The 115,343-nt window shown below is 42.5% G+C and carries 112 protein-coding genes, 2 tRNA genes and 1 pseudogene (1 of these 115 running past the window's edge); 16 read left to right on the top strand and 99 right to left on the bottom strand.

Annotation, left to right across the window (positions count from 1 at the left end):
• From OCV77_RS09720 to OCV77_RS09690, 7 genes are all read right to left on the bottom strand, one after another.
• Positions 1-508, bottom strand: the start of a protein-coding gene (locus OCV77_RS09720) for an ABC transporter ATP-binding protein (protein ID WP_262574887.1). Its footprint begins 599 nt before the window's first position; only the first 508 of its 1,107 coding nucleotides appear in the window; it begins with the start codon at positions 506-508; its stop codon lies beyond the left edge, outside the window.
• Positions 471-1,508, bottom strand: coding sequence for a helix-turn-helix transcriptional regulator (locus OCV77_RS09715; RefSeq protein WP_262574886.1), 1,038 nt, complete (start codon positions 1,506-1,508; stop codon positions 471-473). Before OCV77_RS09715 ends, OCV77_RS09720 begins: the two co-directional genes overlap by 38 nt.
• On the bottom strand, positions 1,509-1,736 hold the full coding sequence (locus OCV77_RS09710) for a hypothetical protein (protein WP_262574882.1): 228 nt from the start codon (positions 1,734-1,736) through the stop codon (positions 1,509-1,511). It abuts the gene before it with no gap.
• A gap of 56 nt (positions 1,737-1,792) precedes the next feature.
• Positions 1,793-2,917, bottom strand: coding sequence for an SLC13 family permease (locus OCV77_RS09705; protein ID WP_262574880.1), 1,125 nt, complete (start codon positions 2,915-2,917; stop codon positions 1,793-1,795).
• 39 nt (positions 2,918-2,956) lie between these two features.
• Complete coding sequence (locus OCV77_RS09700) at positions 2,957-4,633, bottom strand: ABC transporter ATP-binding protein (RefSeq protein WP_262574878.1); 1,677 nt, start codon at positions 4,631-4,633, stop codon at positions 2,957-2,959.
• Positions 4,630-6,366 (bottom strand): ABC transporter ATP-binding protein, encoded by a 1,737-nt coding sequence (locus tag OCV77_RS09695; protein ID WP_262574875.1) that lies wholly within the window; start codon positions 6,364-6,366, stop codon positions 4,630-4,632. The genes OCV77_RS09700 and OCV77_RS09695 overlap by 4 nt, the downstream gene beginning before the upstream one ends.
• A gap of 182 nt (positions 6,367-6,548) precedes the next feature.
• Positions 6,549-7,277 (bottom strand): hypothetical protein, encoded by a 729-nt coding sequence (locus OCV77_RS09690; RefSeq protein WP_262574874.1) that lies wholly within the window; start codon positions 7,275-7,277, stop codon positions 6,549-6,551.
• A gap of 367 nt (positions 7,278-7,644) precedes the next feature.
• On the opposite strand from OCV77_RS09690, the gene OCV77_RS09685 reads away from it, so the two are divergent.
• A complete protein-coding gene (locus OCV77_RS09685) occupies positions 7,645-9,000 on the top strand; it encodes an ATP-binding protein (RefSeq protein WP_262574872.1) in 1,356 nt (451 codons plus the stop codon).
• A 1,059-nt stretch (positions 9,001-10,059) separates the two neighbouring features.
• Here the strand turns inward: OCV77_RS09685 and OCV77_RS09680 are convergent.
• From OCV77_RS09680 to OCV77_RS09665, 4 genes are all read right to left on the bottom strand, one after another.
• A complete protein-coding gene (locus tag OCV77_RS09680) occupies positions 10,060-11,376 on the bottom strand; it encodes an McrC family protein (RefSeq protein WP_262574871.1) in 1,317 nt (438 codons plus the stop codon).
• Complete coding sequence (locus OCV77_RS09675; RefSeq protein ID WP_262574870.1) at positions 11,357-12,940, bottom strand: McrB family protein; 1,584 nt, start codon at positions 12,938-12,940, stop codon at positions 11,357-11,359. The genes OCV77_RS09680 and OCV77_RS09675 overlap by 20 nt, the downstream gene beginning before the upstream one ends.
• Positions 12,941-13,099: 159 nt before the next feature.
• Complete coding sequence (locus OCV77_RS09670; RefSeq protein WP_262574868.1) at positions 13,100-13,528, bottom strand: ImmA/IrrE family metallo-endopeptidase; 429 nt, start codon at positions 13,526-13,528, stop codon at positions 13,100-13,102.
• A 15-nt stretch (positions 13,529-13,543) separates the two neighbouring features.
• Entirely contained in the window at positions 13,544-13,930 is a 387-nt protein-coding gene (locus OCV77_RS09665) for a helix-turn-helix domain-containing protein (protein ID WP_262574867.1), read from the bottom strand.
• A gap of 188 nt (positions 13,931-14,118) precedes the next feature.
• Between OCV77_RS09665 and ftsZ the strand changes: the two genes are divergently transcribed.
• A complete protein-coding gene (ftsZ, locus tag OCV77_RS09660; protein ID WP_262574866.1) occupies positions 14,119-15,237 on the top strand; it encodes a cell division protein FtsZ in 1,119 nt (372 codons plus the stop codon).
• A 35-nt stretch (positions 15,238-15,272) separates the two neighbouring features.
• Here ftsZ and OCV77_RS09655 read toward each other — a convergent pair whose 3' ends face one another.
• From OCV77_RS09655 to OCV77_RS09580, 16 genes are all read right to left on the bottom strand, one after another.
• Complete coding sequence (locus OCV77_RS09655; protein ID WP_262574864.1) at positions 15,273-15,668, bottom strand: nucleotidyl transferase AbiEii/AbiGii toxin family protein; 396 nt, start codon at positions 15,666-15,668, stop codon at positions 15,273-15,275.
• 49 nt (positions 15,669-15,717) lie between these two features.
• Positions 15,718-16,104 (bottom strand): nucleotidyl transferase AbiEii/AbiGii toxin family protein, encoded by a 387-nt coding sequence (locus tag OCV77_RS09650; RefSeq protein WP_262574861.1) that lies wholly within the window; start codon positions 16,102-16,104, stop codon positions 15,718-15,720.
• Entirely contained in the window at positions 16,091-16,708 is a 618-nt protein-coding gene (locus OCV77_RS09645) for a hypothetical protein (protein ID WP_262574859.1), read from the bottom strand. The genes OCV77_RS09650 and OCV77_RS09645 overlap by 14 nt, the downstream gene beginning before the upstream one ends.
• Positions 16,709-16,992: 284 nt before the next feature.
• Positions 16,993-17,568 (bottom strand): nitroreductase family protein, encoded by a 576-nt coding sequence (locus OCV77_RS09640; protein ID WP_262574858.1) that lies wholly within the window; start codon positions 17,566-17,568, stop codon positions 16,993-16,995.
• Positions 17,569-17,603: 35 nt separating this feature from the next.
• Positions 17,604-18,560 (bottom strand): hypothetical protein, encoded by a 957-nt coding sequence (locus tag OCV77_RS09635; protein WP_262574856.1) that lies wholly within the window; start codon positions 18,558-18,560, stop codon positions 17,604-17,606.
• A gap of 84 nt (positions 18,561-18,644) precedes the next feature.
• A complete protein-coding gene (locus OCV77_RS09630; RefSeq protein WP_262574855.1) occupies positions 18,645-18,824 on the bottom strand; it encodes a hypothetical protein in 180 nt (59 codons plus the stop codon).
• 255 nt (positions 18,825-19,079) lie between these two features.
• Positions 19,080-20,009 (bottom strand): DMT family transporter, encoded by a 930-nt coding sequence (locus OCV77_RS09625; RefSeq protein ID WP_118797993.1) that lies wholly within the window; start codon positions 20,007-20,009, stop codon positions 19,080-19,082.
• Positions 20,010-20,043: 34 nt separating this feature from the next.
• Entirely contained in the window at positions 20,044-20,703 is a 660-nt protein-coding gene (locus OCV77_RS09620; RefSeq protein ID WP_262574854.1) for a bifunctional 4-hydroxy-2-oxoglutarate aldolase/2-dehydro-3-deoxy-phosphogluconate aldolase, read from the bottom strand.
• A 1-nt stretch (position 20,704) separates the two neighbouring features.
• Positions 20,705-21,754, bottom strand: a complete 1,050-nt coding sequence (locus tag OCV77_RS09615) for a 2-dehydro-3-deoxygalactonokinase (protein WP_262574852.1) — start codon at positions 21,752-21,754, stop codon at positions 20,705-20,707.
• Entirely contained in the window at positions 21,723-22,400 is a 678-nt protein-coding gene (locus OCV77_RS09610) for an RraA family protein (protein WP_117633140.1), read from the bottom strand. The genes OCV77_RS09615 and OCV77_RS09610 overlap by 32 nt, the downstream gene beginning before the upstream one ends.
• A 5-nt stretch (positions 22,401-22,405) precedes the next feature.
• Positions 22,406-23,473 (bottom strand): sialidase family protein, encoded by a 1,068-nt coding sequence (locus tag OCV77_RS09605; protein ID WP_262574851.1) that lies wholly within the window; start codon positions 23,471-23,473, stop codon positions 22,406-22,408.
• A gap of 7 nt (positions 23,474-23,480) precedes the next feature.
• Positions 23,481-24,563 carry a lactonase family protein gene (locus OCV77_RS09600; RefSeq protein WP_262574850.1) on the bottom strand — a complete coding sequence of 361 codons (1,083 nt, stop codon included), beginning with the start codon at positions 24,561-24,563 and terminating at the stop codon, positions 23,481-23,483.
• Between the two features lie 18 nt (positions 24,564-24,581).
• The gene (locus OCV77_RS09595) at positions 24,582-25,388 is read right to left on the bottom strand and encodes an SDR family NAD(P)-dependent oxidoreductase (RefSeq protein ID WP_262574849.1); all 807 of its coding nucleotides are present in this window, start codon (positions 25,386-25,388) and stop codon (positions 24,582-24,584) included.
• A 25-nt stretch (positions 25,389-25,413) separates the two neighbouring features.
• On the bottom strand, positions 25,414-26,397 hold the full coding sequence (locus OCV77_RS09590; protein WP_262574847.1) for an ABC transporter permease: 984 nt from the start codon (positions 26,395-26,397) through the stop codon (positions 25,414-25,416).
• A complete protein-coding gene (locus OCV77_RS09585) occupies positions 26,394-27,905 on the bottom strand; it encodes a sugar ABC transporter ATP-binding protein (RefSeq protein ID WP_262574845.1) in 1,512 nt (503 codons plus the stop codon). The genes OCV77_RS09590 and OCV77_RS09585 overlap by 4 nt, the downstream gene beginning before the upstream one ends.
• Before the next feature lie 66 nt (positions 27,906-27,971).
• A complete protein-coding gene (locus OCV77_RS09580; protein WP_262574844.1) occupies positions 27,972-28,988 on the bottom strand; it encodes a sugar ABC transporter substrate-binding protein in 1,017 nt (338 codons plus the stop codon).
• Between the two features lie 313 nt (positions 28,989-29,301).
• On the opposite strand from OCV77_RS09580, the gene OCV77_RS09575 reads away from it, so the two are divergent.
• Positions 29,302-30,018 (top strand): GntR family transcriptional regulator, encoded by a 717-nt coding sequence (locus tag OCV77_RS09575; protein WP_118497555.1) that lies wholly within the window; start codon positions 29,302-29,304, stop codon positions 30,016-30,018.
• Positions 30,019-30,119: 101 nt separating this feature from the next.
• Here the strand turns inward: OCV77_RS09575 and OCV77_RS09570 are convergent, their stop codons facing one another.
• From OCV77_RS09570 to OCV77_RS09520, 11 genes are all read right to left on the bottom strand, one after another.
• A complete protein-coding gene (locus OCV77_RS09570) occupies positions 30,120-30,509 on the bottom strand; it encodes a VOC family protein (protein WP_117633142.1) in 390 nt (129 codons plus the stop codon).
• Positions 30,502-31,488 carry a carbohydrate kinase family protein gene (locus tag OCV77_RS09565; RefSeq protein WP_262574841.1) on the bottom strand — a complete coding sequence of 329 codons (987 nt, stop codon included), beginning with the start codon at positions 31,486-31,488 and terminating at the stop codon, positions 30,502-30,504. The genes OCV77_RS09570 and OCV77_RS09565 overlap by 8 nt, the downstream gene beginning before the upstream one ends.
• A gap of 67 nt (positions 31,489-31,555) precedes the next feature.
• A complete protein-coding gene (locus OCV77_RS09560) occupies positions 31,556-32,638 on the bottom strand; it encodes an aldose 1-epimerase family protein (protein ID WP_262574840.1) in 1,083 nt (360 codons plus the stop codon).
• A gap of 15 nt (positions 32,639-32,653) precedes the next feature.
• Entirely contained in the window at positions 32,654-33,784 is a 1,131-nt protein-coding gene (locus OCV77_RS09555; protein ID WP_262574838.1) for a sialidase family protein, read from the bottom strand.
• Complete coding sequence (locus OCV77_RS09550; RefSeq protein ID WP_262574837.1) at positions 33,781-34,836, bottom strand: lactonase family protein; 1,056 nt, start codon at positions 34,834-34,836, stop codon at positions 33,781-33,783. The genes OCV77_RS09555 and OCV77_RS09550 overlap by 4 nt, the downstream gene beginning before the upstream one ends.
• Entirely contained in the window at positions 34,836-35,657 is an 822-nt protein-coding gene (locus OCV77_RS09545) for an SDR family NAD(P)-dependent oxidoreductase (protein ID WP_262574834.1), read from the bottom strand. Before OCV77_RS09545 ends, OCV77_RS09550 begins: the two co-directional genes overlap by 1 nt.
• 28 nt (positions 35,658-35,685) lie before the next feature.
• Positions 35,686-36,732 (bottom strand): sialidase family protein, encoded by a 1,047-nt coding sequence (locus OCV77_RS09540; RefSeq protein ID WP_262574833.1) that lies wholly within the window; start codon positions 36,730-36,732, stop codon positions 35,686-35,688.
• Positions 36,733-36,736: 4 nt separating this feature from the next.
• A complete protein-coding gene (locus OCV77_RS09535; RefSeq protein WP_262574830.1) occupies positions 36,737-37,786 on the bottom strand; it encodes a lactonase family protein in 1,050 nt (349 codons plus the stop codon).
• Between the two features lie 53 nt (positions 37,787-37,839).
• Positions 37,840-38,547, bottom strand: a complete 708-nt coding sequence (locus tag OCV77_RS09530) for a carbohydrate ABC transporter permease (RefSeq protein ID WP_262574829.1) — start codon at positions 38,545-38,547, stop codon at positions 37,840-37,842.
• A 137-nt stretch (positions 38,548-38,684) separates the two neighbouring features.
• Positions 38,685-39,572: a carbohydrate ABC transporter permease gene (locus tag OCV77_RS09525; protein ID WP_262574827.1), complete on the bottom strand. Its 888-nt coding sequence runs from the start codon at positions 39,570-39,572 to the stop codon at positions 38,685-38,687.
• A gap of 120 nt (positions 39,573-39,692) precedes the next feature.
• Positions 39,693-41,066 (bottom strand): ABC transporter substrate-binding protein, encoded by a 1,374-nt coding sequence (locus OCV77_RS09520; protein ID WP_262574825.1) that lies wholly within the window; start codon positions 41,064-41,066, stop codon positions 39,693-39,695.
• 637 nt (positions 41,067-41,703) lie between these two features.
• Here OCV77_RS09520 and OCV77_RS09515 point away from each other — a divergent pair.
• The 3 genes from OCV77_RS09515 (at position 41,704) to OCV77_RS09505 (ending at position 44,885) form a co-directional block, all read left to right on the top strand.
• Positions 41,704-42,753, top strand: coding sequence for a LacI family DNA-binding transcriptional regulator (locus OCV77_RS09515; protein ID WP_262574824.1), 1,050 nt, complete (start codon positions 41,704-41,706; stop codon positions 42,751-42,753).
• Between the two features lie 127 nt (positions 42,754-42,880).
• Positions 42,881-43,837, top strand: a complete 957-nt coding sequence (locus tag OCV77_RS09510) for a bifunctional 4-hydroxy-2-oxoglutarate aldolase/2-dehydro-3-deoxy-phosphogluconate aldolase (RefSeq protein WP_262574823.1) — start codon at positions 42,881-42,883, stop codon at positions 43,835-43,837.
• Between the two features lie 22 nt (positions 43,838-43,859).
• Positions 43,860-44,885: a sugar kinase gene (locus tag OCV77_RS09505; protein WP_117962447.1), complete on the top strand. Its 1,026-nt coding sequence runs from the start codon at positions 43,860-43,862 to the stop codon at positions 44,883-44,885.
• A gap of 98 nt (positions 44,886-44,983) precedes the next feature.
• On the opposite strand, the gene OCV77_RS09500 is transcribed toward OCV77_RS09505, so the two are convergent.
• Both OCV77_RS09500 and OCV77_RS09495 read right to left on the bottom strand, forming a co-directional pair.
• A complete protein-coding gene (locus OCV77_RS09500) occupies positions 44,984-47,101 on the bottom strand; it encodes an extracellular solute-binding protein (RefSeq protein ID WP_262574822.1) in 2,118 nt (705 codons plus the stop codon).
• Positions 47,102-47,433: 332 nt separating this feature from the next.
• Positions 47,434-48,918 carry a C69 family dipeptidase gene (locus OCV77_RS09495; protein WP_262574821.1) on the bottom strand — a complete coding sequence of 495 codons (1,485 nt, stop codon included), beginning with the start codon at positions 48,916-48,918 and terminating at the stop codon, positions 47,434-47,436.
• 136 nt (positions 48,919-49,054) lie between these two features.
• Between OCV77_RS09495 and feoB the strand changes: the two genes are divergently transcribed.
• Positions 49,055-51,403 (top strand): ferrous iron transport protein B, encoded by a 2,349-nt coding sequence (feoB, locus tag OCV77_RS09490; RefSeq protein WP_262574820.1) that lies wholly within the window; start codon positions 49,055-49,057, stop codon positions 51,401-51,403.
• Positions 51,404-51,420: 17 nt separating this feature from the next.
• Here feoB and OCV77_RS09485 read toward each other — a convergent pair whose 3' ends face one another.
• The 6 genes from OCV77_RS09485 to OCV77_RS09460 all read right to left on the bottom strand — a co-directional run bounded on the left by OCV77_RS09485 (position 51,421) and on the right by OCV77_RS09460 (position 57,955).
• A complete protein-coding gene (locus OCV77_RS09485; protein ID WP_262574819.1) occupies positions 51,421-52,644 on the bottom strand; it encodes a hypothetical protein in 1,224 nt (407 codons plus the stop codon).
• 23 nt (positions 52,645-52,667) lie between these two features.
• Positions 52,668-53,567, bottom strand: coding sequence for a restriction endonuclease (locus OCV77_RS09480; protein ID WP_262574818.1), 900 nt, complete (start codon positions 53,565-53,567; stop codon positions 52,668-52,670).
• A gap of 1 nt (position 53,568) precedes the next feature.
• Positions 53,569-54,249 (bottom strand): hypothetical protein, encoded by a 681-nt coding sequence (locus OCV77_RS09475; RefSeq protein ID WP_262574817.1) that lies wholly within the window; start codon positions 54,247-54,249, stop codon positions 53,569-53,571.
• 149 nt (positions 54,250-54,398) lie between these two features.
• Positions 54,399-55,193 (bottom strand): Rpn family recombination-promoting nuclease/putative transposase, encoded by a 795-nt coding sequence (locus OCV77_RS09470; protein ID WP_262574816.1) that lies wholly within the window; start codon positions 55,191-55,193, stop codon positions 54,399-54,401.
• 178 nt (positions 55,194-55,371) lie between these two features.
• Positions 55,372-56,751 (bottom strand): aldehyde dehydrogenase, encoded by a 1,380-nt coding sequence (locus OCV77_RS09465; protein WP_262574815.1) that lies wholly within the window; start codon positions 56,749-56,751, stop codon positions 55,372-55,374.
• Positions 56,708-57,955 (bottom strand): iron-containing alcohol dehydrogenase, encoded by a 1,248-nt coding sequence (locus OCV77_RS09460; protein ID WP_262574814.1) that lies wholly within the window; start codon positions 57,953-57,955, stop codon positions 56,708-56,710. Before OCV77_RS09460 ends, OCV77_RS09465 begins: the two co-directional genes overlap by 44 nt.
• A gap of 124 nt (positions 57,956-58,079) precedes the next feature.
• On the opposite strand from OCV77_RS09460, the gene OCV77_RS09455 reads away from it, so the two are divergent.
• Positions 58,080-58,943 carry a MerR family transcriptional regulator gene (locus OCV77_RS09455; protein ID WP_262574813.1) on the top strand — a complete coding sequence of 288 codons (864 nt, stop codon included), beginning with the start codon at positions 58,080-58,082 and terminating at the stop codon, positions 58,941-58,943.
• A gap of 9 nt (positions 58,944-58,952) precedes the next feature.
• On the opposite strand, the gene OCV77_RS09450 is transcribed toward OCV77_RS09455, so the two are convergent.
• From OCV77_RS09450 to OCV77_RS09415, 8 genes are all read right to left on the bottom strand, one after another.
• Positions 58,953-60,296 carry a sodium-dependent transporter gene (locus OCV77_RS09450; RefSeq protein ID WP_262574812.1) on the bottom strand — a complete coding sequence of 448 codons (1,344 nt, stop codon included), beginning with the start codon at positions 60,294-60,296 and terminating at the stop codon, positions 58,953-58,955.
• Between the two features lie 283 nt (positions 60,297-60,579).
• Positions 60,580-61,419 (bottom strand): TIGR02452 family protein, encoded by an 840-nt coding sequence (locus OCV77_RS09445; RefSeq protein WP_262574811.1) that lies wholly within the window; start codon positions 61,417-61,419, stop codon positions 60,580-60,582.
• A gap of 35 nt (positions 61,420-61,454) precedes the next feature.
• Positions 61,455-62,066: a metallophosphoesterase gene (locus tag OCV77_RS09440; RefSeq protein WP_262574810.1), complete on the bottom strand. Its 612-nt coding sequence runs from the start codon at positions 62,064-62,066 to the stop codon at positions 61,455-61,457.
• 50 nt (positions 62,067-62,116) lie between these two features.
• The gene (locus OCV77_RS09435; RefSeq protein ID WP_262574809.1) at positions 62,117-62,839 is read right to left on the bottom strand and encodes a DUF4299 domain-containing protein; all 723 of its coding nucleotides are present in this window, start codon (positions 62,837-62,839) and stop codon (positions 62,117-62,119) included.
• Positions 62,840-62,870: 31 nt separating this feature from the next.
• Positions 62,871-63,347 carry a hypothetical protein gene (locus OCV77_RS09430; protein ID WP_262574807.1) on the bottom strand — a complete coding sequence of 159 codons (477 nt, stop codon included), beginning with the start codon at positions 63,345-63,347 and terminating at the stop codon, positions 62,871-62,873.
• 33 nt (positions 63,348-63,380) lie between these two features.
• Entirely contained in the window at positions 63,381-66,110 is a 2,730-nt protein-coding gene (locus OCV77_RS09425; protein WP_262574806.1) for an AAA domain-containing protein, read from the bottom strand.
• Positions 66,111-66,558: 448 nt separating this feature from the next.
• Positions 66,559-67,434 carry an Abi family protein gene (locus tag OCV77_RS09420; RefSeq protein WP_262574805.1) on the bottom strand — a complete coding sequence of 292 codons (876 nt, stop codon included), beginning with the start codon at positions 67,432-67,434 and terminating at the stop codon, positions 66,559-66,561.
• A 178-nt stretch (positions 67,435-67,612) separates the two neighbouring features.
• The gene (locus OCV77_RS09415; protein ID WP_262574804.1) at positions 67,613-67,972 is read right to left on the bottom strand and encodes a restriction endonuclease subunit S; all 360 of its coding nucleotides are present in this window, start codon (positions 67,970-67,972) and stop codon (positions 67,613-67,615) included.
• A gap of 251 nt (positions 67,973-68,223) precedes the next feature.
• Between OCV77_RS09415 and OCV77_RS09410 the strand changes: the two are divergent.
• Positions 68,224-68,630: pseudogene (locus OCV77_RS09410) on the top strand (transposase); the annotation flags it as partial.
• 435 nt (positions 68,631-69,065) lie between these two features.
• Here OCV77_RS09410 and OCV77_RS09405 read toward each other — a convergent pair.
• From OCV77_RS09405 to OCV77_RS09390, 4 genes are all read right to left on the bottom strand, one after another.
• The gene (locus tag OCV77_RS09405) at positions 69,066-69,692 is read right to left on the bottom strand and encodes a hypothetical protein (RefSeq protein WP_262574801.1); all 627 of its coding nucleotides are present in this window, start codon (positions 69,690-69,692) and stop codon (positions 69,066-69,068) included.
• A gap of 9 nt (positions 69,693-69,701) precedes the next feature.
• Positions 69,702-69,830 (bottom strand): hypothetical protein, encoded by a 129-nt coding sequence (locus tag OCV77_RS09400; protein ID WP_262574800.1) that lies wholly within the window; start codon positions 69,828-69,830, stop codon positions 69,702-69,704.
• A 66-nt stretch (positions 69,831-69,896) separates the two neighbouring features.
• On the bottom strand, positions 69,897-70,259 hold the full coding sequence (locus tag OCV77_RS09395) for a type II toxin-antitoxin system HicB family antitoxin (protein WP_087275051.1): 363 nt from the start codon (positions 70,257-70,259) through the stop codon (positions 69,897-69,899).
• On the bottom strand, positions 70,243-70,500 hold the full coding sequence (locus tag OCV77_RS09390) for a type II toxin-antitoxin system HicA family toxin (RefSeq protein WP_055054195.1): 258 nt from the start codon (positions 70,498-70,500) through the stop codon (positions 70,243-70,245). The genes OCV77_RS09395 and OCV77_RS09390 overlap by 17 nt, the downstream gene beginning before the upstream one ends.
• Positions 70,501-70,706: 206 nt before the next feature.
• Between OCV77_RS09390 and OCV77_RS09385 the strand changes: the two genes are divergently transcribed.
• Complete coding sequence (locus tag OCV77_RS09385) at positions 70,707-71,048, top strand: hypothetical protein (RefSeq protein ID WP_262574799.1); 342 nt, start codon at positions 70,707-70,709, stop codon at positions 71,046-71,048.
• Between the two features lie 249 nt (positions 71,049-71,297).
• Here OCV77_RS09385 and guaA read toward each other — a convergent pair whose 3' ends face one another.
• From guaA to OCV77_RS09370, 3 genes are all read right to left on the bottom strand, one after another.
• A complete protein-coding gene (gene guaA / locus OCV77_RS09380) occupies positions 71,298-72,839 on the bottom strand; it encodes a glutamine-hydrolyzing GMP synthase (RefSeq protein WP_118797974.1) in 1,542 nt (513 codons plus the stop codon).
• A gap of 131 nt (positions 72,840-72,970) precedes the next feature.
• Complete coding sequence (spoIIID, locus tag OCV77_RS09375; RefSeq protein WP_262574798.1) at positions 72,971-73,240, bottom strand: sporulation transcriptional regulator SpoIIID; 270 nt, start codon at positions 73,238-73,240, stop codon at positions 72,971-72,973.
• A 66-nt stretch (positions 73,241-73,306) separates the two neighbouring features.
• Positions 73,307-76,318, bottom strand: a complete 3,012-nt coding sequence (locus OCV77_RS09370; protein WP_262574797.1) for an AAA domain-containing protein — start codon at positions 76,316-76,318, stop codon at positions 73,307-73,309.
• Positions 76,319-76,478: 160 nt separating this feature from the next.
• On the opposite strand from OCV77_RS09370, the gene OCV77_RS09365 reads away from it, so the two are divergent.
• Positions 76,479-76,973: a QueT transporter family protein gene (locus OCV77_RS09365; protein ID WP_118797971.1), complete on the top strand. Its 495-nt coding sequence runs from the start codon at positions 76,479-76,481 to the stop codon at positions 76,971-76,973.
• Between the two features lie 55 nt (positions 76,974-77,028).
• Here OCV77_RS09365 and OCV77_RS09360 read toward each other — a convergent pair whose 3' ends face one another.
• From OCV77_RS09360 to OCV77_RS09300, 13 genes are all read right to left on the bottom strand, one after another.
• On the bottom strand, positions 77,029-79,563 hold the full coding sequence (locus OCV77_RS09360; protein WP_262574796.1) for a hypothetical protein: 2,535 nt from the start codon (positions 79,561-79,563) through the stop codon (positions 77,029-77,031).
• Positions 79,564-80,721 (bottom strand): class I SAM-dependent methyltransferase, encoded by a 1,158-nt coding sequence (locus OCV77_RS09355; protein ID WP_262574794.1) that lies wholly within the window; start codon positions 80,719-80,721, stop codon positions 79,564-79,566.
• A 12-nt stretch (positions 80,722-80,733) separates the two neighbouring features.
• Positions 80,734-81,123 carry a hypothetical protein gene (locus OCV77_RS09350; protein WP_147371207.1) on the bottom strand — a complete coding sequence of 130 codons (390 nt, stop codon included), beginning with the start codon at positions 81,121-81,123 and terminating at the stop codon, positions 80,734-80,736.
• A gap of 155 nt (positions 81,124-81,278) precedes the next feature.
• On the bottom strand, positions 81,279-81,683 hold the full coding sequence (atpC, locus tag OCV77_RS09345) for an ATP synthase F1 subunit epsilon (RefSeq protein WP_118797968.1): 405 nt from the start codon (positions 81,681-81,683) through the stop codon (positions 81,279-81,281).
• 11 nt (positions 81,684-81,694) lie between these two features.
• Positions 81,695-83,086 carry a F0F1 ATP synthase subunit beta gene (gene atpD / locus OCV77_RS09340; RefSeq protein ID WP_118797967.1) on the bottom strand — a complete coding sequence of 464 codons (1,392 nt, stop codon included), beginning with the start codon at positions 83,084-83,086 and terminating at the stop codon, positions 81,695-81,697.
• A gap of 41 nt (positions 83,087-83,127) precedes the next feature.
• Positions 83,128-84,009 (bottom strand): ATP synthase F1 subunit gamma, encoded by an 882-nt coding sequence (gene atpG / locus OCV77_RS09335; protein ID WP_262574793.1) that lies wholly within the window; start codon positions 84,007-84,009, stop codon positions 83,128-83,130.
• A 26-nt stretch (positions 84,010-84,035) separates the two neighbouring features.
• Positions 84,036-85,541, bottom strand: coding sequence for a F0F1 ATP synthase subunit alpha (atpA, locus tag OCV77_RS09330; RefSeq protein ID WP_262574792.1), 1,506 nt, complete (start codon positions 85,539-85,541; stop codon positions 84,036-84,038).
• 26 nt (positions 85,542-85,567) lie between these two features.
• On the bottom strand, positions 85,568-86,122 hold the full coding sequence (gene atpH, locus OCV77_RS09325; protein WP_118797964.1) for an ATP synthase F1 subunit delta: 555 nt from the start codon (positions 86,120-86,122) through the stop codon (positions 85,568-85,570).
• Positions 86,110-86,628: a F0F1 ATP synthase subunit B gene (atpF, locus tag OCV77_RS09320; protein ID WP_118797963.1), complete on the bottom strand. Its 519-nt coding sequence runs from the start codon at positions 86,626-86,628 to the stop codon at positions 86,110-86,112. The genes atpH and atpF overlap by 13 nt, the downstream gene beginning before the upstream one ends.
• Before the next feature lie 36 nt (positions 86,629-86,664).
• The gene (gene atpE / locus OCV77_RS09315) at positions 86,665-86,919 is read right to left on the bottom strand and encodes an ATP synthase F0 subunit C (RefSeq protein ID WP_118797962.1); all 255 of its coding nucleotides are present in this window, start codon (positions 86,917-86,919) and stop codon (positions 86,665-86,667) included.
• 46 nt (positions 86,920-86,965) lie between these two features.
• Positions 86,966-87,691 (bottom strand): F0F1 ATP synthase subunit A, encoded by a 726-nt coding sequence (gene atpB, locus OCV77_RS09310; RefSeq protein WP_262574791.1) that lies wholly within the window; start codon positions 87,689-87,691, stop codon positions 86,966-86,968.
• Positions 87,692-87,695: 4 nt separating this feature from the next.
• Positions 87,696-88,151 (bottom strand): hypothetical protein, encoded by a 456-nt coding sequence (locus OCV77_RS09305; protein WP_262574789.1) that lies wholly within the window; start codon positions 88,149-88,151, stop codon positions 87,696-87,698.
• Position 88,152: 1 nt separating this feature from the next.
• Complete coding sequence (locus OCV77_RS09300; RefSeq protein ID WP_262574788.1) at positions 88,153-88,443, bottom strand: AtpZ/AtpI family protein; 291 nt, start codon at positions 88,441-88,443, stop codon at positions 88,153-88,155.
• Positions 88,444-88,658: 215 nt separating this feature from the next.
• Here OCV77_RS09300 and OCV77_RS09295 point away from each other — a divergent pair, with 215 nt between their 5' ends.
• Entirely contained in the window at positions 88,659-89,135 is a 477-nt protein-coding gene (locus tag OCV77_RS09295) for a ribonuclease FAU-1 family protein (protein ID WP_118797958.1), read from the top strand.
• Positions 89,136-89,213: 78 nt separating this feature from the next.
• On the opposite strand, the gene OCV77_RS09290 is transcribed toward OCV77_RS09295, so the two are convergent.
• The 7 genes from OCV77_RS09290 to OCV77_RS09260 form a co-directional block, all read right to left on the bottom strand.
• Positions 89,214-90,377, bottom strand: coding sequence for a cell wall hydrolase (locus OCV77_RS09290; protein WP_262575007.1), 1,164 nt, complete (start codon positions 90,375-90,377; stop codon positions 89,214-89,216).
• 27 nt (positions 90,378-90,404) lie between these two features.
• On the bottom strand, positions 90,405-91,034 hold the full coding sequence (gene upp / locus OCV77_RS09285) for a uracil phosphoribosyltransferase (protein ID WP_118797956.1): 630 nt from the start codon (positions 91,032-91,034) through the stop codon (positions 90,405-90,407).
• Between the two features lie 48 nt (positions 91,035-91,082).
• Entirely contained in the window at positions 91,083-91,535 is a 453-nt protein-coding gene (gene rpiB, locus OCV77_RS09280; protein WP_262574786.1) for a ribose 5-phosphate isomerase B, read from the bottom strand.
• Between the two features lie 22 nt (positions 91,536-91,557).
• Positions 91,558-92,607 (bottom strand): L-threonylcarbamoyladenylate synthase, encoded by a 1,050-nt coding sequence (locus tag OCV77_RS09275; RefSeq protein ID WP_118797954.1) that lies wholly within the window; start codon positions 92,605-92,607, stop codon positions 91,558-91,560.
• A 41-nt stretch (positions 92,608-92,648) separates the two neighbouring features.
• Entirely contained in the window at positions 92,649-93,584 is a 936-nt protein-coding gene (locus OCV77_RS09270; RefSeq protein WP_262574781.1) for an N-acetylmuramoyl-L-alanine amidase, read from the bottom strand.
• 30 nt (positions 93,585-93,614) lie between these two features.
• Positions 93,615-95,312 (bottom strand): glycosyl hydrolase family 18 protein, encoded by a 1,698-nt coding sequence (locus OCV77_RS09265; protein ID WP_262574779.1) that lies wholly within the window; start codon positions 95,310-95,312, stop codon positions 93,615-93,617.
• 226 nt (positions 95,313-95,538) lie between these two features.
• The gene (locus tag OCV77_RS09260) at positions 95,539-95,757 is read right to left on the bottom strand and encodes a hypothetical protein (protein WP_118797952.1); all 219 of its coding nucleotides are present in this window, start codon (positions 95,755-95,757) and stop codon (positions 95,539-95,541) included.
• 644 nt (positions 95,758-96,401) lie between these two features.
• Between OCV77_RS09260 and OCV77_RS09255 the strand changes: the two genes are divergently transcribed.
• Positions 96,402-97,202 carry an adaptor protein MecA gene (locus tag OCV77_RS09255; protein WP_262574777.1) on the top strand — a complete coding sequence of 267 codons (801 nt, stop codon included), beginning with the start codon at positions 96,402-96,404 and terminating at the stop codon, positions 97,200-97,202.
• Between the two features lie 136 nt (positions 97,203-97,338).
• Here the strand turns inward: OCV77_RS09255 and OCV77_RS09250 are convergent, their stop codons facing one another.
• Positions 97,339-97,530 carry a DUF1858 domain-containing protein gene (locus OCV77_RS09250; protein WP_118797950.1) on the bottom strand — a complete coding sequence of 64 codons (192 nt, stop codon included), beginning with the start codon at positions 97,528-97,530 and terminating at the stop codon, positions 97,339-97,341.
• Between the two features lie 255 nt (positions 97,531-97,785).
• On the opposite strand from OCV77_RS09250, the gene pflB reads away from it, so the two are divergent.
• The 3 genes from pflB (at position 97,786) to OCV77_RS09235 (ending at position 101,203) form a co-directional block, all read left to right on the top strand.
• Positions 97,786-100,053 carry a formate C-acetyltransferase gene (pflB, locus tag OCV77_RS09245; protein WP_262574775.1) on the top strand — a complete coding sequence of 756 codons (2,268 nt, stop codon included), beginning with the start codon at positions 97,786-97,788 and terminating at the stop codon, positions 100,051-100,053.
• 122 nt (positions 100,054-100,175) lie between these two features.
• Positions 100,176-100,907, top strand: a complete 732-nt coding sequence (pflA, locus tag OCV77_RS09240; protein WP_118797948.1) for a pyruvate formate-lyase-activating protein — start codon at positions 100,176-100,178, stop codon at positions 100,905-100,907.
• Positions 100,908-101,032: 125 nt separating this feature from the next.
• Positions 101,033-101,203 carry a DUF362 domain-containing protein gene (locus OCV77_RS09235; protein WP_118797947.1) on the top strand — a complete coding sequence of 57 codons (171 nt, stop codon included), beginning with the start codon at positions 101,033-101,035 and terminating at the stop codon, positions 101,201-101,203.
• 42 nt (positions 101,204-101,245) lie between these two features.
• Here OCV77_RS09235 and OCV77_RS09230 read toward each other — a convergent pair whose 3' ends face one another.
• The 17 genes from OCV77_RS09230 to OCV77_RS09150 all read right to left on the bottom strand — a co-directional run bounded on the left by OCV77_RS09230 (position 101,246) and on the right by OCV77_RS09150 (position 115,332).
• Complete coding sequence (locus OCV77_RS09230) at positions 101,246-101,980, bottom strand: helix-turn-helix domain-containing protein (RefSeq protein ID WP_118797946.1); 735 nt, start codon at positions 101,978-101,980, stop codon at positions 101,246-101,248.
• 101 nt (positions 101,981-102,081) lie between these two features.
• The gene (dnaB, locus tag OCV77_RS09225) at positions 102,082-103,419 is read right to left on the bottom strand and encodes a replicative DNA helicase (protein ID WP_118797945.1); all 1,338 of its coding nucleotides are present in this window, start codon (positions 103,417-103,419) and stop codon (positions 102,082-102,084) included.
• Between the two features lie 18 nt (positions 103,420-103,437).
• The gene (rplI, locus tag OCV77_RS09220; protein ID WP_118797944.1) at positions 103,438-103,887 is read right to left on the bottom strand and encodes a 50S ribosomal protein L9; all 450 of its coding nucleotides are present in this window, start codon (positions 103,885-103,887) and stop codon (positions 103,438-103,440) included.
• Between the two features lie 20 nt (positions 103,888-103,907).
• Positions 103,908-105,968 carry a DHH family phosphoesterase gene (locus OCV77_RS09215; RefSeq protein WP_262574772.1) on the bottom strand — a complete coding sequence of 687 codons (2,061 nt, stop codon included), beginning with the start codon at positions 105,966-105,968 and terminating at the stop codon, positions 103,908-103,910.
• Positions 105,969-106,210: 242 nt separating this feature from the next.
• Positions 106,211-106,474 (bottom strand): 30S ribosomal protein S18, encoded by a 264-nt coding sequence (gene rpsR / locus OCV77_RS09210; protein WP_118797942.1) that lies wholly within the window; start codon positions 106,472-106,474, stop codon positions 106,211-106,213.
• Between the two features lie 45 nt (positions 106,475-106,519).
• The gene (locus OCV77_RS09205; protein ID WP_118797941.1) at positions 106,520-106,966 is read right to left on the bottom strand and encodes a single-stranded DNA-binding protein; all 447 of its coding nucleotides are present in this window, start codon (positions 106,964-106,966) and stop codon (positions 106,520-106,522) included.
• Positions 106,967-107,001: 35 nt separating this feature from the next.
• Entirely contained in the window at positions 107,002-107,292 is a 291-nt protein-coding gene (gene rpsF / locus OCV77_RS09200) for a 30S ribosomal protein S6 (protein ID WP_118797940.1), read from the bottom strand.
• Positions 107,293-107,442: 150 nt separating this feature from the next.
• The gene (locus tag OCV77_RS09195) at positions 107,443-107,619 is read right to left on the bottom strand and encodes a DUF951 domain-containing protein (RefSeq protein ID WP_118797939.1); all 177 of its coding nucleotides are present in this window, start codon (positions 107,617-107,619) and stop codon (positions 107,443-107,445) included.
• A 10-nt stretch (positions 107,620-107,629) separates the two neighbouring features.
• Positions 107,630-108,346, bottom strand: a complete 717-nt coding sequence (locus OCV77_RS09190; RefSeq protein WP_262574770.1) for an NAD-dependent protein deacylase — start codon at positions 108,344-108,346, stop codon at positions 107,630-107,632.
• Between the two features lie 12 nt (positions 108,347-108,358).
• Positions 108,359-109,099 (bottom strand): YdcF family protein, encoded by a 741-nt coding sequence (locus OCV77_RS09185; RefSeq protein WP_262574768.1) that lies wholly within the window; start codon positions 109,097-109,099, stop codon positions 108,359-108,361.
• Positions 109,090-110,121: a LacI family DNA-binding transcriptional regulator gene (locus tag OCV77_RS09180; protein WP_118797936.1), complete on the bottom strand. Its 1,032-nt coding sequence runs from the start codon at positions 110,119-110,121 to the stop codon at positions 109,090-109,092. Before OCV77_RS09180 ends, OCV77_RS09185 begins: the two co-directional genes overlap by 10 nt.
• A gap of 3 nt (positions 110,122-110,124) precedes the next feature.
• Positions 110,125-111,606, bottom strand: coding sequence for a 4-alpha-glucanotransferase (gene malQ, locus OCV77_RS09175; RefSeq protein WP_262574767.1), 1,482 nt, complete (start codon positions 111,604-111,606; stop codon positions 110,125-110,127).
• 15 nt (positions 111,607-111,621) lie between these two features.
• Positions 111,622-112,464 (bottom strand): carbohydrate ABC transporter permease, encoded by an 843-nt coding sequence (locus OCV77_RS09170; RefSeq protein WP_118797934.1) that lies wholly within the window; start codon positions 112,462-112,464, stop codon positions 111,622-111,624.
• Entirely contained in the window at positions 112,464-113,306 is an 843-nt protein-coding gene (locus OCV77_RS09165; RefSeq protein WP_262574766.1) for a carbohydrate ABC transporter permease, read from the bottom strand. Before OCV77_RS09165 ends, OCV77_RS09170 begins: the two co-directional genes overlap by 1 nt.
• Positions 113,307-113,399: 93 nt before the next feature.
• Positions 113,400-114,809 carry an ABC transporter substrate-binding protein gene (locus OCV77_RS09160; RefSeq protein ID WP_262574764.1) on the bottom strand — a complete coding sequence of 470 codons (1,410 nt, stop codon included), beginning with the start codon at positions 114,807-114,809 and terminating at the stop codon, positions 113,400-113,402.
• A 350-nt stretch (positions 114,810-115,159) separates the two neighbouring features.
• A tRNA-Cys gene (locus OCV77_RS09155) sits at positions 115,160-115,230 on the bottom strand.
• A 30-nt stretch (positions 115,231-115,260) separates the two neighbouring features.
• Positions 115,261-115,332 (bottom strand) — tRNA-Glu (locus OCV77_RS09150).
• Between the last annotated feature and the right edge of the window lie 11 nt (positions 115,333-115,343).

The raw sequence follows: 115,343 nt of genomic DNA, 5'->3' as shown, positions 1-115,343 counted from the left end.
CATCCAGAAGAAGAACCCTTGGCATCTTTACAAGAGCCCTTGCGATGGCAACTCTCTGCTGCTGACCACCGGAAAGCTCACCTGGCTTTCTGTCCACCAGCTTCTCGATCTGTACAAGCCTTGCCGCTTCCATGGCCTTCTCTTTCATCTCATCCTTTGTCAGCTTATCCTTACCCTTCAGATTCTCCAGTGGAAAGGTGATATTCTGCAGCACGCTCAGATGCGGATACAGTGCATAATTCTGAAATACTACACCCACACCACGATTCTCCGGCGGCAGCTCCGTCACATCATCTTCTCCAAAAAAGATCCTTCCTTCTGTGGGCTTCTGCAGCCCGCAGATCATAAAAAGGGTGGTGCTCTTGCCACAGCCGGAAGGACCAAGGAGCCCTACCAGTTCCCCGTCCGGTATTTCAAAGGTAAAATGATCTACCGCAACCACTTCACCCTTTCCCTTTTTATCCCGGCTCTTAAATTTTTTTGTCAGATCCTGTAATACCACTTTCATGCTGATTCTCCTGTAAATACTGCTTCGATAATCTACGTATTTCTTCCTTCATTTCATCCACGACCCATACAGGACCGATGATCTGTATGCCGCTTCCAAGACCCATGACCCAGGAAAAGAACTGCCTGCTCACCGCTACCTTCACATTCATCGTGAAATGCTCTGCGTCCTTTTTCAGAAAGGGAACGTTTTTTCCAAAGCGGTCGATCACGATCCCTGCCATGGCATTATCACAGAGCAGCTTCACGTTCTCTTCCCTGCCGTCAAACATACCAAACATCTTCCGTTCATAGACCGCCATATCAAATTCCTGAAAAACTTCCCTGCCCTCCCGTTTCTCCGGAAGCATTTCAATATGAAGCATCTTGTCTACCCGGAAATGCTTGATCTTCGTTTCACTGCTGTCATAGCCTACCAGGTAGTAATTCTCGTCATTCCAGGTCAGCGCCCAGGGGCTGATCTCATAATATCCACCGTTCCGGCGAAGAAGCATCTCTTTATCCACATTCCAGTTAAAATACTGGAAGCGGATCTGTGCATTCTCGCTGATCGCAGTGTGGATACTGTCTACATTATAATAAATGCTTTCGTTCATAGTCTTGACCCGTTCCGTCACATAGACCTGACGGTTCAGCTTGGAAGCCTCATACTGGCTTGCCAGTCCTTCGATCTTATGGATCAGCTCTGCTGACTTACGGGCCGTAATAAATCTGGCTGACTGCACAGAATCTACCAGAAGCTTTAATTCTGCCAGTTCAAACTGCCGGTTTCCCACATGATAATAATAATTCCGGTTTTCCTGCACACCGATCACATCAAGACCATAGGTACGCAGACTCTCCAGATCACTGTAAAGACTTTTCCTCTCCGCCGTGATCCCATAGGAGGCCAGCGCTGTGATCATCTCCTGTACGGTGATACTGTGTGTTTCATCCGTCTTTTCGAGAAGAATCTTCATCAGATAAAGGATCTTCAGCTTCTGGTTCATTCTCTCTGCCATCTACGATACCATGCCTGTCAGATTCCGGATCAGCTCCAGATCCTCAGCCTTTACCTTAAGGCTTGTCTCGATCCTCTCACCTTCCGGTGTCGTCACAATGATCTCCACCACGCTGTCTTCCCTAAGTCCCTTTGCATGCACTGCCCTGCAGAAGGCCGGGAATTTCGGATGATTTCTTTTAAAGGTGTTCCATGCTCCCATGAGCTTCATCATATTGCCAAAATCCATCGTATTCTCTTCCGTTCCTGATTTCATTCTTTTCGGTGTATTATACAATATTTCGTCTATCGGTACAAGTAAAGAGCTGCTGTCAACAGAAGAAACAGATAAATGATATTCACAAGCGTAAACCATCTGAGATATCTGCCCCTGTTTTCCTTATAACACTTTGTATAAAGCTTAAAAGAGATCAGGCTGGCCATAGATGCGATCAGGGTACCAAGACCACCAAGATTCACCCCGACCAGCAAATCTCTGTAATTTTCTGTAAAACCGGAAAGAAGTACTGCTGCCGGTACATTGCTGATCACCTGGCTTGCCAGAACCCCTGTCAGGATCTCCCGTCCACTCACAAAACGCTCCAGTGCTTCCCGGATCAGGCTGATCCTGCCAAGATTCCCGATCAATATAAAAAAGCTGACAAAGGTAACCAGCAGAGCATAATCCGCTCCTTTCAGAGCCTCTCTGTCAAAAATGATCGTGTACAAAAACACAGCTGTCACAAGGACACCATATGGAAGGATCCTGGCTACCACAAGCAGCGCAAGCAGAAACAACAGCCCATAGATCAGATTCCGGTGTTTCCTGCTCTGCTTTATCTCCGTCCCCTCTTCCATCCTGCAGGAAATCTCCTGTCCTTTTCCCCTGATACATAACAGGGAGAGCAGAAGAAGAACAAATGTCATCACAGTGTAAGGTAACAAGATCCCCATAAATTCCGGAATACTACAGTCCATAAGCCCGTACAGATACAAATTCTGTGGATTTCCGATCGGTGTCAGCATACTGCCAAGATTAGCTGCCACTGTCTGTAGGATCACTGTCGGGATCATCGCCTGTTCCTGTCCACACTTTTTCAGAACCAGGATACTGAAGGGTACAAAGGTAAGCAGTGATACATCATTGGTGATCAGCATGCTGAAAAAGAAGCACAGCATGACAAGCACAAGGATCAGCTGCCAGAGCTTTCCCGTCTTCTGCAGCAGGCTTTTTCCAATCCGGTCAAACAATCCCGTCCGCTGAAATCCCTGCATGATCACCATCAGGCCAAACAGGATACCCAGTGTCCTGAAATCGATATAGCCGATATACTGCCTGTCCGGCTTAACAAAAAATGCCGACACTACCGCCAGCAGTGTGGCGATAGTCAGCACGGTTTCTTTTTTCATAAAGGATATTATCTTTTTCATGCTTTTTACCTCTTCTGTAATACATAGAATATACTTTGTTTATAGCATTCTCACGGTGATCACTCTTCCGGTTCTGGCATTTATCCTGTGGGAAATGGAGATCACCGTTCTTCCATCTGCTGCTCTCTGCAGTGCTCGTAATACTTCTTTTTCTGTCTGTGCATCCAGATTTGCCGTGATCTCATCCAGCAGAAGGATCTTCGGCCCTGCCGCCACTGCCCTTGCAATCGACAGAAGCTGCCACTGTCCCTCTGAAAAAATTCCATCCATGCAGGGCATGTCATAGCCTTTTTCCAGTGCCATAACCGTTTCATGAAGTCCTGCCAGCCTGGCTGCCTCCTCTGCCATTTCCGGCGTGATCGCAGGATCAAACAAAGTGATCTGGTCTCTTACCGTACCTGGAACCTGATGGAAGGTCTGCTCTACATAGCCAAACAGCTTCCTTTTCTCCTTTTCTCCCACTGTTCCGGCTCTTCTGCCATTTATCAATACACTGCCCTTCTTTGGCTCATACAGTCCGAGCAGCAGCTTGAAGATCGTACTTTTCCCTGCTCCGGTTCTGCCGGCCAGTGTGATCTGCTCTCCTTTTCTGATCTGGAAACTGAAATCCTGCAGAATGTCCTGCTCCCGGTAACCGAAGGTGACATGCTGAAATTCTGCAATAATTTCATCCTGTTCTGCATCCTCTTCCCGGACAGCCGCCTGACTCTGCTTCAACGCTTCCTGCCGACCGGTCACCTCTTCCTTTTCCTCCAGTCCCAGGAATTCATTGATCCTGTGCACACCAGCTATTGCTGACTGGATCGTCTGGATCTCCATGCCAAGACTTTCCACCGGTCCAAAGATCTGGGAAATATAATTGATCACTGCTACCGCTGTACCGGCACTCATTCCAAAGAGCATCAGCACCTGTGCATTCCCAGATGCCGACAAAAGCATGACAACTGCCACTACGACTGCATTCAGGATCAGGATCACCGGCGAATAAATGGCATCACAGAAATTGGACCGCTCCACCGCCCGGTAGCTTTCCCCGATATACCGGTCATAACGCTCTGTCATATATTTCTCTTTCTGCAGACAGTGGATCGTCCTGATATTATGTAACGTTTCCGGCACGCAGCCGGAAGCCCGTCCAACTGCCCTTCTGTTCTCCACCTTTGCAGCAAGCATACTTTTCTGAACCCTTCTGGTAAACCAGAACAGGAATGGCAGAATCACAGCAAGTACAATGGCAAGTCCCCTGTTTTTCACCCAGATCACTACAAGAATACTGATGATCCTGAAGGCATCAGCAAACATACTGATGATCCCGGAGGTAAACAGCTTTTCCACCACGTCCACATCCCCTACAAACCGGGATACTACAGCACCCGGTTCCTGTCCCGTCAGGGAATCGGCCGTCAGATGAGTGTATTTGTCCATCAGGCTGCTGCGCAGGGCATGGGTGATTTTCTGTCCAAATACTGTCAGAAGTCCTTCCCTGAAGCTTTCAGAAAAACCGGTCAGGGCTGTCAGCCCAAAATACGAAAGAATCAGGATAAAAGCTGGCTCCTGACCTGCCGTTATCATATCGATCACCTTACCAAGGATCAGCGGCGGCAGCAGGGCTGTCACGACAGAGGCTACCACAGCAAATACAATCCCTGCCGAAAGAAAGCTCTTTTTCTTTATGGTCCGCCAGATGATGCTGCTGACACTTTTTCTGTTTTTCATCTGTCCGCCCCTCCTTCCTGCTCCCCATACAGTTTCCTGTATTCAGGGCAGTTCTTCAGGACACTTTCATGACTGCCAGTGATAACCCGTCCCTTTTCCATAAAGATCACCTGATCCATCTGCGGAAACAGATACAGTCTGTGGGACAAAAGGATCACGATGCTGTCTGCCGCCAGCTTTTTCAGACTCGCAAATACCTGCTTTTCTGTCTCTTTATCCAGCGCTGAAAAAGGATCGTCCAGCACCAGAACCGGCCTCTTATAGCAGAGCGTTCTGGCAAGTGCAAGGCGCTTTGCCTGCCCGCCGGAAAGCCGGATGCCGCCATTTCCCACTACGGTGTCCATGCCCTGCTCCATTTCCTCCACTTCCTGGTAAAGGCATACCGCTTTCAGGAGCGGACCCGGATCCTCGTCTTTTCCAAGAAGGATGTTGTTTCTTATCGTATCATCAAACAGTTCCGGATCATGCCCCAGATACCCGATACTGCCGCTGCGCTCTGAATCTGTCAGTTCCTGCAGCTCTCTGCCGCCAAAAGTAATGCTTCCTTCATAGGGATATTCGCACAGAAAGGTTTTGCCAAAGGTGGACTTTCCACAGCCCACCGGCCCGGTAACGCCTATGATCTCTCCCGGCTCTGCCTGCAGGCTCACATCCCTGTAAATCGTACCTCCGCCAGGGTAAGAAAAGCTGACATGGGAAAGTACCAGTTCCCCGGCCGCTTCCTCTTTTGTCTCCGGAAATGGTGTTGCCTTCATCAGTGGTTTGATCCGCCTCCAGGACACCTGTGCCTTATGCACGGCATTGAACAGCTTCGCCGCACTGGAGGATTTCACTGACAGCCTGGTAAAGCAGGAAAGAAATGTAGTAAACGCTGCTACATCAAAAACTTTCCAGCCGGTCCCCAGTGCATTCCTGCTGCCAAAATACAGGATAAACAATACGCCTGCCATGGAAATGACCCGGTAAACCGGCGGCAGTGTGCTGCTCCAGATATTGGCTTTCACAGCAGCCTTCTCATAAGAAGAAAGCTCCCTTTCATAAGCTGCTTTCCGCTCTTCTTCACATCCATAAACCCGGTAGGTGATCGCATTTAAAGCCCGGTCCAGTGTCGCTGCACTTAATGCTCCGGATTTTTCCTTATAAATGGCTCCTGTTCTCTGCACGACCCCTTTCATCTTCTCTGCCACTATGTAGGAGATAGGTGGAAACAGCATACAAAGCAGTGCCAGCCGCCAGTCATAGAAAAGCAGCATTCCCGCATAGGCGATCAGCGCAACTCCTGTGTCAAAAATCTCCGTGGTAAACTTCCGCATTCCCTCCACGCAGTCATCCACATCCAGGATCGCTTTGGTCATCACATTGCCGGCTCCTTCCTCCTCAAGCTCCGTCTGGCTTTTCTGCACCAGACTGCTGTACAGGATCTCCTTCATCTGCCGGTTTACATTGTTGGCAAAGCGCCGCACATAAAAGCGCTTACAATATCTGGCGATCTGCACCACCGCAATCGTAACCACATAGCTGATAACAAGCGCCAGCATATCAGAAAAACCTGCCCTTTTCCCAAGCACATCAACAAGGCAGCCCGCCATTTTTCCTTCAAACCACGGGCCGGCAAGAAGTCCTATATTGTAGATCAGCCCCGTCAGGGTGACAATAAGCAGCACAGGCCACTGCGCTTTGAAATACGACAGGATCCGGTCAGGCTGCCCGATTCCTTTTTCTTTTTTCTGCATACTATTTTGCATCCTCCTGCTCGCTTTCCGCCTCCATAATGTTCTTTTCTGGATCAGCCAATATAAAAAGGATATACTTCCATCTTCTAATGATAGTACATCCTTTTTCTCTGCCTAACAATCTGTTTCAGAACCTGAATCTGATGAAACCGAATCTGACCGTCTGAAACTAATATCAAAGCTTACTCTGTCCTGTCCTCAAACAGCTTTTCTATGTGTTTCTCCAGTTCGTCTTCTTCCTCCTCTTCAGCAGCCTGCTGTTTTTCAAGAAGTTTCTTTTTCTTCTCCTCTTCCAGTAGCTTTTCCAGCCGCTCTTCCTGCTCCTCTTTTACCTCATCCTGTGCATCATCAAATTCCTCCAGCAGCTTCTCCCACTCTTTCTTGCTGTAAGACTGTCCGCCGATCTGGAATTTCTCTTCTGTTTCTCCCTTTGTCACCTTTTTATAGATTTCCTGCATCTTTTCCCGGATGACCTGCTGCGCCTCTTCTCCATTTTCCATGTCATCGATCTCATGCTGCATTTTCTGGATCTGTTTATCCCTTGCCAGCGCACGCAGGATCAGATTGACATCTTCCGGTGAAAACATGCCAATGGCACGCGAAAGATCCCCCAGATTTTCCCGGTTTACCACAAGACTTCCACCACCGGAAAGTGCAATATTGATACACTTATTCTTGTCGGAAACATCTCCGAGGCAAATCCTGTTATTTTCATAATCGCAGGTAAAAATGACACCCTTGTATTCTATGATTCCATCCTTTGCCATGGCTCCATAGGGTACTGTCTTTCCATCCGCAGAGAGTGCATCTGAAAAACGCTCACTCTGCTTGTTTTCCTGCTCTGTCCCCTGTGTTCTGCTCTGATAGTCGTACAGTATGTTGTATGCTGTACCAATTCCTGAAACTGCCATTTGTCCTCCTTCTCTGTGATAACGTTCTGCCCTGTTATGATTTCTGTACTTGCGTGGCAACGCAGGAAAGAATCCTGCTTGCAGGATTCTTCTCCTGCGGCGGTCGCTTTAAGCGACATAAAAACGGATGGGCAACCGCTTCTGCAGGTCAGCCATCCGTAGCTTACTTCTCATCCGTGAACAATATTGGATTCCTTCTTTATAGATATCGGAGAGTTATGAAAAAATATTAGTACTATCAAACCGGAAAAGCGGACAATTTCTTAATATTTTCGTTGGGAAAACGGACAAATCAGAAAAAAATCTGTTGCATAAGCGGACAATCAGTGACATACTATTAGTAAAGAAAGTGTTTTTGGAGGTTTTTATGATATACAGAGACATGGATCAGCAAATAGAGGATTTTTTCTCTCACAATCCCAGAGAAGCTCTCCTGATTACCGGTGCCCGTCAGGTCGGTAAGACTTTTTCTATCCGAAACTACGCTAAAAAGCACTTTCCCTATGTGATCGAAATCAACTTTATCGAGACTCCACAAGCTGTTACTCTGTTTGAAAATGCCAGAGACAGCCGTGATATTCTTCTGCGCCTTTCCGCATTAACTGACATTCCCATGAAAAAGGGGGAAACCCTCATTTTCTTTGATGAAGTTCAGGAATGCAAGGAAATTGTTACTGCCATCAAGTTTCTGGTGGACGAAGGCAGCTACCGCTATATTCTGAGCGGTTCCCTTCTTGGTGTTGAATTAAAGGATATCCGTTCTGTGCCGGTTGGCTATATGACCGTTTTCGAAATGTTTCCTTTAAATTTTATGGAATTTTGCCGGGCAAATAAGATTTCCGATCAGGTTCTCACCCATTTGCAGAATTGTTTTGAAAACAGGGAATCAATAGACTCCATGATCCATACCAAAATGATGGAATTGTTTCGTCTATACTTAATTGTCGGCGGTATGCCTGCTGTTGTACAGCGCTACCTTGATACCAATAACCTTCGTGAAGTCTATCAGATACAGCAGGGTATTCTGCAGCTTTATAAGAAAGATATTGCCAAATATGATCCGGAAGAAAAACTGTATCTGGAGGATATTTTCAATCTCATTCCCAGTGAACTGAACAGCAAAAACAAACGATTTATTTTAAAAAATCTCAATGAAAACTTCAAATTTTCCCGCTATAAGCACAGTTTCATCTGGCTGCGGGAAGCAGGCGCGGCACTTCCTGTCTTCTGCGTGCAGGAACCTGTACTTCCGCTTCTTTTATCCAAAGCAACCAATCTTTTTAAGCTTTTTCTGGAAGATGTGGGACTACTGGCTGCCATGTATGCTAATGGGCTGCAGCTTCGGATTTTAAACAATGAAGCTGACGTTAATTTTGGTGCAATCTATGAAAACGCTGTAGCACAGGAGCTGCACTCGCATGGTTTTGAGCTTTATTATTTTAACAGCAAAAAAGAGGGCGAACTTGACTTTGTCATTGAATATCAGGGCAATATACTTCCCATTGAAGTAAAATCCGGCAAAGACTATACCAGACACCATGCTCTTTCTGCTGTATTATCCAATGAACATTATGCCATTTCACAGGCCATCGTATTTTGTAATGAAAACATTTCCGTGGATAATAAGATTTTCTACTGTCCGATTTACCTCGCCGGATTTTTGAAACCGCAGATTCCTGATCAGGATTTCATTTTTCGTCTGGATCTGAGTGCTCTTCAATGAATGGAAATAGCACTTGAAAGAGTAACATTATTATGCTATATTGAAATCATAAAAAGGGAAAACCAGAGCAGCGGCTTACCCCAATAATTAAGTATCTGTTTTTGTAACAGCCGTCATTATTGCAGTAATGGCGGCTATTTTCGTTTTCCCTTGAAAATCATGTAACACAATCCTACAAGGGTGCAAATGAATATTCCTATCTGAATTAAATCAGAGTATGTAACATACATTGGCATCTCCCTCCTTTCTTTCGTCTGGAGGGTCAGCCCCTCCGCAAAGAGGGTAAGCCGCCTGGCTCTCTGGTTTCCCATGTGTTTATATTATCATTACACAAAATAATTTTCAATTAAATTTTGACCATATTACTTTTGCTTTCTTCATAATAATTGCTCTTTTTCCGATGGTATGCCTTGAAAAAGATATATCACTATGTTATATTGAAATCATAAAAGGGAAAACCAGAGCAGCGGCTTACCCTTGAAAATTTCAACTAAACTTTTTAGTGTTTAGCCGTCATTATCGCAAGTAATGGCGGCTATTTTCGTTTTCCCTTGAAAATCATGTAACACAATCCTACAAGGGTGCAAATGAATATTCCTATCTGAATTAAATCAGAGTATGTAACATACATTGGCATCTCCCTCCTTTCTTTCGTCTGGAGGGTTGCCCCTCCACAAAGAGGGCAAGCCGCCTGGCTCTCTGGTTTCCCATGTGTTTATATTATCATTACGCAAAATAGTTTTCAATTAAATTTTGATCATATTACTTTTGTTTTCTTCATAATAATTGCTCTTTTTCCAGTGTTATGCCTTGAAAAAGAAATATCACTATGTTATATTGAAACCATAAAAGGGAAAACCAGAGCAGCGGCTTACCCTCAATTATAACAGTTATTTAACAACAGCCGTCATTATTGCGAGTAATGGCGGCTATTTTCGTTTTCCCTTGAACATTACATAACTCGATATTTTCTGCTATTACTTCATATGCTAAAGTCCAAAGTCACCAAGGTCAAATATCCCACAAAGTCAGCCCCACTATATCTAAACTCAACAATGATTACCTTCCCAGTCTGGTAATAAATTCCCCTTCACTTCTATGCATCATTATCAAAAATTCTTCATAATCTTCAGCGGCAGATGGTATTTTCAATCCCCTCTTGATAATATTAACATCTTCTCTACGTGCAACATTCTTCTCATACGTTAATCCTTTATTCAGGTATAGGAACAAATCCTCTGAATTCTCTGCTTCCGGATAAATATAATACCCAGATCTGGCTTCAAAACGAAACATATAAGCCAGCATTTGAAGATAGTCCTTATTTCCAATATTATCAACAGGCTTATATTTTGCATCAGCTATTATTCTTTTTTGACTATCCTTGCTAATAAAATCTGGATAAATCAAGCCATAGTTTCCAGCGAAAAGCCACTGTGCACCTTTTCCACCTTTATTCATTGGATGATAAAATGCGTTTTCAATGAGTGTATTTATGTATTCTTCCCACAACCACGCTCCATCAAATAATATACCGTATATTTGTCTCATTCCTGTTCCAACTTGATGTTCTCTGTGTTGTAGAATCAATAAACACAGACGTTGCAACATCAGATATTCTCTGAAATACGCATGTCTGATAGGGCTTTTTTTATTAGATTCTATGATGCGTTGTCTATCATAAGGTTCAAACTTGGATGTTGCATCTACAACAAGCTTTACATCATCTTTAACCTTGGCAAGCAAATTATTACCATAGGGCTTTCTCTTAATAAACTCTATTGTATGGCGTATCAGCTCCATAACATCATTATCATAAGAAAACTCCCGCTTACTATAAGCTATATTTCCTGTAAAAGGTGTGTTTCGAGCAATATGCCTTGCAATATCTATGCTTCCCTTTACATTCCCATCATTGTATTTACAGCAAATATACGACTTAAATACCCCCTTACGCATAGCTGCCTTTAAATAATACGGAAATAAGAAAAGGAAAAAGTTAAACAGTTTCTGATCCTGATCAGCTTCTGATTTCATATCCACGAGATTAGGTATATCAAGTACTCTGGCAAGAAGGTATTCCATAAAGTAATCATTGCCTTCTTGTCCAAAACGAGATTCAATAATAAGACGCTCATCACCAAAGCCAAGAAACCCCATTACATTTCCAGTACGATAAGAGTTATTCGTACTTTGCAGTATCATCTGCTCTTCTGTAATGTCTTCAGCATTTCCAATACTTTCTGGAAATATAAATATTCCTTCATTTCCAACCTGTTCAAGTGTTTTATCTGCAATTTTACATACAAGTTTTGAAATTTCTTCGAACGACTCTTTCTTGTTTACTGAATTGTCCTTAACCCTGAGTACTTTCATTCTCCTCATCCTCAATTGGTCTTTTATAGCCATAAGCCCTTGCGAATCTGGTCATAATGCCCTCTTCATCATACATTCCTCGAATGTACTCCCGTAATAATGGTTCCAGATGATCTGTCCAGAGTTGATCATAATTCAGGATTTTTAACTTGAGAAAATACGCTGCTCCTATTTGATAATTTTCATTTAGATCTTCAACATCTGCAATCTCTCTATTCAATGCCTTCATACGTTGAACAGCCTCCGACTTCATTTCGTCATTTTTCAAAGAATCCAACATCTCCAACTGCTCATCTGCTTTCAACTCTACAAAACGAAATCTTCTGCGCATGGCAAAATCAAAACTGTCTACAGAACGATCAATATCATTCATGGTACCAATAATATATACGTTTTCGGGGATATAGAATTTTTCATTCGGATCTGAATGTAAATTTGCATACTGAGTTGACACTTCACCGGCTCTGCCCCGATACCCCGGGTCAATAGCAAAAAACAATTCACCAAAAATTTTCGATATCTCTCCACGATTGATTTCATCTATGATAAAGATATACTTTTTTAATTCTTCCTGTGATGCACTTGCCTGCGGTGTAAAACTCTTTTGCGCTTTAATTGCTTTATAAATAGCAAAATCGTAGGAATAAGCTTGAATTGCAAACGTCTTTCCAAAGAAAGCAGTAACATCTTTAAGCCTTTCAAATTTTATACCAGATCCAAGCATTCTTCGAATTTCATCAATATTTAGGCAAAGCTTGTTAACTGTAGCATTACCAGGAATTGAAATATTGACATGCTTGTCATCTACACTTGTGATGTTAAACTCGTTCCCATTAATCGTCCGAAAAGCACTTACGCCTAATTCAATATTAGAAAAGAACTCTATCATCGATTCCTGTATGGATAGTTCCTTTTCTATCAACTCCCTTGACTTCTGAGAATTTTCATAGTTCTTTTGCGCCTTATCAACAAATTTCTTGAAGACACCATCCTGTAATTCAAACCCCATCGTGCCATCAGCATTTACCTTTGGTCGTAACCCTTCAACAAAATCCGTATAATCATAACTTGGATGAAATTGAACAAATTCCACCTGTTTGCATTGTTCATCCGTAAGCTGTGTATAGTTATCAGTCTCACCATTACTAATGATATCCGCTGCAATCGCCTTTGCTAAAAAGGATTTCCCGGTTCCTGGTGCTCCGTGAAAAATAATATTCTTGGATTCAATCAGCATAGATGAATATTGATTTCTGTACCCTTTATATTGTTGCGCCAATTCTTTTTGTACAGCCACTTTTCTCTCCTTTTCTTGCTTTTTATTTTTAATCTGAAACCCAAGTTTTTGCAGGCAATTTCTTGCCTCCTCAGCATTATAATTTTCCACATCAATTCCATATGCAATATTAATCGCTACCTTTACTACATATTTGGGTGGATAATGAACTCCGTCCTCAGTCACCAGTTCATATTCCATAATTCCCCTATGACTAGGAACTCCATTTTCTTCAATATATTTCATGGCATCTATAATATTCTGCCTAGTGATTTCAGGAATTGCCATACTTATCTCCTCCAATTTCTTTATATGTATCTGGAAATATACTCTTTTGCTTTTTTATCTTCTATCTATACATAAACCAACTCTGTCGCCCAAATCAAAAGCACTTTCTCCAACGCTTCACAAAATATAAAACAAATTATAATCTCAATGCCTGTTTTATTATTTCACTTCAATATTGTAATCCAGAATACTCTTTAAAATATAATTGGACATTTGTGTAATCGGAATATTAAAGTCCTTATCGTCAAACAGCAGACTGACTGCAAACAGATTTGCCTCGTATTCATCATTTGTAAAAGCATTCTTTTCTGTGATCGCAAAATTACTGATACCACTGTCATGCAACAGTGCATGCCCAAGTTCGTGTGCGCATAAAACTATTTTTGATCTCATATCATACACATTATTGATCATAATCATTGTTGGATAATTGTCCATCTTTATTGTGTATGCCTTTTTCGATATACCCAGTTTCAAATCGTCACCTACCCTGATTCCATAGTGCCTCGCAAGAATATATGGATCCCTGGTATTATATTCACAACGCAATTCTCTGGCATACCGTATAATATCTTCTTTTGTTCGCATCTTTCCCCTCTGCTCCTATTTATACTTATAACTTACCAATCGTAACTGTTGCAGAATCTCATTGGCAAACTCAACCAACTTTTTTTCATCCAGCTTTTTCAGATCATATCCTCCATATGCAGCCAACGTTGGCATCTTTAAAATAAATTCCATTGCTTCCTGCGCCGTACTGAAATTCTCCGGCAAAGATATCCCTGTTTTTTCTTCATTTCCCATAAGTCTTGCTGGTGTCGTTTGCAAGATGCCACACAACTTTTCAAATACATTAACCGGAATCTTCTCAATGCTTGAATCTTCATAGCGATACACAGTTGAAACAGATACGCCTAATTCCTTCGCCACATAGTCTACAGAAATACCCAGTTCCTTTCTTCTGTTTTTTATACGTTCTCCAAGTTTCATGCTGTTTCCTTCCACTATCCCTTTTTGTTTTATTTTACATTCGTTTTTGCATTTTTGCAATATTTTTTCGCATTTTTGCTTTTTTCTATTGACATTATACTAACCATCATAGTATAACTAATCTCAGAAATTCGCATAAATGCATTTTATGTTTTGCATTTATGCTTCAAGGAGAACAGGAGGTCACAATGATAGAATTAAAAGATGTTCCATCCACAATGCCCAAAATTCTGGTTATTGGTATTGGCGGTGGTGGAAATAATGCTGTAAATCGCATGGTAGATATGAATACTTCCCCGCACACTCTGGAATACATCTCCATAAATACAGATCAGATGGTTCTTAATTTATCAAAAGCTTCACGAACATTAACGATTGGTCCCAAATTAACCGGAGGATATGGTGCTGGTGGGAACCCTGAAATCGGCTGTGCCTCTGCCGAAGAAAGTGAAGAGGCCATCAAATCTCTTTTAGCTGATTGCAATATGGTTATTCTTACTGCCGGTATGGGTGGCGGTACAGGAACAGGTGCTATCCCTGTAATCGCAAAACTATGCCATGAACTGAATATTTTAACCGTTGCTGTAGTTACTAAACCTTTTTCTTTTGAAGGAACAAAGAAAATGAAAACTGCCATAAGCGGAATTGAAAAGCTCAAGGAATATGTTGATACTCTGTTTATCATTCCAAATGATAAATTAGTTTCAGTCACAGATAAAAACCTGACTGTTGAAAATGCCTTTCTACTGGCTGATAGCGTACTAAAGGATACCATAAATGCAATCACAAATATTATTCATAACTGCGGTCTGGTTAATTTGGATTTTAATGATCTGAAGACTATTCTCGGGAATAAGGGAATTGGTTATATTGGGATCAGTGCCATGGCAGAAAAATCGGCTATTATAGATACTATGAAAGAAGCTTTAAATTCCCCTTTTTTAGAAACCAGTGTAAAAGGAGCCACACATATTCTGATCAACTGCAGTGCCGGATTAAATCTGCAGGAACTTAATACTGCAATCGGCTACGTCCGTGAAATTGCCGGAAATAATGCTGATATCATGTGGGGAACTGTAACTGATTCTGACAGTTCAGGTATGAATAACTCCGTAACTATCATTGCCACCGGGTTGCCAGCTTCTGAACTGCCTTCCACTCCAGCAGGGAGTTCAGTTTCCAAAGTGCCCTCTCCATCCAGCCCCAATGTATCAGGTTTCCCTCATATGCCAACTGCGCCCAAATCCCTGCAGCCTACAGTTCCTTTAAAACCAATCATTTTGCCGGATTTTATAAAAAACATATAAGAAAAAGCAGAAGGGGTTCATATTATAAATTTATACTACTTTATATGACCTTTCTTGTATATAAAAACATCTGATTGGGCTACAAGTGCAATTCCATTCTGCACAGCATAGTCATAATCAATATCTTCATACAAAAGTTTTTGAGTAACATTTTTATAATCCGATTCATAAAACTTACTCTCTATGATCTCCTTAAGCATCTCCGGAATAATATACTCCAGTTGCGCAGACGGATTGTTTGGGGAAAGCATTCGATCCTCACGAACTTTATCCACCAAGGCATCCATCTCCTCGTCCATCTTCAACTGCGCTGCTAATTTGCAAATATCATACAGATGTCTTGAATCTCTATCCTGCATATTTTGAATTCTGTAGTCACAGATTGCGAATACTTTATCTACAAATGTTCGTCTTATAGACTGCACATTCATATATACTTTAGCAGCTTTGAAAGGAATTGGTAAGTCAATTCCTCTCTCCTCACAGACTTACAAATAGAGACATATATTTAAAGACATACTTGTTATAATCATATCTTGATCTGATTTTATCAGGATTACCAAGTGTCATCCCCAGAGACTCTGCAATTTGTATGACTAATTCTTTCGACGCTTTTCTTTCTGACTCCGTTGGTTTTCTATTCATCGACAGGTCAATATCTTCTGAAAACCTGTCAATCATATTATACGCCTTGGACAGGGATGTTCCTCCCTTAAATACAAATGGCAATTCAGCCTTAGACAGTTCAGACAAGAACATTGATTGTACCGTATCTTTTTCAACCATCAACTCTGTTCTGCCAATTTCACGAGCTACTGTCTCTATTATTTCTTTCCATTCCTTCGAATGATTTTTATACCAGTTCACTCATTAATCCCCCCTGATAAATATTCCTGAAAACCCGATCCGGAAATAACGAAATATATTCCTTAACCTTCATAAAATCAACATTAACAGCCCTTACAAACTCTTTTAGTTTTTTTTCAAGCTCTTCTCCTGATAATTCACTATATTTATCTATAGAAGACATCAGATCCAGAAACTGGAGTGCTGATTTATTCTCTTTATTGATTTCTGCTAATGGCTTATATACAATCACCTTGCGTCCATCAATATCAAGTTTTCTCTGCTTTGTAGTAGCCTCATTGGAGCATACTTCAATGCATGCCGGATTTTGAGTGGTAAAGCCATACATATTAGCAAGCTGTATTCCTGTTATATACCCGGAAACTTTCCCCTGATAAGATATATATTTTTTCTCTACCAGCTTATCTACAGAAACCCTTCCTTTTGTTCCGAGGATCGTCATATAGGACAAATAATAGACCCCATTATACAAACGCTCTACTTTACCTTCATCCGCCAACTGCTTCATTTCCTGTCGTACATAGTCTCTGGAATTTCCCGGAAGCTCTGACAGAAAAATCGGTTCATCTTTGTCATAATTATTTACTATATAATCGTATAGCACTTCACGCCTCACAAATTTGAAATATATTTTTTCTCTTTTATTATACTTCAAAATAAACTTCTGTCAAAGGTTATTCCCAGAAAAAATCCCCCTTAAACAGATCTGGTTTTGCCTGATCTGCTCAAGGGGGATCGCATTATCTATCATTGCCTGATATTTTTAGCATCCAAACAGCTCCGCTGTTTTCTTCATTCTCTCCGCAATCGGCACGCCAAACGGACACCGTGTTTCGCAGGCATGTCTGCTGATACTCTCTGAAGCCCTATGCTTTGTGTACTCACTCTCTAGCAGAGAATATCCTTAAGCGCACGCTTTGGTACATAATGCACATCATTTTCATCTCTGTAATAGCCTATCTCGCCATCTTCCTTCATGTCCGTCAGTACGATCTTTTCTGCCGGCCTACCAAGCGCTACTACCAGTACAGGCTCCAGATTTTCCGGCAGATTCAGTGTCTTTTTGAGCTCTGCCAGGGAAAAGCTGCCGATCATACAGCCGCCAAGCCCGTCCTCAGTTGCTGCAAGGAGTATGGTCTGTGCCACGATTCCCACATCTCTCTGAAAGCTTGCAATATTCGGTGCCAGATTTTTATCCTGACAGATGACAATGAATGCAGTCGGGTTCATTCCCTCATGGGGAAGGTGTAAATGAGCCAGTCTTGCCGCAAATTTGGTGAGTGGGAGAATCTTTGCCACCTCTTCCTTCTCGCAGGCAATGTGATATTTCAAGGGCTGAATATTCAGGCTGGAAGCTGCATATCTGGTCAGATCTACGTAAGACAGCAGCTTCTCCCTGTCAATCTGATAAGACCCATCATACCCTCTGTAGCTTCTGTTTGCTTTCACTAAATCTCTGAACATTTCTCTTCCTCCTATGCTTTCTGCTGACATTCCGCTTATTCTACAGCTATCATAAATGTATAATTCGTATCATAGGTTCTTACATAAAGAATCCAATCCTGCCTGATAATATAATCCGGCGCCGTTTTTACCGGTATTTCCTGTACTACTTCCCCAGTATCTATGCGGACAATCTTCAGATAATCGTCTTCAGCCGTAAATCCATATCCGCAGATGATATAATCATCTACAAATGCAAAGCCTCTTGCATTGCAGGTCAGCGGCTCCGTTTTCCAAAGTACACTGTTGTCTGTCAGATCAACTGCTGTGATATAGGCCGTCTGCGGACAGGATTCCGCATAGGTATAATGCCCTGTTGCCAGATAAAGAACGTTATCCCTTACTGCTGCATAAAAAAGATTCTGATCAATAAAATCATAATCCGCTTCCACATACTCTGTGCTATACTGATATTCCCTAAGATCAAAGGTGACTGTTTTCCCGGTAGCCAGCTCTGTCAGAAAAATGGCTGGCTGATCTGCCTCATTTCTGAAGGCCTCATAACGATACTCCCCGTCCTCATAGGGAAATCCCTGTCTCTGCAATCCATTGTCCTGAAACCACTTATCCTCATCAATGATCTCATTGGGCTCTTCACTTTCCTTGATAAGAGCAATGGCGGTAAGCTCCCGTTCCTGCACCCGATCCGACCTATAATAGGAAAAAGACGGATTCGGCAGGATCACATATGTATCCATCTGCTCATTTTCGCCGCTATTTCCTGGATCACTGCTTTCCACATCTTCTGTCTGCGCCTCTGCAGTCAGACCATTCTCATCTTCTGAAATCGTATCTTCTTCTGTGGAAGCATTCCCATTTTCATCAGCCTGTACTTCCTCCACAGCCGCTGTCCCTCTATCTTCCTCTGTACTCCCCTTCGCTGTCCCTGCACAGCCCATTAGCAGGCCTGCAGCAACAAGAATAGCTCCAAGCATTAATTTCTGTTTTCTCATATTTTCCTCACTTTCACGATCACAATCGTCAGATATGGTAATTTTTCCGGCCATTCTTCAAGACCACACATCACCATCTCATTTTCAAGGCCACAGTCTGCCAATGCATACACCTGTAGCTCTTCGCCGTTTTTCTCCCGGCATGCTGCCTCTTTTTTCAGTACTTTCTTTACATGCTGCAGTTCCCCGCTGCTCTGCCAGACGGCAGATTTCCTCTGCGGTCTTCTCCCATGCTGCTTTCAATTCCCCTTTATTCTTCGTCATGGGAAAGTCAGCTAGCATGAATTCCTTCTCTGCCACCTCCGGTGATTATCTGTTTTCACCCAGCAGAAACAGATCCAGCATGAAATTATTTTAACAAGTTACTGAGGAAATACAATAACCTTTTGATCAGGTTCTCTGGAAATAAAGCGAAAATACTAAACTGCTCAAAAAGAAAACGGGAGTGTATTCAAAAATTCAACATAGCTGAATTTTTGGATACACTCCCGGGAATAAATAAGACTTTTTTAACAACATTTATAGGTAGTGTTGTTCTCCATGTTTAGCATTTACAACTCCGATTCCTACGCTAACAAGCACAAGTGCTATGATATTTTTCACAGAAAAAACGGACTCACCGAGAAATATTCCCGACATTATCACGCCAAAAACCGGAATAGAAAACGCAAACATTGTAACCTTTCCCACCGGATTATATTTTAACAGCAGCGTCCATATACTGAAAGCTGCTGCAGATAGTGCTGCCAAATACAAAAGAAGACAGGCTGCCTTTAAGGAATATACCTGTACTCGTCCTCCCATGCAGATTCCTATTATTATCATTAGCAGACTTCCAAACAATATCTGATATGACGTAATTGCCATCGGCGATTCCTGTTTTACTATTTTTTTCAAATATACATTACTGATTCCATAAGATGCAGCAGCCGCCAGCATAAGTCCCTCACCCCTAAAGGAAAAACTACCATTTAATATTCCTGTTAAATTTATCAGAATCACTCCTGCTAATCCAGCAATACATCCAAAGATGGTTTCCCAGGATAGTCTTTCATTTTTAAGTAGAAAATGCGCTGCTATAACAGAAATAAACACATTTGAAGCATTTATAATTGCACTTTCTGATGATGAAATATACGCCAGACTAATGTGAAAACACGTATATTGAATCGTAGTCTGCAATAACCCCTGCCTGATAATCCCCGGAATCGACAGCTTCCTCACCCGTAAAATCCGTTTTTCCAAAATGCACCCGACAATAAAAGTAATTATTCCCGATATAAAAAAACGGACTCCTGCAAACAAAATCTGGCTACCCGTATCCGAAATTTTGAACAGTGGATATGCTATTTTCACACATGGGAATGCACTTCCCCACAGCACGCAGCAAAAAAGAGCTCCCAGGCTCAGCCACACCGGATTTTGCAGATTAATCTTTAATTTGGCCATACAATTCCTTTCCAGCATATGCTTTAATCTTTATTTATCGAATCGCCTGTAAATATCTTTTTGCTCTGTCTTCTATAATCTGAAATACTTCTTCATCACAATAGCTTGAAAACATACCGGCATCTACAAGCTGCTTTCCGACTCCAAAACAGCTGACACCGGCACTTTGAAATGCAGGTATATCTTCCGGACGGATTCCACCCACAGCAGCAATAGGAATATAGTCAAGAGGAGCCTTTATCGCGCGGATATAAGCTTCTCCCAGACAATTTGCCGGAAATACTTTTACAATATCTGCACCTGCCTGATATGCCCTTATGATCTCACTTGGCGTAGCTGCTCCCGGTATAGAAACCAATCCCATTTCTTTAGTAGCACGCACTACCTCCTCGTTTAAATTCGGAGAAATAATGTACTCTCCTCCGATCTCTGCAACCCTTTTTACCTGTAGCTTATTTATTACTGTTCCGGCACCAATATGTATGGAATCCCCGTAATGCTTTCTTAAGCCTTCAATATTCCGGAGACTTTTTTCCATTGATAATTCCGATTCATTATCAATAGCCAGCTCAAAAAAGTGCATACCCATATTTTTCAGGATATCTACTGTAGCAATCAGCTTTTCTTCCGCCAACCCTCTGAGAATAACAATCAGCTTCTCTTCTAAAATTCTATCCTTCAGGTCACTCATCATCCTACTCACCTTCCTTCCATTTATAATATAATTCTGCGAGACGAAATGCCCCTTTCGCCGCCATCAGTTCGTCCTCATCCAAAAGATGAACCTTCTTTTCCTGCATAATATCTGTTAATATATCATAAACAGCCTGTGCAATTATCCGCTTACCTGCAATAACAAACTGCACCTCCTCCAAAGCCTCTGTCTTCTTAAACTCACATATACTCAGACAATCATAATACATCAATACCCCTAACAGGAAATTGGCTGCCTTCTTTTTATCTTTATGTACATATTTTTGATAAATACGTGTTTTAAAAACTGCACTTGTAAAGGAATTCTTCTGTGCCGTCCGAGCTCCATCTGACACCGCCTGATAATCATATTCCTCTTCACCGACAAAGAAATCCGGAAGTGAATCCTTTAATAACGTATGGAAAAACAAAGCATCAAGCAGTTCTCCACTCATGGTTGTCTTACAACGGCAGATAAACCCTTCTTCATTTGCATATATTATTTTAGTATGGGAGCCTGGTAAAACAAAAATCAGATCCTCGCCCTTGCCACGCTCCCTCAACAAAGCCACCGCCTCTGTTTCTTCTCCACGCATAACATCCATCTGCTCCAGCGTATCTATTCCGATATTCTCTACATGGTTCCTGACTCCCGGAATCATGTAAAAAGGTATTCTGGTAATGTCATTAAAGAAGCGGCATTCTATTGCATTGCACAAAGCCCTTTCATCAACAGGTGCGCATAAATATGGAATTTCTTCAAGCCCCACATTAGAGGTTAACATCCCCGAGCAAAAAATCCCTTGAACCTGGCTTTCTTCTATATGACTTTCTTCTATCAGGCCATCAATACATCTTTTTACCGTTTCACGGATCACCTGATCAGATCCATCCATAGCGGTATTCCTGACACCTGCTCTTTCTTTTTTAGAAGAAACAAAGGAACCATCCTGTCTCCACAAATATGCCCGGGTATTCGTTGTACCACCATCAAGAGTAATGATATATTTCAATTCATGATTATATTCTTCCGAATTTTGCAAGCAATTCATCAACGGTTGCTCCTCTCAGAATTTCTTCTCTTGTTGCAATTTCAAGATCTGCCTGAGCGCGTGCCTTTTTATATACAGCTTCCAGCTCATTGTACGGAACTACCGCAACACCGATTTCATCCGCAACAATTAAATCTCCTGGATTTACAATAACACCTCCGCAACAGACAGGAACATTTACCGCAATAGGTTCCTTCCTTCCCGAATATGCTGTATGCGCTGCTCTAGGTCCTGACGCCTTGGCAGTTATCGGAAACTCCAGCATCTTCGCTTCATCTGTATCACGGCAGCTGCCATCAATCACAGCGCCTGCTATACCGGCATTTCTTGCAAGGCCAGACATAAGTCCTCCCCAAATTGAGGTTTCCGTTTCTCCAAATGCATCAATTACAATAACATCCCCAGGTCTGGCAATTTCAAATACACACAGGCAATCCACGATATCTCCTGCTGTCAGCTTTACAGTAATAGCCGGACCAATTATTTTTTTATTGATGGATTTGGGCTTCATATCATGTCGCATTACCTGCTCTCTCTCCATTGCGTCCCCTACAACGCAGGAAAGGGAATAAACATCTTCCATTTCTTTATATGGTTTGATCAGTTCCTCCTGGATATCCGGTCTCGGATTCATTATACATTTCATTATCTTTACACCTTTCTTTTAATTATTTGCCAATGCAGAACATTAGTCTGATTATCTTTGTAAGCATGCGATGCCTGAATCAGGAGCTTCTCATGGGATGTTCCTTTCCCAATGACCAAATTATTCGAATAAGCCCCTAATCCCTCTGTACGGACTTTTAAATATCTTCCTTCATCCCAGTGAATTCCATCCTCCGAGCAATATAAGACAAAATTTCCTGCTTGTTCGCCATTATTTCCGCTTCTGCCATGAAGAAAATACAAATGTTCGAAGCCTACAACCTGCGGGTTCCGGATTTTTTTTGCCACAAAGGTTGTACCTGCCTGTCCCCACGACATTCCTTTATCCTCACTTAACACATAGGACAGATTATATTCATCATCCAGATTATAATTATACACAATCAGACGGCCATCCTCCAAAAACATCATGCTTCCATATCCATGATGCAGCGACGGAATTGGAATTCTGCTTCTTTCATAATAGTTTTCTCCACCATCTTCACTAACCACAAGTGAATAATAATGATCCGTGGTTTGACCTGTCCAATCAACCGTCGCATCATTGACAAATAAAAGCAGAAAAATTGTTCCCTCCTGATACATCGCATCATAAATACGTCCTCGACGTGTTCCTATCTGACGCAGATTGCTCCATGTGCTTCCTTTATCTCGGCTGATTGAATAAGATGGCACCATATAGGGTTGCCACTGTGGATCATTTGATATATCACATATTAATTGATATACAATAATATCTCCCTTTTCATTCACTATTGCCTTTTCACACATAGCGGAGTATTTCATCTCAGAATGTAGCAATTTTAATGACGGCTGAAAGATATAGGGCTGTGACCATGTTTCCCCATAATCCTCTGACCTTTTATACTCCATCCATCCTACCGCAGAATGTCCCTTTTCATCAAGTGAGCAATTAGGGTAAAAAGCTAAAATTTTTCCTTCCTCATACTCCACCAAAGCATGTCCCAAATGACCGCTCCGTCCATTTATTTCATGGTTCACAAAGACATTTCCTTCTGGTGGCACTACATCAAATTCATCTTCAAATTTCATCTAAAATTCACCACCTTATAAAATTGTAAGCATTTTCCAAATCAAGCAGCTTTGTTCTGTCACTTAATCTTCCATATCGTGAAACACAATATGATTCCAACGATCCTTGGGAAGATTCATATTCCTCATTTAATATATACAGAACCTTAAAGTTTTCGGAAAATTGAAGTGCCCTCGGCCATCCAGCCGTTGGAACACTTTGCAATAATACAGGGATTCCATTTTCTTCATTAATCTCAAATACACAGACACAATTTGCTCCGCGATTGGAAACATATAAATATTTTCCGTTTGGCGATAGCACTATATCTGCCGACAAGTTATTACCTATGTAAGCATCCGGCAAAGCAGATTTTCTATCAACTACTGTCATCTCAGCTTCTAATACTTCATATTTTAGTGTATAAAGAGAGCTAGTTAATTCTGTCAAAAGATATACATAAGAAGTTTCATTATTAATCACCAGGTGTCTCGGCCCACTTTGAGGTTTGATGCTGCAGGAATTTATAAGGTTAAGTTCATGCTCTCCTTTTTTCAAAATCCATATTTTGTCTTTTCCAAGATCTGGAATCAAAATCGTCCCTGTAAAATCCACCCCATAGATCGCATGCGGGTGAGAACCATTCTGTCGATATTCCGCACTATATATATTAACTTCCGGTTCTTTTTCTTGCTTTTTCTTTTCATTTGGGAAATCAAATCTGAGGTAAGTATTACTTAATTCTCCCTCCTCTTCTATTTCAAAACAATATACATTACCTGCATCATATCCGCTGACTAAAAGATTCCGGTCTTCAAACGCCACCCGCATAAAACTGATTCCTATAGACGCAACTATTCTTTTCTCAACAAATGCAATGTCTCCGTCATTCACTTTATACACATTAATGAAATCTGTATTTGTCTCAGAATCCCGTCCTGCCGCATATAGTGTTTTCTTTTTATATGCGCATGCCAAAAACGAAAAATTCTCAATTTTGTCTGCAAACTCTATTTTACTAATTTGATATATTTCATTATTCACATGACAACATACAATTCCATCATTCTTTTCATTACCCTTTGTTCCTACAAATAAAATATCATCCATATGAAACTGTTCTCTCTATCACTTCTGCATTATAAAGGTACCTAATCCCTTAATGCCCTGCTCATTCAACTCCTGATCTGCCGGAGCACCGCATCGTTCACCACCATCAACTAAAATTTCTATTCCAGTAATAAAACCTGCCTCATCGGAAGCCAAAAATGCCGCGGTATAACCAATATCCTCTCCTGTACCCGTTCTTCCGATCGGTATATTATTTTTAAGTTCGTCATATTTTAAATGTTCATACCCTTTTGTGTACACGGCTATACAGCCTGGCGCAATTGCATTAATCCGAATTCCATATGGACCGTATTCAATTGCCATAGATCTGACTGCGCGTTGTAATCCCGCCTTCATTGCTCCATATATACAGTCAATTGCATTTGATGTCGTTGCTTTCTCTGATGATGTAAAAAGAATTGTTCCCTTGATTTTTTCATCAATCATATGCTGTGCCACTAATTTGGCCAAAATGATCCCTGCCCTGAAATTTACTTTATAAACATAATCAATTTCCTCCGTATAAGATGTTTGAATATATTTTTCATACCCTACACCAGCATTATTTACCAGAACATCAATATGTCCATACGCTTCAACAGCCTTCTTAACAAGCTCTTTGATAACATCTTCCTCCGCTAAGTTGCCGTCAAAGGTCACACATTCCTTTCCATATTTTTCCTTAATTTCTTTTGCTGTTTCATATGCCTTTTCTGCTTCACCACAATGTGCCAAAAAAATATTATATCCTTTTGATGCAAATACATATGCTATGCCTTTCCCAATACCTCTGTTAGCGCCTGTAATAATCACTGTTTTACTCATCTTTCTGCACTCTCCTTCTTATTTATTATTCTTCCGTAATAACTACTTTTTTATTGGCCATTTTCTCACGTCTGATACAGTCTACTCCAACCGCAGCTAATAATACAATTCCTTTGAAGATCAACTGATAAAATTCTCCAACTCCTAAGACTCCCAAACCATTGGTTAACGTTCCAATAATAAGAACTCCCAGAAAAACCCCCTTCATATTACCTACACCGCCGTTTAATCCAATACCTCCAACCACACAGGCCGTAATTACATCCATCTCCATTCCCTCACCACCTGCCGGCTGTCCTGATGCAACCCGCCCCATTAGGATCAAACCAGCAATCCCTGAAAGCAGTGCACAGATTAAATAAGAAATGGTTTTTACAACTTTAATTTTGATTCCTGAAAGCCTTGCACCTTCTTCATTACTTCCTACTGCATATAAATATCTTCCTATATATGTTTTTTTCAGGACAAATGCTCCCAAAAACATAACAATCAACATAATTATTACAGGAACCGGAATTCCAGCAACATATCCTTGACCAATCCATTTTACGTTTTCAGATAAACCATATACAGGAAGTCCTCCCGATATAATATAGCATACTCCTTGAATAATCTGCATCATCGCTATAGTTGCAATCATCGGCCACATCTTGAATTTATTAATCAGTAAGCTATTAACAAATCCACACAGGGCTACTCCTACTATACCTATAACAGCTGCTCCCAAAGGATTCCACTGATATTTTACTATAAGAAGTGCCGTAACCGTTCCAATAAGAGACATCTGCGATCCAACTGTTAAATCCAATCCACCTGAAATCAGCACCATTGCCATACCTGTGCTTACAATCCCCAACATAGAAAGCTGTCTTAAAAGGTTAATAAAATTATTGTATGTAAAAAATCCTTTGGCAATTATGGAAAAAAAGATAACAAGGAAAACCAATATTCCTAAAATTGCAATTAACTGTCTATATTCCTGTACGGAATCTTTTATTTTACTCTTCATTTCTGTTCCTCCACTGCATAACCTGAACCATATTTCAGTATTGTCTCTTGATCGAATTCACCCTTTTGCAATTCTCCGCTGATCTTTCCTTCGTGTAATACAATGATCCGATCAGACATACCAATTAACTCATCCATTTCAGAAGAAATCATGATTATTCCAATTCCTGATTCTGCTAATTGGTTCATCAATAAGTAAATTTCCTGCTTGGCACCTACATCAATCCCTCTGGTAGGCTCATCCAGTATCAAGATCTTACAATCGCTTGCCAACCATTTCGCCAATACAACCTTTTGCTGATTACCGCCACTTAAATTTTTAACGAGTTGTTCTGTAGATGGTGTTTTGATTCTAAGTCTGCTTCTTTGCTCTTCTACAATTTTATCCTCCATAGCGCTACGAACCACCAAACCCATCGATATTTTTTTCAAAATAGGCAACACTATATTTTCTTTAACAGACAGCGTCAGCAAAACGCCTTCCTGTTTTCGATCTTCAGAAACATATGCAATTCCACACTGAACGGCATCTCTTGGAGAAGTAATATGCAGCTCTTTACCTTCACAAAAAATACTCCCTTTCCACATCTTATTAGCTCCAAATATGATTTTTGCCGTTTCTGTTCGACCTGCTCCTACCAGACCTCCCAAACCAAGAATTTCTCCTTTATGTAATTTAAAAGAAACATTTCTTACACCTCTGCCATATAAATTATTTACTTCCAATAATGGCAAAAGATCTTTATTATGATAATTTCTATCCGGAAAAGTTTCTGATGTTTCCCGATTAACCATTAATCGAATTAATTCATCCTGACATGTATCAGTAATATTCAGCGTTTCAATTTTTCTTCCATCTCGAAAAACCGTTACTCTGTCAGCTAAGTCGAATACTTCTTCAAGCCGATGGGAAATATACAAAATGGTAACGCCTTCTCGCTTAAGCTTATCTACAATGGAATACAAAATTTTAACCTCGTTTGCAGTAAGTGGTGCAGTTGGTTCATCCATAATTATAAATTTTGCATGTCTGGCAATAGCTTTGGCTATTTCTATCATCTGCATATAGGCAACTGACAGATTCTTTACAGGACTTTTGGGATTCAGATACCCTAATCCCAATTCATCAAGCAATACCTGTGTATCTTTCACAATTTTTTCCCGATTTACACAAACCAAGCCTCCCGGATAAGAACCCAAAAATATATTTTCTGCAATACTCAATTCAGGGATTAAATTAAATTCCTGATAAATCACTTCAATTCCAAGTTTTCTACGTTCCAGAGGCTCCTGTATCTCCTGAAGTTCTCCTTCAAAATACACATGACCTTTATCAACCGATACCGCTCCTGCAATAACCTTAATCAGCGTTGATTTTCCCGCTCCGTTTTCCCCTACAAGAGCGTGAATTTCACCTTTCTTGAAATCCATTGAAATATTTTGCAACGCTATAACTCCGGGATATGTTTTTGTTATATTTCTTACTGATAAAATATTTTCAACGCTCATTCATTTATCACCTTTCAAGATATGGGTATGAGTATTCCCCACACCCATATCATTCACTAATATTATTTATTCTAAATATTCACTCACATTATCCGCATTAACTGGAATATACTCCGTCTTAATATAGGAATCCTCAGGGCCATTTCCCCTGGCTCCTCCCACAGCTGCAATCACCGAGTTCTCTCCCTGTAATCCAATATCTGAATACAAATCACCTCTGAATATGGATCCTTCTGCCACGGCTTTTAACCCGTCAATAGAGCCATCACCGCCAAAAATACCAATATCATCTCCTACATGTCCTGCAGCCTTGAACGCTTCATATACTCCTAAAATACCTCCATCAGTAAAACTTCCTACTAAATTAACATCCGGATGAGCCTGCAGCCAGTTTTCACCAGCACTTATACCCTCAGGTGCTGAAATTGCACTGGGTCTGTCTATTACTTCAACATCTGGAATATATTCTTTAACGCCTTCTATAAATCCATCTATCTGCATTGTACAAAAAGGAATATTCGGATAATCACACAAAGCCAGCTTTACTGAACCATCAATATTATCCTTTGCCCATTTTCCAGCCTGCTGTCCCATCATTTTACCAAGTTCCACAGGATCCTTCATTCCTACAAAATAGTCCGTAACGTCTTCACCACATTCAAAATCCTGAACAACAACTACTAAATCCGGATATTGCTTTTTTACTTTCTGTAATGTTTCTGTTGCTACGTCGGTATCTTCCGGCTGTATAATGATCGCATTTCCTCCCGAAGCTGCTAAATTTTCAATTGATTCAATCATTTTATTAATATCATGCTGATAATCCATAACCCTTAATTCAGCATTCATCTGTTTTGCCTGTTCCTTAGCTGCATTCAGTTTTGCAATTTGTGAAGGTGTAGTCGTATCAGCATTAATCCATCCAATAATTACTTTTTCTTCCGTTTCATTTTCCGCTGAAGAGACATCCGACACTTCTGTTTTTTCCTCTACCTTATTTTCTTCCTCTTTTACATTTCCACAGCCGGTAGCAATGATGCTAAGAGCTAAAAGAACACCTGCAACTATTTTTGGTATCTTCATTGTAATTCTCCTTCCAATTTTCATTTTTTATTTAAAGATAATTATCTTTCATAAATTTATGTGACTATTGTATAATCTTTCAAGTGCCAAATCAATTGACATTTTCTCCATTAATAAAAGTTTTAAATTGGTGTTTTTCAACAAAACATCACTGATTTAACCCATATAAAATACGAATTTTTCACTAATGTTTCGTACTGAAATTCCATTTTCATATTGACATGCCATTTCTTTAGAAATATTATATTATTAACATCAATAGTAATGATCTTTCAATGATGTTTTGTCTATTATATGGAAGGAGAACTAATTAATGAGTCATATACCAGCCTACAAGGAAGTATACAGTAAATTAAAAGAAGAGCTTAAAGAAGGCATCTATCCTGCCGGAAGCCTGTTGCCAACCGAATCCGAACTGGAAAAAATTTTTCATGTCAGTCGCACTACGATCCGCAAAGCTATCAGTATTTTATCCCTGGAAGGATATGTAAAAACAAAACAGGGCTACGGAACGGAAGTATTAAACATTTTTACTGTACAGAAATTGAACCAGATAACCTCAATCACTGAAACCCTACGCCAAAAAGGATATACTGTTAAAACCAAAAGTATGTACATAGAAAAAATCACAGCTCCAGAATCAATTATGTCTATCATGGAAATGCATACCCCTGCCCCCGTATATAAAGTACAACGGGTACAGACTGCAGACGGGGTCCCCATCGCATTAATGACCAACTATGTCAAATGCAGCTATACCCCTGGATTAGAACACTATATCGATGGCTTTACCAGCTTTTACAGCTTTCTTGAGAAAAAGTATAAAATAATATTCTCCAACGCTGTCCAATACCTGTCAGCCGTGAGCGCCAATTTTACAGAATCACAAATATTAGAAAAACCGGTTGGTTCTCCTCTTCTTTGCAGCCGTAGAATCTGTTATTCTGGTCAGGATCCTTTTCTATATGGCATTACCAAACTGGCTTCTGACAAATACGAATACTGTGTAAGTCTACAAAACAGGCCATAATATTTTTTCATTTTTTAACTGGTTATTTGTCAAAAATCCTCGCACTTCATCTTTAAATTTAAATGCTGAAATGCGAGGATTTATTTTATTTATAATTTTCATCACAAGATCTGGCAGAACTCAAACTGTTCACCTGTTGGACTTGCTATCTTGAAGTACCGGATACCGTTGTCCCAAAATCCCGCAATACCTTCAATACCATCAGTAACGATCTTGTATCCGTTCTTTACACAATATGCATAGTCCGACTCAATATCATCAGAAGCAAAACTATAATGATCAATTCTCCCGGAAACCTCATCCGGAAGCCGAGAATCTGATGGAAATATTTCAAAAATAACATCATCATTTTTCAAAAAATAAACAGTATCGTTTCCATTTTGAAATTTGCCAGTCACCTCAAAGCCAAGCACATTTACATACCACTCCACATCTCTTGCAACATCATTGGTAGCAATACCAATATGTCCGATCCTTCTGTTTTTAATCATAAGAACACCTCTTTCTGTTATTCTTGATAAATAATTCCACATCATCCTTGCCCGGGATAGACGGCATGCCTCCTCTACTTTGTACACATAATGCTGCAACCGCATTGCCTGTCAGCGCACATTGACTGATTTCTTCCCATTCCAGCTTTTCTATTGCCTGATTATACGATAACAGCCTGCTTAGGAATCCACCCCAAAAGGAATCGCCTGCTCCCGTTGTATCAACCGTATTAACAGAGAACGCATCAAAAATTTCTCTTTGATCCTTTCTTGCCACTAATACCCCCTGCTTTCCCAGTGTAATTGCAACTAATTTTATTCCCATCTTCAGGAACTCATCTGATGCATCCTCATAATTGGACGCACCTGTCAAAAGCAGACTCTCTTCATCCGACACCTTCATTATATCCGCCAGCGATATCACTTTTTTCATTTCTTCTACAGCAGTACACTCACTTTTCCATAATGATGCCCGATAATTGGGATCATAAGAAATAATCACTCCTGCTTTTTTAGCGATCGATACCGCTTCCAACGTTGCACTCCTGGATGGCTCATTTGTTAAAGACAATGACCCAAAATGAAATATCTTACAATTTGAAAGTAATTTTTCATCCAATTCTTCTTTTCTAAGCATAGTATCCGCTCCCGGTTTCCTTGCAAAAGAAAAGCTTCGCTCTCCCCTCTCATCCAGCTCCACGAATGCCATAGTAGTAAAATATTCTGTATCCTCTAATACTGCTCTTGTATCAATTCCTTCCTTTTTCAGTGTTTCTTTTAGAAAATGACCATGCATATCATTTCCCACTTTTCCAACAAATGCAGTACTGCACCCCATATGGCTTGCCGCTGTCAGCAGATTCGCAGGTGCTCCTCCAGGATTCTGCTCAAATAGCTTCATTCCATTCTTGCTATATCCTGATTCTGTGAAATCTATAAGTAATTCTCCTAATGCAACAATATCTATCTCTTTACTCATCGTTTAAATACCTCATACTTTGGCATTATATTACGTTTAGTAAAAATAAGCACAACACTCATTAATTTTATGGCACCAAATAATTTTGTTTCAGTTTCATTTCAAAATCTTGAATTTCTTCCTTACCATCTATGATACCAATTTCCAGATTATAGGTTCTGTCTTCTAAAGGATCCAAAAACTGCATATTTTTTTGAGCCTCTTTAGACATTCTGTTTAAAGGATATTGCGTACATGGTTCAAGCGCCAAAGCATAATCACCACTAACCATATTTTTCCATTCCACCATAAACGGGAAATCTTTTCGCAAATATCGCAAATAAATCCCAAGTCGCAAATCATCGTTGATAATTGCCACGCTTGTATAACCGGATGCATCTGTTGCTGGACGATGGAAATATGTATCGCATGAGCTACCATCGACTGGATCTGTTATATGCCGAAATGCCTGTTCATCACTTTTTGTATAATTCACATAATTCTCTGTTATAGACGTCGGAAGTACAACCCTTGTATTTCTGTCTAATAACGGATATCCAAAATTAATATGATATAAAAGCATTATAGCTTCCCGTTTAAAGCCCTGATTTTCCACTGTATCACAAATAGTAAAGCTTTTTGCACCCAACCTTGTAGATATCTTACGCTTTAAAACAAGGTGCTCATGAGAATGAGCCGCTTCATGCATATCCCCTTTCACAGAAATCAGATACTCATCTCCATTCCACTCAGCGTTTATTCCAGTATTTTCAGCAGGTGTCTGAGATATTCTTCCATGCCAGTTGTATTCGGTGTCCTCATCCACACAGCTTTGTCCAATATTGCCAAGGCCACACGTATACAGCATTCCACCATGAAAGTAACGGCCAAATTCCATACCATGAACATTGAAATACTCCGGTGCAACTGCTCCTGGCTTTGCAAGAAAACTTAAGTTTATCCCACGATACTTTGCATAAAGCAAATCCAGACATTTACTTTCCATTACGCAAAACTCAAGTCCCGATCCGTTATATATTTCCCATGCTTTTATTCCTTCTGCTTTACCAGAAGCCAGCTTTACCGGTCTGGCTCCTGCTATCTGCTCTATCCGGCCAATCTTTCTAAGCAGATCTGCCTTTTCTATTTCTCCACCCAGAAGCTTCACCATCTAATCTTCCTCCTGTTAATGTGGCTTATCTACTACAACCTTTAATTGCTTTGCTTCTAAACCATTGTCCTCTGTTTCCCGAATGACAGCCATCAATATTTCCATATCTTTATAACGATTGTAATCATATATAATGTAAATATCTCCATTATCATCTTGTGCAACATCCGGATAAGACACGCCATCCCGTTCATCCAGCAATAATTGTTTCGACCAGGTCTTTCCATCATCACAGGAAAGATATGCTGTTAACTGACTGCGAATATAGAAAAATTCTTCATCAGGATTAGGACGATACAGACCGTTTTCAGGCTGATGATTTACCATCAATAAGTTTCCTGATCTTAACCTCATTACCTGGAATCGCGAATTAGGTCCCGGTATATCTGACTTGCCTGGATTCTCCCAGGTCTTGCCTCCATCCTTGGAAAACGCCTGTCCTACTCCATCCTCACAACGAACCAGCATCCAGAGAAGTCCATTTTTCTTTTCTACTAAAACAGACTCATCATAATACCTTCCAGGAATAGCAATTCCACCTTTATACTGAAACGTTTTCCCATGATCTGACGAAGCATAAACATTTGAAAGCGCCCTCGGCTGATCAGGATTAAATGCAGAAGGAAAACGTTTCCAAAGTGCTACTGGAAAAAGCCATTCTCCATCAGAACAAACAATAGGCTTATTTAACATTACCCCATCACCAATACGTACTGGCGCAGACCATTGTTCCGCTTTATCCTCATGATCCTGACAAAAAGCTCCAAAAACTCCGGCTCTTCCATCAAATCCCCCCAGGCTTTGTGCCCAGAATAACCATAATCTGCCATCAGGATCAAACCACAGGCATTGGTCAAACGCTCTGACTTCATCTGGAGGATCAACTGCTGCTATTGGATCCGACCATGTTTTTCCATAATCATCGCTTTTTTTCAAGAGAACAAAATTATCTTTTCCTTCATCCGCTCCCCCTGTATAAAAAGCTGCCCAAAGACGTCCTTCTGGAGAGATTTCAATAGATGGAATTCCCTGCCATTTCCGCTGATCTGCCTGATACTTTTCCCCTAACCCAGTTAATACTGGAGCTGCAGTCAAAGTGATATCTTTTTTTCTCAGCCTCTCCTCCGTTACTTCCAAATCGATCATTCTTCCTCCTCCTTCACTGCCATTGCCGTTGCCAATGGCATTTCATGAAACATTACTTTTTCCAGAACATTTCCCGTTTCGTCTACTCTAAATATTTCCAATCCGCTCCAATTATCCTTATATGATTCATTCATTACAAATAAATATTGCTCGTTCTTTCCCAAGTCAATTACACGCGGCCACCCTTTTGTTTTTATGTGTTTCAGATCGCTGAGTATAAGCTCGTTGTCCTCCGTTCTTATCGAAAATATTCCAATACTGTCAAATCCTCTGTTCGAAAGATAAATACGTTTTCCATCATGAGAAAACTTAATATCTGCAGGTAAATTTTCATCATTTATTGGAGCTGCCGGAATACGCATGATATGCTTCTTTTCTTTTAAGTTCATGATTACCAGCTCTGATGATTTTTCCATAGCAACACCTAGCCATTTTCCATCTGGCGAAAATGCTGTATGTCTAGGTCCTGCACTTGGCTCCACATTCCATGAACAGGCAATCTTTAATTTTCCGTTTTTTTCTGTTTCCAGAATATTTAACCTGTTGGTTCCCATATCACAGACCGCAATCAGTGAATCATCCGGCGAAAAAAAGGCCGAGTGTAAATGGGAAGTATTCTTGCTGTTTTCTCCAGGTATTAATCCTGTAAAATCGCAGGACTCCTTAAGTTCACCAATACTTCCATCCTGGCAAAGCATATATTCCAAAAGGATGCCATTATCAAACAACGTAATCAACAATCTGGTTCCCGCCTGATTTATCTGCAAATGGCTGATATTAGATGTTTGCAGATATATGCAATTAATTATATGAAGTGATGTACTATCTGTAATATCAATCGCATACAGTATGGCCATATCCTTCTCCTGCCTGGCAGCGCAGTATAAATACCTGCCATCCGGAGATAACGCCAGAAAATAAATACCCGGCAAGCAGAGCCGTCTTCCGCTCTTTATCAGTACATTATTATCAGAATCGTAGATCCACTCTTCCAGATACCCTTCAGATTTTATACTTCCAACAAAAATACGATACTGTCTTCTTTTCTGCATTAATCCAATACTCCTACGCCCGAGCCCTTAATCCCTGCCGGATTATATGGATTATCCAGACCAATATTTCTGCCGCAGTTAATTCCACCATCTACATATAAATTAATTCCGGTAATAAAAGATGCCTCTTCCGAAGAAAGAAATACTGCAGCATAACCAATATCTTCTCCTCTTCCAATTCTTCCAAGTGGAATCTCCTGCATCTGTTGGTCATAGCTGCCATCCTTATGTCCTTGAGGATTCACATCTATACACCCTGGAGATATTGTATTCACACGAATCCCATAGGGAGCAAATTCTCTTGCAAGCGACTGCGCAGATCTATGCAATGCTGCTTTCATGCCCCCATAAAGGGCATCATCCGGATGTACTTCAAAGGATCCTCTGGTAGATGCCGTAAAAAGTATGCTCCCCCTGATTTTCTTTTCTTTCATATGATTTGCAACCATTGTTGCAAGGTAAATACCAGCCCGATAATTTGTCTGATATATATTATCCATCTCTCTAATCGTTGTATAGGTTAAATATTTTTCCAGACCAACTCCTGCATTACTCATTAATACATCAATCTCACCGTAAGCATCTACCGCTGCACGGAATAAATCCTCCACCTCAGCAGCAACAGCCAAATTACAGTCATAAGTATGCACTTCCCGTCCAAAACGCTTTTGTATTTCTTCTATGACTTCCTGTGCTTTCTCGGGTTCTCCATAATGAGCCAGGAAAAGATCATAGCCCTTCTCTGCAAAAGCCAATGCTATTCCCTTTCCAACCCCTCTGTTTGCACCTGTAATCAATGCCACTCTTCTTCTGCTCTCCATCTTTACACCTCCGTCTGATTATTCATACTTATAAAAAAGCTTCATATGGTATTTTTACAAAATAGTGTACTTCCCCATCCTCACACATGAGATAAAGCATTTCTTTATCATCCTGTGGCAACAAATGAGGATAAAACAATGCCTTTTCCGGCTTGGCTACCGGAATCTGTTTATTCCAGTTAAGTCCATCATCACTTACCCATAAGGACAGATTTTTTCTGGCTGAAAAAACTGTTTTAGATGCTGGCGGTGCAGGATTAAGCGCTAATACTATTTTGTTCCGGATACGGCACAATGAAATCTTCGAATTTGGATTAGGAATTTCTGTGGGCTCCGGTATCGACCATGTTTTTCCCATATCATAGCTCATACTCCTGTATAAAACTCCGGAAAATTCCGCTCTCATCAGCATCAACAGCGATCTATCCGGCAACTCACAGACGTTATTTTCCCAGAGTGGATAATCTGCACGTAAATCACCATAAATAGAAAAACTCTTTCCCTGATCTTCTGAAATAATAACACCGCATCTCGTTGGCCATTTCATGGTAACATAATCCGGTGCCTTGGCCGGAGCTTCAATCCAGTCCCATCCTTCCTCGACTGCCTGCCAGTAAACAGGGAAAAGCCATGTATTATTTGATAATACAATTCCCTGACGGACGCTGAAATTGCCAAGTCCATTGGGTATATTTCGTGGCATCTCCCATTTTTTACCATCTTCGCTTCCATATGATATGTAACTGTGAATTTCACGATAAAAGGAAGGTGTATGATATGTATGCACAAACATCATGGGACGTACTCCTTCTGTGAAAATTTCCGTCACCCACACAGCACGTTCTCCATGCCGGAATAAAATTTCAGGCTTGCTCCACGTTTTTCCTTCATCTTCGCTTCGTACAGACAACACAAAGTTGTCCTCATGCGGTTCTCCCGGTCCACCAGACAATGCCGTCGAAATCAGTGAGCCATCTGCCATTCTCCTCAAAACCGGCTCCCGAGCAAAAGCATATTCAGGCTTTGCACACAGCGCCACTGTCGCATCATAAAAAAAATCTTCTTTGTTCATCATATTGCTACTTCCTTTGGTAATCATTATGAAATATAATACAACATGGAGATGGCACATCACATTGCTTTCCCGTATAGTGAAGCGTACCATTTTGATAATCAATTTCATATGCAAGAATCTTATCATCATGCTGTATGCCCACAATTAAAAATTTTCCATCTGGTGTCAGATTAAAATCTCTCGGAAAGCTCCCCGGCATCTTAACAACAGATGTTTTTATAAGCATTCCTGTTTGTGGATCAACTCTAAAACATGTAATAGAGTTATCACCCCTGTTTGAAGCGAACATCATAGAACGATCCCTGCTATAACGAAGCGCAGACGTTACGCTCCAACCCAGATAATCATCTGGAAGGGTGTTTATCTGCTGAATTAAGATCATCTTTCCAGGCGCCGTCTTTTTATATTTGTAAACATTGATATCAGAATTTGTCTCACAAATAATATATGCAAGATTACCATCATCACTGAAACAGACATGTCGTGGACCGGAACCATCTTTTGTTCCAAAGGCATATTCCAGGTCATATCGATGCTCTCCTTTTGCATTATAAAAAGCCACCGCATCTATCCCACAGTCCAACACACAAATGTATTCACCATCCGGTGTGATCTCACTGCAATGTACATGGGGTACTTTTTGTGCACTTGGAAGATGTGATATCTTTCTTTCACAGCCGCCGATGCTGCCATCCTGTTCCAATGGATAACATACAAGTGTTCCTTCTCCATAATTTGATACATACAAGTAATCGCTCTCTACATCAACGTAGCAGGGAAGCTTTCCATAAGTTGGCTGTTCATTTATAAAAGTGAGATTTCCATCCTCATCTATCTGGTACGCAGAAACACCTCCGCCATCAATACCATGAAAGCTATTACTTTCAATAGTTGCATAAAGATGCTTTTCATCTTTATCTATGCACAAATAAGACGAATTTTCTGCTGGAATGGTACGAACTATTTTCATGTCTGCTGTATGCTCGTCTATAGCAAGGGTGTAAATTCCCTGAGACCCTCGCAAAGAATTGGTTCCTACAAATGCTGTTAACAATGAATCTTCCTCCTTTCAGATTTTTGCAAATCACCAAGATCACTATATTTCTCTTATCCTTTTACAGCACCCGCTGTCAGACCCTGTACCATATATTTCTGCATAAACAGCAGGAATATCAATGAAGGGATTAATGCAATTGTAGATGCTGCCATCATCGTTGACCAGTCTGCGTTATTTTGTACCTGGAACATCTGAAGCCCTATTGTCATTGTCTGTAATTCATTAGAACGTAAAAATACACTCGCTAACATATATTCATTCCAACAGTTGTTAAACGTAAAGATAGCAACCGTAGCAATTCCAGGAAGCGAAAGTGGCAAAACTATTTTCAAAAATGACTGTGCCGGTCCCAGTCCATCAATAAATGCTGCTTCTTCAATATCAATGCTTATGTCATCAAAGAATCCCTTCAGCATCCACGTTGCAAACGGCAGATTAATAGAAATATAGCATATGATTACAGATAACTGATTGTCTACAAGTCCCAGTGTTTTAAAAATCCAGAACAATGGTATAAGTACTAATACCAGTGGAAACATTTGCAGCATCAGCAAAAATACAGTATATCCTGTAAATACCTTCCCCCGACAACGTGATAATGCATATCCTGCGCATGAAGCAAATACTACGCAGAACACAACTACCACCAGCGCTATAAACACACTGTTCGCAAGATACCTTCCAAATGTAGTTTCAAATAGCACTTTGCGGAGCATGGAAAAATCCGGGTTGGACGGAAAAAGAGATTTATCACTCATATAACCACCAAAAGGTTTTAACGCTGTTCCTATCATGCTTATATTGGGAATATTAACTACAAATGAAAGAAATACCATTACCAAAAAGAGTAAACCCCGTTTTATCTTTTTCCTGTATTTTATCATAGTTATCTATCTCACTCCTTTCCATACTTACTTACTTTGAAATAAACACCACTTGCAATCAGCATGATTACCAGCATTACAGTTGCCATAGCAGATGCATAACTGATATTTCCTCTGAAAAAGGCATTATTGTAAGCAAGTATTGACAGTACCTCTGTAGATTGTGCAGGACCACCCTTGGTCAGCATATATATATTGTCAAAATTATTGAATGTCCAAATTGAAACCAGCGTAATTGTTATGATGGAAACATTTTTAAGATGTGGAAATGTTACATACCGAAACCGTTGAAATTTGTTGGCTCCATCAATATCAGCAGCTTCATAATAGTCCTTGGATATTCCCTGTAAACCTGCTAACAAAGATACTGTAATAAAAGGAAAATTTCTCCATGCACCTATTATGATTACCATTATCTTTGCAAGTGTTTTATCAGCCAAAAATAATATCGATTTGTCAATCACACCAATACTTTTTAAAAAATTATTAAAAAAACCATATTGATCACTTAAGAGCCAGCTCCAGCTCATACTTGATACTGCAGGTGATATAACCCACGGAATTAAAATCAAAACCCGGAACAAAGTACGGCATGGCATGTCTGCATTTAATAATAAAGAAAATACCAATCCTGTTATATAAGCAATCACCACTATGCCAATTGTATATATTACCGTAAACAGCAAATCACTGCGAAATTCTGCATCTGATGTTAATATAGTTATAATATTTTTCAATCCAACAAACTTCTTTTCATTGCCCTTGTATAAGCTGCTATTCTGAAAAGAAAGCATTATTCCCGTTAACAGCGGATAAATACTTACTATTAAAAAAACGATTGCAGAAGGGAAAATTAACATGTATCCAAACCTTCTACTGAATAATCGATTCCCTTTCATATGTTCATTTTACCTCCTTAACAATTATGTTATCTGATAAATCAAATATAATATTTTCTAAATATTCATAGTATATAAAGGCAGACATATTGATCTGCCTTTATATACAGAGTCACAAAACTACTTCGCTTCGTCTAATGCCTTTTGAATCTTTTCGTCCGTCTGCTTGGCCAGTCCTTCAAGATCATCATTTCCCATCAGGATTTCCTGTGTAATGCTCTGAAGCAGGAGCTCACCCTCTACCTGATTATATGCACTGTAATACCCTTTAACAGGCCATGTAGGGAACTGCATAGAAGGTAAACACTTTTCTGTCAGATCATTGTAGATCGGAGTATTAAAAACTTCATCACTATACCAGTCACTTCTTGTCGGCAGTGTTCCTCTTGAACCCGTAACATAAATCTGCTTATAATGCTCCATATAGGATTTAATGAATGCCTTTGTCAGTTCCGGATGATCATTATTAAACGCAAGTATGGGCTCAAAATAAGTCATACTAACAGGGGTATCTGTATCAGGTCCCTTAAGCAGCCCCATAACCCGGCTGTTATCCCATACTTCTTTGTTAATAGTAGCAACTGAGGAATCCAGGTTATGGCGGAAGATCATTGCTGCGTTTCCACTAACATAAGTACTGTCACGCTCGCCTGATGTCATAGAAGCTGCACTTTCAGCAATCAGTCCTTCATCATACATGGTTTTAAGTAATTCACACACATGTAAAACCTCCGGAGAGGATACATTAGGTTTCAGATCTTCAGTAACAACATTTGTACCATTCAGCATACAGAAATACGTGAAAAGTGTATGTACCTCATGATCACCTGCTGCTGCAACAAAGGGAATGATGTCAGGACGTTTTTCCTTAATGGTTCTACATACATCCAAAAACTCATCAAAGGTTGTCGGTTCCTCAGTAATACCACATTCCTTGAAAATAGCCTCATTATAGGTAATGCATTCCGGCTGAATATCAAACGGCATTGCTACAAGTTCACCATCAAAGGTTTGAACGTCAAACGCCGCCTGAGGGATAGCCTCCAGAATAGGATTATTCTCTGCCTTCCAGTCTTCAAGAATAGAATTCAGATTCATCGTTCCACCCATCATATGTACCTGACTTGGCAGGGTTGTTCCTGTTGTACCTACATCCGGTGCTGTTCCGGATGCTACAGCAGTCAGATAAACCTGTGTAAAATTGTCCCACGGCAAAAATCTGACCTCGACATTCGCACCGATTTCCTCTCCAACCTGCTCGCAGATCTCTCTCACCGTAGCTTCATAAGCATCTGCATCAGAACCCCAGATCATATCCCAGAATTCAATTGTTTCTTTTTCACCGCTTTCAGTATTGCCTTCATCAGTATTGCTCTCTGCTGTATTTTGTCCTTCCGTTTCAGAAGCAGCTGACGAATCAGCCTTTCCGCATGCAGTAAACATTGTTGTGACCATACATGCTGTCATAATTAATGCTAATAACTTTTTCTTCATAATCTTCTTTACCTCTTTTCTGCGCCACCGTTTTTGTGTGCATATCAGGCTTACGTGCGTAGCGCTCACACATATAAGAGCATCTTCCTTCTCTTCCTGTATGCTGCAAATCGCTAATGTCAGATTCATCTGAACTTTTCATTTTAAGCAATTATTTCAATTTTCTCTTTCTTTATTGTCCTCCCTGCTTCTTAAGAATATTTCAGTGCCCCCACCTTAGCTTATATATGTGTACGGGATAACTCCCGGAAACACCATTATCACACATTCATCATCATGTGTCCATATTCGATTATGAAAATGATTTCATTAATTTTACTTGTTTCTGTCTCTTTTCTTGTTTTGACCTATCATTTTCCACAAATCTATCACATAATCTTGGCTAATACAAGATATATTTCACATATTTTCCCCATTTTCATGACATTGCACAATTTGAAATCGTTTTCATTTATGCACTACATACAAAACTTCAGAAAGCAATAAATGTTTTTCATATTTGCTTGACAATTTAAAAAGTAAAATTCTATAATATTTTCAAAACAACGTTAGGAGCGTGGCTGTTTCAGGTACAGATTAAAGTAATTTTTACTATTGCATTACTTGTTATGTATCCAAACCGGCCCAAACACATCATATGAACTATGAAAAGGTTACCATTTCAGATATCGCCAAAGCGGCCGGAGTTTCTATCACCACTGTTTCCCGTTATATCAATGGGAAACAGGACTTGATCCAAAAGGATACCCGGGAACGGATCGAAGCAGTTATTAAAATGACCAATTATCATCCAAATGTTATGGCGCAGTCTTTAAAGACAAATTTATCGCATCATATTGGAGTTATTGTATCGGATATATCAACACCTTTCTATGCTACTCTGATCCAGGGCATCAGTGAAACACTCCTGAGCAGTGATTATATGCCATTATTTGTCAGCTGTAACAATAGTATCAAAGAAGAAGAGTCCTATATCAGATCCCTGATGAGCCGGCATGTAGACGGTCTGATCGTAAACACCTGTTCCAGCCAGAACCCTTTGCTTATACAGCAGGCCTGCAACGGACTTCCCATCGTTCTTTGTGACCGTACCATAGATGACTATAATTTCCAATTTGTGGGCTCCAATCACCGGGATCCTATTTTCGAACTTGTAAAGCACCTGAAGGAACAAGGCTATACACTTCCTGTCTTTTTTACAGAAAATTATTTTGCAAGTTCTGTCCGGTCCGAAAGGCGCAATTCCTTTTTGGACGCAGTGAAGCTTTATTATCCTGAGGTCGACCCAAACGAATTAACCTACGTCATTGACACTCACGATACCCAGAATGTCATCAGTCAGCTTCACCATTTAAAGGATATTTGTGGGAAAAAGGAACTTCCCGCCATATTCTGTGTCAACTCCATTACCGTACTGCATGTATTTAATGCGATCCGCTCTCTTGGAATACACATTCCAGACGAAATCGGACTCTGCGGTCCTGATGACTGGGGCTGGGAGGAGCAGAGCATACTGCTGTCTCTGATGACGCCCCGCATTACCAACATTGTAGTCCAGCCACGTCTTATCGGGAATCTGGCTGCACAAAAACTGCTTGAATGCATTGCAGATCCTTCTGTTACAAAGAAAGAAACCCGGTTGACCTGTCCTTTACAAATTGCAGGCTCAACTATTCTGAAACACTAAGAGCAAGCAGCAAGACGCCCCCGCTTATTTTGCTGTTCATGCATTATACAAATCCTTCTATTTTCAAAAGGATAATAACAAAAGTGCCCCCACTTATGCTATTTATTCTATATTTAGGAGGTATCTTATGAACCCACTTGAACGATTTTCACGTGCCTGCATTGTTCCCGTTGTTGTACTGGACAATGCAGAAGATGCAGTGCCAACCGCAAAAGCACTTCTTGCCGGTGGCATTGACGTTATGGAAATCACTTTTCGAACAGCTGCTGCAAAAGACAGCATTGCTGCTGTTGCATCCGCCTGCCCGGATATGCTGGTGGGAGCTGGCACAGTCATAAATCTCGAGCAGTGCAAAGCTGCTGTATCTGCCGGTGCAGGCTTTATTGTTTCTCCCGGCTTTGATGAAGAAATCATAAAATATTGCATCAAAACAGGTATTACTGTAACCCCTGGCTGTGTCGCTCCATCAGAAATCATGTCTGCTGTAAAATTAGGACTTTCTGTTGTAAAGTTCTTTCCAGCGAATGTATACGGAGGACTTACTGCCTTAAAGTCGCTTTCTGCACCTTTTCCAGGAATAAAGTTTCTGCCTACCGGTGGTATTAACAGCCATAACATTGGTGACTACATTGCGGCACCCTTTATCCACGCAGTAGGCGGCAGCTGGATTTGTACCCGCAAAGACATTGCAGATGGCAATTTTGATAAGATTACAGCTCTCTGCAGGGAAGCCCGTCAAAATGCGCTCGGCTTTGAATTTGCACATTTGGGAATCAACTGTGAAAATGTTGAATCCTCCACTGAGGTAAGTAATTTTTTCCAGACAGCTTTTGATTTTCCCCTCAAAGACGGCAGCAGCTCCGTATTTGCCTCTCCCAATATTGAAATTTTGAAATCCCCTAATTTGGGAGCGTACGGACATATTGCCATCAGAACCAACAATATTCTCTGTGCAGTTCCTGAGCTGGAAAAAGCTGGCTTTTATGCAGATACATCAACTGCAAAATACAAAGATGACCGGTTGGTCGCTCTTTATCTGAAGCAGGAAATTGGCGGATTTGCCATTCATTTATTACAAAAATAAATAAAACGAGGAGTATTACACTATGAAAATATTAACTTTTGGCGAGATTTTGCTGCGTTTAAAGCCTCCTGGCCTGGAACGTTTTTTCCAGTCTCCCATTATGGAGGCATCCTTTGGTGGGGGTGAAGCCAATGTTGCTGTTTCACTCGCAAACTTTGGTATGGATGTGCAGTATTGCACTGTCTTACCAAATAATGTCATCGGCGATGAATGTATAAAAGAGCTTCGCCAGTTCGGTGTTGATGTTTCAAAAGTAAAACGCGGCGAAGGCCGTATGGGAATCTATTTTCTGGAAAGCGGTGCAAATCAGCTTCCCAGTAAGGTCACCTATGACCGCAGTGGTTCCTCTATCGCTATTGCACAACCGGAGCTTTTTAACTGGAATGAGATATTTGATGGTATAGACTGGTATCATATTACCGGTATCACCCCGGCGTTATCTGAAACCGCAATGGAGTTAAGCCTTGCAAGTGTAAAAGCAGCCAAAGAAAAGGGCATTACAGTTTCCTGTGATCTGAATTTTCGTAAAAATTTATGGAAATATGGCAAGAAAGCTTCTGAGGTCATGCGCGAACTGGCAAGCTACGTGGACATTGCCATTGCCAATGAAGAAGATGTACAGAAATCTCTGGAAATCACCGTTGACATAGATGTAGAATCCGGCAGCCTTGATCGCAGTAAATACAAAGCCCTTGGTGATAAGGTGCTTGCTTCCTATCCCAATATGAAGCTTATTGCTATTACATTACGGGAATCCAAGAGTGCAGATCATAATGATTGGGCAGCCTGTATCAACAACAGAGCTCATTTTTATGAATCAAAAAAATATCACATTACCGATATCGTAGACCGAGTAGGTGGTGGTGACAGCTTTGCAGGCGGACTTATTTACGGTCTGAATCACTATCAGGAACTATCAGCTGCACTGGAATTTGCTGTTGCAGCCTCCTGCCTGAAGCACAGTATTATCGGTGACTTTAACCGTGTCAGTGTTTCCGATGTAGAAAAGCTGGCAAATGGAGATGGCTCTGGCCGCGTACAGCGTTAGATTTTTCCAGCTTTATTATTTATTTATCCATGAAATGAAATGAGAGCCGCATTTGCGGCTCTCATTCTATAATAATTCATTATATAAGATACCTCATCTCACGTTGACCCTCTCACGATCAGCGATGGTACCGTAATATGTGACTGGATATACAGATTCGGCTTCCCATCCATTTCCGGCAGGTTCGGCATCGGCACTGCATTTTCCGCTGTTTCCTTCATCGCCATGACCACTTCATCACCGGTGATGCTCTCCTGTTCATAGCAGGACTCCCTGGCAGGTGCACATCCGCTGGCCTTCGCAAGATCGATTAAAAGCTCATCACTCATCAGCGCCCGCAGCACCTTTTCCACTGCCTCCGGCTTCTTTTCCGCTGCATTCCTCAGTACCTGAATACCCTGCACTCCCATATAAGGAGAAATCGGAGTTCCTGTCTCATCGATCACCGGCATTGGTGCGATTCCTACATCCATACCACTTTCCCGTACCGTCGGGATCAGCCATGGACCTGCGATCGTAGCATGCGCCATTCCTTCCTTAAACAAAGTGTTCACCGTTGCATATTCTGTTTCTCCCGGCATGAGCTCTGCAAACTTTTTATGATAGGTAAGGGCTTCCTCTGTTTCCGGACTGTTCAGTCCCGGTTCTCCCTGATCATTCAAAAGATAACCGCCAAAGCCATTGATCCAGCCCGCTGCATAATAAGGTGTGCTGTGCTGCTCCACAAAGCCATAGTGTCCACCCTTTGTATTTTCCTGCATATAGGCATAAAGCTCCTCTGTCGTTGCCGGCACCTCCTCATCACTCATATAAAGACGGTTATACATGAACAGCAGCGTTTCATAATAGATCGGAAGCTGATAAACAGTCCCCTTATAGGTGGCTGCCTCTATGGTATTGTCCATATATGCGGCAAGCTCTTCCTCCGGAATGATATCCGTAATGGGTGCAAGGATTCCCATTTCTGCATATACCCCAATCTTATCATGGGCAAACAGATACATATCCGGTGCTGCCTTGGGATCATTTCCAACCATTTTCAGCGCTTCTGTCAGATCACTTTTCTTTTCCAGAACTACATGGATCTCCGGCTCTAACTCTGACAGGGCATTTTCCAGTACCTGGGTCACCGCTTCTTCCTTGTCATGCCATATAGTAATGGTCACTTCGCCGCTTTCCTCTGCGGCAGTATCTGCTTCTGTTTCTGCTGCCAACTCCGGCTCCTCATAGGAAACGGTATAATCTTCAGGTCCGTTTATCACAAGCCAGATATCCTTTCCGCTTTCCACAGAAATATCGGTTGTCTGGACACCGCCCTCATTTCCATTGACAATCACAGAATTGATCCAGCCAGGCACTGTTTTCTGAAGCCAGCCGTTCTCTCCCTCTTCCAGGGCTTCTCCCGGCCAGGATGCGAAGGCGTTGGTTCCATCCGGTGCCGACCATGCCCACAGGCACGGGCTTTCCCAGTCTGCCGGTGCTGATACGTGAACCGTGATATCAGCTACTGCTGCCTTATCCGGATCTGTATAGCTGAAATCATACGTTCCGTCTGCCTCTACTGTGATCCAGACCTCTGCCGGATCAATAGAAATATCTTCTGTCTGAACACTTCCTTCATTACCGTTAATGATCACAGAGTTTACAAAAACGGGAGCCTTTGCTGTGTACCATCCATCTTCCCCGGCCTTCATGGCTTTTCCCGGCCATGCTTCAAAAGCATTGGTTCCATCCGGTGCTGACCATGCCCACAGGCACGGATTTTCCCAGCTTTCATCCACCTTGGCATGTACTGTAAACTTTTCTGTATAGGCGGGTGCTTCTCCACTTGTCTGCTTCTCATAGGTTACTTCCACCGTATCCGCTGCCTTCACTGTCATCCATGCAGCATTGCTGTCCAAAATCTGTTCTTCTGTCTGGACGCTGCCATCATTGGCATTTACGATCACATGATTGGCAAAGGAAGGAAGCCAGATATAATACCATCCTTCATTTTCCGGATCTGCTTCCATTTCTTCTCCCGGCCACGCTTCAAAAGCGTTGTTTCCGTCACTGTCCCATGCCCATACACAGGGGCTTTCCCAGTCTGCCGGAACCTGTACGTAAAATGCATTTCTGTCTGTATCTGTTGCTGCCATTGCTGTCATGGACCATAGAGCAGTGAGCATGAGCAGCATGGTAAAAAACGTTCCTATTCTCTTCAAATACTTACCCATAATATCCTCTCTCTTTTCTTTCCTTATTTCCTGTCAGAAGTGCACTTTCCTTTTGGTTATTCTGATTATAACGTTGATCTTTTCAGACGGTCAATTTGTTTTTGGGTAACCGTTTTCCTTTGTTTTTATCTGTTTTTGCTAAATACTGCATTAAAATTTTGTATGTTTTTCACATGGTTTTTGCAGTTTCCTTTTGTTTCCCTCAATATTTGTGAAACTTTCACGAAACCGTTTCCCTGTTTTTTCCTGTGACAGAAAAAAAGAACCGCCCTTCCCGCTTTACCGCAGGGAAAGGGCAGTCCCTTCCTCACTTCTGTTCTGATTTGACTTTATTAAGCATCCGATCTGGAATAAGCATTCTTCATGTCATTACTCAGTTCATACAGTACCTTATCAAGCGTGTCTGCTGCCGCTTTCTTCACCATGGCTGCCACAGCCTCATTGGCCTCTTCCCTGAGAGCAAGACGCCTGCCGGCATCTTTTTCTTCCTTCAGCAACGCATCATAATGATTCAGAAGCTCATGGCTTTTTGCTGCCACATTCTCCTGATACCGCTCCACATGGAAAACAGATTTATGATAGGACGCATCTGCCATGGCTGCGATCATGCGGCTTACCCAGTAGAAATTGTCTGTTGACACTTCCTTCGCTGTTCCGGAAAGATAATCCGGCGTCTTCGTCACCTCTGTATAAAAGGGAACCATTACATTAAAGGCATTGGATGCATATGCCACCCATTCAATAGCCTGCGTATCCTTTTCCTCATCAGGTCTCATCTGGATCAGTGCCATGAAATCATTCCGGTTAATGCCGATCGACCGGAAAGCGCCGCGCATGGACTTTTCTCCGTAAGCTGCATAGGGATCGTATTCAGTTCCCTGATAATGGGAGGATAACAGGTACTTTACATCCTCCGGTGTCATCTTTTTCTCCGGCACCATGCACCAGGGCAGATCATCTGACAGCGGAGTATACTGCGCATCCGGTCCCTCCCACTTAAAGCTGTGTGGATTCATGTACTTCAGCATAAACCATGCGCGTGGTGTATTATATACATGGTCTGAATCATCGTGGGTGCCAAAGGCATCTCTCGGGTTCAGGATGCCATCCTTTGAAAGATCCAGATGATGCTTTTCGATAAACTCCTTCATATCGGAGGAGCAAAGGTATTCCTTTCCCGTCGAAAGTGCATCCTGTAGATCCAGACTGTCAAGTCCGAGCTGGTTTGGCATCACCACATAGACATCATCCGGCACTCTTCTTGCCATCCAGTGATGTCCGCCAATGGTTTCAAACCACCAGATCTCATCCTTATCCTGAAAAGCGATACCGTTCATTTCATAGGTACCATACTGCTCCAGCAGGCTGCCAAGCCTCTGTACGCCTTCTCTTGCTGAATGAATATAGGGAAGGGTCAGATAAACGATATCCTCTTCCCCGATGCCGCCGGCTTTCTCTTCCCTGCCGTCAGCTGCCGGCTCATAAACAACTAACGGGTCGGCTCCGAGAACTCTTGCGTTCGCTGTGATCGTTTCTGTCGCTGTCATGCCAACACCGGCCTCATTCACACCGCTGGCAGCCCAGATCCCCTCTCCCTCCAGGGCATTTGGCATTGCCGTGTAACGCATGGGATTGTCCGGAAGCTCTATCTTTACATGCGAGATCACTGACTCATAGGTTCTCTTCTGCTCCTCTGGCTTCACCACCGTGAACTTCTTCGGTGTAAAATGCCCGGAGCCTGAATCGTCATTACGGGCAATCATGGTGGATCCGTCATAGGATGCCTTTTTGCCCACTAATACTGTTGTACATGCCATATTCTTACCTCCTGTACCTGTTCATTATATACCATTCCATTCTATATTATTTGATAAATATTCTCAATAATCATTGACCGGCGAACCGCCATGGTTCTATACTTACGTCAGAACAAAAGGCATGGAGGTACAGAAGATGACTTTAAAAGAACTGCCGATCGGCAAAAGTGCCACGATTCTTTCTGTTGGCGGGGAAGGTGCCCTGCGCCAGCATTTCCTTGACATGGGAATTATCCCGAAAGCGGATATCACCATGGTAAAATATGCACCTATGGGTGATCCTGTAGAAGTACGGATCCACAGCTATGAGCTTACCCTGCGGCTTTCCGACGCAGAAAAAATAGAAATAGATTCTATCCGGGATGCCATTTCCCTGTCCGGGACGCCGGATCCTTCCTTTGACAAAAAAGTCATGCCACACCCCGGTCTTGGTGAAGGTGGACGGTTCCATGATAAAAATGATGAAAATCCTCTGCCGGAGGATACCCTGCTTACCTTTGCACTGGCTGGCAACCAGAACTGTGGCAAAACAACACTTTTCAATCAGCTCACCGGCTCCAACCAGCATGTTGGTAATTTCCCCGGTGTAACCGTAGACAGAAAGGATGGAGCGATCCGTGGAGAAAAGAACACTCTTGTGACTGACCTTCCCGGCATTTACTCCATGTCCCCCTATTCCAGCGAGGAGATCGTTACCAGGAATTTTGTCCTGAACGAGCACCCAAAGGGTATCATCAACATCGTTGACGCAACGAATATCGAACGGAATCTGTATCTTACCATGCAGCTGATGGAGCTGGATATCCCGATGGTACTTGCCCTCAACATGATGGATGAGGTCAGGGAAAACGGCGGCTCCATTCTGGTCAACGAAATGGAAGCCCAGCTTGGGATTCCTGTTGTCCCCATTTCTGCTGCCAAAAATGAAGGAATCGGGGAGCTGATCTCCCACGCCATGCATGTAGCCAAATATCAGGAATGTCCCGGCAGACAGGACTTCTGTGATGCTGATGATCATGGCGGTGCTGTTCACCGCTGCCTTCATGGAATCATGCACCTGATCGAGGATCATGCGAAGAATGCAGGCATACCCGTCCGTTTTGCAGCCGCCAAGCTGGCAGAGGGGGATCATCTGATCCTGGAGCAGCTTGAGCTTGATGAAAATGAAAAGGAAACACTGGAGCATATCATTATCCAGATGGAAGCAGAACGTGGTCTTGACCGTGCCGCAGCCATTGCCGATATGCGCTTTACCTTTATTGAAAAGATCTGCAACAGTGCCGTTGTCAAGCCAAAGGAGAGCAAGGAGCATCTGCGAAGCGGGCGGATCGACCGCATCCTTACCGGCCGTTATACTGCGATCCCATGCTTTATTGCCATCATGGCACTGGTCTTTTTCCTGACCTTCGGTGTGATCGGTGCTGCTCTGTCAGATCTTCTGGATCTTGGCATCAATGCACTGACAGTACTGACAGACCATGCCCTGACCGCCGCAAATGTAAATGAAGCACTCCATTCACTGATCATTGACGGCATATTTAACGGTGTCGGAAGTGTTTTAAGCTTCCTGCCTGTCATCGTCACCCTGTTTTTCTTCCTTTCTCTTCTGGAAGACAGCGGTTATATGGCAAGAGTTGCCTTTGTTATGGATAAGCTCCTGCGGAAGATCGGGCTTTCCGGCCGGAGTATCGTACCAATGCTGGTAGGGTTTGGCTGTACCGTCCCCGGTGTCATGGCAAGCCGTACGCTTCCTTCCGAGCGTGACCGTAAGATGACGATCCTTTTGACACCCTTTATGAGCTGCTCCGCAAAGCTGCCGATCTACAGCTTCTTTGCGGTAGCTTTCTTTCCAAAGTACAGTACGCTTGTTATGATCGCCCTTTATTTTGGCGGCATTCTGGTCGGCATCCTGACAGCTCTCCTTCTGAAGGGCACTCTGTTCAAAGGAGAGGCCGTACCCTTTGTCATGGAACTTCCCAACTACCGGCTGCCCGGTATGAAAAACGTAGGACAGCTTCTCTGGGAAAAGGCCAAGGATTTCCTCCAGAGAGCATTTACCGTGATCTTTGTTGCCACGATCGTGATCTGGTTCCTGCAGTCCTTTGATCTGAAGCTGAACCTTGTCACCAATTCCGCTGACAGCATGCTGGCATCCGTTGCCGGCCTGATCGCACCCATCTTCAGGCCCCTTGGATTTGGAGATTTCCGGATCTCCACCGCCCTGATCACCGGCTTCATGGCAAAGGAAAGCGTAGTGGCCACCCTGTCCGTACTCTTTGGCTCTACCGAAGCGCTGCAGGCAGTGCTGACCCCCTTATCGGCAGCGAGCCTCCTTGTTTTCTGCCTGCTTTATACACCCTGCGTGGCTGCGATCGCCTCTATCCGCCGGGAGCTTGGCAGGAAATGGGCCATTACCGTCGTGATCACCCAGTGTGTTCTGGCATGGCTTTTCGCTTTCCTGATCCGGATCCCGTTTTTATTCTGAATAATTACCTGATATCTTTATTCTATTGCCAGCAGTACCCTGCTCTCCCGCAGGGTATCTGACTGGTCATAGTCATATTCAATGGATGTGATCTTCGCTTCCGGGAACCGTTCATGCAGCGCTTTCAGTACGCCCCGTCCACCCACATGGCTGATAAGGCAGCCAAAGGGATGTACCACCAGAATCTTATCATACCCTTTTTTGATCAGATCTATGATTTCAGCTGTCATTAACCAGCCATCTCCGATATTGTAATAATCACTTAAAATATCTTTCTTTTCTGCAATCAGCTCCTGAAAGCTTCTGTCATGCAGAAAACCTGCCTGCTCCAACGCCTCTGCGATCTCCTTCTGCACATAATACAGAAACTGCAGCACCTTCTGATATCCTGCTGCTTCCAGTCTGCTCTGATGTCCCAGTTCCAGACTTTTCATCTCACTGTACACCACATAAATGCAATAATTAACGAAACCACCCATCCTGTAATCACAGCCGTTTTTCTGCAAATAGTCCTCCAGATGACGGTTCCCGACAGGAGAGCACTTAATATAGATCTCCCCGACGACACCAACCTTTTTCTTTGCCTGTCCCCTGTCCACCGGAATCCTCCCAAAGCTTTCCACAATCTCACGATATACCTTTTTCCTGTAAAACAGATGCCTTCCATGCCTGATCTCTTCCGTCAGTCTTTGTAACCACTGCTGTCGCAGCCCTTCTGTCTCACCGGCATTTTTTTCATAGGGTCTGATCTGCTGGGTCAGATCCATCAGAAGATCACTGTAGCACACAGCCGCAATGGCTCCTAAAAGCATCCGTCCATTAATCCGAAATCCACTGTGCTGTTCCAGACCATGCGCATTCAGACTCAGTACAGGGATCTGCCCATATCCCAGCTTATGCAGACATTCTATGATCAGGTTATAATAATTTCCTGCCCGGCAGGCACCGCCTGCCTGCGGCTCCAGAAATGCAATATGCTCCCTGTCACAGTCATCACTCTTCACAAAGGTAAGAAGATTTCCAATGATCCCAATGGCGCAGGTACAGTAATCCTTATTCACAAGACTCTGCGTCTCATAGCAGATGTGTTCCTGCTCCGGCACAACTGCCAGTTTATACCCTCCAAAAGCAAATGCTGCACATAACAGCTCATTGTGATAGTGCAGCATCTCAGGCATATAAATCGTATGCGATTTTTTCATGGACCTGGTGAATTCAGTATTGGTAAAGGTGTGCATCATCGAAACCTCATTACATCAGACATTTAAACAATATCCTGATCAACTTCCTCATAAAAATCAGTATCTATCTTCTTAATCTTGTATACGCACTGAGTACTTACCCCATATTCATACTCAATCATAAGTTGCGCCAGTCTAGGCCCATCAATTAAAATAATATGCCTTTGTTCTGCATATTGCTTTGCATCTTTTGAATACTGCGCTGTCGTTATAAACATTCCTTTGGCATTTTTCTCAGGCATTGCCCCATAAAATTGTCTCACCTCTGGACTACTAACTATCTTCTTTGGATCATATCGTTTAGCCTGAATGTAAATAACATCAAAACCTAATTTATCTTGGTAAACAACTCCATCAATTCCCTCATCCCGTGTCTTTTGCGTTACTTTCCCTCTTCCATATCCCATCTTTTCCATCAATCCAACAACCAAATGTTCAAAAAAATCCGGTGGATTCCGATGTATCCGTTCCAAAATCTCATCCTTTAAAACCGTATCTAATTCCCTTTGTACACGTTCCAATATTTCCTGTGGCGTTTCATCACTAAGTTCCTTAACTCCTTTATCCTTTTCACAACTGGATTCTCCATTTAGAAACTCCACAAAAGATGGATATCTCTTTAGGATTTCGTTCGTAATATTTTCTCCTGCTTCCAACTCCTTCCTACCTGCAGATGTCAGAATAAAGTGAGCCCTAGACGGACTATCAATTAAGGTTGCTTTCTTTAAATAGGTTCTGCACCATCCAATCCGATTATTGAACAGGGTCTGTTTTCCGTTTTCCAGCATTTCCGAAACATCTTCTTCAGACAGTTTAAAATCTTTGATTACCTGCCTTTTGGCATCAATATATGGATGCACCTTTCCATCCTCTAAACTCTTAAGAAATGACCGATACATTTGATCATACTTTGGAATTGACATATCATATCCCCCTTTTGTATCTTTTTATTATTATAAATAATGAAAATAAGAATATAACGATAAAGCATACAGTAAAATACTTCCAATATTGAGGAACTCCATATATGCTATGTTCATTTACCGATTTAATATAACAATAAATCACGCCACCCCCTCCGGCAACTCCTGCAATGCCAATACTCTCTACTAGTATACATTTATGTTTTTTTAATATATTCTCTATGTCCTGCTTAGAAAATCCTTGTTCATGGAGAAACGGGATAATACAAAGCAATACACTGGCTAATGGTACAAATAAAATACATATAATTATTATTCCTGTAATATCTACAGATTTAAAACTAAAAAATGTATTTGGCATTCCTTGAAGTAAAATTCTATAATTATCCTCTACTTTAAAGAAAACAATTTCAACCATCTGAAGCGCATGAGCGGTATAAAGACATGATATCCCCCCACATACTATACAGCAAGTATATGACACATACTTTTCATACTTGGATGCAATAAACTTATAATTGTATGATTTCTCAAAGAATGTCATAAAATTTGAAATAAAATATAAAAATAAAGCTGGCAAAAATACATCTGATGAAACAAAATTGTTTAAGGATAGAGCCATAAATACATTTATTATACAGGTACATAATAAAATTTTATAATTTGTTTTTGTTTCTTTCATAATATATCCTCTGTAATAAGTTCTTTATCATATTATATGTAGCATTGTCATTATATAATTTTTTGAACCTAATGTATACATTTTATTATTTCTCAGACGAAAAAGACGCCTGCCTACTGACAAGCGTCTCTCGGATTATATATATCCGTTTATAGTGTTGTTGCTAATGATGCCTCTGCCTCCTGGTATTCTTCAAGAGAATACTTTTTTAAGATTTTCTCCCTAGGAACTTCCAGTTCAATCATGTTTCGAATCGCCTGAATTCTTTCTGATTTCTTTGCTTCAGCACTTGCTTCTATTCTCGCTTCTTCCAGATATTTCTCCATAACTTCACACACAGCAGATGCACCTCCTTCACTTTTCAGCTCCCTGAACCTTTTTGTTACTGCCGGAAATTCCGCAGTATTAACATCCTTAGATGAAAAACAGGACATCAGATCTGAAATCCTGCTTCCATCCTTAATTACTGTATTCACAAAAATCTCATGAAGTCCATCATCTACAATCATTCCATTTTCACGGATCGTCTTATCCACATGATAAGTAGTCAGACCTCCTCCCAGAAAATCAAACTCCGAAATGTACACGATGTAAAGCTCCAGTACATCCTGAAATCTTTCTCCCGGTTCAGCTGATCTGGTCGTGATAACAGACGCATTAAATCTGGCCCTTTTCATGTGGTTGTCACGATCAGATCTCTGCACTTCAATATTGCACTTGCTGCCATTTCCCAGTGTGCAAAGCGCATCCAGCCTGACAGAGCGACCATACAGATTTCTCTCACTGCTCTGTACGATCACCTCTTCTACGATCAGCCTATCATCTTCCAGAATCGTTCTCAGGATTTCCTGACATGCAGGAATATCCTTCGCAAATACTTCGAAGAATACATCATCCATGAGTCTGAATTCCTGTACTCTTCTTACCTTTTCCTGTAATTCCAATCTTTATACCCCGCTTTCTTTTCATGTTCTCATCACGTCATCAAAAGAAAACCTACCAGATACCCATACCTCTGATACCCGGAACTACAGCAAACAAATTCTAAAATCCCATACACTATATCAATAGTATAACATTCATTTTCTCTTACGCAACCATGAAATATAAATACCTTTTTCTTTATCTGAGAAACACCCGCAGCAGCCTTTCCTTCATCCTGCTGTACCTCTGATACCGGATTGGCAGATCCATCCATGTCTTTTTGTCCACGATACTGCGAAAATGGCTGAAGGTCTCAAACCCGGTCTTTCCATGATAGCCGCCCATACCGCTTTCACCAACTCCTCCAAAGGGCATGGCACTGGTAGCCAGATGTATGATCGTGTCATTAATACAGCCACCGCCAAAATGGCACAGCTCCAGAACCTTTTTCTGTGCCCCTTTATCCTCACTGAATAGATACAGCGCTAATGGATGTGGATGTTCTTCCACAATGTCGATTGCTTCCTCCAGCGTATCATAGGTCAAGATAGGCAGAACCGGTCCGAATATCTCTTCCCCCATCACTGTATCACTGAAAGTCACATTTTTCATGATCGTTGGCGCTATCCGGAGACTCTGTCCGTCACCACAGCCCCCACATACCACCTTATCAGGATCGATCAGTCCCATGATCCGGTCATAATGCTTCCGGTTAATGATCTTTCCGTAATCTGGATTTTTCAGGGGATCCTCCCCAAACTGTGTTGTAATCTCCTTTTGCAGTGCTAAAATCAGTTCAGCATAAACCGTCCGGTCGCACAAAATATAGTCAGGTGCCACACAGGTCTGCCCACAGTTCAGATATTTACCAAACACGATCCGCTTCGCCGCAAGCGGAATTTTCGCACTTTTGTCAACGATACAGGGGCTTTTCCCTCCAAGCTCCAATGTCACCGGTGTCAGATATTCTGCTGCATGACGGAGCACCTCACGACCTACCGTCTTACCTCCCGTGAAAAAGATCTTATCAAACCGCTGCTCCAGCAGTGCCTTATTTTCTGCCCTTCCTCCTGTCACCACCGCTACATACTCCGATGGAAAGCACTCCTTCAGCATTTCTTTAAGCACTGCACTGGTATGCTCCGCATAAGCACTTGGCTTTATGACCACTGTATTCCCTGCCGCAATGGCGTCGATCAGCGGCCCCAGTGTAAGCAGCACAGGATAGTTCCAAGGGCTCATGATCAACACCGTACCATAAGGCGAAGGTGACCGGAAGCTCCTTGCTGCAAGCTGCGCAAGAGGTGTTGCCACTCTTTTTTCCCTCACGAGGCTCCTCAGATGCTTCTGCATCCATGTCAGTTCAGACAGCGTCAGGCCTATCTCACACATATAGCTTTCCATACGGCTCTTGCCAAGATCTGCCTCAAGCGCCTGATCCAGCTTTTCCTCATAACGCCGGATTCCATCCTTCAGCTTCTGAAGCTGGGAAAGCCGGAAAGAAACCGGCAATGTTGCTCCTTCCTGGAAAAGCCTATGCTGCTTTTCCAGAATCTGTCTGATTTCCTGTTCTGTCACGCTTCTGTTCCTCCTGTACAAGATGATAAATCCGTTCAAGCTCACTGGCATTCCACAATACCGGCACCGGATAAAGGGGATTGGCCTCATGGTCCGCATAAGCCGCCAGCATGGGAATGTCTTCTTTTCTGATTCCCTGCAGTGTTCCCGGGATCTTCATGTCATCATTCATCTTCTGGATGTGCTCAATAAAGCTTTCCGCAGCCTCTTTGTCAGATGCTGCAGATGAGATGCCTGTAAGCCTTGCCAGTCTTGCCAGCTTTCCATATACGCTTGCTCCATACTCCCGAAGGACGATGGGCAGCAGCACCGCATTTGCCAGTCCATGGGCAATTCCATAGCGCCCGCCAAGGCTGTGCGCTACCGCATGTACATAGCCAACATAGCTCTTGGTAAAGGCCGTTCCTGCAAGATAGGAGGCCTTCAGCATACAGGCTCTGGCATCCAGATCCTTTCCGTCCCTGTAAGCCCTTTCCAGATTCTCAAAAATAAGACAGATGGCAAGTACGGCAGCATCCCTTGTCTGTCTGGTGGTTGAACGTCCAATATAGGCTTCCACCGCATGTGTCAGTGCATCCATTCCGGTCGTTGCTGTAAGCTGCGGTGGCAGTCCCGCTGTAATCTCCGGCTCCAGCACTGCATAATCAGGGATCAGGAAAAAGTCATTGATCGCATATTTGTGGTGGGTGTCTGCGTCCGTGATCACTGCTGCCAGTGTTGTTTCACTGCCTGTACCTGCAGTTGTGGGAATGGCGATCAGAAGTGGAAGCCTTCGCATCACCTTCAGGATCCCTTCCATCTTTGCCAGTGACTTTCCTGGTCTTGCAAGCCTTGCCCCAATTCCCTTGGCACAGTCCATGGAAGACCCTCCGCCAAAGGCAATAAGTCCCTGACACTGATCCTGCAGATACTGTCTGCGGGCTTCCTCTACATTGGCAGAAGTCGGATTGGCTACCGTATCCTTATACACACTTACAAAAATACCTGCTGCCTTCAGAAGATCTTCCAGCGGCTCTGTCAGTCCTAGGCCATATACCCCCGGATCTGTCACCAACATGACACGGCTGATTTTCTTTTCTGCCAGCACCCCTGGTACACCAGCAAATCCCCGGATCAGCTCCGGCTCCCTGTATGGCAGCAGCGGAATTGCCACATGGAAACATTTCTGAAAAATCCTGCAGTACATCTTTTTTAAAATATTCATAAGAAACCTCCCTGGAATTCTGTCACTTCTTATCTTTCTGTGCTAGAATAAACCTGGGTGTAACCCCCATGTCAAGCCGCTGCCTTTCAGTACAGAATTTTACAGAAAGTGAGATTTCTTTATTATGACATCAGATATACCTTCCACAAACTCCCACAGCGAATACTGCATCACTGCCGGAGAATTTGCACGCATGTGCCAGACTACCAGAGATACCCTGCGCTATTATGAAAAGCAGGGAATTCTTGTTCCTTATAAAAACAAGGAAAATGGATATCACTATTACAGCTATTCCCAGTTAAGCTCCTATTACTTCATCAAAACCTTCCGCAGCCTTGACTGCTCTGCTGCCGATATCCGTACCTATCTGCTAAGCGGCGAGGAAATCCGCTTTGACGAATTTGTTGACCAGCAGTACGATTCCCTTCTTCAGCTGAAGCTGCAGATCGATCAGAAGCTCAGCCTGATCTCCAATACCAGAAAGATCCTGAAGCAGATGCGGGTCAACGATATCGGTCATCCCATCCTTTACACCTTTCCTGAGGATATCTTCCTGAAGCTGACTCCGGTACTGTCCACACCGGCTACCTCCTCAGGAGAAATTGCCTCCGATATCCAGCGTCACCTGGAGTCCTGTACAGCATCTGCTATCCAGCCCTTTCCCATAGGCGCCTCTATTGGCTCCTCTGATTTTCTGAACAGCTGTTATGTCTACAACAATATATTCAGCATTGCCCGGATTGGTAAGGACTCACCACAGGCTGAAGCAGACCATGATCTGTTTCCTCTGCCCTCCAGGAATGCCATTGTTTCCGTCTGTACAGAAAACGATGGCGACATCTGCAAAACCTATGCAGACATCGCCACCCTCACAAAACAGCAACGGAAACACCTTTGCACCGATATTTACAGCCTCAGCATCGTTAATGTTCTGGATCCGCATGCCGGCAGGAAATATCTGAAATATATCTTTGCCTGTGTAGAATAGCCGCTCCCGCTATTTCCACTGGAAGTTGATCATTCCATAAATATAGATAAACAGGATCACGACAGGAACAAAGTATCGGAAAACAGGCTTCATCCAGCCCTTTACCTTCATTCCCTCTCCTGCATTGGCCTCGCTTAAGAAATTTTCCCAGCCCCAGCCAAGCTTATTGCTGCAGAACAATGCCAGAATGAGTGCTCCGATCGGCATCACATTGGTCGATACGATAAAATCCCAGAAATCCAGCCAGGCTGTTCCTTCAGCAAAGGGCTGGAACCGGAATACACTGTAACCAAGCGCTGTTGTCAACGCGATCAGAAAAGTACCTATACCACACACAAGGCATCCTTTTGGTCTGGACCAGCCGGTCAGCTCCCGGATCATAGCCAGGATATTTTCACATACCCCAAGCACCGTTGACATGGCAGCAAATACCATAAACAGGAAGAACAGCGTTCCCCACCATCTGCCGCCGCTCATGTTGTTAAACACACTTGCCATCGTATCAAACAGAAGACTTGGTCCGGCATTGACTTCAAGTCCATAGGTATAGCATGCAGGGAACATGATCACACCGGCAATGACTGCCACGAGCGTATCCAGTGCAATAATATTGATCGATTCCCCCATCAGTGATCTGTCTTTCTCCAGATAGCTTCCAAAGATCGCCATGCCTCCCATACCGGCTGACAGTGTAAAGAACGCCTGATTCATGGCACTTACCACCGTAGCTCCTGTAATCCTTGAAAAATCAGGAACCAGATAAAAGGAAAGTCCTTCTGCCGCTCCTTTCAGCATCAGACTGTGCACTGCCAGTACCAGCATCAGCACGATCAGCGCCAGCATCATATACTTGGTGATCCTCTCAAGTCCGCCCTGCAGGTGAAAGCTCAGGATCACATAGGCGATCACCACTGTCACAAGCAGATATACTACATTTACTGCAGGATCTGCAATCATTGCTTCAAAGCCAAATTCCCTGTTCTGTCCTGTCAGAAACTTTACAAAATAGTAAATGATCCATCCCGTCACTACAGAATAAAAGGCGATCAGTGCGATATTTCCTATCAGACAGAGTATCCCGCAGGCCTTCCATTTTTTCTTCTTTCCAGAACGCGCCAGCTTTTCATACATATATAGCGGACTCGTCTGCGCCGCACGCCCTACGGTAAGCTCCATGATCATCGTTGGCAGACCAAGTACCAGCAGGCACAATATATAAATCAGCACAAAGCTGCCGCCGCCATTCTGTCCACACATCCACGGAAATTTCCACACATTTCCACAACCGATCGCACATCCTGCTGAAAGCATGATAAATCCCAGTCTGCTTCCCAGTCTTTCTCTTTTTTCCATTCTTCTCAATTTCTCCATAAGTTATGATCTCTATTATAACTTATCCAATATTTAATATCAATAAATGAATTAACGGTGAGATGAATACGTGAGACGAATGATGGGATGGATCAGGCTGCGAATCTTTTCTTCAATCCCACCAGATTGAAAACTTCAGTTTTTCTTTTATCATAATTCATTCTTCTCTGTCTGATGAACGAAGCTTTTAAATATCTGAAACATATCCAGATCGTTGCCTGCCTGAACGTTTATTATCTTCCCCACATGTATCACTCCCCTAAAGTCAAACCAGTCTCAAAACTCTTTCAAAAATCCTGTAATTTCTATCATCCCCAGGACTACAATAAACCGCATATTCTATGTTCTTAAACGCATGTAAATAATCTTTTATCACATTCTTATTGGCTAGTGCAACTACCTCCGGATTATTACAGAAGGCTCCACATCCAAAAGCACCAAGTATTATAGTTTCAGTTCCCTCCATGACAGCAACATCGAGCATTCTTCTTAACTTCTTTTCATGTAATAACAACAGATCTTTATCCCTCACCCTTACTGCATCTTCATCAGACGGATTATACCTATTTGTGGGTCTTAATCGAAGATTTGGTGCTGCACATGTTATAACATCGACATCAAACCAGTCATTTTCCGTCATAAGTCTGGGTAATGCCGTATCCGTTTTAAATACAGTTACAGCAGGAATATAAATGATATCATCATTATGTATTGGATTATGCGCATTTCTATGCGGATAATAAAACCCTTTCCACATTGCGTCTGTATTAAGGCAAAAATATAAGCTTGAACATCTGCAGAGACATTCCTCCTGAGCACCTGCTCCGCTTATTACTCCGCCACCCGGATTGGATGCTGACGCAAAATTATGTACAGCCACCTTCTGATTTTTGTAATGACCTGCAGCCTCATATGTTCTTTTCCTTGAAACAAGAACCCTGGCTTCCGTATCATATAGGGTAAGCTCTGGTGTTTTGATCTTATCCCCTTCTAAAATAAGCTTCTGCAGCTTAATGGAGTTTTCCAGAGACTCCTTAATTCTTCTATTTGTTCTGCATAGCTTTTCTGTATCTTTAAATATCGCTATATTTTCATTTCTTCCCATGATCATTCTCCAACAATTATTCCAGGATTACCTGATTACTCTGAATAATATCTCTGCCCACTCTCTAAACAGATACAGGCCAGTCTTCCACTTTTAAATCCGCAGCCACAATCTAATAAATATACATTTTCCTTCTCATTACGCCAAACAGAGTTTTTATATTCATCCAGGTATGTACCATCTCTCCATATGACATTATCTGTCGGTGTATGCCCACACATGGAAATAACACCATCTATGCCTTCTAAGAAAAAAGCTTCCAGATCATAGGTACCCATCAGGTAATACTCACTTTTCTCCGGCACTCCCACCGGTGATGTCATAGCATGTGCAAACAGATACTTCTTTCCATTGAGATCTAATTCCTTCTGCAATGGTAAATTCAAAATCAGATCGGCTAAATTCAGCATATCCACTTCCGTGAGTCTCTGTGCTATCAGCTCAAAAGAATTATATGCATATGGGTACATCTTTTTTCGCCGCTTACCAAGCCTGCCATAATACTCCTGAATATATTCAGCAAGCCATTGATCATGATTGCCCCGTATCCAGCTGCACTTTCCCTGAATTCCTGATAAAGCAAAATATACGCCTACCGGGTCTGCCTCAGTTCCTCCCCTGTCAAAAATATCTCCCAGAACTATCAATTCATCTGACCTGGTGAGATGAATTTGATTAAGAATACTATTTAATTTTGTCAGCTCATTATAAGTATCTCATCCACCTGAATGCCATCCAGATTCAGGAACGCTTTCGCATCCATCGGGAAAATACTTGCGCATTCATCTGTCAGCGTATAAACTGCCAGAACCTTGCCATCATTTTTATTTTTCATCAGGGAAGGCTTCGCATAGTAAAAATCCCCTGCCTGCAGCTCATGAATCGTCTCTTCAAAATCATCGAGATCCGGACAGGTCTTATAATATTCCCGTTTTTCAGGCTCCATGAACCATGGATAGAGGGCAAGTGTCAAAATGCACTGCTTCATCTCCTGATCATTGCAGAAGCGGTGCAGGCTTTCCAGGCTGAATGCTGCCATAGCTTCTTCCTTATTTTCAAGCTCATCAATCGTATAATTTCTTTTCTCTTCTGTACAATAGAAAGAAGCCTTCTTAAACTGCCTCTCTATCTCCCTTGCCACCTGTATGAAGTCATGGATCTCTGTTTTGGTTGTCGGAATGTTATAGCTGATCGTAACCTGTCCGTCAGCAATCCTGCTTCCATCAAAAAAGATACCTCGTCCTGTGCGCTTTGCATTGTACAGCACAGCCGTATTCTGATTCATTTTATCATCCTCAAGGATATAGAATTCATTATTACTTCCATATTTCAGTCCGCAGTTTTTTAACAGCTCAGCCATCTGGATGCTTTTTACTTTTCCAAACAATCCTTTACTGTTGATCACCAGTGTAAAAGCCATTTCCTGTCCCCCTCATTTAATTGTCTGCTTTTTAATTGCCTGCATCCGCAATAACTTCAATCGCTTTTCTGGCAAAGTTGATTTTTCTCTGACTGATAATCTCACCATTCTCTGATATGGTCACCTGTGCTACCGCTAACTGATCATCCTTTGCTGGCTTGGGATTCCCCATAAGTGTCGTCCACTCCACCTGAATGTCAGCTTCCGAAATTTTCTCATCACACGGAATCACATACTGCATCCTGTCAAAAAACTCTGAATTGGAATCTGCACTGACAATGATGTCGTTTTCCTCATTCTGATAAATCTCAACCGTGTAGTATACGACGTCTGCATCCGATTCTGTATATTGTTCATTCGGTGAAACGGTTGCCTGATATAAAAGATCTGCTGCCTCTACAGCGGCAGAATTATTTGTTTCTTTGTTCTCTTTAGTGGCGCAGCCGACTGTGGCTAATACTAATAGTGCAGCTATATATAACGATATCAATTTCAGGTTTCTTTTCATTATTCTATACCTCTGTTCCTGCCTCTTATCTTATTAAAGCTGTTTTTCCAGCATCTCTGTTATTTTCTCTCTTTCCCCGCTGCCATTTGTTTTAAATCTCAGCAAAGGAATACCATATACTTCCATGATGTGGTTCTTCATTAAATCTCTTTGATTCTGCTTTGTCCCATTTTTATGATACTCATATCCATCAACTTCCACGGCCAATACAGGCTTTTTACTGATTCTATTATATATCAGGAAATCTAGGTGTGTAGACGAATTCTTTACATATCTGTCTTCCTGCTCATTTAATAATTGCGTATCCCTGATCAGGGTACTCAAAGGAAAATGACAGACAACCTCTAAAAATGAATATTTATTATCAGCAATAATTTCTTCAATCAGGGAATACATCAAATTCTCTGAATCAAATTCTGATATCTTTTTATGTTTTTTCAGATATTCTATTCTCTCTTTTGTATACTGTGTATAAAGATAATCAAAAACAGAATAGGTTTTGCTTTCCGTTACTTCAAAATTGTGATACTGAATATAGTCTATCAGATCTGTTATATTCCGTTCTTTTTGCTGTTCATTTCCTGTCACAACAAGCATCAGCTTCTTTTTTGCTCTCGATACTGCCACATTGATTAAATATGGATCATCTGCAAAATCTGAAATTTCATCGTCTACAGTAGATATAATAATGTTGTCTTTCTCTTTCCCTTGAAACTTATGTACTGTAGCAGCATCAATGTCTGTAATTTCTTTCCGCAATGCTTCTACCTGATTTTTATAAGGTGATATAATTCCCGTTTCCTGTGGATCAGGCGCATACTTAGGTAGAATTTCGTTCTTTATCACATCGATTTGCCGTTGGCTATAATGATCACGTGCATGATTCCCAACCACTGTTTTAACTACCGAGAGCACATCCTGCTCCCCTCTATCGGTGGTCATAATAATCAGCTCTCCCCGATAAAATTTCTGATTGCAGAAATTGATTATCTTCGGATGACATCTGTAATGCTCCCGCAACATCGTCTGTGTTACATCTGGCATAACATCCAAAACAGACTGCAGGAAACTGTTTGTATATCGATAACCTTCATTAATCTGAAAGCTGTCAAATATAGAATCTACGGTATTCTTCATCTCACTCGGGATCACATTAGGTAATTGTTTCGTATCACCCACAATCACAACATTTCTGGCGCAGGAAAGAGCCAATGCCCCTGTTGCTATGTCCACCTGTGATGCCTCGTCCATAATAAGATAATCGTAAACCACATCAGCATTCAAACTATTTCTTGAAGAAAATGTTGTACTTAATATAACTGGATACTCTTGCAAAAAACTATAGGGTTCTTTCTTTAAATCATCTTCACTAAATATTCTGCGATGGTCATTTTCCCCATATCTTCCAGTCAATTTATTCTTCAATAGTTTCATGGACCCATCACATAAATTATCAAGCAGCTTTTGATCAACATTATCCAAGTAAGATTCTATCTCAGCAATTTCATCTGACAGCTCTGCCTGCTTCGCACAGTAATACATTGCCTGAAAGGTTATAATTATTTTGGCAATATCCTGTTTATAGAAATTCCAGTTTATTATTCCATATCTTATGAGAGCCTTGATTTTAAATATAAATCCCGTTGTTTTTTCCTTTTCAGAAATCAGCTGGCTCTCCTGCCATAACGTCATCCAGTCCTCTGATGATAATTTTCTGCTTAGCTTTATCAGTTCTGTATTAACATCAGATTCCTCAATATATTGCCTAAAATATTCAAGCTCTGTAATCAGACCTGAAAGTTCCTGTTTTAAGCAGGCCAGTTTCTCCTTTTTATCAAAAACACATTTTAACTGTGTTGACTGTTCTGCTATTTGCTGCTGTAATTTTGTCAGGTCATCCTCTGTTTTCCAGGCTGTAAAATCAGGATAATTTATATTCTGATTAGCAACAAAGCTTTTCCTATTATCGGATTTTCCTAACGTCGCCGCTATAAATCCCAAATTATAACGAGGCGAAGATAATTTCTCATATACATTTTCTGTCGCCGCATTGTTATTGGAAACGATCTGCACTGTTTTATCCTGCATCAAAATATTAGCAATTATGTTTAATATTGTCTGCGTCTTACCGGTTCCTGGCGGTCCCTGAATAATACTGATCTGACTTTCCATCGCATTTTTAACAGCTTTATACTGACTGTTATTACAACCAAACGGAAAAATAGGTACAAATCCACATTCTTTTTTATCTTTGCCCTTTTGAAGTAATGCCGGATTTAAATACTTCGCCAACACAATGTTCTCACCTACAAAACCTACTTTTTCATATTGTTTTGTCAGTAAATTTTCACCAGTTTCTTCATTCCTGAGATTACTTACCTGCGCAATCTGTTTTATATATGCAAGCACATTCATTGCCTGCTTCTGACTTAAGACAGATTTTTCAATGGTCAGGTCATCCCGCCTGTAATCCCTCTCACTGCCGTCTCCAAAACAGATATGCCAGTACTCACACTCTCCTTTAAATACATATATGGCTGTCACATAAAAAAACGGCCGTCTCTCTCTGCTGAGACGGTACAAATTAGGATTCAATGATTCCGGGTTTTTTAACCATTCCACATTCGAATATGTATATGCATAAAGCTTTCCGTTTTTAAATTTTACATTCCACTTGTGAGTATCCTGGTTGTATTGACAGGATATTACTTCAGAGGTTTTAATCTCCCCTTTAATAATAAGCATATTATTCTTAGTATTCATTTGTTAACAAGCCTCTTCAATATATCCTCCTCCACTTTTCCTTCATAGTTATTTTAAAGAATTTACAATAACTCATAAATAACCAATTTATGTTAACTCCAATATCCCTTGCTTGCATTATTATAACTTTGGGCTCCAACTATTAAGATAATCCCTCAAAAATAGATATCATTCGCTATATTGTCCACAGATTTAGTTCTTGCAAATTAAAATCTAAGACTATCTTTACAATCACACAGGCAAACATTTATTTTTTATCACAACAATTTTTTCTTTCAAATCATATTTTTCAAATCGACACCTTTAGCTCATATTAATAATCATCATACCATGACACCAATTATTTCGCATCCATTTTTCAAAAAATGCAGAGCATTACGCTCTGCCAACTTCTTATAATACATATATCATTTTTCTTAATATTCGTTTTCCAGTACGGCATCTCCAATTAGTGCTGAAGCAACTCTTTCCAGTTTTCCGGAAATCCCATCGTACTAATCTGAACACACTCATATTTGTCAAAAAGAAGCTCAATGTTATCTACAAACAAATTCCAATGTGTATCATTTTTTAGCAAATGTTTCAAACATAAAAGCACACCATATATTCTATTATTCCCTATTTCGGCTTGTGTGTACTCCTTATATAATATGGGTGTCTTGGACAACTTGGCATTATATATTCTTCCGTAATGTGCACAGATATTTCTCACATACGATATGCTCTCCAACCAGCTTTCGAAATATGTATAACCTACACCAAATGTCTTTGCAATAGCCTTTTTATCCTTATTAAGCATATTCTTATAAAACTTCGATAGTGTACCAAAACTAAAAACTTCTACCAATGCATAGATCGGCAAGTAACCACCTTCATAGTTTTCTCTAAAATTACGTACAAATGGTGCCTTTGAGTTTCGTCCTATTTCTTCATTGATATCTTTCAAAAATTCTGCATGATAATTCTCATTGGCAAAATTTTCCGCCTGCAGATATCCCAAAACACCATATTGCTCAGCAAAAAAATTAGCTAATCTGCATCTTACGTTAATCTCAACCTTTTCAATCTCAGGAAAAATAATCTGTCTCAAATTTGCATTAAACAAATATAAATCCACTATTTCCTTAAATGTTGTCTGCTTATTATAACAACCATTTTTCGTTTTCAGATTAAGGCTGTATGCCTTTACTAACCTAAAATATGAAATATCATTAAGTATTTTCTTTGCATACGCCTCATCATCGACAATCAAACCAATACTTTTCAGATTTTCGACCTGTTCATCAATTGTCATAGGAGGCTGATGCTTTTTAATTTCTCCCATACAATATTCTCCTTAAAATTAAAAGACCCAACGTGGTCCGCATCGTTGAGAGGCGTGTTGGGTTCTGTTAATAGATATTATATGCAAGTTTTTCAGAAAAATCAATAAAAAGTTGTTGTTGTTTGTCTTAGACTATTAAATAATCCAAAATACTTTGTAGCAGAAATAATTCTACTCTTTATATTCTGTCTCCATAAGGTAATGACTTAATATATTTCTCCATATAATCCCAATCTGGTATATATCCTTCATCTGAATACTTATGTGTTTCATCTAATAAAGGGCTTCCATCATCAGATTTTTTATACGGAAGTTTTACTATTGTTTCTTTAACTCTATCCATTAAATAAGCACGTCCATATGAATATTTGAACTGCTCATTTTTTAAAAATGTCAAAATAAACATAGCGGTATATTTATTCAGCCAATCTGCCCTTATAACTATCATATGATCTCCGGTAATAAACTGCTCATCTTGATAGAAGCATGTTGCTGTTGTATCTCCTATGGTTATCGCATTTCTCTTTTCTATCAGCAATTATCTTGCTCTTTGAACCAATGGCTGTTGAAACTGGCAACAAAACGGCTAACTTTACCGTTTTTCGCGGCAGATTATCTTTCTCACGTTGATTATTCATCTTTTCAACAACATCAGATAAGAAGTGTATAAACACCATGATAAAGTCTATATAATGGTGTAAATTACAAATCTATATAAAAAAAGCCAAGTGCTCATCTTTCAGTTATAATTAAGTTACCACACAAAACAAAATTGAAAGTATGAAACCCATGGCTCAATTACATTTTACATTAGATAGTGATTTTTTTGTAGGATTTTTTCAGAAACTAAGGATGAAGCATTCGGCAAGCTTATGGAAGCTTTACTTAATCAGGTTCTTCAAGCTGAATCTACCGAACAACTTGGTGCTAATAACTATGAACGTTCTCTGGAACGTTCTGATTACAGAAACGGAACCAGGACAAGGTCATTAACTACTCGCATCGGAAAGATTGAATTACAAGTTCCTAGACATCGTAATGTCCCATTTAAGACTTCCTTATTCGAAAATTACCAGCGTAATGAGCAAGCTTTAATTACAACCATGATGGAAATGGTAGTGCAGGGTATATCAACCAGAAATGTCAAAAAAGTAACGGAAGAACTCTGTGGAGAGTCTTTCTCTAAATCTACTGTTTACTACCCAACTTAGTGGTAGTTGATTTCTCCTACACATAAAATGATAAAATATCCAAAAGCTGATTAAAACCGAGAGATATTCCGAATTTCGAAATAAAAGTCGTAGTATTATTACGATTTTTTATAAAATGGGAAATTTTGAAAAGAAAAAGATTTGTAAGAAATAGAAATACCTTAAATACCACAGTATTCCAAAATAAGCCCGGTACTGCCCAAACAGGTATCATATAGGTATCAACGAAAAGAAAAAAGCTCCAGAAATGGCTTGTTTTCGCTGTTTCTGAAGCTGTGTTTACTATTCAAACTCGGCAAAAAAATACAAAACTTAATCATATTTGTTTAAGTTTTGTATCTTTTTTGCCATTTTTTTATTTCAGTTGTATATATTACTTTGGCTCACTGATTTTCTGTTGCCAATTTGTTGCCAGAACTTTTATTTTTGATTATTTTGGGCTTTATCCATCTTTTCTTGTAATTTCATTAATGCATCAAAACTCTGCATTCCCTTTTGTGGATTCTCCATCAACTTATTCATAAAAATTTCAAGTAATTTGTCCTCTGGCTTAACAGCACTACCAACTTGTTCATGTTTTATTGTTTCTATAAATGCAGAAAGCATTTGTGAAAATCTAGTTTCAATATTGCTTTCAAGTTCTTTCATACTATCTGGAATTTGTTGCACTTCTAGTAACAATGTTGATAATATCTCCGCATTTTCTACTGCACTATTCTCTGATATATTTAACAATGCACTTACTTCACTAACTGGGTTATGAACCGTTTCACCATTTTCAATAGCTTGCATCATAGCCTCAATATCCTTCTTAGCTAAATCAGCACCACTCAATGTTGTTTCATATGATATAGTTCTCATATTAGCTATATCAAAAGGTATATTCACATCTCCCTTTATAATCTGAATCGCCGGTTTACGATATGAATGTCTAATAGCTAATTCATAAAATACATTTGGATTACTTCCAGTCAAATCAGCAATTACTAAATCAGCAGAAATAATTTGTTCTATAATCGCCTTCGTAATTAATCCACTGTTTGTCATTTTATCAGCTCACACAACAGAATAACCAAACGAGTCACAGACTGGATTGATAATATATTCTAAAACTTCATCTGCATTTTTTCGTATTTCTGTACCTTCTTTTCCAATAGGTGTTATTATAAAACATACCTTATCCATTGTACCCCTCCACTATTAAATTATTTTATAGACTGTAAATTTCTCTTTACCAACCCTACACATTCTTTATTTTGAATACACTGCATCATTTCTGGAAAGAAGGTACACGCAATACTGATTCATACTGATTCCTTCTCTCTGAGAATGCTCTGCCAGTGATCTGTGTAGGCTTCGTGGAATTCTTAATTTAAACTGTCCAGAATAGTCTTCCAGACTGTCTGGTTCATGAATCTCTACACCGTCTTCTAATGCAGCTTCAATCCATGCTTTTTTTGCATCCAGTGCATTTGCTACCGCACTCTCCACTGTCTCACCACAAGTAATGCAACCAGGCAAATCCGGATAAGAAACTACAAATCCGCCTTCATCTTTGTCTTCCACAATTTCCATACGATAGGACATTGTCATATAATCATTCAGCGTCTTCATCATTCTTCGCCTCACTTTCTACAATCTGCCTTACCATTTCTACATATACTTTCTTGATTGGTTCATGCTTTGGTATTGTAATTGGCATACACCCTTGCTTTCTGAAAGTGTAATGACTGCTTCCACTTCTTGGTGCATTCATTTCGTATCCGTAGCTTTCCAATACCTTCCGTAACTCATCAAATCGGAGGTCTTTCGATAAATTGCATATACGTGTTATCAGTTTATCCCACTTTGACATTTGTTATACCTCCTACGTATATTATATGTGGTGTCGTATATGGTGTCAATCTTTTTATGTATTATACATTATTTTTATAAAAATCACTATGAGAATTTTGTCTTTAAATACCTTACAAATTCAAGTGCATCCTCATGCATTTGTTTTATATCAGAAAAAGATTTCCCTCGTCTGACTTGCAAAATATTATTTTTGAGAACAATTTGTTGACACAAAAAAATGCAGAATTATCTGGAGAATTTAATTCTTTAAAAGAAGATTTCGAAAATTATAAAAATGCACAAATTCAAAAAGAAGAAAAACAATTCAACTCACGATCTGCTTTCATCGGAAATTGTATTGCATTTATTCTTCTAATAGTTCCATATGTTTTTATTCTAGTTAAGCTAGAATTTGTTAAGGCAAAATATGCCGCCCAAGTCACAAAAGGTAATATAATTTATTTAACATTTGCAGTTATTATTAGTTTAGTCGTAGCCTTTTTGTATATACAGTTAAAAAAAATAATCGTTATTTTAGTTAGAAAAGTCATGTCTAAATACAAATAACTTGTACCCAAATCGTACCCATTTGCACATAAAAAGTAATATATGTTGCTCTTGCTCAGATTCTTTCTCATAATTCATAAAACATTGATTCTACAAGGTTTTCGGCTACTATGAAATAAAAATAAAAGAGACCGTAAGATGCGGAATACTTGGACTCATCTTATGGTCTCTGATACTTTTTATTTTATTGTTGACGATATAGTTTTTTGCCCTAAAGACGATAAACCATATTGCCCTTTAACAACCTTTTTATTCAAACTCAATCGTCGCCGGTGGCTTTCCAGTGCAGTCATACATGACTCTGTTCACACCCTTCACTTCATTCACGATCCTGCTGGTCACCTTGGCAAGTACCTCCCAGGGGATCTGTGCAGCTTCTGCTGTCATGAAGTCAGAAGTATTTACGGCTCTCAGTGCCACTGCATAATCATAGGTACGCTCATCACCCATGACACCAACACTTCTCATATTGGTAAGGGCTGCAAAGTACTGACCAAGACCCTTGTCCGCACCAGCTTTGGCAATCTCCTCACGGTAGATTGCATCTGCGTCCTGAACGATACGGACCTTCTCGGCAGTAACCTCTCCGATGATACGGATACCAAGACCGGGGCCGGGGAACGGCTGACGGTATACGAGGTACTCCGGAATACCAAGTTCGAGACCGGCACGACGAACCTCGTCCTTGAACAAAAGCCGCAGCGGCTCAATGATCTCCTTGAAATCTACATAATCCGGCAATCCGCCTACGTTGTGATGAGATTTGATCACAGCGCTCTTGCCAAGACCACTCTCGATCACATCCGGATAAATGGTACCCTGTACCAGGAAATCTACTTTACCGATCTTCTTGGCCTCTTCCTCGAAGACACGGATAAACTCTTCACCAATGATCTTTCTCTTTCTTTCCGGCTCTTCCACACCGGCAAGCTTGCTGTAGAAACGCTCCTGTGCATTCACACGGATAAAGTTCAGGTCATAAGGGCCGTCCGGGCCAAAGACTGCTTCTACCTCATCTCCTTCATTTTTGCGGAGAAGACCATGATCTACAAATACGCAGGTAAGCTGCTTGCCTACTGCCTTTGCCAGAAGGACTGCTGCCACAGAGGAATCCACACCGCCGGAAAGTGCACAGAGCACCTTGCCGTCTCCTACCTTTTCACGGATCTGCTGGATCGTTGTCTCCACGAAAGAATCCATCTTCCAGTCACCCTTGCAGTGGCATACCTGATATACGAAATTGGAAAGCATCTTCATACCTTCCTGTGTATGCATGACTTCCGGATGGAACTGTACTGCATAAAGTCCCCTCTCCGGATTCTCCATTGCCGCTACCGGACATACCGGTGTATGCGCTGTTACCTTGAAATCTGCAGGAGCTGCCTCAATATAATCTGTATGGCTCATCCAGCAGATCGTTTTTTCTGATACATCATGGAAAAGCACAGAGGATTTGTCCACGGTCACTTCCGTCTTACCATACTCACTGACAGGTGCTGTCTTTACGCTGCCTCCAAGAAGGTAGGACATAAGCTGAGAACCATAGCAGATACCAAGGATCGGAATTCCCAGTTCAAAAATTTCTTTGGAACATCTCGGAGACTCCTCAGCATATACACTGCTTGGTCCTCCGGTAAAAATAATGCCCTTCGGGTTCATCTTTTTAATGTCCTCAAGGCTCATGCTGTAAGGGTGTACCTCACAATATACATTACATTCTCTGACACGTCTGGCGATCAGCTGATTATACTGCCCGCCGAAGTCAAGTACGATAACTGTTTCTCTTTCCACTCTGCTTCTCCTCTGTCTCTTTCGATTGTTGAAAGCATATTTAATCATGCGGGGCAAAGAAAGAAGCCTCTCTTTCCATCCCTGCTCCACATCATTATATGCTATCTTCCGAAGCCTTGTCAAAATTATTTTCAGGACTGCAGACTCATCTCGTGCTGATGCAGATATTTTTCTCTGGTTGCCAGTCCGCCCCTGATATGACGCTCCATCTTGTTCACATCGAGAACCTTTCTCGCCTCTATGGCAAGGGAGGGACTGATCTGCATCAGCCTTTCCGTCACGTCCTTGTGCACTGTACTTTTGGAAATCCCAAATGCCTTGGCTGTCTGTCTTACCGTTGCATTGTTTTCGATGATATACCCTGCAATATCGATTGCTCTCTCTTCAATATAATCCTTCAAAGGAAACCCCTCAGAATACTTTTTTACATTCTATGAAGTATCCTGAGGGGTTATGCCCTTCTTCCCTTATTTCACACTTGCAAAATATTTCATCAGTATTTCCTTCATAAACTGATATCTTCTTGCATACGTGTTCTCGATCCGGATCAGTTCAAAACCATGCTCCCGGCAGATCTCATTCTTTTTCCTGTCACGCTCCATGACAACAGCATTTTCCTGGTGCTCTCTTCCATCCAGCTCGATCGCCAGGATCGGGATATCCACTTTGGTCCTTCCCTGTCTTTCATAGACCACGAAGTCAAATCTTCCTGTATAAAACAGATCATTATAAGAACTGTTATCCTGAAATACATGAGCAAGGCTGACTTCTTTCTGTACAATACACTTCTGATTGGTATTCAGCACATTATCCAGTGCATGGTTCAGATTCTCCAGAAAGGCCTGTTCTGTTTCTGTGCTGTATGGCTTGATCCCAAGCGCTCTTGACGCATTGGTTTTCGGCGTGACCTTTGTTTCCCCATTGTGCTTCACATACTGCACCAGTTCATACAGATCATCGTCATCGGAGCCGGCATGCAGCCTTTCCAGCTCCTGATCACTTGAAAGCACGATCAGCCGCTCTTTTGCCCTGGATACTGCCACATTGATCAGTTCCTTGTTATTTTTCAGCCATTCATACGTTCCCTGCCCGGTCCTGTCTGTCAATGCCAGGGAAAAAAGAACCACATCCTTTTCATCACCCTGAAAAGCGTGAACTGTACCACAGGAAATATTGGAGAGTCCATTTTCCTTCAGTTTTTCATTGATCAGCTCCCTCTGATTGGCAAAAGGTGTGATGACGGCTATCTTTTTATCCTTGTTCATGGCCGCATATTTTACGATCTCATCTGCCTCAAGTGGTGCCGTATTCTTACTGTAGGTCTGATTATCCGGCACATCCACAAAGGTCAGCGGCATGGCTTCCTTACTCTGGCTGCATATCTTAAGCTTGTTATTATAATACTTCTTATTATTAAACTGAATGATCTTTTCATTACATCTGTAGTGATGGCTCAGCAGAATTTCCCTGCTGACAGAATCACATGCCAGATAAACCTTATAAATAGAATTTTTGATATAATCATATTCATCTGTAATATGATACATCTTCCGGAGCTTCAGGTTTTCAATCTGGTTCAGCAGGATCACCGGATTGAGCTGCTGCGGATCCCCGACAAGCATAAGGCTTTCTCCCCGTAGGATCGGGACAAGAGAAACTGCAATATTTCCCTGACTGGCTTCATCCATCACCACCATGTCAAAATGAACACCCGGATTTCCGATCTTGTGTGCTGAAATAGATGTTGTTGCAATAATGGGAAAGATCCTCTGGAATTTCTTCAGATTTTCTTCCTTTTTCAGATAATCATTGAAGGCTTTTACCTTTTTCTCTTTGCTTTCCGTATACACAATATCCAGAAGATCTGCATTTTTCGGCTCCTGCAGCCGCTTGATGCACTTGGCAGAGGTATAATACAGATAATTTTTAAAAGCATCTTCATCCTCTAATACCAGCTTCAGTGCTTCTTCATCTGTAATATCCTCTGTTTTGCTGATCTTTTCTTTTACCTGTGTCAGCTGCACACCCTGAAGCTGTGTCTGGAAAGTCAGATGTTTATTGGAATCCATCAGACTGCGGATCGCCTCCTCTGTTTCAAGGAGCCGCAAACGTTCCTCATAATTCTGCAAAAGTGCTGTCAGTTTTCTTGTCCTGACTACTCTGTCCGATTTTCTTTTTTCCAGTGTACCTTCGAAAATATTAATGCTTCTGGTACTTTCATAGAGTTTTCTGATATAGTCAAGTGCCGCTGCCACCCTGTCATCACTGCCAAGCCTTATCACCGGAAAAGGGATCATCCCTTTCTTTCCATACGGGATATTCTGCAGCTTTTCACACACCCCATCAATCGGATGATTATTATAAGAAGTAAACAGAACGGTCTGCTCGTTAAAAAAGGCTGTTACCAGTGTATTGACGATCGTATTGGTTTTCCCGGTTCCCGGCGGTCCCTGGATATAGGCAAGCGGATATTTCATCGCATTATGAATGGCCAAAAGCTGATCCAGATTGATCTGCTTATTTAAAAGTGCGATCGGAAATACTTTTCTGCTGGCAGGCTCCTGCACCAGATTTCCGAAAAAGGCCTGTATCGGTGCTGTCACCTCATCCTTCTGGAACATTTCATCGATTGCTCTGTATTCTTCATGAAGATCCAGCAGGATGTTCCTTCCGATTGCTATAAGGTATGGCATATCATCCACACCTCTGATCTGATTGTTGCACTCTGTGATCCTGTCCTTGATCAGCTCTGCATTCTTTTCAAAATCGTTCAGTAACTCATAATCGTCTGCATCCAGAAATTTCCGGATACTCTGCTGGCTTCCATCTATCGTAAACTCCGTACAGATTGTCACTTCATCTGCAGGCTTGAGACATCTGTTCTTCACATCAAGGCTCATTCCTCTGTAAGCAAGCACATAAAGTCCCTGTTTGACTGGCACACTTAAAACATTCAGCGCCAGTTGTTTGATTCTCCTGCTTCCGGAAGTGCTGGCACTGCCATACTGGAAACCGGTAATGATCTCCCGGAACTGCTCGCCGGTCAGATGATAATCCCCTCTTCTGATACAGTCCCCGTCAAAATAGCGGAGCAGGCTGTATTCCGTTTTATAGGGAACCGCATCCAGCCTGTTGCAGTCTATATAGTAATTCAGAAGCTTCAGATTTGATACATTATGAAAAATGGACTCATACCGGTGAGGATTCCTGCAGATATCTTCTTTCAGCATTTCCGGTACTTCATAATAGGAGCCTTCTATCACTGTAGAAGACAGAATAGAATCCAGATAGATATGCAGTTCCAAAATCGTGCACTTCTCCAGATGCAAGCCTTCCACCAGAAGTGTTTTTGTAAGCGGATTGACATCTATAATCCCAATCCAGTACTTTGTGATTTCTTCCTGTTTGTTTTTGTATTCAATACTGAGCCATTTATTTTCATGGATCGCTCTGAAAATATCACGACTTATCGTTTTCATAAATTTCCCACTCTGTATGATCACTGTCTGTTTTATCAGCTGTTTCCTTTATCATACCAGAAAACTTGACTTTTTCCCACCTCATGCTATACTCATAAAGGTTCACACCCGAGTGTTCGAGACCTTCCACTCGTAAAAAAAATACTAAAGGAGAAAAAATATGGAACAGACACGTAACAAACACGTATTGCGCCTTGCACAGGCTGCAATGATCGCAGCACTTTATATTGTGCTCACCTTTATCGCCAATCTGCTTGGCATCGCCTCCGGAGCGGTACAGATCCGTTTTTCCGAAGCACTCACGATCCTGCCCTACTTTACCGTTTCCGCAGTGCCGGGCCTTACAGTAGGCTGTCTTTTGGCAAACATCCTGACAGGATGCGCCCTTCCGGATATTATCTTCGGAACACTGGCCACTCTGCTTGGAGCTGTTTTCACAAGGCTTCTTCGCAAGTATAAATGGCTCGCTCCCGTGCCTCCGATCCTCGCCAATGCCCTGATCATCCCCCCGGTTCTTTACTTTGCCTATGGGGTAAAGCCCATCTGGTTTTCCCTTGTAACTGTAACAGCCGGAGAGATCATTTCCTGCGGTGTCCTGGGAATGCTCCTGCTGTTTGCCCTGCAGAAATATGCTTCTGTCCTTTTTAAGGACTAATGAAACCCCGGAAGTGATCCGTGAACCATCACTTCCGGGGTATCTTCTTTTTCTGTTACTGCTCCATTCTTACATAAGTAATAAAGCGGTTTCCATTCTTTTCAAACCAGTCTTTGGAATCATTCATTCCCATCTTGTAAACTGTTCCGGTTGCCGGATTCATGATCACCGTGTTCATCTCATTGAATCCGATCAGAAGCACCGCTTCCCCCTCTTCTGTCATGACAAGCACCGGGATATCCTGATTGACATAGTAAAGCACACTGTCGAGGCTGACACCAGTCAGATCCAGTACTCTGGTCTGCTCCAGATTATCCTTCAGGATCTGCAGGACACCCTCTCCCCGGTCCAGAAGATACTGGGTATTTCTGCTGATTCCCTCATATTCAAGGATCGTATCCAGACATACGGCAAGGCTTCCCTGATTCTCTTCCGCTGCCATTCCCTGAATTGCCATGATCTGGTTCTTCAGGCTCCGATTGCCCTTCATCCAGATATAAGAGCCGGTATCATCTACCACTACGCCGGATACATCACTAGCAAGCCTCACGGCATTTCCTTCATTCATGAAAATACCTTCCACACCATTCTTTCCATAGACATAGTATCTGTCACCCCGCTCCTGGGAAGCAGCGATCACAATATTTCTTCCGCCTTCAAAAAGCACTTCTCTCGGTGTCAGATGCTTCATAGAGTCTGTATTGATGTCTTCCTTCAGCGCGATCTGCGTTACTGTTTCATAAAGATCCACTGCAACAGTTTCCAGATAATTACTGCTTTCTGTCTGTGTTTCTGCATTGATGATCTGGTCATCACTAACCGATTCATAGGTTCCTGCTTCTGTACGGGTCACTCTCTTTAAATTGATCTGATTTCCATTTACACTGCCGGAAGTGACATAAATGCCTTCCTGATGATATTCCTTTAAAATACCTTCCGTTTCGTTTTCGATCCTGACACTGTACATGGGAAATACCAGATTTCCCGTTTCATCCGGCACAATATCATCTTTTCTTGCAGCTCCGTAGATCAGATCATCCCCGATAAAACCGATAGGAGCGATCGCCTCTCCGTTTTCGGCTTTGATATGACTCTGTACACCAGTATTCAGATTCATCAGGATCAGCTCTGTTCCTTCATAAAGCTCATTTTCCTTCTGCCAGACGACCATTTGATTACTGTCCGATACCTGATAGCAGCCCTCCTTCAGATCCTTGACGATCACATCACAGGAGCGGCTGGCCGAGCTGATGCCATACAGGACATTGTCGAGCAGGAGATACAGCGTACCACCCTTATTGATATAAGACAGCTCCTTGACCTCTGCCATGAGAAGCTCCGGTGACTGACTGCTTGGAACATAAAGCATTTCTTCTATAGTGTTCACCGCACCATCATAATAATAAACTGAAATTCCAACCTTTCCCTCATGCCGGCCGCGGTTCATGTAGCCATATACCATAAAGGTCACATTGCCACCCTCGTCCACATTCAGGATCTGGATGTCATGTTTATCGTAGCTGTCCCTCTCATCCTGATTGTCCTGGTCCGTAAAACCAAACAGATAGGCCAGCTTATTGTCTGCAATATTATAGCTGTACAGCCTCCGTCCCGTGACAAATGCTGCCACTCCACCACCGCTGCTCTCCGTAAGAGGAACCTCGTCTCCAGTGATTCCAAGATAAATCTTCTTATTGCCAAAGACCTTGCCAGAATCATCAAAAACCTGGTTCATGGTTCTCTCATAATCCAGCAGATACATACGATCTGATGTATAACGGATCCGGTAAAATTCCTCTACCTGATAATAAATGGTATTTTTCCCGCTGCCTTCATAAACCATATAGTCTAACAGGATGCTCGCTGTCTGGGACGCCAGTTCCCTGACTGTGATCCTTGGCTCTGCCAGTTTTTTGACAGAAAGGCTCCCCCAGGTCACCTGCTGAAAGCTGCTGTGGATTGTCACTTTCCCAAGCGTAGTATTATCTCCTTCTGAATTGGACTCCAGATACTTCGTCAGCTCCTTTGCCCGCTCCTTGTCAAATGTGCGTTCAGAAAAATCCAGTACATAATCCAGCTTTTCAGCCGCATAATAATTATCTCCATACAGAACCCTCGTATAATAACGGATCTCATTCCCTGAGGAAGTAGTCAGGATCATCACCAGCATATATTCCCTGCCGCTGTCGATCAGATCCTTCAGTCCGAAGTTCACCGTGATCTCATCATTTTCCTCGGAAAATTCTGGTATAGCTGTATCCTCTACAAGCCGCTCCCCGTCGAGACTACGAACCTCATAGCGGATTCCTTCTATTTCCTGTCCATAGCACGAAATCTTGCAGGATACCCGTCTACCCTCCATTAATGGAGTGATGGCCTCCCGCATATAATTGATCTCCATGGCATCTGCATAGCCATGCAGTGTATTGATCTCTATTCCCTGATACTGCATTGTGATCACTGGGTAAGATGCCTTTGACATCTCTACTGTCATATCCGTATTTCCCTTGTTCATCACTCTGCTGATCACTGTCATTGACATGAAAAATACAGCAATCACAATTATTGCCTTTATGATATACTTCTTCATTTAGCTCTCCGTCTGTTCAAAAAGTTTCTGCAGGGTTGTATGCACCTGAAGCTCCTCCGTCAGCCTCTGGATACCGGTATCCTTTTTCCCTCTGCCCTTTACCGCACGGATCAGGATGTTCTTCGGTGTATGCTCCATATCAATAAATTCCAGGATCTGCGTGTCATAGCCATGCTCCTCCAGAAGATCTGCCCGGATCGCATCAGTCAGAAGCGCTGACATTCTCTCCCTGATCAGACCATATTTCAGCACCGGTGCAAGCGCTTCATTCCTGATCTGTTTATTGACCTCATGCTGACAGCAGGGTACGGAAAGGATCACTCTTGCTCCCCAGCCCACTGCCTTTTGCAGCGCATAATCTGTAGCTGTATCACAGGCATGCAGTGTCACCACCATGTCCACGTGGTCTGCTCCCGTAAACCCGGCAATATCTCCTTTTTCAAAATGCAGCGCCTCATACCCATACTTCTCAGCCAGGGCACTGCAATGGCCGATCACATCTTCCTTCAGATCAAGTCCTGTGATCGCTATCTGATAGCCTTTCTTTTCATGTAAGTAATAATACAGGGCAAAAGTCAGATAGGACTTACCACAGCCAAAATCAATAATATGGATACATTCGTCCTTTGAAAAAACAGGGAGGATATCCTCCACAAATTCCAGATAACGATTGATCTGACGGAATTTATCATATCTGGCATGTACGATCCTGCCATCTATTGTCTGCACACCAAGATCAACCAGAAATGGAACCGGTATCCCCTCTTCCAGCAGATATTTCTTTTTTCTGTTATGGGAAAGAGCCTGCACTGCTGTTGCCGGCTGCATTTTTGTCTGCTTTCCAGTCCATTTTACTGTCATTTTCCCTTTTTTGCTCACAAGGACAAGAAGCTTTTTCCCTCTGTTTTCACCCTCAAGCTGCCTGAAATCCCCTGTCAGAAGAGCCTCGATCTCTTCTTTTGCCTGTTCCCTGTCAAGATTTTCATGGAAAACCTGTTTGCCCCGGAAACGGGTGACCTGGAACATAAGCTGTTCCTTTAAAAGAACTGGTCTTATTTTTACTTTTACAGTACCTTCCTTCTGTCTCGGGTTACTGATTATAATCTCCGAAAGTCCCTCTGACAGAAGAAGGTCTAGTGCCATCCTCAGTTCTTCCATGCTATCCTCTTTCTAAAACCGCAGAATCCCCCTGTGGGAATCGTGTCTTCTCTTATATATTTCATAAAAAAGCAGGATCTGGATCAGATCACCTGCCCATTGCCATTTTTCTGGCGGAGCCTGCTCTTTGCTTTCATTTTTTTCTTCCTCTCTTCTGATCCTGTCAAGGATATCGGATGAGAGCTTATACAACTGCCATCTGTCTGGAAATTCATCATAGATCATGCTGCCTTCATAGTCAAGTTTATCCAAAATTTCCGCTATTTTCTTCTGATATTTTCTGGCGTCTGCCGGATACATCTGCTGAAGATACTCAAGATCCTTCAGGATCGTATCTTCCTCCTGATAATACAGAGGAAGCGGATATGTCATATAAAAAGGCAGAATTTTGCGCTCATACATAAAAAAGACTCCTGGCTTCTTTATCCTTATCATATGAACAGCCTTCCGTTTTTGTTCCCTGCTTCTGCTTTTACATCCCGCAACCGGAAAACAGGGGCAGATACTATCTGCCCCCGTATAAATCCCATATTCACCGTCTGCTTTCGCTTCCCGGCTTATTTCAGTACATGAATACGGGCAAGTGCTCTCTGGAGTGCTGTCTCTGCCCGCAAAATATCGGTTTCCGGTGTTTTGGAACGAAGTCTCTCTTCGGCACGTTCCTTCGCACGGTCTGCACGATCCAGATCGATCTCCTCCGGCCACTCGATGATCTCTGCCAGTATAGTCACCTTCTCTGGAAGGATCTCCACAAAGCCCGCATGCAGTGCTGCATGCTTCTGACCCTCAGCCTCTGTGATCGTCAGGACACCCGGACTTACGATCACGGTTGTCGGTACGTGCATTTTGTAAACTCCGATCTCTCCCTCAGTGGTATTGAACTCCACCATGGAGGCCTCTCCTTCATAGAAAACTCTGTCAGGAGTAATGATCTTAAGTGTAAATAACTGATTATCTGCCATAGGTACCCTCCCTACTTAACACGGGCAAGTACATCATCAATGCTTCCTGCATTCAGGAAATAGCTTTCCGGTATGTCATCATGCTTACCTTCCAGAATCTCCTTAAATCCACGGATGGTTTCGTTGATCGGCACATATTTTCCGGGAAGCCCGGTAAACTGTCCTGCAACGAAGAAAGGCTGGGATAAGAATCTCTGTACCTTTCTTGCTCTGGAAACAACAAGCTTGTCGCTTTCAGAAAGCTCATCCATACCAAGGATTGCGATAATATCCTGCAGTTCCTTATATTTCTGCAGAATCTCCTGTACGCCTCTGGCAACCTCATAATGCTCTTCGCCAACAACTCTGGGATCCAGAATTCTGGAGGTGGACTCCAAAGGATCCACTGCCGGATAAATACCAAGCTCTACGATAGAACGTGATAATACGGTTGTTGCATCCAGATGGGCAAAGGTTGTTGCCGGTGCCGGGTCAGTCAAGTCATCCGCAGGCACATAAACTGCCTGAACAGAAGTAATGGATCCGTTTCTGGTAGAGGTGATACGCTCCTGCAGAGCACCCATCTCAGTCTGCAGTGTAGGCTGATAACCTACCGCAGAAGGCATACGGCCGAGAAGTGCGGACACCTCGGAACCTGCCTGGGTAAAACGGAAAATATTATCAATGAAAAGAAGGACATCCTTACCACCCTTATCACGGAAGTACTCTGCCATGGTAAGTCCGGTAAGACCAACTCTCATTCTCGCTCCGGGGGGCTCATTCATCTGACCAAATACCATGGTAGTCTTATCAATAACGCCAGACTCTGTCATTTCGTGATACAGGTCATTTCCCTCTCTTGTTCTTTCACCTACTCCGGTAAATACGGAATAGCCGCCGTGCTCGGTTGCGATATTTCTGATCAGCTCCTGGATCAGGACTGTCTTACCTACACCAGCACCACCAAAAAGTCCGATCTTTCCACCCTTCTGGTAAGGACAGAGAAGGTCAACGACTTTAATACCAGTTTCCAGCAGCTCCTGCTGTGTGGACTGCTCTACAAATTCGGGAGCCGGTCTGTGAATCGGCTCATAGCTTACTCCTTCGGGAGCCGGCTTATTATCAATGGGATTGCCAAGTACGTTAAAGATACGCCCCAGTGTGTTCTCACCTACCGGTACACTGATGGGAGCGCCGGTTGCTACTGCATCCATGCCTCTCTTCAGTCCGTCGGTGGTACCCATCGCGATACATCTGACAGTATCATCTCCCAGATGCTGCGCTACCTCCACGGTCAGCGCACTGCCGTCCTCCAAAGGAATTCTAACAGCTTCGTTAATCTCGGGAAGTCTGCCCGTAAACTTCAGATCCAGTACGGCGCCGACAATCTGCGTGATCTTTCCTGAGCTTTTTAAATCTGCCATTTCTTCCTCCTAGTTTACTGATACCATACCTCTCATGATATCTATGATATTGCATTTGCTCCTGCAATGATTTCTGTTAATTCCTGTGTAATGGATCCCTGTCTTGCTCTGTTGTAAAGCAGTGACAGGCTGCTGATCATATCCTCTGCATTGCTGGTTGCAGAATCCATTGCCTGCATTCTCGCACCATTCTCACTTGCTACGGCTTCGATCATACCACCGTAGATCAGACTGGTTACATATTTGGGAATGATCATATCCAGTGCTTCTTCGTCCTCAGGCTCAAAGTTCATGGGTGCTCTGTTATCATCCTCTGCTTCCTTTACTGCCTCACCGGTCTTTCCGGATGTTTCTTCTGAAACTTCCACCGGAAGGAGCTTAACCAGAGTAGGAACATGCACTACCGTATTTTTAAACCCGGTATAGGCAAGATAGATCTCACTGATCTCGCCATTCTCAAAGGCACTGAGCACTTCCTTGCTGATCGCCATGGCATCTGCGTAGGCAGGCTCCTCGATTACATAGGAATAGTCAGCCTTGATCTCATAATTCTTCTGTAAGGCTTCCTTTCCTTTTTTACCGATTGCATAAATACTTAAGTCTTCGTCCTTCAGCTCTCCCCTTGTGATCAGCTTAACCACATTGGAGTTGTAGCCGCCTGCCAGTCCCCTGTTAGAGGTAATAACGATAACGGCTTTCTTTCCACCCTCTCCCGGCTTCAGATACCGGTGCTCAAGGCTGCCGGTACGTCCCAGGATAGACTGTACAGTACTGTACATGGCATGGAAATAATCTTCGGACTTTTCTGCATTCTGCCGTGCTCTCTGCAGCTTAACAGTAGAAACAAGCTTCATGGCTTTGGTAATCTGCTGGGTGCTCTGAATACTGCTCTTGCGCCTTTTTATGTCTCTCATTGAGGCCATAATTAATCACCTGTCTTTCTACTGCTTTATTTAAAGGTCTTCTTGAACTCCTCAAGGGCTTTCACAAGCTTCTGCTCTGTTTCCTCGGAAATAACCTGCTCTGCTGCGATCGCAGAAGGTACTTCTGGGAACTTGGTATCCAGGAACTCAAAGAACTCAGTTTCAAATCTGGTAATATCCTCTGTGGGAACATCCAGCAGATACTTCTTGGTTACCGCATAAATGATGATAACCTGATACTGTACCGGCATGGGATTGTACTGAGGCTGCTTTAATACTTCCTTGATCCTTTCACCCTGTGCAAGCTTCTCTCTGGTATCTGCATCCAGTTCGGATCCAAACTGTGCAAAGGATGCCAGCTCTCTGTACTGTGCAAGCTCCACACGGATAGGGGCTGCGATCTTCTTCATTGCCTTGATCTGTGCTGCACCACCTACACGGGATACAGAAAGACCTGCATTTACTGCAGGGCGGAATCCGGAATTGAACATTTCTGTTTCCAGATAGATCTGTCCGTCAGTAATGGAAATAACGTTGGTAGGAATATATGCAGAAACATCTCCTGCCTGGGTCTCAATGATCGGAAGTGCTGTCAGGGATCCTCCGCCGTACTCATCACTCATACGCGCTGCTCTTTCAAGCAGTCTGGAATGCAGATAGAATACGTCTCCAGGATATGCCTCACGGCCCGGCGGTCTCTTAAGAAGCAGGGAAAGCGTACGATATGCAGCCGCGTGCTTGGTTAAGTCGTCATAAACAACCAGTACGTCTTCTCCGTTCTCCATCCACTCTTCACCGATTGCACAGCCTGAATAGGGAGCAATGTACTGGAGTGGTGCCAGCTCACTTGCTGTCGCTGCAACAACGGTTGTATAGGCAAGGGCACCTGCATCCTCCAGTGTCTTAACGATCGTTGCTACGGTAGAAGCCTTCTGGCCGATCGCTACATAAATACACTTTACGCCCTGTCCCTTCTGGTTAATAATTGTATCGATGGCAATAGCCGTCTTTCCTGTCTGTCTGTCACCAATGATCAGCTCTCTCTGGCCTCTTCCGATGGGAACCATGGAATCAATCGCCTTAATACCCGTCTGAAGAGGGGTATCTACTGATTTTCTTGTGATGACGCCGGATGCTACTCTTTCGATCTTACGGTATCTGTCTGTCTGAATGGGGCCCTTGCCGTCAATCGGCTGTCCAAGAGCATTCACAACACGGCCCAGCATGCAGTCACCTACGGGAACCTCAACCACTCTTCCGGTGGTCTTTACAGTGTCACCTTCGCTGATGTTTCTCTGGCTTCCCAGAAGTACAACACCGACATTGTCTTCCTCAAGGTTGAGAACCATGCCGTATACTTCTCCGGGGAACTCAAGAAGCTCTCCCTGCATTGCATTTTCAAGACCATGCACACGTGCGATACCATCGGCTACCTGAATGACAGTGCCGACATCTGATACTTCAAGTTCCGATGCATATCGTTTGATCTGCTCTTTGATCACGGAACTGATTTCTTCCGGTCTTAAATTCATGTATCTTACGCACCTTTCTTCATATTTTACTGCTTACTTTCTGATGATTTCAAAAGCTGCCTGCGCATCTCGTAAAGCTTCGTACGGATACTGCTGTCCACAACTCTGTCGCCGATCCGGATGATCACTCCGCCGATCAGCTCTTCTTCCACCTGGAAATGCATTTCCATCTTCTTAAAAGCGGTGGTGGCAAGAAGTTTTTGTTCTACTTCTTTCTGCTTTGCTTCATTAAGAGGAACTGCTGTTGTCACATAGGCGATACCGATACCCTTCTTTTTCTTGATCTCCAGAATGATGTAATCAAGAATGGCATCAATTTCCTTGTATCTGTCCTTTGTCACAATGATACGGAGAAAGCCTGTCAGTTCATCGGAAAGCTCTCCCTTGAATACACGGTCGAGCACCGCAAGCTTATCCTCCTTCAGGATCTTCGGATGATTCATTAATTTCTCAAAATCCGGGTTCTCCTTAAGAATCTTTTTCAGAGCCATGATCTCCTCAAGGAGGCTGTCCTCTCTGCCTTCCTCTACTGCCAGTTCAAACAAAGCTTCACCATATGTTTTTGAAACTAGCTTTGCCATGTGCTCTCACCTATTTCCTTTAATGTTTCATTGACAAGACTCTCCTGCACGGTAGTATCGATTGATGCCTTTACTACCTTGCCTGCGATCATGGATGCCAGTACGACCATCTCACGTTTCATATCATCAGCCGCCTTTTCCTTTTCAAGGGCAGCTTCCACTTTCGCTCTTTCAATGATCCTGGAAGCTTCTTCCTTGGCATCTGCCACGATCCTGTTTTCATTGGCGAGTGCACGTTTTCTTGCATCGCTTAAGATCTCTTCCGCTTCCTTGTCCACGTTTTTCAGCTTTTCTTCATATTCTGCCTTCAGCGCTGCTGCGTCTTCCTTATCCTTCGCTGCATCATCCAGCTCTCCCTTGATCTTAGCCTGTCTCTTGGCCATCATGTCTCTGACCGGATTGAACAGCAGATAAGATGCGATCAGGAACAGCACAAACACCGCCACGATCATCAGTGCGGAATCTGCAAGCAGCTGTAAGTCAAGGTCAAATACTCTGGGTTCCATCTGTGAGCCTCCTTTCTTTTATTTTACGCAAGGCTCTTATTTTACCAGAGGCTGCACGAATAACAGGATGATTGCGATCAGCAGACCATAAAGACCTGTTGTCTCGGCAACTGCCTGTCCAAGAAGCATGGTAGAAGTAATATCAGATTTTGCTCCGGGATTTCTTCCTACTGCTGCAGCTGCATGTCCTGCTGCGATACCCTGTCCTACACCAGGTCCGATACCTGCGATAACTGCAAGTCCCGCACCAATTGCTGAACATCCTAAGATAAAATTACTATTAAATTCCATTCCTTGTTTCCTCCTTAAGGTTATACATGTTTAATTAATACCGTTTTTAAGGTTCTCCGTCGCCGCATGCATCTGCGATGTATGTCATCGTCAGCATACAGAATACATAGGTCTGAATCGCACCGGAGAAAATATCAAAGTACACGTGCAGTGCAGCCGGCCAGATCAGTGCGATCTTGCCAAGCAGCGTATAGATCAGTGCCATGATGGCTGTACCCGACAGGATATTGGCGAACAGACGCAGTGATAATGAAATCGGAACCGCCAGATTACCGATGATATTGATCGGCGCCCAGATCGGCCATGGATCGCATAAGCCCTTCAGTACACCAGAAAGCTTCTGATATTTCAGCTCGTTAAACCGGATCAGTGTAAAGGTCATCAGCGCCAGTGCAAAGGTTACACCATAGTCTGCTGTAGGTGGTCTGAGACCAAACAGTCCTGATATATTACTCAGGAAAATAAAGAAGAATAATGTTCCAATATAATTCCTGAACCTGACTGCCTGTTTTCCCATAACACCGCTGACCATGCCATCCAGCTTCTCCACTAACAGTTCCACTACATTCTGGAAACCGCTAGGCACCTCAGTCGCATGTTTCAGCATCCGGTTTGCTGCAATACAGAAACCGATGATGATCAGCATGACGATCAAAGCACACACATGTGTGGTAGTGATCCAGAGCGTCTGTCCAAACAGCTGATAGGAAAATACGCCATGTATCATGAAATCAACGTCTGCACCCTGCGATAGCAGAGTTCCATACCCCATATTCTCACCTCCTTGTTTCCTGTTCATCCACAGGATTCTCTGTTATGATATCAGGAAGGATCTCCTCCCCATAAACTGCTCTGCTGATCTTCTTCGTAACTGGCTGCAGATAGGCTGATACCTTCAGCCCCATCACACCAATAAATGCCGTCAGAAGATTGCCTGCAGATGTAACAGCACAGATAACCAGAACAAGAGCTACAACCGCCATTCTCAGCATACTCTGTCTGCCAAGATAACCTGCTGCCCCTTTCTCCGTAAGAGAAAGTCCCTTATCCAGGCTGTACCACATATGAAAAGCACATAAACATGCCGTCAGGATCCCGATCCACAGACCTCTGCTCCATTCCCCTCTCTGCGGGAAAAAGGCGATCACTACCTGACTGGCCAGTGCAAACAGAAGGATCCCCGTTTCCAGTTCGAACAATGTCCGGTTTACTTTCAGAAGCCATTCCTTCATCCTACTTCTCTCCTGCTTTTCCTTTCCGTTCTTTCCTGGATCTCGATCTGCCCCGATGAAGATATGCTTCTTCATCGCTTTGCTTTTCAAAGATCTTTCTGGAAAAACGGTAAATATTCCAAAAGCCTGCTACCGCACCTACAAAAAACAGGATAATGACCAGAAAGGAGGTGCCAAGCCATCTGTCTAGAACGCCTCCTGCAAAGGAACATGCTCCTACCGGAACCAATATATTGATACCGAACTGGCCAATCATAGCCAGTGCCTGAAAAACGGTCCGATTATACTTCAAATGCCTCTTCCTTCCACATGCCTGTTCCTGAAAACCGACCTTTTCATACATTTATTAATTATACCCAGTTTTACATCTTATGTCTAGGTAAAAGTTGACTTTCTGCACTAAAGGGCAGTTGACTTTTGGCACATATAAGAGTACTATTTTGAAAAATACATTTCCATAAAATATTTTTAAAATAATCCAAATTTTTCATAAAAAGGAGGAGTCTCATGACATATCCCGCACTGTACAGAAGACGCTTGATCCCCGATGAATGTATTCTCCTGAAGGACGATATTGTTCTGGAATGGAATGAAGACAGGATCGTAACCTCATGGAAGGCCCTCCATCCCAAAAAGGATCTCCATCACGGAAGCTCCTGTTACTTCCTGAAGGAAGGCTTCAAGGTAAGTGAATTTCTCGCTGAAGACGGCAGTCTCCTTTACTGGTACTGCGATATTGTCTCCTATGACTTTGATAAAACACAGAATACCATGATCGTTACGGATCTTCTGGCTGATGTCATCATTTATCCGGATGGCTTCGTCAAGGTTGTGGATCTGGACGAGCTTGTGACCGCTTTGGAATGCAGATCTCTTTCTCTGGATACCCTGAAAGCATCCCTTCGTCAGCTTGACAAGCTGCTTCATATTATTTATGGCGGACAGCTGAACACCTTAACTTACTATATTACACAGTACCACTGAAATGATCCTGATGATATGTGTATGAAATTCTGCACGCACATATTGTCAGGATCATCTTTTTACCTGATATTTTTTTTATCAATAGAAGATGTGTCCGCCGATCTGTGTTCCTGTCAGTCCTTCTATCGGCGTACGGAAAAACAGACAGTCTCCTACTGTAGTCGCACCACCCATAGCCTCATCAGCTGCTTTATAGCAGGCAGCTGTTGCGTGGTTTTCTGCGAGGGCAAGGGCGAGACGCCCACTAGCCACCGGTGAGAACTGTTTATTCTGATAGATGACACCCACTACCGTGTCCGGAAATACTGCACTCTTCACACGGTTGATCACGACCGCTCCGACAGCCACCTGTCCGGCATAAGGCTGATTACCCGCTTCACAGTAGATCAGATTAGCCAGAAGATATCTGTCTCCCTCTGCAAAGGTGATCTCCGAAATATCTCTCCACCTGCTCTGTGCTGCCAGAAGGGACAATCTTCTTTCTTCTTCCAGTTGTTTCTGCAGCTCCGCAATGTTATTGTTCTGCTCTGCAAGCTGCTGCTCATAGGCAAGCATTTCCTTCTCTGCTTCCGATACCAGATGCTGATTTGCAGAAATCGCCCCGGAGGTCTGGCTTACAAGACCGGACACCTTACTCTGCTCTGCCTCTACCTTTACCTTCAGATCATCCAGATCTTCCTTTTCCTGCAGAAGAGTAGCTTCCTTATCCTCTACTGCTGCCCTTGTTTCCTGAAATTCTGTCAGCTTCTTTCTGTCATAGGCAGAAAGCTGTTCAAAATAATCATTCCGGTTCAGCAGATCTGCGAAATCAGCTGACCCGAACAAGACCTCCAGCATTACATAATCTCTCTTTTCATACATGAACTGGATACGTTTTTTCATGGCTGCATACTGATCAGCTTCGATCTGTTTCGCTTCCTCGAGCTCAGCCTGTGTCTGTGTGATCTCTTCTTCTTTTTGAGTGATCCTGTTCTCGAGATCAGCCAGATTATTGCTGACCTCTTCAAGATCTTCATTCAATCCGCTAAGCTGCTGCTGCAATCCCGCAACCGTACCCTGAAGAGATGAAATTTCCTCCTTGGTATCTCCAATAGCTTCTTCCGTCTTTTTCTTCTCTTCCTTGGCCTCATTTAACTTCTGTTCTGTTTCTTTGATTCCGGCATAAGCAGTCGTATGTCCAGAAACTGCAAGCAGCGCAGTTGCTGTCAATACGGCGACTACCTGCCTGCCTGCTCCCTTCATCCGTTTCACCGCATTGCTTTCTGTTCTTTATTTGGTACCGAAAATCCTGTCACCCGCATCTCCAAGACCGGGTACGATATACCCGTGGTCATTGAGCTTCTCATCCAGGGAGCCGATATACATATCTACATCCGGATGTGCTTCCTGCATGGCCTTTACACCTTCTGGTGCAGCAATAATGCAAAGGAAACGGATATTCTTACAGCCTCTCTCCTTCAGCATCTGGATTGCGGCAATAGAGGAGCCGCCTGTAGCCAGCATGGGATCAACTACAAATACCTCTCTCTCTGCACAGTCAGCAGGAAGCTTGCAGTAATACTCTACGGGCTTTAAGGTTTTGGGATCTCTGTAAAGACCGATATGTCCGATCTTTGCCGCAGGGATCAGTGTCAGCATACCATCTACCATGCCAAGTCCTGCTCTCAGGATTGGAACGATCGCCATTTTCTTACCCTTCAGTTCCTTAACTGTTGTCTCACAGATAGGTGTCTGGATCTTCACATCAGAAAGCTGAAGATCTCTGGTTGCTTCATAGCAGATCAGAGTTGCGATCTCGCTGATCGTTTCACGAAAGCTCTTGGTACCTGTGTCTGTTCTCCTGATATAACCAATTTTGTGCTGGATCAGCGGATGATCCATGATGACTGTTCTTGCCATTTTTCTACCTCCGTACCTTCTTTTACATTTTATTTTCTTCTATATCTGTCAGTCTTTTGATGTTTCTTCGGCTGCCATTTCCAGTTTTCTGATCCTTCTTGCATGTTTTTCCTCGCCCGAAAAAGGAGTATCAAGAAAAGTATCCACTATTTCCACGGCAAGATTTACACCTGTATTCCCCTCGCCAAGAGCCAGCATATTGGCATCATTGTGAAGTCTTGTCATTTTAGCAAGATAGGAATTGGTGCACAGTGCACAGCGGATCCCCTTCACTTTATTGGCTGCAATGGAAATTCCGATTCCTGTAGTACAGACAACGATCCCCTTTTCACAGCTTCCGTCTGCCACTGCCCTGGCTGCTGCCTGTCCAAAATCCGGATAATCACAGGATGACTTGTCATAACATCCAAAATCCTTTACTTCCAGTCCTCTCTCCTGCAGATGTGCGATTATTTTCATTTTCAGGTCGTATCCACCATGATCACTGCCTATTGCTATCATTTCTTTTCCTCCTGTCTGTTTTCTATACCTGTATCACCTGATGACCTGCCGCCTTCAGCAGCCGGTTCATGATTGCCTGTCCGATCCCTGCTGTCTCAAAAGACTCTGTGAACATCACTTCTACGTTATCATCATCGAACTCTCTGAGTATCCGGAACAGATGCCTTGCAATCACCTCTTCATCCCGCCTGCTGCCGACACTCTTGATATCATCTCCATGATAACGGGCGACTGTCTCATCCGTAGCGATCACACCCGTTTTTCTGCCTTCTTTCTGAAGGGCAGAAATCCTCTCATTAATATAGGAAACTACACGCTCCGGCTCTCCCTCCACGATAGAAAGATTTCCCTTCGGTGCATAATGTCTGTATTTCATGCCAGGTGCTTTCGGTGCCTGACGGGAATTGGCATCCAGGATCGTCCTGTCCACATCCACAAGTCCCAGTGTCTCCGTGAGCATATCCTGTGTCACATACCCGGGCCGCAGTATCGTCGGTACCTCCCCCGTCAGATCAATGATCGTAGATTCCAGTCCGATATTTACTTCACCCCCGTCTATGATCATGTCCACAAGACCATCCAGATCCTCGATCACATATCTGGCAACCGTTGGGCTTGGTCTTCCTGACCGGTTGGCACTTGGTGCTGCAATATAGCCACCTGCTGCATCGATCATTGCCCTTGCTGTCTTATGAGAAGGCATCCGGACAGCCACTGTATCAAGTCCCCCCGTTGTTGCAAGGGGTACAGCACTTGATTTATGGAAGATCATGGTCAGTGGTCCCGGCCAGTATCTCTCTGCCAGCTTTCTTGCTGCCGGCGGAATCTCTGTCACGATCTTCTTAAGTGCCTCCATGTTCGTAATATGCACGATCAACGGATTGTCGGAAGGTCTTCCTTTGGCAGCATAGATCAGTCTGGATGAATTTTCATTCAGGGCATCCCCACCAAGACCATATACTGTTTCTGTAGGAAATGCCACAAGGCCACCCCGTTTCAGGATTTCTCCCGCCCTGGCAATTGCCTCCTGATCAATCTGTTCTTCGTCTATCTTTACAATCTCTGTCTTCATGTATATTTCCTTCTTACTAATCCTCTTCACTCTATCACATTTCAGGCCGTTTGACCAGTACCGATATACTTCATGATTCCCATATGAATACGCCATGCGACCCTCTCCTGGTACTCCTGTGTCACCAGTTTTTCCGCTTCTTCCGCATTCGACAGGAAGCCACACTCTGCGATCACGATGGGTTTTGCCGTCTTTTTCAGAAGATAATAGCTGTCATTGCCTTTTTCCAGCCTTCTGTTATCGGGCTGGAGCACCTGGAATTCCTTCTGGATCATAGACGCAAGCATTCTGCTTCTTTCACTGGTCGCATAATAAAAGACCTGTGCCCCCTTTACGCTTTCCTGCTGATAGCTGTTCTGATGGATACTTACCACAAGTACCGGATCCGCTTCCTCGATAATTGCGATCCGGCGCTTCATATCCTGCACCTTTTTGTTGGAAACGTTTTCGTCATACAGTCCCCCATCTGTTTCCCTGGTCATCACCACCCGGATATCCTCTGCTTCCAGAAATGCTTTCAGCTTCTCTGCGATCTGCAGATTGACATCCTTTTCAAGTGCCTGGTTGATTCCCACCTTGCCAGGATCTGAGCCGCCATGTCCTGCATCCACTACCACACAGTACTTTGCCATTTTTCTGTTTTTTTTCCACACACCCTTCTCATCCTGCTCTTCCACCCAGGAGCTGCCACTGTTCTGTGATCCCTTTTGGACGCTGTCCCCATATGTCTGCACCCTTATGGAAGACACATAGCTTCCAGCCCTTCCTGCTGTCAGAAACATGGAAAACAAAAGGATCCCTGTCATCACAAGCCGTAATATTCTGTTCTGGTTCTCTGTCATATTTCCAAACCATACCGCTCTTTTCCTAATATAAATATGAAAAAACAGCCGCCGGTATTCCCGGTGGCTGCTCCTTCTGCCCACATCTTTTCCTGCCTCAGAGAATCTGCTTTTCTCTTGCAGACTCTCTGTCATTTTCCTTTCATCTCTTCTGATATTCAGTGTTTATTTGTCCAGATACTCTCCGATCACATCCCAGATCTCCGGCTTTTCAAATCCGAGTCTCCACTCAGCCACGCCGCCGATTCCATAATTCTCCATAACATTCAGTTTGACCTTGATGGAATCTGCATCTTCCAGCCATACCTGATATCTGGAATCTCCACTGGTATACTCTCCATAATTCTGACAGGTAGTTTCATCCCACTCTGCTGTAATACCATGATTGCTGATAAACTGTTCAGCAGTCACCATATCCACTGCCTGGCTGCTGATCCCGTCTCCGGTCGTTTCCCAGATTCTTGTATAGAACGGGATCGCATTGATCACCTTCTCTGCCGGCACTTCCTTGACTGTCTGCGCTATACCGTCCTCCACATAATCAATAGATGCCACACTGCCGGCTTCCTTGCTGCCGGCATAATGCTCATCATACCCCATAACGATCACATAATCCGCTACGATCCCCTGCTCTTTACGGTCATAATAATCATTAAAATCTCTTGGTACATAGTTATCAACAGACAGAACCTTTCCATTCTTTCTGCATGCTACCGAAAGCTCCCTGATAAATTCCACGAAGTGCTCTCCGCAGTCCATGCTGAGCTGTTCGAAATCCACATTGATCCCATCAATTCCATAAGTAATAAGATCATTCATCAGACTGTCGATCAGCTTCTGTCTTGTTGTGGTGGATGACAGGATCTCATACATACTGATACTGTCCTTGTATTCAATATTTTCAATAAGTGCCCATACCTCAAGTCCCCTGTCGTGAGCCTTCTGCACATAGTCTGCACTGGCAAAGCTGGTATAACCGCCTTCATTATCACAGAGCTTAAACCATGTCGGTGAAATCACGTTCAGATTCCCTGCGTTCGCTGTAACACTGTTAAAGGTATCATTTCCTCCTGCACTGGCAACAACATGCCAGCCGAGGTTGATCTTGTGATCCCTTGTCAGACTGGTATATTCCGGTTCCTGATAATCAGTGACCGGGATCGGCTGTTCACTCCGGATGCCGGTCAGTCTCTTATTCTCCACATAGCCGATCACCGAGTCTGCCGTTTTCACCTTGCTCCAGGTTTCCATCTGTTCCAGAACGGATACCTGGTCTCCCTTCTGTACATCAGTAAGGATCTCACTCTTGACGCCACCCTTCACTCTGACCTGCGTATTTTTGCTGATGGATGCCACCTCGTAAGATGGCCATTCCGTTGTAAGCTGGATCCTGTAGGGATCCGTGAAAAGCTGGTAGGAAAAATTTGTATACTGTTTTATATAATCAAGCGCCACATAAAGGGTATCTCCCTCCCATATAGCTGCCGTATAGCCAAGTTCTTCACTTCCCTGTGCTGTCTCCTTCACACTGCTGCCGATACTGTTTCTTACAATATCCTCCGGCAGGGTATAAAGCAGCAGCCCTTCTCCCCCATCCACATAAAATCTGTCATTCAGATATTTATGGATCGTTGCCATATCAAGATAACAGATGCCGTCTGATATCCTGGCCTTTTCTTCCACGATCTCATCCTGCAGCACAATTGCTGCCTCCTGTGAACCGGTAATGCCATAGTAGACGTTCAGGTCTGCCCTTTCCTTAGAATAGGAATATTTCTCCAGAATTCTGCTTCCAAAAGTCACGCCGCCTATGATTATAATAAGGACGATTGCGATTACTATGGGAATGATTTTTTTCTTCATGCCGCCTTTCCTCCAATCGCCCTATATTATAACAAACATTACTCTTACCGTCATTACAATTTTTGACTTTTTTTGCGGCTCAGAGATAAGTACATTTTCATCAGATTACCGCTTACCTGCATCCTTTCTGCCAGCATCTGTTATGCAGACATTTTACTTGTCCGCCGGATACAGGGGGCTGCCTGTCCTGACAGTCCGGTATGCAGATAAAGCAGTAACAGGAGGCTTATTTAAGAGAAATCCTGTCATATCTGATTTCTGTTATCTTTCCATTCTGATCAGTCACATAGTCAGGCATATACATGCTGTCCTCCATCACACAGTTCTGCTCAATGGATTTAAGTGATGCCGGAACGCCGTCCAGATAGAGCCTGACCCCTGTTTCCTCCCATTTTTTAAGGTTCTCATACAGAACCTGCGAAGACGTTTCATTTCGTTCTTCCATAAAGGATCCCTCCGCTTAGCTTCCAGACCATTCTTCCTGCAGATTGCTCCAAAAGGTTTTGTGGTATGTTGCTTCCACCCGGGAAATTTAATCTGAAAGCTGATTATAGTTTTTCATTTTCTGACGATAATAATAATGCTTTTGCAGAGATGCCGGATATGTATCAAACCAATACCGATTAGCGAAATTTCAGTGAATTATAACAGTGATCATCTGTTGGGGAAATATTCGCGACAGGCCTTGCACGAATGATAAGCCTGTAAGACATCTTCTCTTCCGGCTAAATAAACTGGAATGACATTCCGCCGGGAATCATATAAAAAATGAGAAGATTAGATTTTGCTTTGAAAATTAAATATAAACTCTACCATGCCTCCTTCTGATACAGGATTTATCCGGAAGCACCTCATATGCGCATTGTATCTCCCCATACTTTTTTGCGCAAGATATTATGTGCGTTGTTAATATTTTTTTTATTCTTTTTTTCTAAATTACGTGTTGCAGAAGTGGATTTATAAAATTTTTTTAAACTCGGTATGCTCCTATTGACTTAGATTCATGCAAAGTATAAAGTATAGATACATTAAGTTTATTGTCACCAAATTGCAGGATAACAGTATCTTAATAGTAAGGATGTGATAAATATGAAAATCGAAAAAGTAAATGACCACCAGATTCGCTGTACCCTGACCAGAGAAGATCTGGCAGACAGAGAACTCAAGCTCAGCGAACTCGCCTATGGCACTGAAAAGGCAAAGGATCTGTTCCGCGATATGATGCAGCAGGCATCATTTGAATTTGGGTTTGAAGCGGATGATATTCCTTTAATGATAGAGGCTATTCCCCTTAGTTCCGAATGTATCGTTCTGATCATCACCAAAGTGGAGGATCCGGAAGAGCTTGATACACGTTTTTCCAAGTTTGCCCCTTCCGTCCATGAAGATGCGGATGCAGCAGATACTGCAGAAGCTCTTGCTGAAAGCGCAGATGATGTGCTGGATCTGTTCCGCCGGGTACAGGGAAAGCAGTCAGATACTGCCGGTGAAAAGTCATCTTCTGATACCGGTACGAAAGAGCCTCTCCAGGATACCAGCAGCAAGATCCGTTCCATTAAGGAAGCTCTTCAGAAAAAACTGGCTGAGAATTCATCCATGGAGCTGACAAGACTTTATCTTTTCCATTCCCTGGATGAGGTTTTACGTCTTTCCCATGTCCTTTCAGGCTGCTATCATGGTGAAAACTCCCTGTATCGTCAGGAAGATGGCACCTACATTCTGGTTCTGTCCAAAAATGGACACACACCGGTGGAATTCAACAAAATATGCAATATTCTTTCCGAATACAGCAGTGCGGCCAAATCTGTTCCCGCCTCCGAGTCGTATCTGGAAGAGCACTATGAACCCGTCATCAAGAATGACGCCCTGCAATCGTTATCCTGCATGTAAACAGTGCAATCACAAAAGTCCTGCCATATGACAGACTTTTCTGTATATCAGAATATGAAAAGCCCTTCGGAGAAATCATATGTAATGATTTCCGGAGGGCTTTACTTTCCTATCTGATCATATCGGGATCCCGCTCCTACAGAGCTGCGATCCTGGTCATAAGGTCTTCAATATCCATTCCATGAACCATAGCTGCTTCCTCAAGGCTTTCTGCCTGTGCGGAGGGGCATCCAAGGCAATGCATGCCTGCTTCCATCAGAATAGGGGCAACTGCCGGATTCGTTCTTAAGATCTCGCCAATCGTCATGTCCTTTGTGATCTGTGCCATTTCCATACCTCCTTTTTATTCGCTGTCTGTTCAGTATAATACTTTCCTTTTCTTCTTTCAAGTATACGCTTTATTTTTCGTCTGATTTTACGTCTGTCGAATTCGTGTACAAAACCATGTACATTGCGCAAAACGGTTGACACTGACCCTTGCCTGGTAGTACACTTTTATCGTAAAGAACAGCATGGAATCAGTATAAATTCTGACTTCCCTGTTGATAATATTATTGTTTTACCGAGAAGGAGGTAAATTTTCATGGCAGAAGCATGGAGAGGCTTTAAAAAAGATGGCCATTGGGATGTAGACGTTAATGTACGTAACTTCATCCAGACCAACTACACTCCCTATGATGGGGATGAGAGCTTCCTGGAGGGTTCTACCGAAGCAACAGATAAGCTTTGGGGCAGACTGCAGGAGTTACAGAAGGAAGAGCGTGAGCACAACGGCGTTCTTGAATGCGAGACAGAGGTTGTATCCAGTCTGACCGCTTATGGCCCTGGATATATCGATGAGTCTATGAAGGATCTTGAGCAGATCGTTGGTCTGCAGACAGACAAGCCTTTAAAGAGAGCATTTATGCCTTATGGTGGTATCAAGATGGCTGAGGAAGCAGCAAGCACCTATGGCTATCAGGTAAACGAGAAGTTCCACAAGATCTTCAATGATTACCACAAGACACACAACCAGGCAGTATTTGATGCTTATACAGACGAGATGAAGGTTGCTCGTCATACACATATCGTTACAGGTCTTCCTGATACTTACGGACGTGGACGTATCGTAGGTGACTACAGAAGAGTTGCTCTGTATGGTATCGATTTCCTGATCCAGAAGAAGATGGATGACAAGAAGAACTGCGGTAACGGTACTATGGATGAGGAAACCATCCGTTTAAGAGAAGAAATCGCTGACCAGATCAAGGCTCTGAAGGGCATGAAGGAAATGGCTAAGATCTATGGCTATGATATTTCAGGTCCTGCTACCAATGCCAAGGAAGCTATACAGTGGTTATACTTCGGATACCTTGCAGCAATCAAGACACAGAACGGTGCAGCAATGTCCGTAGGACGTATCTCCACCTTCCTTGATATCTATATCAACAGAGACCTTGCTGAGGGTACTCTGACAGAGAAGGAAGCTCAGGAACTGATCGACCATATGACCATGAAGTTCCGTATGGTTAAGTTCGCCCGTATTCCTTCTTACAACCAGCTCTTCTCCGGTGACCCTGTATGGGCTACTCTTGAAGTTGCTGGTATCGGAATGGATGGCCGTCATATGGTTACAAAGAACGACTATCGTTTCCTTCATACTCTTGAAAACATGGGACCCAGCCCTGAGCCGAACCTGACAGTTCTGTACTCAAGCGCTCTTCCTGAGAACTTCAAGAAGTATGCAGCTAAGATTTCCGTTAACACATCTTCCATCCAGTATGAGAACGATGATGTTATGAAGCCTATCTGGGGCGATGACTACAGCATCTGCTGCTGTGTATCCGCTACACAGACTGGTAAGGAGATCCAGTTCTTTGGTGCTCGTGCTAACCTTGCTAAATGTCTCCTTTACGCTATCAATGGTGGTAAGGATGAGAAGCATCTTGATAAAGAAGGCAAGCATATGCAGTGCGGTCCTGAAATCGCACCTATTACTTCCGAGTACCTTGATTTCGACGAAGTTATGCACAAATATGATATCATGCTTGACTGGTGTGCAGCTCTGTATGTTAACATCCTGAACCTGATCCACTATATGCATGATAAGTATTATTACGAAGCAGCAGAGATGGCTCTGATTGATACTGACGTAAGAAGAACATTCGCTACCGGTATTGCAGGACTTTCTCATGTAGCAGACTCTCTGTCCGCTATCAAGTATGCTAAGGTTAAAGTTATCCGTGATGACCAGGGCTGCGCTGTTGACTTCAAGACAGAAGGCGAGTTCCCTAAGTATGGTAATGATGATCCAAGAGCTGATGAGTTCGCTGTATGGCTTCTTAAGACCTTCATGGAGAAGATCAAGAAGAACAAGACCTACAGAAATTCTGAGCCTACAACATCTATCCTGACCATTACTTCCAACGTTGTTTATGGTAAGGCAACCGGTGCACTTCCTGATGGAAGAGCTGCTTACACACCTTTTGCTCCTGGTGCTTCACCGTCTTACGGTGCAGAGCAGTGTGGACTTCTTGCTTCCCTGAACTCTGTTGCTAAGCTTCCTTATGAGTATGCTCTGGATGGTATTTCCAATACACAGACTATGGCTCCTTCAGCACTTGGCCATGATCTTAACGAGCAGAAGAATACTCTGGTTAGCGTTCTTGATGGTTACTTCGATCGTGGAGCTCATCACCTCAACGTTAACGTATTTGGTACCGAGAAGCTGTTAGATGCACAGGCACATCCTGAGAAGCCTGAGTACGCAAACTTCACCATCCGTGTATCTGGTTATGCTGTTAAGTTTATCAGCCTGACCAAGGAACAGCAGGATGATGTTATTGCAAGAACCTGTCATAAGAGCCTTTAATCTTTAGCAGGTTTACAGCAAAGACAAATACAGGGGGTCGGGCATAAGCCCGGCCCCTTTTTCAGAAATTGTTACTATATTAATTATCCCCATGGCTGCCAGCACGGCAGAGAAAGGACACTATGATCAAAGGTAGAATTCACTCATTAGAATCATTCGGAGCTGTAGATGGCCCCGGTATCCGTTATCTCATTTTCTTAAAGGGCTGCAATATGCGGTGTATGTACTGTCACAATGTAGACACCTGGAATCCGGAGACGGATAATCTGATGACTGCCGATGAGCTTTTGGACAAGGCAGAACGTTTCCGCAGCTACTGGGGCAAAGAAGGCGGCATCACTGTCAGTGGCGGTGAAGCCCTATTACAGATTGATTTTCTGGTAGATCTTTTCCGTAAGGCTCATGAGCGTGGTATCAATACCACGCTGGATACCTCTGCACAGCCTTTTACTAGAGAAGAGCCTTTCTTCTCCAAGTTTAATGAATTGATCAAATATACTGATCTTGTTATGCTTGATATCAAACACATTGATGACGCTGAACATATCAAACTCACAGGTCATACCAACAAGAATATTCTTGACTGTGCGAGATATCTGTCTGATCAGGGTATTAATATGTGGATCCGTCATGTCCTTGTTCCAGGTATTACAGACAATGATGTGTACCTTAAAAAGACACGGGAATTTATCGATACCCTGAAGACTGTAACTAAGGTTGAAGTTCTTCCCTATCACACATTAGGTGCTTATAAATGGAAGGAGCTGGGCATTCCCTATAAGCTTGAAGGCATTGATCCTCCAACTCCGGATCGCATCAAAAATGCAAAAGATATCCTGGAATTTACCAGATAATTAATGATAATTTTTCGAAATAAGCTTGTAATAGCTTCGCTTTTATATTACAATACACTTAAGTTTTATTGATTAAATGGTATCAACAATATCACTTGATACCCGTAAATAAGGAGGATAAAATTATGGCATATGTAATCGGTGATTCTTGTATTTCCTGTGGTGCCTGTGCAGCACAGTGTCCTGTAAGCGCTATCGCAGAAGGCGATGGCAAGTTCGAAATCGACAAGAATACTTGTATCAGTTGTGGTTCCTGTGCAGGCGGATGCCCTGTTGGAGCTATCTCTGAAGAGTAATCTGAAATCTGAATTTTACAGACAGATAAGAGAAGCGTTCAATCATACGATTGAACGCTTTTTACTTAGAAAAAATCCGCCTTTCTTCTTTCCAGCCTTTTCATCCGCAGAAGGCACTCTTTCCTCTGCCTGTCCACATACTTCCTGTACCTTCTGTTCTGGCATTTTCCGCTTCTGTGCAAATAATGTAATCTCATCTGCAGAAGGCTCTGTACTGCCTTTATTCTTCTTTTCCCACCGTTTTCCCTTGCTTCTTACACGGAGAAGCTCATCAAGCTGTCTGTAGTATTCCTCCTGTCGTCTGATCTGCTGCCCATCTCTTTCCTCTTCCCTTTCCTCCTGCTGCCGGAACTGATAATCCAGTTCTTTTAATATGCTTTCCTTGATATCGTCACACATTTCCCTGTTATTACTTCTTACTGCCTCGGCAATCATATTCTGCAGAAGCTGCTGCAGGCGCAGGCTCTTTGCCTCCCTGCTTTCCTCAGGAACAGGCATGAATTCTCCTTTATTCACCATTACCACATGACGTTTCATTCCCTCCTGTTCCTCTCTCATCAGAACGTTCCGGATTGCTTTCAGCTGCAGTCCCTGTTCTTTTAGATCGCGTACCTCCTGAAATCTTCTGATATCATCTTCTGTATAATAGCGGTGTCCCATCTCATTTCTTTTGATCGGAAGCTTCAGTTCCTCCTCCCAGTATCTCAGTACATGGGATTCCACCTGTACCCTCTTCGCTGCATCGGAAATCAGATATGTTTTTTCTGCCTGTTTCATTTTTTCCTCCTTTTATACAAAAAAGAGAACGGACTTCTTTTGTCTGTTCTCTTTCGTAATCATAATCCATATTGTTATATAAATAGTCAGCCTCTGTATTTTTACCGCTCCATATTGGCAAACTTGGTATAATCTGGCAGCCATACCAGCTCTACCGTACCAATAGGGCCGTTTCTCTGCTTGGCTATAATGATCTCTGCGATTCCTTTCTTATCGGTATCTTTATTGTAATAATCATCACGGTAAATAAACATAACAACATCGGCATCCTGCTCAATCGCTCCGGATTCACGCAGGTCAGACAACATAGGTCTGTGATCCGGTCTCTGCTCTACTGCACGGCTGAGCTGTGACAAGGCGATTACAGGGACTGACAATTCTCTTGCCAGTGCTTTCAGCGAACGCGAAATATCAGAAATCTCCTGCTGTCTGGATTCACTGCCTCTTCCGCCTCCACTCATGAGCTGCAAGTAGTCGATAATGATCATTTTCAGATCATGATCCATCTTATACTTCCGGCATTTGGATCGCAGCTCTGCAATGCTGATACCAGGTGTATCGTCGATGATCAGATTGGACTGTCCGATCACTCCTGCGCTTTCTATCAGCTTCTCCCACTCCATATCAGTCAGATTACCTGTACGAAGGTGTTGGGAATCCACCCGGGACTCCAGGGAGAAAAGACGGTTCACAAGCTGTTCCTTACTCATTTCCAGGCTGAATATAGCTACTGTCTGATTCAGCTTAAAAGCCACATGCTGGGCAATATTTAACACAAAGGCAGTTTTACCCATAGAGGGTCTTGCAGCCACCAGAACAAGGTCAGCAGGCTGCATACCGGCTGTCTTATAATCAAGATCCAGGAAACCTGTTGCAATTCCCGTTACATTCCCCTGATTTCTGGAAGCCTTTTCGATCCTGTCCATGGCATTCATGACAACCTGGCGGATCGGCACATATTCACCGGTATTTCTCTTCTGTACCAGTTCAAATACTTTTTTCTCTGTGCTTTCCAGGATCACTTCCAGATCTTCCTTACCAGCATAACATGTATTTTCAATCTCCTGATTCAGGCGGATCAGTTTCCGAAGTGTCGATTTCTCTGCCACAATACCGGCATAGTACTTTACATTGGCAGAAGTTGTGACCGAGCGCATGATATCACGGATAAAATCAAGACTCACCATCTCGGGAGGGACATCCTTCGCTCTCAGCCTGTCCTGCAGTGTAACCGGATCTACCGCTTTTCCCTGATCATTCAGCTCCACCATGGTATCAAAAACTACCCCATACTGCTTACTGTAAAAATCATCCCCAGTAAGCATTTCAGATGCCACCGATATTGCTTCCTTATCCATGATCATAGAGCCGACCACAGCCTGCTCAGCTTCCATATTCTGTGGTAATACTCTTTTTAAAAGCGCCTCTTCTGCTGCCATTACCTGCTTCCTCTTACCTTATTTCGCTTCTGTAACCTTAACCTTCAGCTTACCTGTTACCTTGGGATGAAGCTTAACAGACACTTCATACACGCCAAAGCTTTTTATTGCCTCCGGAAGCTGGATCTTCTTTTTATCGATCTCCTTACCACACTGCTGTTTGTAAGCAGCTGCAATTTCTTTCGTGGAAACAGATCCAAAGGTTCTTCCGCCTTCTCCGGCTTTAATAGAAACCACGACTTCTTCCCCGTCCATTATTTTCGCAAATGCCCTGGCCTCTTCCAGCTGTTCCTTAGCCACTTTTTCATCATTGGCATTTTTCAGTTTCAGGTCATTCAGATTAGCACCATTTGCTTCTATGCCCAGCTTCTTTGGCAGCACATAGTTTCTGGCATAGCCATCATTAATGTCAACAACCTGTCCCTTTTTTCCAAGTGCTTTTACATCCTGTGTCAAAATTACTTTCATCTGTATCCTCCTTCCGGTGATCACTCCAGCACGAGCTCACCGTCTTCGATCATTGTATCCAGCGTTGCCTTCAGAATTCCGATTGCTTCCGAAATAGAAATACCTGACAGCTGGCAGCCTGCCGTATTCAGGTGTCCGCCTCCACCCATCTTCTCCATAATGATCTGCACATTGATCTCATCAATAGACCTCGCACTGACAAAAATCTGATTCTGATATTCTGTCATGATAAAGCTTGCTTTGACTCCTCTGATATTCAGAAGCTCATTAGCTGCCTGTGCACCTACAATCGTAGGACTTTCTATATCTTCACTGGTGCATGTGGAAATTGCGAAGGCATTCCTGTAAATTTCCGCCTGGCTGACAGCATCTGCTTTCGCTTTATACTCAATAGCATCCTCACGGAACAGCTTGCGGACTCTCGTCACATCTGCACCGTTCCTTCTAAGAAACGCTGCTGCCTCAAAAGTCCGGACGCCTGTCTTACCCATAAAGTTATTGGTATCGATCATAATGCCGGAATACATACAGTCTGCTTCCTCAGGAGAAATTCTGATATTATCTCCTATATACTGTAAGATCTCAGAAACCATTTCGCAGGCAGAGGAAGCATATGCCTCAACATAAGACAATGTTGCATTCTCAATAATTTCTGTTCCCTGCCTGTGATGATCCAGCACAACAATTGATTTACACAACCTGAGCAGATCCGGGAATTCTGTGATACTTGGTTTATTCACATCCACAACCACAAGTGCCGTATTTCCACCCGCATATTCAAGTGCCTGCTGATTGTTGATTATCATATTCTCATAGTCTTCATTATGCTGAAAGAGCTCTACCATGGGCTTAATACCCTTTCCTACCTCATTCAGTACAATGTGGGCTTCCTTCTCCAGAATACGTGCAATCCGGTAAATGCCCACCGCTGCACCGAAGCTGTCTGCATCCGGAAGCCTGTGCCCCATGATAAGAACCTGATCCTTGCCAGATATAATTTCCCTGAGAGCCTGTGCCTTTACTCTGGCCTTTACTCTCGTGTTCTTCTCTACCTGCTGGCTCTTGCCACCAAAGTAGATCGTATTCTCCGGTGTCTTGACTACCGCCTGATCACCACCTCTTCCAAGAGCAAGATCGATCGCATTTCTGGCAAATTCATAGTTCTGTGCATAGGAAAGTCCGTCCAGTCCCAGCCCGATGCTGATCGTTACTGCCATCTCATTTCCAATATTAACAGTCTTGACATCATCCAGCAGGTCAAATTTATTCTCCCGGAGGATCGTGACAGATTTTTTCCGGAGAATGACCATATACTTGTCCTTCTCGATCTTCTTGCAGATTCCATCGAGAGCGGCAATATATTTATTCACTTTCCGGTCAATAAGCGCAGTCAGAAGCGACCTTCTGACCTCCTCTACACTGTCAAGTGCTTCCTCATAATTATCCAGATAGATCATTCCCACAGCAAGGCTCTGATCGTCTACCTCCTGCAGGGCAATCTTAAGCGCTGTTTCATCAAACAGGTAAAAAGCGATCAGGCAGCCATCGTATCCTTCCCCATCGATAATATCACTGTTCTGCGCCATCTCCCTCATGGAGATTTTACGCATCCTCACCTCATAATTCCTGTCTTCAAAGACAATGGGAAATGATACCTCATCTTCCTCATCCGGAAGCTTCTCTCTGGTGATTGATGGAAACAGAGATGTAATGGACTTACGGTACCCCTTTTCCTTATGTACGACCTCCTCGAATCTGGCATTAGTCCAGATGATCCGTCCTTCCTCGTCCAGCATGGCATAAGGCAGCTCCAGCTCCCGGAGCAATACCTTCTGGATCTGCCCGTACTGGGTCGCAAAGCTCACAAGTTCATTCATGATAATAGGCTTATTATAAAGCTGCAGCAATACTGTAATCCCAAAATAAAAAAGGGTAAAGCAGGTAAGGACAAGTCCTGAGGGCACGTCCAGGATATACACCAGAAGATTTACTGCAACCAGTAAAAATCCCAGATACAAAGAAGTCTGCGTATAGCTCTTCAGCCTTCCCTTTAACTTCATATTTCTTTTTTTAGAAGCCATTTCAATACCTCTGTAAAAACCAGATTCTTTCCTAACATAATACTGTATCAGTATATCATTTTTCCGGGAAAGTTTCCACTCTATTCTTCTTCCTCATTCTGACCTTTTCCGACAGAGTACCATGGTCATATCAGCCAGGATAATACCATGGCATTACTGAAAAGCCACAAAAGAAAAGCCTCTGAGTACTTGTATTGCAATACTCAAAGGCTTATATTTCTTTATCTGTCCTGGTTCAGGAATTAGTCCTGAACGTAAGGCATAAGAGCGATATGACGCGCTCTCTTGATTGCTACTGTCAGAGCTCTCTGATGCTTTGCACAGTTTCCAGTGATTCTTCTGGGAAGGATCTTTCCTCTCTCAGATACATATCTCTTTAACTTGGCTGTATCCTTGTAATCGATCACATTATCTTTACCACAGAATACGCATACTTTCTTTCTTCTGCGAATTCCGCCTTTTCTTCTCATAGGAGAATCGGATTTCTCTGTTTTATTATATGCCATAATAAATTGCCTCCTGTCTTATTTTGCAGCTGACGCCGCAACCCATTAGTTAAATGGCAGCTCCTCGTCAATTCCATCCGGAATGTTCATGAAACCGTCACCGGCACCTGAAGGTTCAGGCGCTCTGTTTCCTCCACCGGTATAACCCCCGTCACTACCGGAACTGTTTTTGCTTTCAGCAAATTCCTGCTCTTCTACCACAACCTCTGTCGTGTAGACTCTGACACCATCCTTGTTGGTATAGCTGCCTGTCTGGATACGACCGGTAACAGCAACCTTGGTTCCCTTTCTGAAATACTTCTCTGCAAATTCACCTGCACGTCCAAAAGCCACACAGTTAATGAAGTCTGCTGTCTGTTCATCAGAATTGTTACGGTTAAACCTGCGGTCTACAGCAAGTGTGTATCTGGCTATTGCCAAAGCATTCTCACCCTGTGAATATCTCACCTCGGGATCTCTTGTCAATCGACCCATAAGTATTACTTTGTTCATGTGTCCCTCTCTTTGGAAGTACTATAGTGTACTTTCTATACCTCGTCCTGTTTTACGATCAAAAATCTGAGAACGTTGTCCATGATGCGGATACGGTTTTCAATTTCAACCGGTGCAGATGTCTCAGCGTCGAACTGAATGAAGTAATAGAATGCGTCTTTCATCTTCTGGACTTCATAAGCCATTCTCTTCTTACCCCAGTCGTCAACGTTGGTAACAGTACCGCCAAATCTCTCGATCAGCGCCTTGCACTTGTCAACTACTGCTGCTCTTTCATCATCCTCGATTTTCGCACTTACAACAACGGCTAATTCATATTTGCTCATGCTTCTACCTCCTTTTGGTCTCTGGCCCCTGCCTTCTGTTTACAGGAGCAAGGAATTTGTAATTTGCCTTATACATTTGCTGCATAATCAGGCATTTTCAACATACCACGGATTAAAATGATACCATAAAAACCACCCCTTGGCAAGCCTTTATCTTATAATTTCTTTGATATTTTTCTCTATCTGCTTTCTTGGCGACATGATCTGATGGCTGCATCCACAGCACTTCAGCCGGAAGTCTGCCCCGATCCTCAGGACCTCCCATTCATAGCTGCCACAGGGATGTTTTTTCTTAAGTCTCAGTACATCTCCTACCCTGACATCCATAATCTGCTCCTTATAACTGTGAAAATATTTCTCCGATACTTCCTGTTACCACAAGATCTGCCATCTGATCTCTTGCCGTAGGTGTCTTGTTAATCAGGATCAGCTTATTTCCCCTGTAATAATCAATCAGCCCTGCTGCCGGATAAACAACCAGTGATGTTCCTCCCACGATCAGCACGTCTGCTTCCCTGATATATCTGACGGCCTTATCCAGTGTTTCCTGATTCAGCCCTTCCTCATACAGAACCACATCTGGCTTGACTGGGCCTCCACACTTTTCACACCTTGGAACTCCGTCAGCATGCAGCACATATTCTGCATCATAAAAAGCTCCGCAGTCCTCACAATAGTTCCTGAGTACGCTTCCATGAAGCTCCAGTACTTCCTTACTGCCTGCCGCTTGATGCAGTCCATCAATATTCTGGGTGATTACAGCCTTCAGTTTTCCTTCCTTTTCCCATTCAGCCAGCTTCCGGTGTGCCACATTTGGCTTTGCAGAAAGGCAGAGCATCTTGTCCTTATAAAAACGGAAAAATTCTTCTGGTTTTCTTCTATAGAAGGTATGACTCAGGATTGTTTCCGGCGGATAATCATATTTCTGATGATACAATCCATCTACACTTCTGAAATCCGGTATCCCACTTTCCGTTGAAACTCCGGCTCCACCAAAAAAAACAATATTGTTACTTTCACCGATGATCTTCCTTAACTGTTCTACCTCATTCACGCCATTCCCTCCTTACAAATTCCCATAAGTGAAATCTTTCATTACTCCGAAGAATTCCCGGAGCATATTGTTCGCCATCAGAACCGGATCTCCCTTGGCTGCAAGACCGCAGACTTTCTGATAACCTAATTTTTCAGCAAGCCTTCTGGCCCGGAACATATGGAAATTATTGCTCACGATACATACGCTGTCCTGCTCCCTGTCCAGGAATTCTGCTGAATACTTAAGATTCTGCACAGTATTTACGGATCGATCCTCTCTGATGATCCTTTCCTTTTCTATACCCCGTCCTGCCAGATAATCATACATTCCCTGTGCCTCTGAGATCATTTCATCGCTGCCCTGACCCCCGGACACGATCACTTTCGTATCCGGATTCTCCACCAGATAATCATAGGCTGCATCCAGCCGGTACTGCAGTACTCTGGATGGTCCGTCCGGTTTCATCTGTGCTCCAAGAACAATCAGATAATCGCAGTCACTTTCTCCCCTCTGCACATATCCTGTAAAAATCATCCCTTCTACAACGACAAAAAGAACTGCTCCAATACCAACCAGTATCAGAAACAGTCTTTTCAGCCACATAGGCAAATATTTCGTAATGATCCCTGTTCTCACAGACAGGGCAGATAAAAATGAGCACAGTGCCAGAAACAGCCAGATAAAATAAAAACTGGTTCCATGCCCCGCAACTGCCACCACTATAAAATAGAATAAACAAATACAGCCAAGCAACATCAGAATCAGATACATCTTGTAGATCCTCTTACAACTAATTCTCCATCAAATATTTTATGTTGACATTCTGCTTTTTTCAAGATCATGTCAAATAAAAGCTTCATCGTTTCCTGTGCTATCTTTTCACCGGGCTGTTTGATCGTAGTCAGGGAAGGATTCACATATCCTCCAATGTTTACTCCGTCAAATCCTGCAAGTGACATATCCTCAGGCACTCTGAGACCCTCTTCTGCCAGTGCCTTTCCGGCACCGATCGCCATGATATCGGAAATAGCATAAATAGCTGTACATTCTATCTTTTTCTGCAAAAAATCTTTCGTAACCGCATAACCATTTTCCAGTGAAAAATCTTTAATATCTGGTCTGGTGGCCAGCATCAGCTCTTCTCTCACAGGAATCCCGTGATCCGATAATGCTCTCTGATATCCCCGAAGGCGAAGCATACTGATAGATTCTGTCATTCCCTTTTCGTAGATGATCGCAATATTATGATGTCCCTGACGGATCAGGTAATCCGTCATCTTATAGCTTTCCTTTTCATCATCCACACATACAGAAGAATATAGATTCCTGCTGTAGCTGGTTGGAACCGCTCCTGCTGTACTCAGGACAAAGGGTACATGAAGCTGTTCCAGCTTCTTTTCATTATTTTCAAAATAGCCACCCAGGAATACAATCCCCCGGAGTCTCTTTTCCTTTACCAGCTCCAGTGCAGCGTCTACCTGATCCTCCATAAACCCTACATGATGAAGCACCAGAGAATACTTTTTCTTTTTGCATTCCGCTTCCATATCCTTGATCATTTCATTGAAAAAGGAATTGTCGATACCTTTTACGAGAACCGCAATCGCCTTAGCATCCTGACGCTTCAGGTTCCGTGCACTGTTATTCGGGATATAGTTATTCTCCTTGATCACACTCAGGATCTTATCCCTGGTCTCCGGATTAATATCTGGGTGGTTATTTAAGGCCCTTGATACGGTGCTTACACCCACACCGCAGATTCTGGCCACGTCTTTAATGGTAATTTCACTCATGTATCAGAGCCTTCCATACAGCTTAGTCATCTTTCTGATCTCCTCTGCAAGTTCCCCGGTAAATGCATCTGCCTTCATCCGCCACTTCCAGTTATTTCCAAGCGTTGACGGTGTATTGATTCTTGCCCTGGAATCCAATCCAAGATAGTCCTGCATCGGAATGATCGCCGTATCTGCCACACTTGCAAGAGCCGTACGGATCAGCGCTGTATGGATCTTGCCCTGACCTCTGCCCTTTATATCCAGATAATTTCTGCAAAAACGCCTGTCTTTTGCAGAAAGTGCCGTAAACCAGCCTTCTGTTGTGTCATTGTCATGGGTACCGGTATATACTACACAATTCTTCGTATAATTGTGTGGCAGATAATCACTCTCTTCCCTGGAATCAAAAGCAAACTGTAATACCTTCATTCCCGGATAACCTGTCTTTTTTACTAATTTTAACACAGAAGGAGTCAAAAATCCAAGATCTTCTGCAATAATATCCTTTTTGCCAAGCGCTGCCTTCATCGTTTTAAACAGATCATATCCAGGTCCCGGCTCCCATTGTCCATTTTCTGCTGTCGGCTCTCCGTAGGGAATCGCATAGTATTCATCGAATCCACGGAAATGATCAATCCTGAGTACATCGTATTTCTCAAAGGTCGCTTCCAATCTGTTCAGCCACCAGGCATAGCCTGTTTCCTTATGATATTCCCAACGGTACAGCGGATTTCCCCAAAGCTGTCCTGTTGCGGAGAATCCATCAGGCGGGCAGCCTGCCACAGCGATCGGATTGCATTTTTCATCAAACTGGAAAAGTTCAGGATTTGCCCATGCATCCGAACTGTCAAATGCTACATAAATCGGGATATCTCCAATGATCTTTATACCATTTTGATTGGCATATGCCTTCAGAGCCTTCCATTGTTTTGCAAACAAATACTGCTGGAACTGGTAAAACTCTACTTCATCTGCATATTCCTTCTGATATTTCTTAAGTGCTTCCGGCTTCCTGAGTTTGATATCCTCATCCCACTCTACCCAGCAGGTATTGTTAAAATGTGTTTTTACTGCCATATATAAAGCATAATTATCCAGCCAGTCCTTATTTTCCAGGACAAAGGACTGAAACTCCACATTATCCTTAATGTGGCTGTTCTCATATGCTTTTCTCAGCAATAGAAATCTGTTTTTATAAAGCTTTTCATAATCAACATATTCCTCATTGTCACCAAAATCACATGAAGTACAGTCTTCCCTGGTCAGATACCCATCTTCTACAAGATCATCAAGACTGATAAAATATGGATTTCCTGCAAAAGAGGAAAATGACTGATAAGGAGAATCTCCGTAGCTTGTAGGTCCAAGAGGAAGAATCTGCCAGTAAGACTGCCCTGCTGCCTTAAGTTTATCTATAAATTCATATGCCTCCCCGGAAAAGCACCCGATCCCATATGCTGACGGCAAACTGGAAACCGGAAGCAATATACCGCTCTTTCTCATTTTCCTCTTCTCCTCCTAACCCTTTACTGCTCCTGATATAACACCCTCTATGATGTATTTCTGGCAGAATCCATAAAATAAAATGATCGGGATAATAGCCAGCACGATCATAGCCATCATAGCTCCCATATCAATGGCTCCATAACCACCCTTCAGATACTGGATTGCAATCTGGATCGTCTTATATTTATTGATTTTTAATACCAGATAAGGTAACAGGTAATCATTCCATACCCACATGGTTTCCAGAATCGCTACTGAAATTGCTGTCGGCTTCATAATCGGAAATACGATCTTGAAATACGTCTGAACCGGGTTACACCCATCGATCATGGCTGATTCCTCAATTTCAAGCGGTATGGATCTTACAAATCCACAGAACATAAATACCGCAAGTCCGGCTCCAAACCCTAGATATACGATAATGATTCCCACAGGGTTTCCGAGATGCAGCATATCTGCGATTTTGGAAAGAGTAAACATAACCATCTGAAATGGTACGATCATAGAAAAAGCAAACAGATAATAAATACCTGTCGTCCATTTATTCTTTACCCTTGAGATATACCAGGCACACATAGATGTACAGAGTACGATCACAAATACAGAGCCAACTGTAATAAATAGCGTATAGCCAAATGCCCTGAAAAAATCTGTCTTCTGAATACCGTTTATATAATTCTCAATTTTAACAAAAGATTTTGCATCAGGCAATGCAAATGGTCTGTTACTGATAAATATTTTCCTTTTAAAGGAATTCATAAGTACAATTACGATCGGCATTATATATGCTATTGAGATTAATGAAAATATTAAAGTCAAAACCCATCCATGTTTTGCTTTTCTTACATTTGACATTATGCCTGCACCTCCTTACTTCTCGTAAGCTTAAGCTGGATCAGCGCAATCACTGCCACAGCCAGGAAGAAGATGACTGCCTTCGCCTGGCCAACACCTTCCCATCCGGTACGTCCGTAGAATGTATTATAAATATTCAGGGCAAGCAGTTCTGACTTATTGGAAGGCTCTCCTGCCGTCAGTGCCAGGTTCTGGTCATAAAGCTTAAAAGCATTCGTCAGTGTCAGGAATGTACATATGGTAATTGATGGCATAACCATCGGAATAGTCACATAACGCAGAAGCTGTCTGTTTGTTGCTCCATCAATCTTTGCTGCTTCGATCAATTCTCCCGGAATATTCTGGATTCCTGCCACATAAATGATCATCATATAACCGACCTGCTGCCAGTTCATAAGGATCAATAACCCGAAAAATCCATAGGCAGAACTATATGTCAGTGTTCTGTTAATATGAAGAAGAATTCCGTTGAAGATCAGCTGCCAGATATATCCAAGGATAATACCACCGATCAGGTTAGGCATAAAGAAGACCGTCCGAAATACGTTGGTTCCCCGAATTCCCTTTGTAAGCAGCATAGCTACCAGAAAAGCCAGCACATTAATGGTAATCACAGATGCTACTGTGAAAAGTGATGTATACCACAGCGCATGGGTAAATGTCTTATCTCCCCATATCCTGATATAGTTCTTTAACCCCACAAAGGTACTATCGGTTACGGTAGTAAATTCACAAAATGATAAATAAACGCCCAATACGAAGGGAATTACAAAACCGATTGTAAATGCCAGCAATGTAGGCAATGCAAAGATCGGAAAATATTTTTTGATTGCTTTTTCCATATGCCTTCTCCTTGTTTTGAAAAGGGTGGGCAGATAGCGAAACTGCCCACCCCAAACTTATTTCTTTATCTTAATCTGTCGTTCTCCTACAGATTAGTTATTTGCTGCTGCATACTCTGATGCCCAGCCATCAACGAATGCTGTTACAACACCATCCCAGTCGCCAGTTCCCTGTGCATACTCAAGAAGTGCGCTTCCTACACCATTCTTCCACTCTTCAGAAGGCATTGTGGTGAAGGTCCATGCTACAGAGTTCTTTCCGGAGGATACATAATCGTTAGCGATGTTGATCAGAGGATTGGTTGCCGGATAGTTATCAAATGCCTTGAAAGGACAAACAAATCCCATATCCTGTGAAAGTGCTGTACATCCTTCTTCAGAAGTTACAACCCACTTTAAGAAATCCAGAGTTGCCTGAATATCAGCTTCTGATGCATTCTTGTTTACACACCAGTAGTTCTCACTACCTGTACAGAGTCCCTGATTTTCTTCTCCCTCTACACCGATGTAAATAGGAAGCATTCCAAGGGATTCATCAGACATACCATTGGTGGAAAGATCATTATATGCCCATGTACCATTCTGGTAGAACACAGCTTCACCAAGTGCAAATTCAGCTGTTGCATCTTCACCTGTCTTGCTGGAAAGAACTGCAGGATCACAGGTTGCATCTGTAATATACAGATCCCAGATTGCCTTATAGTTATCAAGATAGGTTCCTTTGATTGCAGGAGTTGAGCTGATACCATCTTCCTTATATTCATAATAGATAGGAAGGTTAGCAAGATGGGTCTTGAATCTCCAGTCAGAGCTTGAATCCATACCTGCAGATGTGAAAGCACCCTTTACTCCAAGATCATCCTTGTTCTCCTGAATACTGTCTGCTACTGCTTTCAGCTTGTCAAAGGAATTGATCTCATCAACACTCTTTACTACTGCGTAGTCCTTTCCGAAATATGTATTCAGGATATCTGCATTGTAAATGATACCATAGGTTTCTACAACATAAGCAATACCCTTAATTTCATCGCCATCCTTTAATGCGAAGTCATCACTCTTTAATTCTTTGTAAACATCTGTGTCAGAAAAATCAAGGCAATAATCTTTCCATGATGCAAGACCAACAGGACCATTTACCTGGAACAGTGTAGGTGCATCTGTCTTAGCGATCTCTGATTTCAAAGTAGATTCATAAGTACCGGATGCTGCTGTCTGAACATCAACAGGAACACCTGTCTGCTCTGTATACTTAGCTGCCAGAGCTGTCCAATCATCTGCCTGCTCGGGCTTGAAATTCAGGTAATATACCTTACCCTCTCCAGCAGATGCTGTCTCTTCTGCAGCTTCTGTTTCCTCTGCGGCTTCTGTTTCCTCTGCGGCTGCATCTGTGCCCTCTGTGGCTGTATCAGTTGTTGCAGATGTATCTGCGCTTCCCCCGCAGCCTGCAAGTAACGATACTGCCATTGCTGCACATAACAATGTGCTTACCAGTTTCTTTTTCATAATCTTCATACCTCTCTTCTTAAAGCTTGAAATAAAGTGATTAGTTTCATACTGGAAACGTTTTCGGTATCGTTATCGGTAACGTTTCCGGTACTGTGATTGAATAATAACATAATCCGTTTTATTTGACAATAGTTTTTTTCGTAAATTATCACAGCTTTCCGTTTTTTTGTACAATATAAATAATTGTGATTTTCTATTTTTGTGCACATTTAATGATACTTTCTGTTTCTCATAAAGAAAAAGCCTGCAGTGATAAACTGTAGGCTTCCTACTCCACCCATAAGTCTATTGCTATTAATCAGATTCAGGCAAAAAAGATCTCAGAATATAAATTCTGAGATCCAAAGAGGCGCGAACCGGATTTGAACCGGTGATAACGGTGTTGCAGACCGGGGCCTTACCACTTGGCTATCGCGCCATATTATTAAATTATCATCGCCTTTTTGAATGACTCCAACGGGAATCGAACCCGTGTTACCGCCGTGAAAGGGCGATGTCTTAACCGCTTGACCATGGAGCCTTCTTTTCCTT

The organism is Suilimivivens aceti (assembly GCF_025567405.1).
Classification (GTDB): domain Bacteria; phylum Bacillota; class Clostridia; order Lachnospirales; family Lachnospiraceae; genus Suilimivivens; species Suilimivivens aceti.
This window is presented reverse-complemented; position numbering and strand designations above follow the sequence as displayed.

What these genes read in the sequence shown, in the direction of transcription:
- OCV77_RS09630 (WP_262574855.1), bottom strand. Translation starts at nt 18,824, where the DNA reads ATGACGAAGAATAAAGGGGAATTGAAAGCAGCATGGGAGAAGACCGCA.
- OCV77_RS09205 (WP_118797941.1), bottom strand. Translation starts at nt 106,966, where the DNA reads ATGAACAAAGTAATACTTATGGGTCGATTGACAAGAGATCCCGAGGTG.
- OCV77_RS09500 (WP_262574822.1), bottom strand. Translation starts at nt 47,101, where the DNA reads ATGGGTAAGTATTTGAAGAGAATAGGAACGTTTTTTACCATGCTGCTC.
- OCV77_RS09680 (WP_262574871.1), bottom strand. Translation starts at nt 11,376, where the DNA reads ATGAAAGTACTCAGGGTTAAGGACAATTCAGTAAACAAGAAAGAGTCG.
- rpsF (WP_118797940.1), bottom strand. Translation starts at nt 107,292, where the DNA reads ATGAGCAAATATGAATTAGCCGTTGTTGTAAGTGCGAAAATCGAGGAT.
- OCV77_RS09480 (WP_262574818.1), bottom strand. Translation starts at nt 53,567, where the DNA reads ATGTCAATTCCAAAGTATGATCAAATGTATCGGTCATTTCTTAAGAGT.
- OCV77_RS09265 (WP_262574779.1), bottom strand. Translation starts at nt 95,312, where the DNA reads ATGAAGAAAAAAATCATTCCCATAGTAATCGCAATCGTCCTTATTATA.
- rplI (WP_118797944.1), bottom strand. Translation starts at nt 103,887, where the DNA reads ATGAAAGTAATTTTGACACAGGATGTAAAAGCACTTGGAAAAAAGGGA.
- OCV77_RS09580 (WP_262574844.1), bottom strand. Translation starts at nt 28,988, where the DNA reads ATGAAGATACCAAAAATAGTTGCAGGTGTTCTTTTAGCTCTTAGCATC.
- OCV77_RS09250 (WP_118797950.1), bottom strand. Translation starts at nt 97,530, where the DNA reads ATGGCACAGATCACAAAGGACATGACGATTGGCGAGATCTTAAGAACG.
- OCV77_RS09450 (WP_262574812.1), bottom strand. Translation starts at nt 60,296, where the DNA reads ATGGAAAAAAGAGAAAGACTGGGAAGCAGACTGGGATTTATCATGCTT.
- malQ (WP_262574767.1), bottom strand. Translation starts at nt 111,606, where the DNA reads ATGAGAAAGAGCGGTATATTGCTTCCGGTTTCCAGTTTGCCGTCAGCA.
- OCV77_RS09595 (WP_262574849.1), bottom strand. Translation starts at nt 25,388, where the DNA reads ATGAGTAAAACAGTGATTATTACAGGCGCTAACAGAGGTATTGGGAAA.
- OCV77_RS09700 (WP_262574878.1), bottom strand. Translation starts at nt 4,633, where the DNA reads ATGAAAAACAGAAAAAGTGTCAGCAGCATCATCTGGCGGACCATAAAG.
- dnaB (WP_118797945.1), bottom strand. Translation starts at nt 103,419, where the DNA reads ATGGCAGCAGAAGAGGCGCTTTTAAAAAGAGTATTACCACAGAATATG.
- OCV77_RS09350 (WP_147371207.1), bottom strand. Translation starts at nt 81,123, where the DNA reads ATGTATGAGCGCAAAATTCTGCCTTTTTATATGACATATCCGCTTCCT.
- OCV77_RS09435 (WP_262574809.1), bottom strand. Translation starts at nt 62,839, where the DNA reads ATGGCTTTTACACTGGTGATCAACAGTAAAGGATTGTTTGGAAAAGTA.
- OCV77_RS09180 (WP_118797936.1), bottom strand. Translation starts at nt 110,121, where the DNA reads ATGAGTGAAATTACCATTAAAGACGTGGCCAGAATCTGCGGTGTGGGT.
- OCV77_RS09545 (WP_262574834.1), bottom strand. Translation starts at nt 35,657, where the DNA reads ATGGAGAGCAGAAGAAGAGTGGCATTGATTACAGGTGCAAACAGAGGG.
- OCV77_RS09275 (WP_118797954.1), bottom strand. Translation starts at nt 92,607, where the DNA reads ATGAAGACAGAGATTGTAAAGATAGACGAAGAACAGATTGATCAGGAG.
- OCV77_RS09185 (WP_262574768.1), bottom strand. Translation starts at nt 109,099, where the DNA reads ATGTATCTGATTCTGATGTTGCTTGGCTGTATTTGTTTATTCTATTTT.
- OCV77_RS09655 (WP_262574864.1), bottom strand. Translation starts at nt 15,668, where the DNA reads ATGAATGTGCAGTCTATAAGACGAACATTTGTAGATAAAGTATTCGCA.
- atpH (WP_118797964.1), bottom strand. Translation starts at nt 86,122, where the DNA reads ATGGCAAAGCTAGTTTCAAAAACATATGGTGAAGCTTTGTTTGAACTG.
- feoB (WP_262574820.1), top strand. Translation starts at nt 49,055, where the DNA reads ATGACTTTAAAAGAACTGCCGATCGGCAAAAGTGCCACGATTCTTTCT.
- OCV77_RS09675 (WP_262574870.1), bottom strand. Translation starts at nt 12,940, where the DNA reads ATGGCAATTCCTGAAATCACTAGGCAGAATATTATAGATGCCATGAAA.
- atpG (WP_262574793.1), bottom strand. Translation starts at nt 84,009, where the DNA reads ATGGCCTCAATGAGAGACATAAAAAGGCGCAAGAGCAGTATTCAGAGC.
- OCV77_RS09565 (WP_262574841.1), bottom strand. Translation starts at nt 31,488, where the DNA reads ATGAGTAAAGAGATAGATATTGTTGCATTAGGAGAATTACTTATAGAT.
- OCV77_RS09540 (WP_262574833.1), bottom strand. Translation starts at nt 36,732, where the DNA reads ATGATGAACAAAGAAGATTTTTTTTATGATGCGACAGTGGCGCTGTGT.
- OCV77_RS09395 (WP_087275051.1), bottom strand. Translation starts at nt 70,259, where the DNA reads ATGAAGACGCTGAATGATTATATGACAATGTCCTATCGTATGGAAATT.
- OCV77_RS09400 (WP_262574800.1), bottom strand. Translation starts at nt 69,830, where the DNA reads ATGGATAAGGTATGTTTTATAATAACACCTATTGGAAAAGAAGGTACA.
- OCV77_RS09520 (WP_262574825.1), bottom strand. Translation starts at nt 41,066, where the DNA reads ATGAAGAAAAAGTTATTAGCATTAATTATGACAGCATGTATGGTCACA.
- OCV77_RS09560 (WP_262574840.1), bottom strand. Translation starts at nt 32,638, where the DNA reads ATGGTGAAGCTTCTGGGTGGAGAAATAGAAAAGGCAGATCTGCTTAGA.
- OCV77_RS09530 (WP_262574829.1), bottom strand. Translation starts at nt 38,547, where the DNA reads ATGAGTGATAAATCTCTTTTTCCGTCCAACCCGGATTTTTCCATGCTC.
- atpD (WP_118797967.1), bottom strand. Translation starts at nt 83,086, where the DNA reads ATGGCAGATTTAAAAAGCTCAGGAAAGATCACGCAGATTGTCGGCGCC.
- OCV77_RS09670 (WP_262574868.1), bottom strand. Translation starts at nt 13,528, where the DNA reads ATGCGAACAAAAGAAGATATTATACGGTATGCCAGAGAATTGCGTTGT.
- OCV77_RS09485 (WP_262574819.1), bottom strand. Translation starts at nt 52,644, where the DNA reads ATGATGCACACCTTTACCAATACTGAATTCACCAGGTCCATGAAAAAA.
- OCV77_RS09420 (WP_262574805.1), bottom strand. Translation starts at nt 67,434, where the DNA reads ATGGGAGAAATTAAAAAGCATCAGCCTCCTATGACAATTGATGAACAG.
- OCV77_RS09425 (WP_262574806.1), bottom strand. Translation starts at nt 66,110, where the DNA reads ATGAATACTAAGAATAATATGCTTATTATTAAAGGGGAGATTAAAACC.
- OCV77_RS09640 (WP_262574858.1), bottom strand. Translation starts at nt 17,568, where the DNA reads ATGTTCAGAGATTTAGTGAAAGCAAACAGAAGCTACAGAGGGTATGAT.
- pflA (WP_118797948.1), top strand. Translation starts at nt 100,176, where the DNA reads ATGATCAAAGGTAGAATTCACTCATTAGAATCATTCGGAGCTGTAGAT.
- atpC (WP_118797968.1), bottom strand. Translation starts at nt 81,683, where the DNA reads ATGGCAGATAATCAGTTATTTACACTTAAGATCATTACTCCTGACAGA.
- pflB (WP_262574775.1), top strand. Translation starts at nt 97,786, where the DNA reads ATGGCAGAAGCATGGAGAGGCTTTAAAAAAGATGGCCATTGGGATGTA.
- OCV77_RS09390 (WP_055054195.1), bottom strand. Translation starts at nt 70,500, where the DNA reads ATGTCAAAGTGGGATAAACTGATAACACGTATATGCAATTTATCGAAA.
- OCV77_RS09405 (WP_262574801.1), bottom strand. Translation starts at nt 69,692, where the DNA reads ATGACAAACAGTGGATTAATTACGAAGGCGATTATAGAACAAATTATT.
- OCV77_RS09685 (WP_262574872.1), top strand. Translation starts at nt 7,645, where the DNA reads ATGATATACAGAGACATGGATCAGCAAATAGAGGATTTTTTCTCTCAC.
- OCV77_RS09460 (WP_262574814.1), bottom strand. Translation starts at nt 57,955, where the DNA reads ATGAATATTTTAAAAAAGATGTACTGCAGGATTTTTCAGAAATGTTTC.
- OCV77_RS09230 (WP_118797946.1), bottom strand. Translation starts at nt 101,980, where the DNA reads ATGAAACAGGCAGAAAAAACATATCTGATTTCCGATGCAGCGAAGAGG.
- OCV77_RS09590 (WP_262574847.1), bottom strand. Translation starts at nt 26,397, where the DNA reads ATGAAGAGTAAAATAAAAGATTCCGTACAGGAATATAGACAGTTAATT.
- OCV77_RS09370 (WP_262574797.1), bottom strand. Translation starts at nt 76,318, where the DNA reads ATGAAAACGATAAGTCGTGATATTTTCAGAGCGATCCATGAAAATAAA.
- OCV77_RS09260 (WP_118797952.1), bottom strand. Translation starts at nt 95,757, where the DNA reads ATGGAAGAACGAAATGAAACGTCTTCGCAGGTTCTGTATGAGAACCTT.
- OCV77_RS09505 (WP_117962447.1), top strand. Translation starts at nt 43,860, where the DNA reads ATGAAAATATTAACTTTTGGCGAGATTTTGCTGCGTTTAAAGCCTCCT.
- OCV77_RS09665 (WP_262574867.1), bottom strand. Translation starts at nt 13,930, where the DNA reads ATGAAACTTGGAGAACGTATAAAAAACAGAAGAAAGGAACTGGGTATT.
- OCV77_RS09290 (WP_262575007.1), bottom strand. Translation starts at nt 90,377, where the DNA reads ATGAAGGGAGCAGGCAGGCAGGTAGTCGCCGTATTGACAGCAACTGCG.
- OCV77_RS09430 (WP_262574807.1), bottom strand. Translation starts at nt 63,347, where the DNA reads ATGAAAAGAAACCTGAAATTGATATCGTTATATATAGCTGCACTATTA.
- OCV77_RS09610 (WP_117633140.1), bottom strand. Translation starts at nt 22,400, where the DNA reads ATGAAATGTATAATGAATCCGAGACCGGATATCCAGGAGGAACTGATC.
- OCV77_RS09365 (WP_118797971.1), top strand. Translation starts at nt 76,479, where the DNA reads ATGGAACAGACACGTAACAAACACGTATTGCGCCTTGCACAGGCTGCA.
- rpsR (WP_118797942.1), bottom strand. Translation starts at nt 106,474, where the DNA reads ATGGCATATAATAAAACAGAGAAATCCGATTCTCCTATGAGAAGAAAA.
- OCV77_RS09475 (WP_262574817.1), bottom strand. Translation starts at nt 54,249, where the DNA reads ATGAAAGAAACAAAAACAAATTATAAAATTTTATTATGTACCTGTATA.
- OCV77_RS09445 (WP_262574811.1), bottom strand. Translation starts at nt 61,419, where the DNA reads ATGGGAAGAAATGAAAATATAGCGATATTTAAAGATACAGAAAAGCTA.
- OCV77_RS09605 (WP_262574851.1), bottom strand. Translation starts at nt 23,473, where the DNA reads ATGAAATTTGAAGATGAATTTGATGTAGTGCCACCAGAAGGAAATGTC.
- OCV77_RS09305 (WP_262574789.1), bottom strand. Translation starts at nt 88,151, where the DNA reads ATGAAGGAATGGCTTCTGAAAGTAAACCGGACATTGTTCGAACTGGAA.
- OCV77_RS09575 (WP_118497555.1), top strand. Translation starts at nt 29,302, where the DNA reads ATGAGTCATATACCAGCCTACAAGGAAGTATACAGTAAATTAAAAGAA.
- atpF (WP_118797963.1), bottom strand. Translation starts at nt 86,628, where the DNA reads ATGGAACCCAGAGTATTTGACCTTGACTTACAGCTGCTTGCAGATTCC.
- OCV77_RS09215 (WP_262574772.1), bottom strand. Translation starts at nt 105,968, where the DNA reads ATGGCTTCTAAAAAAAGAAATATGAAGTTAAAGGGAAGGCTGAAGAGC.
- OCV77_RS09295 (WP_118797958.1), top strand. Translation starts at nt 88,659, where the DNA reads ATGACATATCCCGCACTGTACAGAAGACGCTTGATCCCCGATGAATGT.
- OCV77_RS09690 (WP_262574874.1), bottom strand. Translation starts at nt 7,277, where the DNA reads ATGGCAGTTTCAGGAATTGGTACAGCATACAACATACTGTACGACTAT.
- OCV77_RS09600 (WP_262574850.1), bottom strand. Translation starts at nt 24,563, where the DNA reads ATGGATGATATTTTATTTGTAGGAACAAAGGGTAATGAAAAGAATGAT.
- ftsZ (WP_262574866.1), top strand. Translation starts at nt 14,119, where the DNA reads ATGATAGAATTAAAAGATGTTCCATCCACAATGCCCAAAATTCTGGTT.
- upp (WP_118797956.1), bottom strand. Translation starts at nt 91,034, where the DNA reads ATGGCAAGAACAGTCATCATGGATCATCCGCTGATCCAGCACAAAATT.
- OCV77_RS09695 (WP_262574875.1), bottom strand. Translation starts at nt 6,366, where the DNA reads ATGCAGAAAAAAGAAAAAGGAATCGGGCAGCCTGACCGGATCCTGTCG.
- OCV77_RS09235 (WP_118797947.1), top strand. Translation starts at nt 101,033, where the DNA reads ATGGCATATGTAATCGGTGATTCTTGTATTTCCTGTGGTGCCTGTGCA.
- OCV77_RS09620 (WP_262574854.1), bottom strand. Translation starts at nt 20,703, where the DNA reads ATGATGAGTGACCTGAAGGATAGAATTTTAGAAGAGAAGCTGATTGTT.
- OCV77_RS09555 (WP_262574838.1), bottom strand. Translation starts at nt 33,784, where the DNA reads ATGATCGATTTGGAAGTAACGGAGGAGAGGCTGAGAAAAAAAGATATC.
- OCV77_RS09270 (WP_262574781.1), bottom strand. Translation starts at nt 93,584, where the DNA reads ATGACAGAGAGTCTGCAAGAGAAAAGCAGATTCTCTGAGGCAGGAAAA.
- OCV77_RS09550 (WP_262574837.1), bottom strand. Translation starts at nt 34,836, where the DNA reads ATGCAGAAAAGAAGACAGTATCGTATTTTTGTTGGAAGTATAAAATCT.
- OCV77_RS09635 (WP_262574856.1), bottom strand. Translation starts at nt 18,560, where the DNA reads ATGAGAAAACAGAAATTAATGCTTGGAGCTATTCTTGTTGCTGCAGGC.
- OCV77_RS09355 (WP_262574794.1), bottom strand. Translation starts at nt 80,721, where the DNA reads ATGGAAGAACTGAGGATGGCACTAGACCTTCTTCTGTCAGAGGGACTT.
- OCV77_RS09585 (WP_262574845.1), bottom strand. Translation starts at nt 27,905, where the DNA reads ATGAGCGTTGAAAATATTTTATCAGTAAGAAATATAACAAAAACATAT.
- OCV77_RS09160 (WP_262574764.1), bottom strand. Translation starts at nt 114,809, where the DNA reads ATGAAAAAGAAACTGGTAAGCACATTGTTATGTGCAGCAATGGCAGTA.
- OCV77_RS09525 (WP_262574827.1), bottom strand. Translation starts at nt 39,572, where the DNA reads ATGAAAGGGAATCGATTATTCAGTAGAAGGTTTGGATACATGTTAATT.
- OCV77_RS09455 (WP_262574813.1), top strand. Translation starts at nt 58,080, where the DNA reads ATGACATCAGATATACCTTCCACAAACTCCCACAGCGAATACTGCATC.
- OCV77_RS09570 (WP_117633142.1), bottom strand. Translation starts at nt 30,509, where the DNA reads ATGATTAAAAACAGAAGGATCGGACATATTGGTATTGCTACCAATGAT.
- rpiB (WP_262574786.1), bottom strand. Translation starts at nt 91,535, where the DNA reads ATGATAGCAATAGGCAGTGATCATGGTGGATACGACCTGAAAATGAAA.
- OCV77_RS09360 (WP_262574796.1), bottom strand. Translation starts at nt 79,563, where the DNA reads ATGAAGAAGTATATCATAAAGGCAATAATTGTGATTGCTGTATTTTTC.
- OCV77_RS09715 (WP_262574886.1), bottom strand. Translation starts at nt 1,508, where the DNA reads ATGGCAGAGAGAATGAACCAGAAGCTGAAGATCCTTTATCTGATGAAG.
- OCV77_RS09255 (WP_262574777.1), top strand. Translation starts at nt 96,402, where the DNA reads ATGAAAATCGAAAAAGTAAATGACCACCAGATTCGCTGTACCCTGACC.
- atpE (WP_118797962.1), bottom strand. Translation starts at nt 86,919, where the DNA reads ATGGAATTTAATAGTAATTTTATCTTAGGATGTTCAGCAATTGGTGCG.
- OCV77_RS09165 (WP_262574766.1), bottom strand. Translation starts at nt 113,306, where the DNA reads ATGGAAAAAGCAATCAAAAAATATTTTCCGATCTTTGCATTGCCTACA.
- OCV77_RS09170 (WP_118797934.1), bottom strand. Translation starts at nt 112,464, where the DNA reads ATGTCAAATGTAAGAAAAGCAAAACATGGATGGGTTTTGACTTTAATA.
- atpB (WP_262574791.1), bottom strand. Translation starts at nt 87,691, where the DNA reads ATGGGGTATGGAACTCTGCTATCGCAGGGTGCAGACGTTGATTTCATG.
- OCV77_RS09705 (WP_262574880.1), bottom strand. Translation starts at nt 2,917, where the DNA reads ATGAAAAAGATAATATCCTTTATGAAAAAAGAAACCGTGCTGACTATC.
- OCV77_RS09515 (WP_262574824.1), top strand. Translation starts at nt 41,704, where the DNA reads ATGAACTATGAAAAGGTTACCATTTCAGATATCGCCAAAGCGGCCGGA.
- atpA (WP_262574792.1), bottom strand. Translation starts at nt 85,541, where the DNA reads ATGAATTTAAGACCGGAAGAAATCAGTTCCGTGATCAAAGAGCAGATC.
- OCV77_RS09615 (WP_262574852.1), bottom strand. Translation starts at nt 21,754, where the DNA reads ATGAATTGCTTGCAAAATTCGGAAGAATATAATCATGAATTGAAATAT.
- OCV77_RS09195 (WP_118797939.1), bottom strand. Translation starts at nt 107,619, where the DNA reads ATGGATGTCAGGGTAGGAGATGTACTGAGACTTAAGAAAAAACATCCC.
- OCV77_RS09625 (WP_118797993.1), bottom strand. Translation starts at nt 20,009, where the DNA reads ATGGCCAAATTAAAGATTAATCTGCAAAATCCGGTGTGGCTGAGCCTG.
- OCV77_RS09495 (WP_262574821.1), bottom strand. Translation starts at nt 48,918, where the DNA reads ATGGCATGTACAACAGTATTAGTGGGCAAAAAGGCATCCTATGACGGA.
- OCV77_RS09710 (WP_262574882.1), bottom strand. Translation starts at nt 1,736, where the DNA reads ATGGATTTTGGCAATATGATGAAGCTCATGGGAGCATGGAACACCTTT.
- OCV77_RS09510 (WP_262574823.1), top strand. Translation starts at nt 42,881, where the DNA reads ATGAACCCACTTGAACGATTTTCACGTGCCTGCATTGTTCCCGTTGTT.